General features: G+C 72.0%; 92 protein-coding genes and 5 pseudogenes (2 of these 97 running past the window's edge). 48 read left to right on the top strand and 49 right to left on the bottom strand.

The features are described 5' to 3' along the window. A protein-coding gene (locus CP967_RS30350; protein ID WP_150491033.1) for an acyl-CoA dehydrogenase family protein crosses the window boundary here: on the top strand, positions 1 to 812 show its 3' portion. 415 nt of this gene lie to the left of the window's left edge; the window shows 812 of its 1,227 coding nt (coding positions 416-1,227); its start codon lies beyond the left edge, outside the window; its stop codon occupies positions 810 to 812. Between the two features lie 44 nt (positions 813 to 856). Here the strand turns inward: CP967_RS30350 and CP967_RS30355 are convergent, their stop codons facing one another. Genes CP967_RS30355 through CP967_RS30365 form a run of 3 tightly spaced genes read right to left on the bottom strand, consistent with a single transcriptional unit; the run spans position 857 to position 3,333 of the window. Continuing rightward, on the bottom strand, positions 857 to 1,348 hold the full coding sequence (locus CP967_RS30355) for a glutathione peroxidase (protein ID WP_150491034.1): 492 nt from the start codon (positions 1,346 to 1,348) through the stop codon (positions 857 to 859). A 32-nt stretch (positions 1,349 to 1,380) separates the two neighbouring features. After that, the gene (locus CP967_RS30360) at positions 1,381 to 1,923 is read right to left on the bottom strand and encodes a GNAT family N-acetyltransferase (protein ID WP_150491035.1); all 543 of its coding nucleotides are present in this window, start codon (positions 1,921 to 1,923) and stop codon (positions 1,381 to 1,383) included. Positions 1,924 to 1,959: 36 nt separating this feature from the next. Beyond that, positions 1,960 to 3,333 (bottom strand): chloride channel protein, encoded by a 1,374-nt coding sequence (locus tag CP967_RS30365; RefSeq protein WP_150492116.1) that lies wholly within the window; start codon positions 3,331 to 3,333, stop codon positions 1,960 to 1,962. A gap of 213 nt (positions 3,334 to 3,546) precedes the next feature. Between CP967_RS30365 and CP967_RS30370 the strand changes: the two genes are divergently transcribed. Beyond that, on the top strand, positions 3,547 to 3,777 hold the full coding sequence (locus tag CP967_RS30370; protein ID WP_150491036.1) for a DUF6011 domain-containing protein: 231 nt from the start codon (positions 3,547 to 3,549) through the stop codon (positions 3,775 to 3,777). Positions 3,778 to 3,834: 57 nt separating this feature from the next. On the opposite strand, the gene CP967_RS30375 is transcribed toward CP967_RS30370, so the two are convergent. Both CP967_RS30375 and CP967_RS30380 read right to left on the bottom strand, forming a co-directional pair. Further along, entirely contained in the window at positions 3,835 to 4,710 is an 876-nt protein-coding gene (locus tag CP967_RS30375; RefSeq protein ID WP_150491037.1) for an acyl-CoA thioesterase, read from the bottom strand. 32 nt (positions 4,711 to 4,742) lie between these two features. After that, entirely contained in the window at positions 4,743 to 7,256 is a 2,514-nt protein-coding gene (locus tag CP967_RS30380) for a DEAD/DEAH box helicase (protein ID WP_150491038.1), read from the bottom strand. 157 nt (positions 7,257 to 7,413) lie between these two features. Between CP967_RS30380 and CP967_RS30385 the strand changes: the two genes are divergently transcribed. Continuing rightward, positions 7,414 to 8,205 carry a metal-dependent hydrolase gene (locus CP967_RS30385; protein ID WP_150491039.1) on the top strand — a complete coding sequence of 264 codons (792 nt, stop codon included), beginning with the start codon at positions 7,414 to 7,416 and terminating at the stop codon, positions 8,203 to 8,205. 138 nt (positions 8,206 to 8,343) lie between these two features. Continuing rightward, positions 8,344 to 9,879: an ATP-dependent DNA ligase gene (locus CP967_RS30390; RefSeq protein ID WP_150491040.1), complete on the top strand. Its 1,536-nt coding sequence runs from the start codon at positions 8,344 to 8,346 to the stop codon at positions 9,877 to 9,879. Positions 9,880 to 9,935: 56 nt separating this feature from the next. Here the strand turns inward: CP967_RS30390 and CP967_RS30395 are convergent, their stop codons facing one another. The 5 genes from CP967_RS30395 to CP967_RS30415 form a co-directional block, all read right to left on the bottom strand. Further along, positions 9,936 to 11,297, bottom strand: coding sequence for an NAD(P)/FAD-dependent oxidoreductase (locus CP967_RS30395; RefSeq protein WP_150491041.1), 1,362 nt, complete (start codon positions 11,295 to 11,297; stop codon positions 9,936 to 9,938). A gap of 516 nt (positions 11,298 to 11,813) precedes the next feature. Then, positions 11,814 to 13,595, bottom strand: coding sequence for an ABC transporter ATP-binding protein (locus tag CP967_RS30400; RefSeq protein ID WP_150491042.1), 1,782 nt, complete (start codon positions 13,593 to 13,595; stop codon positions 11,814 to 11,816). After that, positions 13,592 to 15,586, bottom strand: coding sequence for an ABC transporter transmembrane domain-containing protein (locus CP967_RS30405; RefSeq protein ID WP_150491043.1), 1,995 nt, complete (start codon positions 15,584 to 15,586; stop codon positions 13,592 to 13,594). Before CP967_RS30405 ends, CP967_RS30400 begins: the two co-directional genes overlap by 4 nt. Positions 15,587 to 15,996: 410 nt before the next feature. Further along, positions 15,997 to 18,936: an FAD-binding and (Fe-S)-binding domain-containing protein gene (locus CP967_RS30410; RefSeq protein WP_150491044.1), complete on the bottom strand. Its 2,940-nt coding sequence runs from the start codon at positions 18,934 to 18,936 to the stop codon at positions 15,997 to 15,999. A gap of 42 nt (positions 18,937 to 18,978) precedes the next feature. Then, on the bottom strand, positions 18,979 to 19,425 hold the full coding sequence (locus CP967_RS30415; protein ID WP_150491045.1) for a MarR family winged helix-turn-helix transcriptional regulator: 447 nt from the start codon (positions 19,423 to 19,425) through the stop codon (positions 18,979 to 18,981). 283 nt (positions 19,426 to 19,708) lie between these two features. Here CP967_RS30415 and CP967_RS30420 point away from each other — a divergent pair, with 283 nt between their 5' ends. Together CP967_RS30420 and CP967_RS30425 are read left to right on the top strand one after the other, a co-directional pair. Continuing rightward, positions 19,709 to 21,514 carry an ABC transporter ATP-binding protein gene (locus CP967_RS30420; protein ID WP_150491046.1) on the top strand — a complete coding sequence of 602 codons (1,806 nt, stop codon included), beginning with the start codon at positions 19,709 to 19,711 and terminating at the stop codon, positions 21,512 to 21,514. 144 nt (positions 21,515 to 21,658) lie between these two features. Then, on the top strand, positions 21,659 to 22,300 hold the full coding sequence (locus CP967_RS30425) for a hypothetical protein (RefSeq protein WP_150491047.1): 642 nt from the start codon (positions 21,659 to 21,661) through the stop codon (positions 22,298 to 22,300). Between the two features lie 297 nt (positions 22,301 to 22,597). Here the strand turns inward: CP967_RS30425 and CP967_RS30430 are convergent, their stop codons facing one another. Continuing rightward, positions 22,598 to 23,680 carry an NAD(P)-binding domain-containing protein gene (locus tag CP967_RS30430; protein WP_150491048.1) on the bottom strand — a complete coding sequence of 361 codons (1,083 nt, stop codon included), beginning with the start codon at positions 23,678 to 23,680 and terminating at the stop codon, positions 22,598 to 22,600. A 102-nt stretch (positions 23,681 to 23,782) separates the two neighbouring features. Here CP967_RS30430 and CP967_RS30435 point away from each other — a divergent pair, with 102 nt between their 5' ends. After that, positions 23,783 to 24,205, top strand: a complete 423-nt coding sequence (locus CP967_RS30435) for a YjbQ family protein (protein ID WP_150491049.1) — start codon at positions 23,783 to 23,785, stop codon at positions 24,203 to 24,205. 1,223 nt (positions 24,206 to 25,428) lie between these two features. Here the strand turns inward: CP967_RS30435 and CP967_RS30445 are convergent. From CP967_RS30445 to CP967_RS30465, 5 genes are all read right to left on the bottom strand, one after another. Further along, positions 25,429 to 26,379, bottom strand: coding sequence for an alpha/beta hydrolase (locus CP967_RS30445; protein WP_229888265.1), 951 nt, complete (start codon positions 26,377 to 26,379; stop codon positions 25,429 to 25,431). Positions 26,380 to 26,469: 90 nt separating this feature from the next. After that, positions 26,470 to 27,135 carry an HAD family hydrolase gene (locus tag CP967_RS30450; protein ID WP_208838883.1) on the bottom strand — a complete coding sequence of 222 codons (666 nt, stop codon included), beginning with the start codon at positions 27,133 to 27,135 and terminating at the stop codon, positions 26,470 to 26,472. A 39-nt stretch (positions 27,136 to 27,174) separates the two neighbouring features. Beyond that, a complete protein-coding gene (gene fabG / locus CP967_RS30455) occupies positions 27,175 to 27,879 on the bottom strand; it encodes a 3-oxoacyl-ACP reductase FabG (protein WP_150491051.1) in 705 nt (234 codons plus the stop codon). Between the two features lie 46 nt (positions 27,880 to 27,925). Continuing rightward, the gene (locus tag CP967_RS30460; RefSeq protein WP_150491052.1) at positions 27,926 to 28,954 is read right to left on the bottom strand and encodes a ScbA/BarX family gamma-butyrolactone biosynthesis protein; all 1,029 of its coding nucleotides are present in this window, start codon (positions 28,952 to 28,954) and stop codon (positions 27,926 to 27,928) included. A gap of 583 nt (positions 28,955 to 29,537) precedes the next feature. Next, a complete protein-coding gene (locus CP967_RS30465; protein WP_150491053.1) occupies positions 29,538 to 30,158 on the bottom strand; it encodes a TetR/AcrR family transcriptional regulator in 621 nt (206 codons plus the stop codon). 128 nt (positions 30,159 to 30,286) lie between these two features. Here CP967_RS30465 and CP967_RS30470 point away from each other — a divergent pair, with 128 nt between their 5' ends. Further along, on the top strand, positions 30,287 to 31,792 hold the full coding sequence (locus CP967_RS30470; RefSeq protein ID WP_229888266.1) for an MFS transporter: 1,506 nt from the start codon (positions 30,287 to 30,289) through the stop codon (positions 31,790 to 31,792). Between the two features lie 188 nt (positions 31,793 to 31,980). Here CP967_RS30470 and CP967_RS30475 read toward each other — a convergent pair whose 3' ends face one another. Next, positions 31,981 to 32,895 (bottom strand): ScbA/BarX family gamma-butyrolactone biosynthesis protein, encoded by a 915-nt coding sequence (locus CP967_RS30475; protein WP_150491054.1) that lies wholly within the window; start codon positions 32,893 to 32,895, stop codon positions 31,981 to 31,983. Between the two features lie 147 nt (positions 32,896 to 33,042). Between CP967_RS30475 and CP967_RS30480 the strand changes: the two genes are divergently transcribed. Next, positions 33,043 to 33,675: a ScbR family autoregulator-binding transcription factor gene (locus CP967_RS30480; protein WP_150491055.1), complete on the top strand. Its 633-nt coding sequence runs from the start codon at positions 33,043 to 33,045 to the stop codon at positions 33,673 to 33,675. Between the two features lie 292 nt (positions 33,676 to 33,967). Beyond that, positions 33,968 to 34,699, top strand: a complete 732-nt coding sequence (locus CP967_RS30485) for an SDR family NAD(P)-dependent oxidoreductase (RefSeq protein ID WP_229888297.1) — start codon at positions 33,968 to 33,970, stop codon at positions 34,697 to 34,699. Here CP967_RS30485 and CP967_RS30490 read toward each other — a convergent pair. The 4 genes from CP967_RS30490 to CP967_RS30505 form a co-directional block, all read right to left on the bottom strand. Further along, positions 34,653 to 35,495 (bottom strand): TetR/AcrR family transcriptional regulator, encoded by an 843-nt coding sequence (locus CP967_RS30490; protein ID WP_150491057.1) that lies wholly within the window; start codon positions 35,493 to 35,495, stop codon positions 34,653 to 34,655. The genes CP967_RS30485 and CP967_RS30490 overlap by 47 nt on opposite strands. A 213-nt stretch (positions 35,496 to 35,708) precedes the next feature. Further along, positions 35,709 to 36,917: a beta-ketoacyl synthase N-terminal-like domain-containing protein gene (locus tag CP967_RS30495; protein ID WP_150491058.1), complete on the bottom strand. Its 1,209-nt coding sequence runs from the start codon at positions 36,915 to 36,917 to the stop codon at positions 35,709 to 35,711. Further along, positions 36,914 to 38,140: a beta-ketoacyl-[acyl-carrier-protein] synthase family protein gene (locus tag CP967_RS30500; RefSeq protein ID WP_150491059.1), complete on the bottom strand. Its 1,227-nt coding sequence runs from the start codon at positions 38,138 to 38,140 to the stop codon at positions 36,914 to 36,916. The genes CP967_RS30495 and CP967_RS30500 overlap by 4 nt, the downstream gene beginning before the upstream one ends. Next, complete coding sequence (locus CP967_RS30505) at positions 38,133 to 38,405, bottom strand: acyl carrier protein (protein ID WP_150491060.1); 273 nt, start codon at positions 38,403 to 38,405, stop codon at positions 38,133 to 38,135. Before CP967_RS30505 ends, CP967_RS30500 begins: the two co-directional genes overlap by 8 nt. A 377-nt stretch (positions 38,406 to 38,782) precedes the next feature. Here CP967_RS30505 and CP967_RS30510 point away from each other — a divergent pair, with 377 nt between their 5' ends. Continuing rightward, positions 38,783 to 39,766, top strand: a complete 984-nt coding sequence (locus tag CP967_RS30510; protein WP_208838884.1) for a ketoacyl-ACP synthase III family protein — start codon at positions 38,783 to 38,785, stop codon at positions 39,764 to 39,766. A 46-nt stretch (positions 39,767 to 39,812) separates the two neighbouring features. Continuing rightward, on the top strand, positions 39,813 to 40,520 hold the full coding sequence (locus CP967_RS30515; protein ID WP_150491062.1) for a 4'-phosphopantetheinyl transferase family protein: 708 nt from the start codon (positions 39,813 to 39,815) through the stop codon (positions 40,518 to 40,520). Positions 40,521 to 40,531: 11 nt separating this feature from the next. Here the strand turns inward: CP967_RS30515 and CP967_RS35295 are convergent, their stop codons facing one another. The 3 genes and pseudogenes from CP967_RS35295 to CP967_RS30525 all read right to left on the bottom strand — a co-directional run bounded on the left by CP967_RS35295 (position 40,532) and on the right by CP967_RS30525 (position 42,548). Beyond that, on the bottom strand, positions 40,532 to 40,756 hold the full coding sequence (locus CP967_RS35295; RefSeq protein WP_308436112.1) for an SDR family oxidoreductase: 225 nt from the start codon (positions 40,754 to 40,756) through the stop codon (positions 40,532 to 40,534). Between the two features lie 74 nt (positions 40,757 to 40,830). Next, a pseudogene (locus CP967_RS35300) lies at positions 40,831 to 41,313 on the bottom strand (SDR family NAD(P)-dependent oxidoreductase); the annotation flags it as partial. A gap of 65 nt (positions 41,314 to 41,378) precedes the next feature. Continuing rightward, positions 41,379 to 42,548, bottom strand: coding sequence for an IS701 family transposase (locus CP967_RS30525; RefSeq protein WP_167535461.1), 1,170 nt, complete (start codon positions 42,546 to 42,548; stop codon positions 41,379 to 41,381). A gap of 763 nt (positions 42,549 to 43,311) precedes the next feature. On the opposite strand from CP967_RS30525, the pseudogene CP967_RS35305 reads away from it, so the two are divergent. The 3 genes and pseudogenes from CP967_RS35305 to CP967_RS30535 all read left to right on the top strand — a co-directional run. Further along, positions 43,312 to 43,641, top strand: a pseudogene (locus tag CP967_RS35305) (ATP-binding protein); the annotation flags it as partial. Positions 43,642 to 44,451: 810 nt separating this feature from the next. Beyond that, positions 44,452 to 44,655: pseudogene (locus CP967_RS34915) on the top strand (helix-turn-helix domain-containing protein); the annotation flags it as partial. 1,525 nt (positions 44,656 to 46,180) lie between these two features. Next, positions 46,181 to 46,402, top strand: a complete 222-nt coding sequence (locus tag CP967_RS30535; RefSeq protein WP_150491065.1) for a hypothetical protein — start codon at positions 46,181 to 46,183, stop codon at positions 46,400 to 46,402. A gap of 103 nt (positions 46,403 to 46,505) precedes the next feature. Here the strand turns inward: CP967_RS30535 and CP967_RS30540 are convergent, their stop codons facing one another. Next, complete coding sequence (locus CP967_RS30540; RefSeq protein ID WP_167535463.1) at positions 46,506 to 47,117, bottom strand: DUF2306 domain-containing protein; 612 nt, start codon at positions 47,115 to 47,117, stop codon at positions 46,506 to 46,508. 368 nt (positions 47,118 to 47,485) lie between these two features. Between CP967_RS30540 and CP967_RS30545 the strand changes: the two genes are divergently transcribed. The 5 genes from CP967_RS30545 (at position 47,486) to CP967_RS30565 (ending at position 53,471) form a co-directional block, all read left to right on the top strand. Continuing rightward, a complete protein-coding gene (locus tag CP967_RS30545) occupies positions 47,486 to 48,466 on the top strand; it encodes a quinone oxidoreductase family protein (protein ID WP_150491067.1) in 981 nt (326 codons plus the stop codon). A 58-nt stretch (positions 48,467 to 48,524) separates the two neighbouring features. Continuing rightward, the gene (locus CP967_RS30550) at positions 48,525 to 50,081 is read left to right on the top strand and encodes an FAD-dependent monooxygenase (protein ID WP_167535464.1); all 1,557 of its coding nucleotides are present in this window, start codon (positions 48,525 to 48,527) and stop codon (positions 50,079 to 50,081) included. A gap of 341 nt (positions 50,082 to 50,422) precedes the next feature. Beyond that, entirely contained in the window at positions 50,423 to 50,617 is a 195-nt protein-coding gene (locus CP967_RS30555) for a ferredoxin (RefSeq protein ID WP_150491069.1), read from the top strand. Then, positions 50,614 to 51,864 (top strand): NAD(P)/FAD-dependent oxidoreductase, encoded by a 1,251-nt coding sequence (locus CP967_RS30560; protein ID WP_229888268.1) that lies wholly within the window; start codon positions 50,614 to 50,616, stop codon positions 51,862 to 51,864. The genes CP967_RS30555 and CP967_RS30560 overlap by 4 nt, the downstream gene beginning before the upstream one ends. A gap of 362 nt (positions 51,865 to 52,226) precedes the next feature. Further along, positions 52,227 to 53,471, top strand: coding sequence for an NAD(P)-binding domain-containing protein (locus CP967_RS30565; protein ID WP_150491071.1), 1,245 nt, complete (start codon positions 52,227 to 52,229; stop codon positions 53,469 to 53,471). A gap of 230 nt (positions 53,472 to 53,701) precedes the next feature. On the opposite strand, the gene CP967_RS30575 is transcribed toward CP967_RS30565, so the two are convergent. Together CP967_RS30575 and CP967_RS30580 are read right to left on the bottom strand one after the other, a co-directional pair. Next, positions 53,702 to 54,067: a hypothetical protein gene (locus tag CP967_RS30575; protein WP_150491072.1), complete on the bottom strand. Its 366-nt coding sequence runs from the start codon at positions 54,065 to 54,067 to the stop codon at positions 53,702 to 53,704. A 460-nt stretch (positions 54,068 to 54,527) separates the two neighbouring features. Further along, positions 54,528 to 54,947, bottom strand: coding sequence for an FKBP-type peptidyl-prolyl cis-trans isomerase (locus tag CP967_RS30580; RefSeq protein WP_150491073.1), 420 nt, complete (start codon positions 54,945 to 54,947; stop codon positions 54,528 to 54,530). A gap of 540 nt (positions 54,948 to 55,487) precedes the next feature. Here CP967_RS30580 and CP967_RS30585 point away from each other — a divergent pair. From CP967_RS30585 to CP967_RS30610, 6 genes are all read left to right on the top strand, one after another. After that, entirely contained in the window at positions 55,488 to 56,243 is a 756-nt protein-coding gene (locus CP967_RS30585; RefSeq protein ID WP_150491074.1) for a (5-formylfuran-3-yl)methyl phosphate synthase, read from the top strand. Positions 56,244 to 56,251: 8 nt separating this feature from the next. Next, the gene (locus tag CP967_RS30590; protein WP_150491075.1) at positions 56,252 to 57,661 is read left to right on the top strand and encodes an aldehyde dehydrogenase family protein; all 1,410 of its coding nucleotides are present in this window, start codon (positions 56,252 to 56,254) and stop codon (positions 57,659 to 57,661) included. Next, on the top strand, positions 57,658 to 58,764 hold the full coding sequence (locus tag CP967_RS30595) for an NAD(P)-dependent alcohol dehydrogenase (protein WP_150491076.1): 1,107 nt from the start codon (positions 57,658 to 57,660) through the stop codon (positions 58,762 to 58,764). Before CP967_RS30590 ends, CP967_RS30595 begins: the two co-directional genes overlap by 4 nt. Further along, entirely contained in the window at positions 58,761 to 59,750 is a 990-nt protein-coding gene (locus tag CP967_RS30600) for a class I SAM-dependent methyltransferase (RefSeq protein WP_150491077.1), read from the top strand. Before CP967_RS30595 ends, CP967_RS30600 begins: the two co-directional genes overlap by 4 nt. 622 nt (positions 59,751 to 60,372) lie before the next feature. Continuing rightward, entirely contained in the window at positions 60,373 to 61,110 is a 738-nt protein-coding gene (locus tag CP967_RS30605; protein WP_167535465.1) for a DUF4232 domain-containing protein, read from the top strand. 403 nt (positions 61,111 to 61,513) lie between these two features. Next, complete coding sequence (locus tag CP967_RS30610; protein WP_150491079.1) at positions 61,514 to 61,945, top strand: hypothetical protein; 432 nt, start codon at positions 61,514 to 61,516, stop codon at positions 61,943 to 61,945. Here CP967_RS30610 and CP967_RS30615 read toward each other — a convergent pair. From CP967_RS30615 to CP967_RS30625, 3 genes and pseudogenes are all read right to left on the bottom strand, one after another. Then, positions 61,942 to 63,144, bottom strand: a pseudogene (locus CP967_RS30615) (IS110 family RNA-guided transposase). The gene CP967_RS30610 and the pseudogene CP967_RS30615 sit on opposite strands and share 4 nt — an antisense overlap. Positions 63,145 to 63,384: 240 nt before the next feature. Then, positions 63,385 to 63,828 (bottom strand): nuclear transport factor 2 family protein, encoded by a 444-nt coding sequence (locus tag CP967_RS30620; RefSeq protein ID WP_150491080.1) that lies wholly within the window; start codon positions 63,826 to 63,828, stop codon positions 63,385 to 63,387. Between the two features lie 132 nt (positions 63,829 to 63,960). Next, positions 63,961 to 64,366 (bottom strand): annotated as a pseudogene (locus tag CP967_RS30625) (transposase); the annotation flags it as partial. 49 nt (positions 64,367 to 64,415) lie between these two features. Between CP967_RS30625 and CP967_RS30630 the strand changes: the two are divergent. Then, on the top strand, positions 64,416 to 65,030 hold the full coding sequence (locus CP967_RS30630; RefSeq protein ID WP_150491081.1) for a class I SAM-dependent methyltransferase: 615 nt from the start codon (positions 64,416 to 64,418) through the stop codon (positions 65,028 to 65,030). Positions 65,031 to 65,389: 359 nt separating this feature from the next. Here the strand turns inward: CP967_RS30630 and CP967_RS30635 are convergent, their stop codons facing one another. Continuing rightward, the gene (locus CP967_RS30635) at positions 65,390 to 66,145 is read right to left on the bottom strand and encodes an SDR family oxidoreductase (RefSeq protein WP_150491082.1); all 756 of its coding nucleotides are present in this window, start codon (positions 66,143 to 66,145) and stop codon (positions 65,390 to 65,392) included. A 104-nt stretch (positions 66,146 to 66,249) separates the two neighbouring features. Here CP967_RS30635 and CP967_RS30640 point away from each other — a divergent pair, with 104 nt between their 5' ends. Next, on the top strand, positions 66,250 to 67,098 hold the full coding sequence (locus CP967_RS30640; protein ID WP_150491083.1) for a LysR family transcriptional regulator: 849 nt from the start codon (positions 66,250 to 66,252) through the stop codon (positions 67,096 to 67,098). Positions 67,099 to 67,157: 59 nt separating this feature from the next. Here the strand turns inward: CP967_RS30640 and CP967_RS30645 are convergent, their stop codons facing one another. The 4 genes from CP967_RS30645 to CP967_RS30665 form a co-directional block, all read right to left on the bottom strand. Next, positions 67,158 to 67,940 (bottom strand): SCO4651 family lipoprotein, encoded by a 783-nt coding sequence (locus tag CP967_RS30645; RefSeq protein ID WP_150491084.1) that lies wholly within the window; start codon positions 67,938 to 67,940, stop codon positions 67,158 to 67,160. A gap of 500 nt (positions 67,941 to 68,440) precedes the next feature. Then, positions 68,441 to 70,006, bottom strand: a complete 1,566-nt coding sequence (locus tag CP967_RS30655) for a mucoidy inhibitor MuiA family protein (RefSeq protein WP_150491086.1) — start codon at positions 70,004 to 70,006, stop codon at positions 68,441 to 68,443. Between the two features lie 8 nt (positions 70,007 to 70,014). After that, positions 70,015 to 72,069, bottom strand: a complete 2,055-nt coding sequence (locus tag CP967_RS30660; RefSeq protein ID WP_150491087.1) for a DUF4139 domain-containing protein — start codon at positions 72,067 to 72,069, stop codon at positions 70,015 to 70,017. 60 nt (positions 72,070 to 72,129) lie between these two features. Continuing rightward, positions 72,130 to 72,912, bottom strand: a complete 783-nt coding sequence (locus CP967_RS30665; protein ID WP_150491088.1) for a DUF6585 family protein — start codon at positions 72,910 to 72,912, stop codon at positions 72,130 to 72,132. A 327-nt stretch (positions 72,913 to 73,239) separates the two neighbouring features. On the opposite strand from CP967_RS30665, the gene CP967_RS30670 reads away from it, so the two are divergent. Continuing rightward, positions 73,240 to 74,163 (top strand): LysR family transcriptional regulator, encoded by a 924-nt coding sequence (locus CP967_RS30670; RefSeq protein WP_150491089.1) that lies wholly within the window; start codon positions 73,240 to 73,242, stop codon positions 74,161 to 74,163. A gap of 282 nt (positions 74,164 to 74,445) precedes the next feature. On the opposite strand, the gene CP967_RS30675 is transcribed toward CP967_RS30670, so the two are convergent. Further along, on the bottom strand, positions 74,446 to 75,144 hold the full coding sequence (locus tag CP967_RS30675) for a DUF2470 domain-containing protein (protein ID WP_150491090.1): 699 nt from the start codon (positions 75,142 to 75,144) through the stop codon (positions 74,446 to 74,448). A 405-nt stretch (positions 75,145 to 75,549) separates the two neighbouring features. On the opposite strand from CP967_RS30675, the gene CP967_RS30680 reads away from it, so the two are divergent. The 5 genes from CP967_RS30680 (at position 75,550) to CP967_RS30700 (ending at position 81,584) form a co-directional block, all read left to right on the top strand. Next, a complete protein-coding gene (locus CP967_RS30680; RefSeq protein ID WP_229888271.1) occupies positions 75,550 to 77,382 on the top strand; it encodes a CoA transferase in 1,833 nt (610 codons plus the stop codon). Next, on the top strand, positions 77,379 to 79,115 hold the full coding sequence (locus CP967_RS30685; RefSeq protein WP_229888272.1) for a class I adenylate-forming enzyme family protein: 1,737 nt from the start codon (positions 77,379 to 77,381) through the stop codon (positions 79,113 to 79,115). Before CP967_RS30680 ends, CP967_RS30685 begins: the two co-directional genes overlap by 4 nt. Before the next feature lie 198 nt (positions 79,116 to 79,313). Beyond that, the gene (locus CP967_RS30690) at positions 79,314 to 79,616 is read left to right on the top strand and encodes a hypothetical protein (protein WP_229888273.1); all 303 of its coding nucleotides are present in this window, start codon (positions 79,314 to 79,316) and stop codon (positions 79,614 to 79,616) included. Positions 79,617 to 79,661: 45 nt separating this feature from the next. Continuing rightward, positions 79,662 to 80,918: a nucleotide sugar dehydrogenase gene (locus CP967_RS30695; RefSeq protein ID WP_190175036.1), complete on the top strand. Its 1,257-nt coding sequence runs from the start codon at positions 79,662 to 79,664 to the stop codon at positions 80,916 to 80,918. 126 nt (positions 80,919 to 81,044) lie between these two features. Continuing rightward, on the top strand, positions 81,045 to 81,584 hold the full coding sequence (locus CP967_RS30700; RefSeq protein WP_150491094.1) for an EF-hand domain-containing protein: 540 nt from the start codon (positions 81,045 to 81,047) through the stop codon (positions 81,582 to 81,584). Positions 81,585 to 81,683: 99 nt separating this feature from the next. On the opposite strand, the gene CP967_RS30705 is transcribed toward CP967_RS30700, so the two are convergent. From CP967_RS30705 to CP967_RS30730, 5 genes are read right to left on the bottom strand one after another with little or no spacing between them, the layout of a single operon-like run. Further along, complete coding sequence (locus tag CP967_RS30705; RefSeq protein ID WP_150491095.1) at positions 81,684 to 82,154, bottom strand: DUF6917 domain-containing protein; 471 nt, start codon at positions 82,152 to 82,154, stop codon at positions 81,684 to 81,686. Beyond that, a complete protein-coding gene (locus CP967_RS30710; protein ID WP_150491096.1) occupies positions 82,151 to 83,200 on the bottom strand; it encodes a Gfo/Idh/MocA family protein in 1,050 nt (349 codons plus the stop codon). The genes CP967_RS30705 and CP967_RS30710 overlap by 4 nt, the downstream gene beginning before the upstream one ends. Next, a complete protein-coding gene (locus CP967_RS30715) occupies positions 83,197 to 84,315 on the bottom strand; it encodes an Ldh family oxidoreductase (protein ID WP_150491097.1) in 1,119 nt (372 codons plus the stop codon). Before CP967_RS30715 ends, CP967_RS30710 begins: the two co-directional genes overlap by 4 nt. After that, on the bottom strand, positions 84,312 to 86,717 hold the full coding sequence (locus CP967_RS35310; protein WP_308436095.1) for a M20/M25/M40 family metallo-hydrolase: 2,406 nt from the start codon (positions 86,715 to 86,717) through the stop codon (positions 84,312 to 84,314). The genes CP967_RS30715 and CP967_RS35310 overlap by 4 nt, the downstream gene beginning before the upstream one ends. Further along, on the bottom strand, positions 86,707 to 87,735 hold the full coding sequence (locus tag CP967_RS30730) for a Gfo/Idh/MocA family oxidoreductase (RefSeq protein ID WP_150491098.1): 1,029 nt from the start codon (positions 87,733 to 87,735) through the stop codon (positions 86,707 to 86,709). Before CP967_RS30730 ends, CP967_RS35310 begins: the two co-directional genes overlap by 11 nt. A gap of 337 nt (positions 87,736 to 88,072) precedes the next feature. Between CP967_RS30730 and CP967_RS30735 the strand changes: the two genes are divergently transcribed. Genes CP967_RS30735 through CP967_RS30760 form a run of 6 tightly spaced genes read left to right on the top strand, consistent with a single transcriptional unit; the run spans position 88,073 to position 95,303 of the window. Beyond that, positions 88,073 to 89,155, top strand: coding sequence for a DegT/DnrJ/EryC1/StrS family aminotransferase (locus CP967_RS30735; RefSeq protein WP_229888274.1), 1,083 nt, complete (start codon positions 88,073 to 88,075; stop codon positions 89,153 to 89,155). Next, positions 89,152 to 90,348, top strand: a complete 1,197-nt coding sequence (locus CP967_RS30740; RefSeq protein ID WP_150491099.1) for a DegT/DnrJ/EryC1/StrS family aminotransferase — start codon at positions 89,152 to 89,154, stop codon at positions 90,346 to 90,348. Before CP967_RS30735 ends, CP967_RS30740 begins: the two co-directional genes overlap by 4 nt. A 55-nt stretch (positions 90,349 to 90,403) precedes the next feature. Further along, positions 90,404 to 91,750, top strand: a complete 1,347-nt coding sequence (locus CP967_RS30745) for a protoporphyrinogen/coproporphyrinogen oxidase (protein ID WP_150491100.1) — start codon at positions 90,404 to 90,406, stop codon at positions 91,748 to 91,750. Continuing rightward, entirely contained in the window at positions 91,747 to 93,360 is a 1,614-nt protein-coding gene (locus CP967_RS30750) for a class I adenylate-forming enzyme family protein (RefSeq protein ID WP_190175037.1), read from the top strand. Before CP967_RS30745 ends, CP967_RS30750 begins: the two co-directional genes overlap by 4 nt. After that, on the top strand, positions 93,357 to 94,292 hold the full coding sequence (locus tag CP967_RS30755) for a methyltransferase (RefSeq protein ID WP_150491101.1): 936 nt from the start codon (positions 93,357 to 93,359) through the stop codon (positions 94,290 to 94,292). Before CP967_RS30750 ends, CP967_RS30755 begins: the two co-directional genes overlap by 4 nt. 6 nt (positions 94,293 to 94,298) lie before the next feature. Further along, positions 94,299 to 95,303 (top strand): UbiA family prenyltransferase, encoded by a 1,005-nt coding sequence (locus tag CP967_RS30760; RefSeq protein ID WP_150491102.1) that lies wholly within the window; start codon positions 94,299 to 94,301, stop codon positions 95,301 to 95,303. A 45-nt stretch (positions 95,304 to 95,348) separates the two neighbouring features. Here the strand turns inward: CP967_RS30760 and CP967_RS30765 are convergent, their stop codons facing one another. From CP967_RS30765 to CP967_RS30780, 4 genes are all read right to left on the bottom strand, one after another. After that, positions 95,349 to 96,521 carry a 4-hydroxybenzoate 3-monooxygenase gene (locus CP967_RS30765; protein ID WP_150491103.1) on the bottom strand — a complete coding sequence of 391 codons (1,173 nt, stop codon included), beginning with the start codon at positions 96,519 to 96,521 and terminating at the stop codon, positions 95,349 to 95,351. 207 nt (positions 96,522 to 96,728) lie between these two features. Beyond that, entirely contained in the window at positions 96,729 to 97,943 is a 1,215-nt protein-coding gene (locus tag CP967_RS30770; protein WP_150491104.1) for a thiolase family protein, read from the bottom strand. Further along, positions 97,940 to 98,587 (bottom strand): CoA transferase subunit B, encoded by a 648-nt coding sequence (locus CP967_RS30775; RefSeq protein ID WP_150491105.1) that lies wholly within the window; start codon positions 98,585 to 98,587, stop codon positions 97,940 to 97,942. The genes CP967_RS30770 and CP967_RS30775 overlap by 4 nt, the downstream gene beginning before the upstream one ends. After that, complete coding sequence (locus CP967_RS30780) at positions 98,587 to 99,357, bottom strand: CoA transferase subunit A (RefSeq protein ID WP_150492123.1); 771 nt, start codon at positions 99,355 to 99,357, stop codon at positions 98,587 to 98,589. The genes CP967_RS30775 and CP967_RS30780 overlap by 1 nt, the downstream gene beginning before the upstream one ends. A 199-nt stretch (positions 99,358 to 99,556) precedes the next feature. Here CP967_RS30780 and CP967_RS30785 point away from each other — a divergent pair, with 199 nt between their 5' ends. Beyond that, on the top strand, positions 99,557 to 101,221 hold the full coding sequence (locus CP967_RS30785) for an IclR family transcriptional regulator domain-containing protein (RefSeq protein WP_229888275.1): 1,665 nt from the start codon (positions 99,557 to 99,559) through the stop codon (positions 101,219 to 101,221). Positions 101,222 to 101,260: 39 nt separating this feature from the next. Here the strand turns inward: CP967_RS30785 and CP967_RS30790 are convergent, their stop codons facing one another. Beyond that, positions 101,261 to 102,964, bottom strand: a complete 1,704-nt coding sequence (locus tag CP967_RS30790) for a serine/threonine-protein kinase (protein WP_150491106.1) — start codon at positions 102,962 to 102,964, stop codon at positions 101,261 to 101,263. A 210-nt stretch (positions 102,965 to 103,174) separates the two neighbouring features. Here CP967_RS30790 and tkt point away from each other — a divergent pair, with 210 nt between their 5' ends. From tkt to CP967_RS30820, 6 genes are all read left to right on the top strand, one after another. After that, positions 103,175 to 105,364 carry a transketolase gene (tkt, locus tag CP967_RS30795; protein ID WP_150491107.1) on the top strand — a complete coding sequence of 730 codons (2,190 nt, stop codon included), beginning with the start codon at positions 103,175 to 103,177 and terminating at the stop codon, positions 105,362 to 105,364. Between the two features lie 212 nt (positions 105,365 to 105,576). Beyond that, the gene (locus tag CP967_RS30800; RefSeq protein ID WP_341874678.1) at positions 105,577 to 108,288 is read left to right on the top strand and encodes a cellulose binding domain-containing protein; all 2,712 of its coding nucleotides are present in this window, start codon (positions 105,577 to 105,579) and stop codon (positions 108,286 to 108,288) included. A gap of 370 nt (positions 108,289 to 108,658) precedes the next feature. Further along, positions 108,659 to 109,357 carry a hypothetical protein gene (locus CP967_RS30805; protein ID WP_150491108.1) on the top strand — a complete coding sequence of 233 codons (699 nt, stop codon included), beginning with the start codon at positions 108,659 to 108,661 and terminating at the stop codon, positions 109,355 to 109,357. Positions 109,358 to 109,506: 149 nt separating this feature from the next. Further along, entirely contained in the window at positions 109,507 to 110,205 is a 699-nt protein-coding gene (locus tag CP967_RS30810; RefSeq protein WP_150491109.1) for a class F sortase, read from the top strand. 95 nt (positions 110,206 to 110,300) lie between these two features. Next, positions 110,301 to 111,338, top strand: coding sequence for an MDR family NADP-dependent oxidoreductase (locus CP967_RS30815; protein WP_150491110.1), 1,038 nt, complete (start codon positions 110,301 to 110,303; stop codon positions 111,336 to 111,338). 23 nt (positions 111,339 to 111,361) lie between these two features. Further along, complete coding sequence (locus CP967_RS30820) at positions 111,362 to 111,745, top strand: MerR family transcriptional regulator (protein WP_150491111.1); 384 nt, start codon at positions 111,362 to 111,364, stop codon at positions 111,743 to 111,745. A gap of 55 nt (positions 111,746 to 111,800) precedes the next feature. Here the strand turns inward: CP967_RS30820 and CP967_RS30825 are convergent, their stop codons facing one another. Next, on the bottom strand, positions 111,801 to 112,415 hold the full coding sequence (locus CP967_RS30825; RefSeq protein ID WP_150491112.1) for a DNA polymerase ligase N-terminal domain-containing protein: 615 nt from the start codon (positions 112,413 to 112,415) through the stop codon (positions 111,801 to 111,803). 125 nt (positions 112,416 to 112,540) lie between these two features. Between CP967_RS30825 and CP967_RS30830 the strand changes: the two genes are divergently transcribed. After that, the gene (locus tag CP967_RS30830; protein ID WP_150491113.1) at positions 112,541 to 113,524 is read left to right on the top strand and encodes an aldo/keto reductase; all 984 of its coding nucleotides are present in this window, start codon (positions 112,541 to 112,543) and stop codon (positions 113,522 to 113,524) included. Position 113,525: 1 nt separating this feature from the next. On the opposite strand, the gene CP967_RS30835 is transcribed toward CP967_RS30830, so the two are convergent. Both CP967_RS30835 and CP967_RS30840 read right to left on the bottom strand, forming a co-directional pair. Further along, positions 113,526 to 114,731 carry a serine/threonine-protein kinase gene (locus CP967_RS30835; protein ID WP_229888298.1) on the bottom strand — a complete coding sequence of 402 codons (1,206 nt, stop codon included), beginning with the start codon at positions 114,729 to 114,731 and terminating at the stop codon, positions 113,526 to 113,528. Positions 114,732 to 115,127: 396 nt separating this feature from the next. Continuing rightward, positions 115,128 to 115,343, bottom strand: partial view of an Lrp/AsnC family transcriptional regulator gene (locus tag CP967_RS30840; protein WP_150491114.1) — the end only. 291 nt of this gene lie beyond the right edge of the window; the window shows 216 of its 507 coding nt (coding positions 292-507); its start codon lies off the right edge, out of view; the stop codon is at positions 115,128 to 115,130.

Consider the following 115,343-nt stretch of genomic DNA (forward strand, 5'->3'; position numbering starts at 1 on the left):
CGTCCATGCGCACCCGCGCGGTCTACGACGAGGCCAAGGACGAGTGGGTCCTCAACGGCACGAAGACCTGGGCGACCAACGGCGGCATCGCCAACGTCCACGTGGTCGTCGCCGTCGTCGACCCCGAGCTCGGCTCCAAGGGCCACGCCTCCTTCATCGTCCCGCCGGCCACCCCGGGCCTCTCCCAGGGCCAGAAGTTCAAGAAGCACGGGATCCGCGCCTCGCACACCGCCGAGGTCGTCCTGGAGGACGTCCGCGTCCCCGGCCACTGCCTGCTGGGCGGCAAGGACAAGCTGGACGAACGCCTCGCCCGGGCCCGGGAGCGCGCCAGGGCCGGCGGCGAACGCGTCAAGAACGCCGCGATGGCCACCTTCGAGGCGTCCCGCCCGGCCGTCGGCGCCATGGCGGTCGGCACCGCCCGCGCGGCGTACGAGGTGGCGCTGGACTACGCGAAGACCCGCAGCCAGTTCGGCCGTCCGATCATCGACAACCAGGGCATCGCCTTCCAGCTCGCCGACATGCGGACCCGGATCGACGCGGCCCGGCTGCTGGTGTGGCGCGCCTCCTGGATGGCCACCACCGGCAAGCAGTTCACCTCCGCCGAGGGGTCCATGTCCAAACTCTTCGCCAGCGAGACCGCGAAGGCCGTCACCGCCCAGGCGGTACAGATCCTCGGAGGCAACGGCTTCACCCGCGAGTACCCGGTCGAGCGGATGCACCGGGACGCCGCGATCTACACCATCTTCGAGGGGACGAGCGAGATCCAGCGCCTGGTGATCGCCCGCACCCTGTCCGGTATGCAGATCCGCTGAGGCCGGGTCCGGGGGCCGCGTGTCGCGGCCCCCGCACCGCAGCCCTACCGCTGCGGCAGGTTCGCCTCGATCAGGGAGACCACCTCGGGGGCCTCCGGCTCGGTTCCCGGGCGGATGCGGGCGACCGGCTCACCGGCCGGGGAGATCAGGAACTTCTCGAAGTTCCACTGGACGTCGCCCGCCGCGCCCTCGGCGTCCGCCAGCTTCGTCAGCTCCGCGTACAGCGGGTGCCGGCCCTCGCCGTTGACCTCGGTCTTCTCCAGCAGCGGGAAGCTCACCCCGTAGGTCGTCGAGCAGAATGTCTCGATCTCGTCGGCGGTGCCCGGCTCCTGCCCGGCGAACTGGTTGCAGGGGACCCCGATCACGGTGAATCCACGGCTGCCGTACTCCTTCTGGAGCCTTTCCAGACCGGCGTACTGGGGGGTGAGTCCGCATTGCGACGCCACGTTGACCAGCAGGACCGCCGAGCCCTCGAAGGCCCCCAGGGTGGTCGGTTCACCGGCCAGCGTGCGCAGTTCGATGTCGTGCAGAGTCATGGCTGTACTCCTCGTTCGCGTGACGTCACCGTTCATTGTGACGCCCGGTCGGCAAGGGGTCCGATCATCTTGTAGTAGAAGGTGGTCGCCTTCAGGACACCCCCCGGATCCATGGCGTACGACGGTACGGACCCGCACTCCGTCCAGCCCGCCGACCTGTACAGCGCCTCGGCGGGAGATCCCGTCTCGGTGTCCAGCACCAGCAAGGACAGCCCCTGGCCCGGAGCCGAGCGCTCGACGGCGCCGAGCAGCGCCCTGCCCACGCCCCGGCCGCGGGCCGACGGGCGGACCATCAGCTTGGTGACCTCCGCGCGATGGCGGGCGTTGGGCAGGCTCTCCCGGGCCAGCCCGATCGTGCCGGCCGGCCGGCCGTCCTCCCGGGCGATCCACACCTGGTGGCCGCCGGTCTCCACGGAGGCGGCGCGCCTGCGCCACCACTCGGCGGCGTCGTCCCGGGCGAGCGGTGCGAGAAATCCCACGGAGGCCCCTTCCTCCACGGTCTCGACCAGCAGGGCGGCCAGTTCATCGGCGTAGGTGACCAGTTCGGGTCCGGTCACGGTGACGATCTCGGTCATGCGGTGGTCCTGCCTCTCACGTACACGGCGGGACCATCATCCAGGCCCGCCCGCGCCCGCGGGGCCCCGCCCCTCCTCCGGCACCGGAGGTTTCGCCGCGGCCGGCCGCTCCAGCCGGAGCGTGAGCACGTAGGAGACCACCACCGCGACGATCACGAGCGGCATGACGGTGACCCCCTCACCGCCCAGCAGCAGTGTCGCCAGCAGGACCGAGGTCATCGGGAGCCGCAGCATGGCCGCCGACATGGAGCCGATCCCCATCGCGAACCCGGCCGTCGGGTCCAGGCCGGGCAGATGCGCGAGCGCCAGCCCGCCCGCCGCGCCCACGAACATCGCCGGGAAGACCGGCCCGCCCCGCAGGGCGCCCAGCGAGACGCAGTACGCCAGCGACTTGCAGAGGACGAGGACCACGAGGGTGCCCGCCGAGTAGCCGCCGGCCGCGGCGATCAGCGGGCCGAGGGCGGTCTGGCCCGAGAAGAGGACCTCGGACGCCTCCCGGCCCGTGCTCTGCGCGTACAGCAGGGCGAGCACCCCGACGGCCAGGCCCGCCACCACGGAGGCGGCCACCGTCGCCCGCTCCACCCGCTCCTGCAGCAGCAGCGACAGCCGTCTGATGCCCGTGCCGGCGCAGGCCGCGGCGACCCCCAGCACGACGGCCCACCCGAACCCGGCCACGGTGGGCTGCCCGGCGTGCGGCACGTCGGGCAGCGTCAGGGAGAAGGTGCCCAGCCCGGTCCACGAGCCCAGGCCGATGAAGATGAGGGAGCCGACTCCGGAGGCGAGCAGTCCGGGCACGAGCACCAGCGCGAGCGTCATCCCGGCGACCCCGGACGCCTCCATCAGCAGGAAGGCTCCGAGGAGCGGCGACCCCAGCAGGGCGCTCACCGCGGCAAAGCTCCCGGCCGCCCCCACCAGGGTGCGGGCGCCCGGTTCGACACCGGGCCGCAGGAGGCGCACCACGTACACGGCCAGCCCGCCGCCGAGGGCGATCAGCGGCGCCTCCGGGCCGAGTACCGCGCCCAGCCCCAGCGACGCCAGGGCGGCGAGGGCGATCCCCGGGAGCTCTCGGGCGCCGGGCACCGGGCCGGAGGCGGCCATGCCCTCGGCGGGCCGGTGGCCTCCCGAGCCGGGGAGGTGACGGATGGCCAGCCCCGTCAGCAGACCGGCCGCGGCGAGCAGGGGGACCGGCCACCACGCGGGTGTGCCGTCCAGGCCCACGGCCCGGGGGAGGTCGTCGTACACCAGCGACTGCGACTCGTGCACGAGCGCCAGGAAGCCGAACGCCGCGGCCGAGACGGGCACCCCCAGGGCGGCCACCGTGACCAGCAGCACGGCGTACTCCCGGCTGCGCAGAACCGCGAGCGGGTCACGGGCCCCCGCGCCCGGTACTCCTGCGGGTCCGGCCGGCACGGTCATGGTCTCCTCGCCTTCGGGCCCGGCGGAGACGCACGTCCCGCAGGGCTCACACGGTGATACCACGATGTGCCGTCATGTCCGGGATGTACGCACGGGAGGGCGGGGCGGATCCCACGATCCGGCACCCGGGCGCGTGGCCCCCGGACACGTGCGCCCCCGGACACACGCGGCTCCCGGACCGAGCCGCGCGGATGCGAGGATGCCCGGATGGAACACCCGGAGCCGCTCCCAGGCCTGCTGCCCGACACGGCCCCCGACACCCTGAGGCCCGCCCCGCGCCGGCCCGTGCGGTGCGCCCTGTGCGGGCGCCCGCTCACCGGCGCGCAGTCACGCCGGACCGGGCTGGGCCCGGCCTGCGACGCCAAACTGCATCCGGCGGGGGCGGACATCCCCACCCGCCGTCACGAGGTCGACCAGGAGCCGCTGCCCGGCACCTGAGACGACGTTGCGATCACGTGCCACAGAGGCCGCGATCACACGCCACCGAGGTTGCGATCACGCGCCATCGAGGCGGCGGAACAGTCCCTCCTGCACCACGGACACCAGCAGCTGCCCCTGACGGTCGTAGATACGGCCCCGTGCCAGTCCCCGTCCACCGGTGGCGATCGGCGACTCCTGGTCGTACAGGAACCACTCGTCCGCCCGGAACGGCCGGTGGAACCACATCGCGTGGTCCAGCGACGCCATGTCGAAGCCGCGCGGCCCCCACAGCGGCTCCACCGGGATGCGGACCGCGTCCAGCAGCGTCATGTCGCTCGCGTAGGTCAGCGCGCAGGTGTGCACCAGCGGATCGTCGCCCAGCGGACCGACCGCCCGCATCCACACCGCGCTGCGAGGTTCGGCACCCTCGATCTGCTCCCGTGTCCAGCGTAGCCGGTCGGCGTAGCGGATGTCGAAGGGCTGACGGCGGGCCATCCGTTCCAGTGCCTCCGGCAGGCCGCCCAGGTGCTCCCGCACCTCGTCGGCGACCGTCGGCAGCGATTCCGGGTCGGGCACCTCACGGGCGGGCGGCAGCTGGTGCTCGAAGCCGGCCTCCTCCGGCCGGTGGAAGGAGGCCGTCAGGTTGAAGATCGTCCTGCCCTGCTGGACCGCCGTCACCCGGCGCGTGGTGAACGACCGGCCGTCGCGCACCCGCTCCACCTCGTACACGATCGGCACACCGGGACGCCCCGGCCGCAGGAAATAGGCGTGCAGCGAGTGCACCGGGCGGTCCCCGTCGGTCGTACGGCCGGCGGCGACCAGGGCCTGGCCCGCCACCTGCCCGCCGAAGACGCGTTGCAGGGACTCGTGGGGGCTGCGGCCCCGGAAGATGTTGACCTCGATCCGTTCCAGGTCGAGCAGGTCGACCAAGCGCTCGGCGGGGTTCGTCATGCGGTTGTTCTCCACTCTCCGGTCCGGTGCCGTCACAGCCGGCCCACGGACGTGACCCGGACGACGGCCCGGCCCTCCTCGTCGGAGGCCGCCAGATCGACCTCCGCACGGATTCCCCAGTCGTGGTCGCCGGCCGGGTCGGCGAAGGCCTGCCAGACCCGCCACAGACCGTGCGCGGGATCCTCGTCGATCTTCAGCAGCTTGGGCCCGCGCGCGTCCGGGCCCGTGCCCAGGTCGTCGTGTTCGTCCCAGTACGCGTCCATCGCCTCGCCCCACGCGTCCTCGTCCCAGCCCGCGTCCCCGTCCAGTTCGCCCAGCTCCCGGACCCGGTCCAGGGCGGCCAGCTCCACCCGGCGGAACATCGCGTTACGCACCAGCACCCGGAAGGCGCGGGCGTTCGCCGTGACCGGCTTGACCTCGTCGGCCCGCTCCTGCGCCTGCTCGGCGGTCTCCACCTCCGGGTTGGCCAGCTGCTCCCACTCGTCCAGCAGGCTGGAGTCCACCTGGCGCACCATCTCGCCCAGCCAGGAGATCAGGTCCTGCAGATCCTCCGACTTCAGGTCGTCCGGGACGGTGTGCTCCAGGGCCTTGTACGCACTCGCCAGATAGCGCAGCACGATCCCCTCGGTGCGGGCCAGCTCGTAGAACGAGGTGAACTCCGTGAACGTCATGGCACGTTCGTACATGTCCCGGATCACCGACTTCGGCGAGACCGGGTGGTCCCCGACCCACGGGTGGCTCGTGCGGTACACGTCGTAGGCGTGCCACAGCAGCTCGCTCAGCGGTTTGGGGTAGGTGACCTCCTGGAGCCGCTCCATCCGCTCCTCGTACTCGACCCCGTCCGCCTTCATCTGCCCGACGGCCTCACCGCGCGCCTTGTTCTGCTGGGCCGCGAGGATCTGACGCGGGTCGTCGAGCGTCGACTCCACGACGGAGACCATGTCCAGCGCGTACGAGGGCGACTCGGCGTCCAGCAGGTCGAAGGCCGCCAGCGCAAAGGTGGACAGCGGCTGGTTCAGCGCGAAGTCCTGCTGGAGGTCGACCGTGAGCCGCACGATCCGGCCCTCCGCGTCAGGGGTCTCCAGCCGCTCCACCACCCCGCCGTCCAGCAGCGAACGGTAGATCGCGATGGCCCGGCGGATGTGCCGCAGCTGCGCCCTGCGCGGCTCGTGGTTGTCCTCCAGCAGCCGCCGCATCGCCTCGAAGGCGTTGCCGGGACGGGCGATCACCGAGAGCAGCATCGTGTGGGTGACCCGGAAACGCGAGGTCAGCGGCTCCGGATCGGACTGGATCAGCTTGTCGAAGGTCGTCTCCGACCAGGCGACGAACCCCTCAGGGGCCTTCTTACGGACCACCTTGCGCTTCTTCTTGGGATCGTCACCGGCCTTCTTGACGGCCTTCTCGTTCTCGATGACGTGCTCGGGCGCCTGCGCCACCACGAAGCCCGCCGTGTCGAAGCCCGCGCGGCCCGCCCGGCCCGCGATCTGGTGGAACTCGCGGGCGCGCAGCGTACGCACCCGGGTGCCGTCGTACTTGGTGAGCGCGGTGAACAGCACCGTGCGGATGGGGACGTTGACGCCCACGCCCAGTGTGTCCGTACCGCAGATCACCTTCAGCAGACCCGCCTGGGCCAGCTTCTCGACGAGGCGGCGGTACTTGGGCAGCATGCCCGCGTGATGCACGCCGATACCGTGGCGCACATAACGCGAAAGGTTCTGGCCGAACTTGGTGGTGAAGCGGAAACTGCCGATCAGATCGGCGATCTTCTCCTTCTCCTCCTTGGTGCACATGTTGATGCTCATCAGCGACTGCGCCCGCTCCACGGCCGCCGCCTGCGTGAAGTGAACGATGTACACCGGGGACTGCCGGGTGTCCAGCAGCTCGGTCAGCGTCTCGGTGATCGGGGTCAGCCGGTACTCGTAGCTCAGCGGCACAGGCCGGGTCGCGGAACGCACCACCGACGTCGGCCGCCCGGTACGCCGGGTCAGATCCTTCTCGAACATCGACACGTCGCCGAGCGTCGCCGACATCAGCACGAACTGCGCCTGCGGAAGCTCCAGCAACGGGATCTGCCACGCCCAGCCGCGGTCCGGCTCCGCGTAGAAGTGGAACTCGTCCATCACGACCTGGCCGATGTCGGCGTACCTGCCGTCGCGCAGCGCGATCGACGCCAGCACCTCGGCGGTGCAGCAGATCACCGGGGCGTCGGCGTTGACCGAGGCGTCACCGGTCAGCATCCCGACGTTCTCCGTGCCGAACAGCTTGCACAGGTCGAAGAACTTCTCCGAGACCAGCGCCTTGATCGGCGCGGTGTAGAAAGTGACCTTGTCCTGGGCCAGGGCCGTGAAATGGGCGCCGGCCGCCACCAAGCTCTTCCCCGACCCGGTGGGCGTGGAGAGGATGACGTTGGCTCCGGAGACCACCTCGATCAGCGCCTCCTCCTGAGCCGGGTAGAGGGTGATGCCCTGCGATTCGGTCCATGAGGAGAAGGACTCGAAGAGGGCGTCCGGGTCGGCGGTCGGCGGCAGCTGATCGATAAGGGTCACGCCCCCCATCTTGCCTGTCCCGCGCCCGGATCAGGGAACCGGACGACCGGGCGAAGATCACGGACGATACGCTTCCCCCTTCAACGCGGCCGCCCCGCACGGACGGAGGCGGCCCCGCCGCGGACGCGGCCGGAACACGATGGGGCGGGCAGAAGCGATGATGGGACCGGCACACTCGCTGTCAGGGGCGGCGGCCTGGCTGGGGGTCGGCGCCGCGGCCGCGGCGGCGGGACACGCCATGCCCTGGCCCGTCCTGGTCGTCGGGGCGCTGATCTGCGCGGGCGCCGCTCTCGCCCCGGACCTGGACCACAAGTCCGCCACCATCTCGCGCGCCTTCGGGCCTGTCTCCAAGACCCTCTGCGAAGTCGTCGACAAGCTCTCCTACGCCGTCTACAAGGCGACGAAGGGACGCGGCGACCCGCGCAGGAGCGGGGGGCACCGTACGCTCACCCACACCTGGCTCTGGGCGGTCCTCATCGGCGGGGGCTGCTCCCTCGCGGCGATCCTCGGCGGCCGGTGGGCGGTCCTCGCCATCCTCTTCGTCCATCTGGTGCTCGCCGTGGAAGGGCTGCTCTGGCGGGCGGCACGGATGTCCAGCGACGTCCTGGTGTGGCTGCTCGGCGCGACCAGCGCCTGGATCCTGGCAGGCGTCCTGGACCAGCCCGGACACGGATCCGACTGGCTGTTCACCGGACCGGGACAGGAATACCTGTGGCTCGGCCTGCCCATCGTGCTCGGCGCGCTCGTCCACGACATCGGCGACGCGCTCACCGTCTCGGGCTGCCCGATCCTGTGGCCGCTCCCGATAGGCCGCAAGCGCTGGTACCCGCTCGGGCCGCCGAAGTTCATGCGCTTCCGGGCCGGCAGCTGGGTCGAGATCAAGGTGCTGATGCCCGCGTTCATGGTGCTCGGGGGAGTGGGCGCCGCCGCGGCCCTCAACATCATCTGACCGCCCTGACCGCCCTGACCGCCCTGATCGCCTTCGCTCCCGGGGCGCCGGCCGGCCGCTTGCGGAGCACCGGCACACCGCCGGGCCTTCCGGCAGTCCCGGGAGGCGGCCCGGAACCGCCCGTAGCACCATGACCGCATGCTGCTCGCCCGACTCGCCCATGTGTCCCTGGAGGTCGCCGGGACCTCCGCCCGCACCCGCAAGGTCGAGCTGCTCGCCGGCCTGTTCCGGGAGGCCGGACCGGACGACGTACCGATCGTCATCCCGTACCTGGCGGGACGCCTCCCGCAGGGCCGGATCGGCATCGGGCAAAGCGCCCTGGCCGACCCGGTCCCGCCCGCGTCCGCGCCCCGGCTGACGGTGGCCGGGACGGACGCCGAACTGACGGCGATCGGCGCGCTGGCGGGCCCCGGCTCGCGGACGGCGCGCAAGGAGTGCCTCCAGCGGCTGCTGAGCGCGGCCACCCCCGGGGAACAGCACTTCCTGCGCGGGCTGCTCACCGGCGAGCTGCGCCAGGGCGCCCTGGACGCCGTAGCCGCCGACGCCCTCGCCGGTGCCACCGGGGCCCCGCCCGCCGGCGTCCGCCGGGCCGTCATGCTCGCCGGCTCGCTCCAGGCCGTCGCCCGTACGCTGCTCGCCGACGGCCCCGGAGCCCTCGACGCCTTCCGGCTCACCGTCGGCAGGCCGGTCCAGCCGATGCTCGCCCACACCGCCTCCACGGTCGCCGAGGCCATCGACAAGCTGGGACCGTGCGCGGTGGAGGAGAAACTCGACGGCATCCGCGTACAGGTCCACCGGGACGGCCCCGACGTACGGCTGTACACCCGGACCCTCGACGACATCACCGACCGGCTCCCCGAACCGGCCGAAGCCGCCGCACGTCTCCCCGGCGAAAGGTTCATCCTCGACGGTGAGCTGATCGCCCTAGACGCCGGCGGACGGCCCCGGCCGTTCCAGGAGACGGCCGCACGCGTGGGATCCCGGCGCGACGTCGCCGCCCTCGCCGCGGCCGTACCCGTCGTCCCGGTCTTCTTCGACGTGCTCTCGCTCGACGGACGCGAACTCCTCGGCCTCCCTCTCGCCGAACGGCACGCGGCCCTGGCAGCCCTGGTCCCCGCACCCCAGAGGGTGCGGCGCGTCGTCGTCGCGGACCCCGGCGACCCGGCCGCGCGGCAGGCCGCCGAGGACTTCTTCACGGACACCCTCGCCCGCGGCCACGAAGGAGTCGTGGTCAAGAGGGCGTCCGCCCCGTACAGCGCCGGGCGGCGCGGGGCGTCCTGGCTGAAGGTCAAACCCGTCCACACCCTGGACCTCGTGGTGCTCGCCGCCGAACGGGGCCACGGCCAGCGCACCGGCAAGCTCTCCAACCTGCACCTCGGCGCACGACGCGAGGACGGTGGCTTCGCGATGCTGGGCAAGACCTTCAAAGGGCTCACCGACGCCATGCTCACCCGGCAGACCGAACGGCTCCGGGAACTGGCCGTCGCCGACGACGGGCACGTCGTGACCGTACGCCCCGAACTCGTCGTCGAGATCGCCTACGACGGCCTCCAGCGCTCCCCCCGCTACCCGGCGGGGGTCACCCTCCGCTTCGCCCGGGTCCTGCGCTACCGCGAGGACAAGACACCGCAGGAGGCGGACACCGTCGAAACGGTGCTCTCCCGCCACACATGACGGCGGGTCCCGCCCGGTAAGGAGCGGGACCCGCCGTGCACGGACCGGCCGAGCGGTCAGCCACCGGACGCGGCCCCGGCGGTGTACGCGCGGATCTCGTCCGGCGACAGATACGCGTCCGTGTACTCGAAGTCACGCAGGGTCGCCGGCTTGCGCGCCTGGAAACCGGTGCGGACGAAGTCGTCCCCGGCGATCGCGTTCAGCATCCAGTTGGTGAGCACCCGCGTCTTGGCGACGTTGGTCCGCAGCGCCGACCAGTGGTAGCCACGGGCCACCGCCTGGGCCGGCAGCCCCCGCAACTCGACACCCAGCGGCTTGGACACGGCGTCCCGGCCGCCCAGGTCCACCACCAGACCGAGGTCCTTGTGGACGTACGGCCGCAGCGGCTGGTTGCGCAGCGACGCGATCAGGTTGTCCGCCAGCGCACGGCCCTGCCGGATGGCGTGCTGCGCGGTGGGCGGGCAGATCGCCCCGTCCGTCTTGGACAGGTCCGGGATCGCCGCGGCGTCGCCCAGCGCGAAGACCCGGTCCCTCCCCGGCAGCGACATCTCCGGCGTCACCGCCAGCCTGCCGCGCACCGTCTCCGAGTCGAGCGTCGCGACGAGCGGACTGGCCGCGACCCCAGCGGTCCAGATCAGCGTGCGGCACGGCAGCACCCGCCCGTCGGTGAAGGTCACCTCCTCCGGAGACGCCTTCGCCACCGAGACCCCCAACGACACCTCGATGCCCCGCCGCTTCAGGATGTCCAGGGCGACCGCCCCCAGCCTGTCCCCGAGCTCCGGCATCAGCTTGGGCGCGATGTCGATCAGATGCCACTTGATCAGCTTCGGGTCCAGCCGGGGGTACTGCCGGACGGCGTTGGTGGTCAGCCGCTGGAGACACGCGGCGGTCTCCGTCCCGGCATACCCGCCGCCCACCACGACGAACTGCAGCCGGGACGCCCGCTCCGCCTCGTCCTGGCTGGCATCGGCCAGATCCAGCTGGGAGATCACGTGGTCCCGGATGTACGCGGCCTCGGCCAGCGTCTTCATACCGCGGGCGTTGTCGACCAGCCCGGGGATGTCGAAGGTCCGGGTCACGCTGCCCGCCGCCAGCACGAGGTAGTCGTACGGCTCGTTCACCACCTCGTCGGTGATCTTCCGGACGACGCACACCTTCGCCTTCGCGTCCACACCGATCGCGCCGCCCGGAACGATCCGGGTGCGGTGCCGCCGGCTGCGCCGCAGCGAGACGGCGACCGACTGCGGCGTGAGCACGCCGGAGGCGACCTGGGGGAGGAGCGGCAGGTAGAGCTGGTACGAGAACGGGGTGACCAGCGCGATGTCCGCCTCGCCGGGGGCGAGACTGCGTTCCAGCCGGCGCACGCACTCGATCCCGGCAAAGCCGGCGCCGACGACGAGAATCCTGGGTGGTACCACGGTGTGCGTCCCTTCTCGGGCTTACGCGGTCATCGCTCGCCTGCCCCCGATCCGGGGCCGGTCACCCCTCATCCTCACCTCGGGTGACCGACTTCGCCTCTCGTGGGCGGGACGCCGCGCACCGGACGACCGGCGTGCGGCCGCCCCGCGGCCGGGCACCACGCGCGGTGCGCCGGACGGTCCGGCACACCCGCACGACGGGCGGCGGCAGCGGGCACCGGCCGGGGGCGGGCCGCTCCGCGAAGGCGCTGTCATCCGGCCACGGGCACAAGCCGGCGGGCCGGGCGCCGGGCGGGGCGGCACCGCTGCCGAGGAGGCGGGCGGAACCGGGGCGGGGTCCGGTGGGGCGGCCCCGGGCCACCGGCCGGGGCCGCCCACCGGGGGCAGGCAGCGCCGCTTCCGCGGTCCGGGCCGGCGGTGCCGGCTTCAAGGCCGGGGTCAGCGGTGCCGACCGTGGCCCGGGGGCAGCGGTGCCGGCTCCAAGGTCCGGATCAGCCGTGACGGCCGTGGTCCGGATCAGCCGTGCCAGGACCGCCACAGCGCCGCGTACGCCCCGTCCGCCGCCACCAGCTCGTCATGACTGCCCAGCTCGGTGATCCGGCCGTTCTCCACGACCGCGATCACATCCGCGTCGTGCGCGGTGTGCAGCCGGTGGGCGATGGCGATGACCGTACGGCCTTCCAGCACCCGCGCCAGAGAACGCTCCAGGTGGCGGGCGGCCCGAGGATCGAGCAACGAGGTCGCCTCGTCCAGCACCAGCGTGTGCGGATCCGCCAGGACGAGTCTGGCCAGGGCGATCTGCTGCGCCTGGGCCGGGGTGAGCGCAAAACCGCCCGAACCGACCTCCGTGTCCAGACCCCCGTCGAGGGCCCGGGCCCAGCCGTCCGCGTCCACCGCGGCGAGCGACGCCCACAGCTGCGCGTCCTCGGCGTCCGTACGGGCCAGCAGCAGATTGTCCCTGAGGGTCCCGACGAACACATGGTGCTCCTGGTTGACCAGGGCCACATGGCTGCGGACCCGCTCCGCCGGCATCCGGGCCAGCGACGCCCCGCCCAGCGTGACACCACCGGTCCGGGGCGCGTAGATCCCGGCCAGCAGCCGGCCCAGGGTGGACTTGCCGGCGCCCGACGGCCCGACGAGTGCCATGCGTGTGCCCGGGGCGACGTCCAGCGACACCCGGTGCAGGACGTCCGCACCGGCCCGGTAGCCGAAGCGGACCTCGTCGGCCCGCACGTCCCGGCCGTCCGGGACCGTCAGGTCGTCCCCGGCCTCGGGTTCGATCTCCCGTACGCCGACGAGCCTGGCCAGCGACACCTGGGCGACCTGCAACTCGTCGTACCAGCGCAGGATCAGGCTGATCGGGTCGACCATCATCTGCGCCAGCAGCGCCCCCGTCGTCAGCTGCCCGACGGTGAGCCAGCCCTCGATCACGAACCAGCCGCCCAGCAGCAGTACCGAGCCGAGAATCGTCACATACGTGGTGTTGATGACGGGGAAGAAGACCGACCGCAGGAAGAGCGTGTACCGCTCCCACGCGGTCCATTCCCGGACCCGCCGGTCGGACAGGGCGACCCTGCGGGCCCCCAGGCGGTGCGCCTCCACGGTCCGTCCGCCGTCCACGGTCTCGGCGAGCGCCGCCGCGACCGCCGCGTACCCGGCGGCCTCCGACCGGTAGGCGGCGGGCGCCCGGCGGAAGTACCAGCGGCAGCCGATCAGCAGCACCGGCAGCGCGACCAGTACCGCGAGGGCCAGTGGCGGAGCGGTGACGGTGAGCGCGCCGATCAGCAGACCCACCCACACCACGCCGATCGCCAGCTGCGGCACGGCTTCCCGCATGGCGTTGGCCAGCCGGTCGATGTCCGTGGTGATCCTGGAGAGCAGATCACCGGTCCCGGCCCGCTCCAGCACACCCGGCGGCAGCGCCACCGACCGTACGAGGAAGTCCTCCCGCAGGTCGGCCAGCATCTCCTCGCCCAGCATCGCGCCGCGCAGTCGCATGAGCCGGGTGAACACCGTCTGCACGACCAGCGCCAGGGCGAACACCGCGGCGGTCCGCTCCAGGTGGAGGTCACCGACCCCGTTCGACAGGTCCTCGACCAGCCCGCCCAACAGGTAGGGGCCGGTGATCGAGGCGACCACCGCGACGGCATTGGCCCCTACGAGAAGGGCGAAAGGCCTGCGATGGCGCTTCAGCAGGGACCGGACGTAGTCGCGCACGGTCGTCGGTGTACCGACCGGCAGAGTCGTCGCCGACTCCGGGGCGGCGGGGTCGTACGCGGGGGGTACGGCGACGCTCATGCCTTCTCCTCGACTTCCTCGGCCGCCCCGGCCGTGTTGTCCGTTCTGCCCGGTGTCCTGCCTGATGTCCGGTCCGGTGGTGACGCGTCGGCCGGTTCGGGCCGGGACGGTGTCCTCTGCGAGGGCGGGGCATCCTCGACACCGGTCTCGCGGGTGACGACAGCCCGGTAGCGGGGTTCGTCGCGGAGGAGCGCACGGTGTGCTCCCGCCGCCACGGCCCTGCCGCCGTGGACCAGCACCACACGGTCGGCGAGGTCCAGCAGCAGCGGCGACGACGAGAACGCCACCGTCGTCCTGCCCTTCCTCAGCTGTCCGATACCGGCCGCGACACGGGCCTCTGTGTGGGAGTCGACGGCGGACGTGGGCTCGTCCAGTACCAGCGCCTCGGGGTCGGTGATCAGTGAACGTGCGAGCGCCAGGCGCTGACGCTGCCCGCCGGAAAGGGAACGGCCGCGCTCGGTGATCCGGGTGTCCATCGGGTCACCGTCCGCCCCCGCGGACGCCCGGGTGAGCGCGTCCAGTACATCGGCGCACTGGGCGGCCGCCAGAGCCTGATCGGCGCTCACGATGCCCGAGGACGGCACATCCAGCAGGTCACGCAGGGTTCCGGAGAGCAGCACGGGGTCCTTGTCCTGGACGAGGACCGCGGCCCGTGCGGTACCGAGCGGCAGATCGTCCAGCGGTACCCCGCCCAGGAGCACCGAGGGCAGCGGCGGGGCCCCGTCCACGGCACCCGTGCCGGAACCCTCCGTGGCGGGAGCGTCTGTGACGGTGCCGTCGGGGCCGGTGTCACAGGGGCCGGCGTCACCGGGACCGGTGCCACCGGGCTGTGCGACCGGCTCGGCGTGTCCGCCGAGCCGGTCCGCCAGCCGGCCCGCTTCGTCGGGGTCGCCGCAGACCACGGCGGTGAACAGGCCCTGGGGAGCCAGCAGCCCGGTCACCGGATCGTACAGATCGCCCTCGGGGACCACCGGGCCGAGACCCGCCGGACGGGCACTACGCCGTAGGGACAGCACCCGCACCGCCCGCTGGGCGGAGGGCCGGGAGAAGGAGTAGGCCATCGCGATCTCTTCGAAGTGCCGCAGAGGCAGGAGCAGCAGCGTGGCCGCGCTGTAGACCGTGACCAACTGGCCGATCTCGATCCGGCCGTCCTGCGCCAGGGTGGCGCCGTACCAGACCAGGGAGATCAGCAGGACGCCCGGCAGGAACACCTGGACGGCCGAGATCAGTGCCCACATCCGGGCACTTCGCACAGCGGCTTCGCGGACCTCCTGGGAAGCCCGCCGGTAGCGGCCGAGGAACAGCTCCTCGCCGCCGATCCCACGCAGCACCCGCAGACCCGCGACCGTGTCGGAGGCCAGTTCTGTGGCGCGGCCCGCCTTCTCCCGCTGGAGGTCCGCCCGCCGGGTGGCCCGGGGGAGGAGCGGCAGGACCGCCAGGGCCAGCACCGGCACCGCGATCGCGACGAGCACGCCGAGGGAGGGGAGGTAGAGGACGAGGCCGGTACAGATGAGTACGAGGGCGAGTGCTGCGGCGGCGAAACGCGACAGCGCCTCGATGAACCAGCCGATCTTCTCGACATCGCCGGTGGAGACGGCGACGACCTCGCCCGCGGCGACCCGGCGGGTCAGTGCCGACCCCAGTTCGGCGGTCTTGCGGGCCAGCAGCTGCTGCACACGGGCGGCAGCGGTGATCCAGTTGGTGACCGCGGTACGGTGCAACATCGTGTCGCCGAGGGCGATGAGGACACCGAGCCCCACGATGAGGGCTCCGGCGAGGGTGAGAGAACGCCCTGAGCGATCGATGACCGCCTGGACGGCGAATCCCACGGCGAGGGGCAGCCCGGCCACCGCGCCTTGGTGGAGCAGCCCCCAGCCGAGACATCTGAGCTGCCCCCTCAACTGGCTGAGTCCGAGCCAGAGAAGGAAACGGGGGCCTGAACGAACGTCGGGTTCGCCGGGATCTGAGTACGGGAGATCGCGAATCTGCATGGCGTCCCAAGAATCGGAATGAGCGGAGATCCACGTCGGATCTCGTTGAACGGGTGGAACCGGAACAGGCGGAGCCGGTAGAGGTGAAGCGGGAAGAGACAGACGGAGAGAGGGCACAGGGGGAGAGGGCAGGCGGGGGAGGGAGCAAACCGTGCAAGGTTCGCTTCCCGCCCCTGTCGGAGGCAACCGAATATTCCCGGGGTGGCCTGGCGCCGGTGCCATGCCGCCCCGGAGCGGCTGGCGGTGCGGGGCGGGGGCGCGTCAGTCCGGGCGTCGCGAGCTGGGCCGGGACGGAGGGGGCCGGAGTCAGAGGCCGAACCGGGCCAGGAAAGGGGTCGGAGTCAGAGGCCGAACCGGGTCCGGGGGGCGAGCGGGTTCGGAGGGTGGGCAGGTTCGGGGACGAGCCGGGTTCAGAGGACGGGCCGTGTCGCCCACTCCAGCTCGATGAGTGCCGAACGGTAGTGCCGACCGGTTGCCCGGTCCATTCCGATCTCGCACATCCGGTTTGCGGACAGAAAGGTGTCGTAGTCGTGGCCGCGGATCTCGGCTCCCTCCTTCGCGGTCGCGGAGTCGGTCAGTTCCTTGTGGAGCATGCCGCGGTCACCGGCGAACCCGCAGCACCCCGCGTCGTCGGGAAGTACGACCTCCTCCGCGCATGCCTCGGCGACCGCATGCAACTGGGGAACATCACCCAGGTGTTCCATCGAACAGGTGGGATGAAGGACGGCGGTACCCGCCTTGCGGAAAACGGTCAGTGAGGGGAGCAGTCCGGCGGCCCAGACCAGCGAATCGACGACGGTCAGTTCGGCATGCAACTCCCGGTTCTCCTCCGTGAGATACGGCACCACCTCGCGGGCCACGCCCAGCGTGCACGAGGAGGCGTCGATGACCAGAGGGAGCTTTCCCCCGGCTGTCCAGCCCCAGGCGGCTTCCACTACGCGGTTGGCCATCAGGGTGTTGGCCGCGAGGTAGCCCTTGGAATGCCAGATCGTCGCGCAGCATGTTCCACGGAGGTCCCCGGGGATCCAGACGGGCCTCCCGGCACGGGCCGAGACCGAGACGACGGCATCGGCCAGCGGCAGGGTCCCGGCGCCGGGCGGGCCGCCGAAGATCCGGTTGACGCAGGCCGGGTAGTAGACGGCGCTCGCGCCGGAACGCGAGGTGGGAGGCAGTGCTCGGGGGGCCGCGCCGGGCATCTCCGGCAACCACTCCGGCATCAGGTCCGGGCTGACGGCTTTCCGGGCGAGCCGGGTCGCGGAACGGAGCAGCCGGTCGCCGACCCGGTCGGTCAGCATGTCCGCCGCGGCTACGGCGAGACGTGCCGACGCCTCCAGCGTCCTGAAGTGTTTCGCGGTGAGCGTGGCGACACGTTCCTCGCGCGGGGAGTGCCGATGATGGCGGAAATCCTTCATCATCGCGCCGGTGTCGATGCCGACCGGACAGGCCAGTTTGCAGGTGGAGTCACCGGCGCAGGTGTCCACCGCGTCGTAGCCGTACACATCGAGGAGGCCGGTCTCCACCGGGGACCCGTCCGTCTGGCGCATCATCTCCCGGCGCAGGACGATCCGTTGGCGCGGTGTGGTGGTCAGGTCCTCGCTGGGGCAGGTCGGTTCACAGAAACCGCACTCGATGCACGGGTCGGCCACCGGCTCGACCTTGGGGATCGTCTTGAGCCCACGCAGATGCGCTTTCGGATCGCGGTCGAGCACGACCCGTGGGGCCAGCACTCCGCCCGGGTCGATGGCCTGCTTCGTACGCCACATCAGTTCGGTGGCTTGGGGGCCCCACTCCAGTTCGAGGAAGGGCGCGATGTTGCGGCCGGTGGCGTGCTCCGCCTTCAACGAGCCGTCGAAGCGTTCGGTGACCAGAGTGCAGAAGTCGTCCATGAACGCGGCGTACCGCTCGACGTCATCCGGCTTCGCCGCGTCGAAGGCGAGCAGGAAATGGAGGTTTCCGTGTGCGGCGTGACCCGCGACCGCCGCGTCGAAGCCGTGGACCTCCTGGAGCTCCAGCAGTGCCTCACAAGCCTCCGCCAGCCGGGAGGGCGGTACGGCGAAGTCCTCGGTGATCAGGGTCGTCCCGGAAGGACGGGAGCCGCCGACAGCGGTGACGAATGCCTTGCGGGCCTTCCAGTATCCCGCGACGGTCCCGGGGTCCCGGGTGAACGCGTTGGTGACGGAGCGGACCGGTACGACGAGTTCGAGCCCGGTGACGACCGAGCCCGCCGCCTCTTCGTACGCGGTGAGGGCGGCCTCGTCGGGGGCGCGGAACTCCACCAGGAGCGCCGTCGTCCCGGTCGGGAGGCCGGCCCAGTCGGCAGGCACCCCTTGGACCTTGACCGAGGCGCGCAGCGTGTTGCCGTCCATCAGTTCCACGGCGACGGCCCCGGCCTCGTTGAACCGGGGGACCGCGGCGGCAGCCGCGGTCAGGGAGGGGAAGAACAGCAGAGCCGAGGAGACGTGCCGGTCCAGGGGAAGAGTGTCGAAGACGACCTCCGAGATGAAGCCGAAGGTGCCCTGGGAGCCGACCATCAGACCGCGCAGGATCTGCACAGGCGTCGAGCCGTCGAGGAACGCGTCGAGACGGTAGCCGTTGGTGTTCTTGATCTCGTACTTGGCGCGGATCCGGGCGGTCAGCCGCTCGTCCGCCTCGATCTCGGCCTTCAGCGCCAGCAGCGTGTCGCAGAGGACGGGCTCCGCCTGCCGCAGCAGGCCGTCGGCGTCGGGGGCCCCGGTGTCGACGACTGTGCCGCTGGGCAGGACGAAGGTGAGTGAGGAGACGGTGCGGTAGGAATTGCGGGTCGTCCCGGCGGTCATCCCCGAAGCGTTGTTCGCGACGACACCGCCGACCGTGCAGGCGATGGCGCTGGCAGGGTCGGGGCCGAGCAGCCGGCCGTGCCGGGCGAGCGTGGCGTTGGCGCGCATCACTGTCGTCCCCGGCCGGATCCGGGCCCGCGCGCCACCGTCCAGCACCTCGACGCCCGTCCAGTGGCGCCGCACGTCCACCAGGATGTCCTCGCCCTGTGCCTGGCCGTTGAGGCTCGTCCCCGCGGCCCGGAAAACGACGTCGCGGCCGTTGCCGTGGGCGTACGACAGGATCGCCGAGATGTCGTCGATGTCCTCGGGGACCACCACCACCTGAGGCAGGAAGCGGTAAGGGCTGGCATCGGAGGCGTAGCGCACCAGGTCGGAGATCTTCCACAGGACTTTCTCCGGACCGATCAGAGCCGTCAGGCCCGCCCGCAGGGAGGCAGGCGTTCCGGGTGCTCTGCCGTCCGGGACCCGGTCGGGTGACGGCGAGCGCCCGGCGGCAGGGCGCAGGGCCTCGGGCTTCGGTTCCAGCAGCGGCATCTCGGTCCCCTTCGGTGGCCGGTGCGCTGACCGCACCGCGCCTCAGCAGCGGCGACGCTCCGGCATTCCGTTGACCAGAGCGGTCATCAGTTCACCGAGCACCTCGCGCTGCTCGGTGGTCAACGGGGCCAGGATCTCCTCCGCGGCCGCCTTGCGCGCATCGCGCAGGGAGCGGAGAACGGCGCGGCCCTCGTCGGTTATCTCCACGCGGACCACACGGCGGTTGGCCGGGTCGGCCAGGCGTCGTACCCGGCCGCTCGTCTCCAGGCCGTCGACCAGCGTGGTGACGGCGCGGGGCACGACGTCGAGCCGGTCGGCCAGGTCGGCCATCCGGGGCGGGGTCTCGTAATGGGTGACCGTCCGCAGGAGCCTGAACTGCGCCGGTGTGATGCCGACAGGCTCCAGCTGCCGGCTCTGGATGCGCTGGAGCCGGCGCGTGAGCCTGAGCAACTGCTCGGCCAGGAGGCCGTCGGAGTCGGGGGTGTCCATGCGGAAAGAGTATCAGGACCAAGCTCATTGTGAATAGAGGTAACAATGAGCTATGCTCCAGATGTTCTGATGGCGCGGTCGGCGGCACGGTTCCTGCGACCGGTCGCAGGTCGTAGGTCACCGGCCGCAGGCCGGCCCGAAGGCCGGCGTGATGTCCGGTCCCGCCCCGGCGCCGGTATGACGGGACAGCTCTGTCTCCAGCGGCAGACCGGCTCGGCGGCCGGTGCTTCCCCTCCGGCCCGCCCCCGTCCTCCTGATCCTCCGAGTCCCTCCGAAGGAGCCCATGAAACCCGAAGAGCCCGTGTGGACGCCCCCGCCCCGGGACGCCCGGCAGCCGCCTGCCGAACTGCGTCGTATCTTCCGTCTGTTCCGTCCCTACAGAAGCAGGCTCGCGCTGGTCGGGCTGCTGGTCGGCGCCTCGTCGCTGGTGTCGGTCGCCTCCCCCTTCCTGCTCCGCGAAATCCTGGACACCGCGATCCCGCAGGGTCGCACGGGCCTGCTCACGCTGCTCGCCCTCGGGATGGTCCTCACCGCGGTGATGAACAGCGTCTTCGGGGTCCTGCAGACCCTGATCTCCACCACGGTCGGCCAGCGGGTGATGCACGACCTGCGTACCGCTGTCTACACCCAGCTGCAGCGGATGCCGCTCGCCTTCTTCACCCGGACCCGCACGGGAGAAGTCCAGTCCCGGATAGCCAACGACATCGGTGGGATGCAGGCGACGGTCACCTCGACGGCGACCTCACTGGTCTCCAACCTCACGGCGGTCATAGCCACCGTGGTCGCGATGCTCGCACTGGACTGGCGGCTCACCGTCGTCTCGCTGCTCCTGCTGCCCGTCTTCGTGTGGATCAGCCGTCGAGTCGGCCGGGAGCGCAAGAAGATCACCACCCAGCGGCAGCGGCAGATGGCGGCGATGGCGGCCACCGTCACCGAATCGCTCTCCGTCAGCGGCATCCTGCTTGGCCGCACCATGGGGCGCTCGGACTCGCTGACGAAGGCGTTCTCCGAGGAATCGGAGCGGCTGGTCGGTCTCGAGGTGAGATCGAGCATGGCGGGCCGCTGGCGGATGGCGACCATCGGCATCGTCATGGCTGCCATGCCCGCCGTCATCTACTGGGCGGCCGGCCTCACCCTCAGCGCGGGATCGGCCGCGGTGTCCATCGGGACCCTGGTCGCCTTCGTGTCGCTCCAGCAGGGACTGTTCCGCCCGGCCGTGAGTCTGCTCTCCACCGGTGTGCAGATGCAGACCTCCCTCGCCCTGTTCCAGCGGATCTTCGAGTACCTCGATCTCGAGGTGGACATCACCGAACCCGAGAATCCCGTCAGGCTGGAGAAGATCAGGGGCGAGATCGCCTTCGAGGGCGTCGGCTTCAGTTACGACGAGAAGAACGGCCCGACCCTGAGCGGTATCGATGTGACCGTGCCCGCCGGCCGCAGCCTGGCGATCGTCGGCCCCACCGGTTCCGGCAAGTCCACCCTCAGCTACCTGGTCCCGAGGCTGTACGACGTCACCGCGGGCCGGGTCACCCTCGACGGGATCGATGTACGGGACCTGGACTTCGACACCCTGGCCCGGGCGATCGGAGTGGTCTCCCAGGAGACCTACCTCTTCCATGCCTCCGTCGCGGAGAACCTCCGCTTCGCCAAACCGGACGCCACGGACGAGGAGATCGAGGCGGCCACCCGCGCCGCCCAGATCCACGACCACATCGCCTCCCTGCCCGACGGCTACGACACGCTGGTCGGCGAGCGTGGCTATCGCTTCTCGGGCGGAGAGAAGCAGCGCCTCGCCATCGCCCGCACGATCCTCCGGGACCCGCCGGTGCTGATCCTGGACGAGGCGACCAGCGCCCTCGACACCCGTACGGAACACGCCGTACAACAAGCGATCGACGCCCTGTCGAAAGGCCGTACGACCCTCACCATCGCCCACCGGCTGTCGACCGTCAGGGATGCCGACCAGATCGCCGTACTCGACGGCGGCCGTGTGGCCGAGCGTGGTACCCATGACGAACTTCTCGCCCGGGACGGCCGGTATGCCGCACTGATCCGCCGTGACAGCAGTATGGCCCCGGCGGGCCCCTGAGCACTCAGGTGCACGGGTGACCTCTTGCCCGCCCCACCTCGGTCGCCTTCCACGAGACCTGTTCCGGCCCGGGGGAGCGGGCTGCCGCCCCGGAAGACGGACCGTGCCGCCTGCCTGGGCCGCCGTGCGGCATGATCCACGTCCATGAGAACACTCCTCGGGGTCGGACTCCCCGGACACCAGCCCCTGAACCCCACCGAGAACCCTGACCCGAGCGCGGTCGGCTCCTGGGTGAGTGAGGCCGGGGACCTTGTGACCCTGCACTACTTCGGGCTGCCCCCGGATCTGCCGGCGGCGCTGGACGACGGGCCGACGCTGCGGCACACGCTGACCCACTGGACGGCGCGAGCGGGAGGCGGGCTGGTCGAGGCATCGGTGAAGCGGCTGGGCGAACTTCCCGCGCTGCGTCAGATAGTCAAGGTTCCGCTGCCCCAGCAGCCCAGCGGGCAGGTGTTCATCGGCAGTTACACGGTGCCGCGCGCCGGATGCAGCGCCGTGGTGAAGATCCAGGCCCCGGAACGGGGTATGACGGGCATGCGGGAAGCGGTCGTCATGGGGAAGGTAGGCCACGAGCAGTACTTCAGGCCGCATCCCTACGCCCCCGACGTGCAGGGCGGCCTCCCCTTCCACGTGGCCGACCACGCCCGATGGGACGCGGAATTCCCCGACCACCCGCTGTCCCGGGTGCGCAGGACCCTTGACGCGCTGGCCGCCGCTGTCACCGTGGATCCGCAGTTCGCTGCTCTGCCCCCCTTCCCCGGGCCGGCGCAGCCACTGACGCCCTGACGTCCTGACACACGGCGGCCACGTCGGAGACGGCGGAGACGGCAGGCACGGCACCCTGGCGCCATGGCGGCCGCAGCGCGCCAGGTGTGTATCCGGCGGAGAACCTGTGGAAACGCCGGCGCCGCCGCTCCCTGGGGCGAGGAGCAGCGGCGCAGGTTGGTGCGATGGCCGGAGGAGCCGGCCCACGAAGTGGGCGAGGCATCCGCTCCCCTGTTCATGCGTTCTACATGTATTTGTGCCGGCGGCTCGCAGGCCCTCATGGGCGGTGCGCCCGGACACGCGCCGGTACGGTGCCGGTCAGGCCGGAACCCCGGTCGCGGCGAGCAGTCGTCCTATCGACCGTGCCGCCGCCCGGCCGGCGCGGTTGGCGCCGATGGTGCTGGCCGAGGGACCGTAGCCGACGAGATGCACCCGCGCGTCGCGTACGGCCCTGGTGCCCTCGACGCGGATGCCACCACCGGGCTCGCGGAGTCTCAGCGGTGCCAGGTGGCCGACGGCGGCCCGGAAGCCGGTCGCCCACAGGATCACGTCCACCTCGGCCGTCCGGCCGTCGGCCCACACCACTCCGTGCTCCGTGATCCGCTCGAACATGGGGAGCCGGTCGAGCACACCTGACGCGCGGGCCCGCCGGACCGCGTCATTGACCGGCAGCCCGGTCACGCTCACCACGCTCTGCGGTGGCAGACCGAGCCGTACACGCTCCTCCACCATCGCGACGGCCGCCCGCCCCTGCTCCTCGCCGAAGGGTCCCTCGCGGAACACCGGTGGGCGGCGGGTCACCCAGTACGTCGCCCGGGCCACCTCCGCGATCTCCATCAGATGCTGGGTCCCCGAGGCGCCGCCGCCGACCACCATCACCCGCAGCCCCGCGAACTCCTGGGGGCCCGGATAGCCGGCGGTGTGCACCTGCCTTCCCCGGAAGGTCTCCTGGCCTGGATAACGCGGCAGGAACGGGCGGTCCCAGGTACCCGTCGCGTTGACCAGGGAGCGGGTCGCGTAGATCCCCTCCGAGCTCTCCACGAGCAGCCGGCCGCCCTCGCCCTCACGCACAACACCCACCTCGACCGGCCGGTGCACCCGCAGCCCGAACCGTCGCTCGTACGCGGCGAAGTACGCGCCGATCACCTCCGAGGACGGCCGGCTGTCGTCCGCTCCGGTCAGTTCCATGCCGGGCAGCGCGTGCATCCCGTGCACCTTGCCGTACGTCAGCGAGGGCCAGCGGTACTGCCAGGCGCCGCCCGGCCGCGGAGCATGGTCGAGCACCACGAAGTCGCGGTCCGGCTCGAAACCGGTGCGCCGCAGGTGGTAGGCGGCGGAGAGCCCCGCCTGCCCGGCACCGATCACGACCACGTCCACTTCACGCGCCCCAGAACTGTTCACGCTTCTACCAACACGGAGGAGCGTCCGGTCCTTCCCGGCGGCACGTGCCGCCGGAGCACGGCGGAGCACGCCGGAGCGGCGCACGGGCGTCAGAATGGGCTCATGTCCTCATCCTTCGCCACGCACCTGCTGAACATCACCACAGGAGGGTCGGAGGCGGTCATCGACCTCACCGCCGACTGCGAACAGTTCCTCACCCGTATCGCCCCGGGCCTCGACGGCCTGCTCAACGTCTTCGTTCCGCACGCGACCGCGGGGATCGCGGTCCTGGAGACGGGTGCGGGCAGCGACGACGACCTCCTCGCGGCCCTGCAGACCCTCCTCCCCGCCGACGACCGCTGGCATCACCGCCACGGCAGCCCCGGCCACGGCCGTGATCACGTCCTCCCCGCCCTCGTCCCCCCGCACGCCACCCTGCCGGTGATCGGAGGACGGCTGGAGCTGGGGACCTGGCAGTCGGTCTGCCTGGTGGACACCAACAAGGACAATCCCAACCGCCAGGTTCGTCTGAGCTTCCTGGGCTGACCAAAGCCACCCCCGGGCAGGGGCATTGCATGAAGCGGATCCGTCCGGTTCATGTGCCCTGCCCGTGACGTCGTGTCATGTCCTGTTCTGAGGCCGGGAGGCAGTGCAGGTACGGCGCCGGTGAGCACACGGTTGTCGAGAACCATAAGAATTGAACGAGACCGTGCCTGCCTCCGCGTCATCTCCCATGCCCGTCGGGCTGGAGCACCTGGCCCACGCTCCTTCTTCCACGCCTCTCGTCAACGCGGCCGGTCTGCCTCCGTTCCTGGACGCGGTGCCCGGCCCGCGGGACCGCAGGGGCCGCCTGTATCCCGCTGTCCGCACTGCCGGCAGCGGCTGCGACTGCCGTGCTGACCGGTGCCCGCTTCCCGGCCGCGACCGGCGAGTGGATCACAGACGCACCACGCCGGGCGGTTCGTGCGCCCGGCTTCGTCCCGGACCTCCTGACCGGGCTGGTGGCGGTCCCGTACTCGGCGGCGGTGTGCCGTCTGCTCGTCCGTCTGGACGGTGACGCGCTGGACGCCGCGATCGGCGCCTTCCTGTCTGCAGGGACAACCGCCACCCGTGAGCCGGACGCATTGCGGGCGATCGCGGTGGACGGCAAGGCCGTCCGTGGCTCCCGCCCCCGCACGACCGTGGCGGTCTCGCTGCTGTCCGCGACGGCACACAGTGGAGAGGTTTCCTGCCGGCGCCAAGCTGTCGGCACGAGCAGCGGAATCCCCTCCTTCGCCCTGCTGTTGAACGGTGTCGACCTCACCGGTGCCGTGATCACGGCGGATGCCCACACCCCAGCACGACCAGGCGCCTGCCTACGCTCGCGGGGGAGCCCACCGCATCGCTGTCGTCAACGTGACCGGGCCTTCCGCGAGGACGACTCCAAGATCCGCACCGCTCAACTCCTCCACACGACGGCCGGTCTCCGCGATCCGGCCATCGGTCTCCACCGGCAAGACGGCCGGGAAAGCATCGCAGCCGCCCTCCGGCGAGCGGCCCGCGACTACCGGCGGCCCCTGGCTCTCCTCGGCCTCACCGGTGGAGACCGCGCAAGGCCACTTCACGCAGAGATCCTGGCCCCCAGGGGCGGTGCCGCCGGCCCTCCGTACCGCGCGTGCGCGGACGGAGAGACCTCTGCGCGACCCGGCTTCGCCTGCGATCGAAGTGGAGCACCCGCGCCGCCCTACGGGGGATGGTCGAACGGCACGGGTGGCCAGTGGGGTGTGGCCTCATCCCGCTCTTTCCGGCATTGCTGCCAGCGGATTCATGACCCGGGCGAGGAACTGCCACGAGGTGGGGGCCGATATCCCGTCGTAGTCGGGCAGCGGTGGGTTCTTGTGACCGGAGTCCGACGGCGGGGCCGCACCGGGGCGACCACCGGGCAGGGTCTGCTCCAGGAAGGCGAGAGCCCGCAGGTGGTAGGTACGCGCGGTCCAGCCGAGACTGATGTTGTGCCCGGCTCCGGGCTCGACCACCACGGAAGCCCGCGTCGAAGTCAACGGGGCCGTCAGGTTGCCCACCGCCTCCGCGTCGAACCGCCACCACGGCTCCTGTTCTCCGAAGGTGAAGCGGACCGGTGCCCGTACCGCGGAGGCGATTTCCGCATAGGTCTGGGGCCACCGGAGGAACTCCTCTGTCTCCCGTAGGGGTGTGGGAGCCAGCAGAGAGCGGCAAAGACGGAAAGCGTTCGGGGGATAGAGGCTGGGGGCGCCCCAGTGGCGACGCCAGTTCATCCGGCCGGACGCATCGCGGGGCAGTTCGTCCTCCGCTGCCGGGGTGTTGCCGAGACCGGAGATGTCCAGACCGATGATGTTGTCGTCATGGTCCTGGGCAGCCATGGTGAGCGCGGGCTGCCCTCCGCTGGAATGGCCGACGACGAAGAAGCCGCTCCCGATTTCATGCGTGCGGGCGAACCCGACCAGGGCGGCCCGCAACAACTCGGCCTGCTCCTGGGCGTTCAAGCCTTCCGGCAGAAAAGGGGCTGATGCCCCGTATCCGGGGCGGTCCAGGGCGAGGACGGTGAATCCGAGCTTCACCCCCAGCTCCAGCAATGACAGACCGGGCGCGGCACGGCTGTCGAAATAACCGGCCCGGACGCCGCCTCCGTGCAGAGCCAGGACGACTGCCCTAGGTGTTCCTGAAGAGGGCTCGACGAGCAGCCCGGAGAGAGGGACCCCCATGGCATCCAGCGTTGTTCTGGAGGAATTTGGGAAAGTTGAACGCGGCGAGTATGACATGGAATCCCTTCTCTGTCGGCTGAAACCCCACCGTCACTCAGGCGGGCCCACTGCAAGAAGTGCGTCCAGTTCGGCGATCGCCTGGGCCGGCTCCGTGAAATGGATCGCGTGCCAGCCGGCCTTCCTCGCCCCCTCGCAGTTCTTTTCCATGTCGTCGATCAGTACGCATTCTTCCGGTAGGAACCCGGCGCGCTTCTCGGCTACCCGGAAGATATCGGTGTCCGGCTTGCGGCTACCCACCTCGAATGACATGACAATGTCCTCGAAGAGCCCCTCGGGATTGATGATCCGGCGCCAGTGCTCGTCCCAGGCCGGCACCATGTTGGACATCAGTCCGACGAAGGTGCCGCGAGACTTCAGCTGCCGCAGATGATCCACCCACGGCTGGTTGGCCGAACGGCCTTCGAACCAGCGCGCCGGGAAGTCGGACAGGTCCGCCTTCACTCCCTCCTCGGCCAGCAGAACGGCCTCGACCTGCTGTGACCACTCCTCCTGAGTGATGAGCGGAGTGTCCAGCGGCGCCAGCATGCCCACCCCGTAGGAGCCGGCCACCTTCTCCATGGAGGCGAGCAACTGGGCGGATGTGATGCCTGTTTTCGCGCAGAAATTTGCCACGGTTACCTTGGTGGACGGAACCTCAAGCACTCCTCCGTAGTCCGTCCATACGGCGCGGATCGGAGTTTCGGCTGAACGCTGCATCTTTTTTCCCCTGAAAGTCGAACGAATCGGAATGCAATGTCACTGCCCCATTGCCAGGCCACCGCCTACCGGTATCGAGGCGCCGGTCACGAACGAGGCCGCATTGCCGGTAAGGAATCGGACGACCTCGGCAACCTCCGCAGGTGTTCCCGTGCGGCGCAATGCGGTCTGCGCAATCAAGGCGTCGCGACGCTTTTCCTTCACGCCCTTGATCATGTCAGTCTCGATAAGCCCCGGAGTCACCATGTTCACCGTGATGTTCCGCGATCCGAGTTCCCAGGCGAGCGAACGGGTGAGGCCGAGCAATCCAGCTTTGGAGGAGGCGTAGTTGACCTGACCGGGTGATCCGAGGAAGCCCATCACGGAGGACATGAAAACAATACGCCCCCAGCGGGAACGGATCATTTCCGGAGCTACGAGCCGTGAGAAGCGGAATGCCGAGACAAGATTTGTTTCCAGGACGCTCCGGAAATCCTCTTCGGCCATCAGGGGGGCCAGGGCATCCTTCGTCACACCCGCATTGGCGACGAGCACCTGAACCGGACCGAACTGCTGCACCACTTCGGCCAGAGCGCGCTGGGCATCGTCGGCATCATTGACGTCGCACCGCACGCCGAAGAAATCCGCAGGAGGCTCACCGGTGCGATAGGTCACGGCGACTTTGTCGCCCGCGTCCGCCATGGTGCGGGCGATTTCCAGACCGATGCCTCGGTTTCCGCCCGTAACGAGTACTGTCCTGCTCATTTTTTCTCCTGCTGTGGAATCGATGAGGCGGGCGCGGAAGAGGGAGTCAACTATTGGCAGGGAGGACGGGCGGGCGCACCGTGACGCTGACGACGGCGACGCTCTCGCCGGACTGCTCAAGAGTGACGGACACCTGCTGCGGAGACGAGGACGGGAAGCCGGCCGCTGCCACTACGCGTATCGGAGAATCCAGTTCAGCGAAGCGGGAGAAGGACGCTTCCAGCGAAGTGATCGAAAGAGACCTGTGGACTTTTCCGGTGCTCCGGGACTCCGGTTGCAGGAGCAGCGCCGACTGGCGAGCGGCTTCCATCAGCACCATGGCAGGAATGTGATCGTAGTCGTGGTCGAAAAGTCCTGCATTGCGAAAATCCGGTGCCAGGACAGCGGAAAGATTGCGCTTTTCCGCATCCGTCTCGGTGTCGGTCAGCACGACATTCGCCGGATTGAACCGGTTTATTCGGGAAGGCTGTACGGAGGTCCTTCGGTCGCCTGTCCCGCGGAACGCCGAGGTCATGGGCGGAGCGCTGCCACGCTGCATGAACCGGAGTGAAGCGTATTGAGGGGTGGGTGCGGAGCTCACTCGGATGTGAGCACCACCCACTGAAACTCCTGCAATTTCCATTTGAATGTCGAAGCCCAGTGCAGTCACTCGTTCCCGGCGGTCGTGCGTCGGTGTGATCAGTTGGCTCAGGAGAAGCTCTCCCGGCCTCTCGCCCATGGTCAAAGCGTCGCCGCCGTCCAGGTGAATGTCCCAGTCGTTCACCATGAACGTCGTCTCGAGAGGGATTTCCAGCAGCTCGTGTGCCCCGTGTATGGACGCTTGGCGGCAGGTTTCCAGTAGCAGCAGAGGATCGAATCGCGCAGGGATTTCTGTGTGATCGTTGTAATAACTGTGAGAAACGGGAAGTTGCGCGGCCGACCGAAAGGAAAGACTACCTGTCCGCTGCATCCCAGTGACGAACACCTCGGCCACCGAAGCCCGATGGACCATGCGCCGGTCAATGGTCCGGTTGAAGTCCAGTTCTTCTGGCTCCACCGCCTCGCGTGCTGCCGAAGCGATCTCCGAGAGTGCCATGAAGGAAGCGTTCCTTTCTGCGCAAACGTATGCGAGGGGATTTTGTGCGAGGTCCCACTGTTTCCGTCCGGCGGTCCAGCAGCCGTTCACCTCGATTCGAGAACATAATCCTGCCCTGCTCAAGTCCTCAAGGGCGCTACCTCTTAGAAGAGGTGGTGATACCTCCAAGGAGACACTGCGCGTACCGCTTATTGAGGTGGCTGCGCGATATCCATGGGAGTGGGTCCGGGCAAGAGTGCAGGATAGGCGAATGCATGGTTCGAATGCCGCGACGCGGAGTCACGGGCGGCTGAGGCGGCCGCATCGAGGGCGTCCGCAGCGGCACGGGACGCATCCGAGGAAGCGCATTCGTGTCGGGTACCGCGCCGGCGTGGAAGGAGTTGACCGAGGCTCAGGGCTCTCACACTCTTCCCGGCGGGCACGCGACGGCAGCTACGGCACTTCGCGGCGTTGCCGGAACGCCCGCATATTTCCCAGCGGGCTTCGCCCGGAGTGCTCCCGCATGTATGCGGGAGCCCCTCTGTCTTGCGATACACCGCATCTGACGCCGCGCGCCGGCCCACCGGGAAGAGCGGGACAGCCCTCAGGCGCTGCAGGTGAGCGCGGCGGGGATCTCGGCGAAGGTTTCCTGGACCAGCTTCGTCAGGCCGTCGCGGCCTCCGTCGCCGCCCAGCGCGGTCCAGCGCAGGGAAGCCGTGCGCCAAGCCGCCACGAAGATCTCCACGGTCAGCCGGAGCCGTACCTCGTCGACGTTGTCCCCGGCACGGCCGTTCACGGCTTCGATCAGGGTCCGGGTGGTGTCCTGGCAGTAGCCCAGACTGTGCGCCTGCAGTGCGGGAACGCCCTCCGACAGTTTGCGGGTCGTCAGGAAGCGGCGGTCCCAATCAGGGTCCATGGCGCTCAGAGTGGTGTGCAGCACCGCCTGGAGAGCGTCGAGGAGGGGGCCGTCCGTCTCCAGGGTGGCCATGGAGTCCAGATAGGCCGACCACAGGTCGCTGTCCGAGGCGAGCGCTACGTCCTCTTTCGACCGGTAATTCCGGAAGAAGGTGCGCTTGGACACCTCGACGACATCGCACAGGTCGTCCAGCGTGGTCGCGTCGTAACCATGCTCGGTGAACAGGCGGAGTGCGGTGTCCGACAGCGCCCGGCGGGTGCGCAGCTTCTTCCGTTCGCGCAGCGGCAGGTCACGCAGGTCATCACTCACACCCACGAGGGTATCACCCGTCACCACCAAGAAGCTATTGCCCTTTGACAGCTAATGCCACTTGGTGGCATTCTCGCCTGAGGGGCCAACTTTGGCCGCTGAACGTCCCCCTGAAGGAGCCTGAACTCGTGACTACTGCCCCTACGGGCCGGTCCCGTCCGGCGATCACGCTGGTGGTGGTGCTACTGGCCTTTGTCACAGTGCCGATGTCCATCTCGGGAGCAGCCGTCGCGTTGCCCGACATCGGTGAGGACCTGCATGCCGCAGGTGCACCACTGCAATGGGTCATGAACGCCTACAACCTGACGTTCGCGTCGTTCATGCTGGTCGCCGGTTCCACAGCCGACCTGGTGGGCCGGCGCCGCATCTTCGCGTCAGGCGCGGCAGTGTTCGCCGTCGGCTCGATCGCCGCGGCCGCAGCCTCCGACATCATGCTGCTCGACCTTGCCCGTGCCCTCTCCGGCATCGGCGCGGCAGGGGTGTTCGCCAGCGGCGGCGCGATCCTGGCCACGACCTTCGACGGTGCCGAGCGCACCCGCGCGTTCGCGGCCCTCGGCAGTGCGGCCGGGCTCGGACTGGCTGCCGGGCCGACCTTGTCGGGTTGGCTGGTCAGTGGGATGGGCTGGCGCGCGACGTTCGGGCTGCATGCCGTTCTGGTGCTGGTCGCGCTGGCCGGCGTCGGGTTCGTCGCCGAGTCCCGCGCTCCGCAGCGCCCCCGGCTGAACGTGTCCGGTGCGGTGGTGTTCGTGGCCGGTCTCGGCGCGTTGGTGCTGGGCGCGGTCCAGGGACCGGAGTGGGGCTGGGCGAGCCCCGGTGTCCTGCTGCTGCTCGCCGCAGGTCTGGCGTTGCTGGTGGCCTTCGTCGTCATGCAGTCGCGTTCCGCGGCTCCGCTGCTGGACCTGACGCTGGTCAGGAACCGCCGGTTCCTGGCGCTGTGCATGGTGCCCGTGGTGACGACGTTCGGCTTCGTCACTCTGCTCACTTACCTGCCCACCTACCTGGTGGGCGCCGGCGGGTTCTCCGCTCAGCGCGCGGGGACCGTGCTGCTGCTGATGACCGCACCGGTACTGCTGGCCCCGCCGCTGGCCGGAGGGCTGGTGAACCGCGGTGTCTCACCCCGCCTGTTGATCACGCTGTCATTGGCGCTGTTCGCCGCAGGCAACGTGTGGCTCACCGTCATCGGCCCCTCCACCCCCGTCATCGTCTTCGCCGGTCCGCTGCTGCTGGTCGGGCTCGGTGCCGGGCTGTCGTTCGGTGTGGGTGACGGAATGGCGATGAGCTTGGTCGAACCCGAGCAGGCCGGTATGGCCACAGGGTTCCTCAACACCATGCGCATCGGCAGCGAGGCCATCGTCATCGCCGTCTTCGGCGCGGTCCTGGTCAGCCTGATCGGCACCCGGGTCGACTCTCCCGAGCTGGCCGAGAAGGTCGCCGCAGGCGACCTGTCCGGTGGTGTCTCCGGCGTACTGGCCGATGGGTACACCCATGCCCTGCACGTCGCGCTGTACGGAACGGCGGCCGTCTGCGCCGTCGGTGCGGTGATCATCGGAATCGCGCTGGCCCCGAAGCGGCGCGAGACCACCCCGACGGCCCCCGCGCCCGGCGACTCGCACGTGCCTGCCGAGGTCGCCTGACCAGCCTTTCCCGAAGTGTGCCGAGACCACTCGGGGCGACGCTCTGCCACCCGCGGACGGCGGGGGTGGCAGAGCGTCGTCGTTGGGCGTCCGAGGAGGCAGGAGATCGTCCGAGGCTCATCCGGGAGGAAAGAGCCGGGCGTTCGCGCGCTCGGACAAGGCCCGTCCGTCGCGGGCCCCCCGTGCCGTCAGCCCCGTGACAGGGGTTGGACGGTCACGGTGCTGCGGAGGGCGAGGACTTCGTTCTGATGGGCGTCGACCATCACCGACATGCGGTCCCCGCCCTCCGGTACGAGGGGCTCGGCCGTGATCAGGAGGGGCTGGTCGAACTCGACGTACCGGAAGAACGTCGTGTCGAAGGCGACAGGCACGACCGCCTGCGGCCTCGCCCTTGCCCGCGCCGCTTGGTCGACGGCTTCCAGCAGCACCATGCCGGGGATGTGGTCGTGCGCGTGGTCGAAGAGCACGCGGTGCGAGGTGTCGACGCGCAATTGCCAGGTGTGTGCGCTCGAGGTGGGTGACAGCACGACGTTGTCGGTGTCACTGCGGCCGACCTCGGAGGCGGGCACCGCAGGAGTGAGGGGGAGCGCCTGCGCGAAGGCGCTCTCGGCGTCCGAGTACCGGGAGCCGCGCAGGCGGTCGTAGAGGGCCGGGGGGTGGGCGCTGTACCGCAGTTCGGCAGTACCGATGGGCACGCCCGCAAGCGTGGCCTCCACCTGGGACGTCAGGTGCACCGAACCCAGACGGCGCCGCTTGACCTGCTTGTGCGTGACGAGCAACTCCACTTCGGCAGGGCCCGAAGCCGTGCGCAGCGCCTCCGGGTCGACCGTCGACCGTATCTGCTCCCACCCCAGTCGGTGGGAGAGGGGTATATCGTGGACGGTATACGTCAGTAGCGCGAGCGCCTGACGCAGGCTCTCCGTCAGCAGCAGGGAACTGTACCTGCGATCCTCGACGTAGAAGCTGTGCCGCAGGGGCCAGCGTGCAGTGACCAGTTGAGACCTGGCAGTGGCCGGACGCCAGCTGGTGACCAGTGTCTCCTCCTGGACGGACTTGCGAACCAATCTTCCGGTAGCGGCCCCGTGGGTGCTGGTGAGCGGCATGAGGTGTTTCCCCCCTGGGTCGGGCGGCGGCTGGGCTGAGTCGTGACAAGGACAGTCGGACATCCCCGTGACAGTCGTACACCTCTGCTGTTGCCGTAAGATAGCAATAATATTTTTTTTATACGTTGATCAGTTGGGGAGATGCGCATGGCGGCGCGAGCGTTGAAGCAGGAGCGGGCCGAGCGGACACGCGCTGCTCTGATCCGCGCGGCCGCGAAGGTGTTCGCGGAGTCGGGTTTCGCGGGGGCCAGCGTCTCAAGGATCGCCGAGCAGGCCGGGCTGACGCTGGGAGCGATGTACTTCCACTTCAGGTCCAAGGAGGAGCTCGCTCGTGAGATCGTCTCCACCCAGCCGGACCTCGTGGTCACGCCCCAGCGGTCGGAGGGACTTCAGCACGCCGTCGACATCACGCTGACCTGGGCGTACCGGTTGCGCGACGACCCGGTGCTGCGGGCCGGCGCCCGTCTGGTCATGGACCAGGAGCAGTTCGTGACCGACAAGAGGGAGAACTCGCACCAGCAGTGGGTGGTCATCATGCGACAGGACTTGCGGGAGGCGCAGACACGGCGCGAGGTGAGGGCCGCGGTGGACACCGATGCCTATGCCCGCCTCGTCGTCAATGCCTGTACCGGTGCGCAGATGCATGCCCAGCTGGAGACCTCCCGCAGCGATCTGCCCGCCCGGGTCGAAGAGATCTGGCAGTGCCTCATCCCCGCGATCGCCTATCCCGCCGCGGCCAAGAAGGTGCAGTTCGGCAAGGAGCGAGGCACGGTCTCATGAAGCAGCGGGCCCGAGCGCCGCGGTGACCGGAGCGATGCCCGGGCGGGCCGCCCGCCGTCCGGGCGGAGACGATGAGGCCGGCGACAGGGGAGGTGCTCTGGCGATTCCGCTGGAGCGCGAGGCCGCCACGTTCCGGCATCGGGCCGCCGACCACGCCTCGCGTGGGCGTAGGACCGCCGAGCGAACCGCCGCGGTGGCAAGGCCATGGACCGGTCCGCACACGAACGAGTAACGGATGACTGGGAGAGACGCCGTGGACGCGGCTGGGGACATACTGCGTGGCAAGACCGTCATGATCACCGGGGCTTCCAGTGGGATCGGGGCAGCGGCAGCGCGGCTGTTCGCCGCCCGCGGAGCGACGGTCACGCTCATGGCGCGCCGCGAGAAGGAACTGCGCTCGCTCGCCGATGAGATCGGGACCGAGGGCGGACGCGCTTTGGTGGCGGTGGGGGACGTGACGGCGCCGGAGGACGTCCGACGGGCGGTCAGCAGGACCGTCGAGGAGTTCGGCAGGCTTGACGCGGCTTTCAACAACGCCGGCTGGGGCTCCATCGGCACACCGCTGCACGAGACGGACGATGCGGTGTTCCGCCAGATCATGGACGTGAACGTGCAGGGGGTGTGGAACTGCCTCAAACACCAGATCCCTGTGATGCTGCGGCAAGGACACGGCGCGATCGTCAACACGTGCAGCACCGCCGGCTCCTTCGCCACCGGTGCCATCGCCCCCTACGTGGCGGCCAAGCACGCGGTGCTCGGCCTGACGAAGGCCGCCGCCGCCGAGTACGGGGAACGGGGGATCCGGGTGAACGCGCTGATGGTGGGCAGCACACGTACGGAGCTGATGGAATCGGCCATGGAACTGGTGCCGGAGCTGGAAAAGGCATCGGTGGCCCGGGCCGTTCAGCGTCGTCTCGCCGATCCGATGGAGGTCGCCCAGGCGGCGGTCTGGCTCTGCAGCGACCAGGCGAGCTTTGTCACGGGAGCCGGGATGGCGGTGGACGGCGGGTGCAGCGCCGTGTGAGGCAGCCGGCCGCCGCCGCAGGGGGAGCGAGCGCGTACGGCGGGTCCGCACGCGGTGGGCGGCGACGCCCGGCCCGGCGGGCGGTCATTCCGGCCTTCGTTCCCCGGACGGAGCGCTGATCTGCTCTGGGCCGGGATCGCCCGTGGGCACCCCCGTGGAGGACGGCGCCCGCCGCATCGGCGACGCCGAGCGGACGGGCGTCGCCGCTGTTCAGCGACAGCGCGATATCGGGCAGCGCCTGCTGCCAGATACGCGCGAGACGCCCGACGCGGTCGTCCGGCTCGCCGGGGCAGGGAAGGTGACGCAGGGTCGCCTCTATTCCGGAGACGAGATGGACCGCCATGTCGGCGATCGCCGCCATATCCGTCCCTGGCGGCACATCGCTCGGCAGTGCCCGTCGCAGCCGCTCGCACAGCACCGGTGCCCACAGGGCGTGCCATTCGTGCCGGGTACAGGATTCTTCCCGGGCCAGCCGCGCGGCGGCGCGCACCGCGGCGTCCTCCTCCAGCAGGGCGGCCAGGGCGAGCGTCAGGCGGGACACGTACTGCACCGGTGACCCCTCGTGTCCGTTCAGGCGGTCGACGAGCGCCAGGGTCGCCTCGTTTCCCCTCTCCCTGACGGACTCGGCCAGCGCCCGCTTCGACGGGAAGTGGAAGGTCAGCGCCCCCAGCGAGATGTCCGCGGAGCGGGCTATCTGGGCGAGTGACGAACCGGCGTACCCGTGGCGGTCGAACTCCTTGGCGGCCGCCTCCAACAAGGCGCGGCGTGTCCGACTGGCTCTTTCCTGCTTCGCCATGTCCCTTACCTGATCAGCGGTCTCTGCACTCGTGAGACTCGCCCCGCCCTGAAGTGGTGTCCGAAGAAACAAAAAAATATTGTTATGTTCCTGTGGGTGGTCGCTCCCGTATCCACAGCCGTCCGCGGAAGCCGGCCGTCCGAACGCGTCAGCTCGGCGGCCGGGCGCTCGTACAGCCGGCGCCGGGTCGTGGCCGGCCTCCGGTGGACCCGGCTACTCCCTGTCCAGGGGAGGCTGAAGTACCACCGCGCAGCCCACGCTGCCGTCGGGGCTGATGGACGTGATCACCGCAGCACGCTCGTGTTCCGTGGCGTTCCGGCCGTCCTGCCACCGCGCCAGTGTCGCGGCCAGCTGGAGTGCGCCGTTCGCACTGTCCGTCTCTCCGAGGACCGGCTGGATCGTGAGGCGCTCGACCGGCCCCGACGTTCCGCCCCGGGGGAAGACCTCTCGCAGGGCGAGTTCTTCCACCATGGCCCAACCGCCGCGCCCGGCTGCCCCCGGCACCGCCACCGCCACATCCTCGGGCGCGACGCCACTGCGCACCAGCGCCGTCCGTATGCAGTTCGCCAGCCGCCGGGAGACGGAGGGCAGACCGCTCTTGGGATCGGCGAACCCCACCTCGCAGGCGAGCAGACGGGCGAGGGGGCGGGGCCCACCTTCCCTGCCCCCGGAAGGTTCGAGGACCAGTACCGCCCCGCCCTCACCGAGCGGGACCCCTGCGGCCAGCCCCTGGGAACGATGCCATGCCCAGGCACGCTGGGGAGAGAGCTCCTCGAAGGCGCCGGTGAGCAGGCGCCGGGCATGACCGGCCAGCAGGGCGTTGCGAGCGAAACGCAGCGCGTGGAGGCCCGCGAGCGGGCCGCCCGAGACGGTGGAGTTCAGGCCGGTGAGGCCGAGGTGAATGGCGGCCCGCCCGGCAGCCGAGTTCATCAGCACACCGGGGAAGTGGGAGGGGTTGACGAAGTAAGGACGCTCTTCCGCGAAGGTGTCCCTGATGAACTCGCCCACCCTGCGCGTACTGCCCACCGAAGTACCCAGGACGATGCCCGTCTCGTCCGGCTCGACCGCCGCCGCTTGCCGCGGCAGTTCGCGCAGGGCGACGGCGCACGCCACCGAAGCCAGCTGGTCAGTCCTCGTCAGCCGGTTCAGTCCCTTGCGGCCCAAGGTGTCGGCCGGTACGAAATCGGGCAGGGCGAGCAGGTCCAGCCTCGGGGGATACTCGCCCGGCGTGACCCCCCCGTCCGGCTCCCGTCCCGTGACCGAGCCACGGAACAACGCGTCCGCCATCGCGTCCAGGCCCTGCCCGGCCGCGCTGAAGACCGTGCATCGGACCACGTCCACCGGCGACACCGGCAGCGAGGAGAACCGAGTCCCTCCCGTCTCCGGCACAACAGGTCTGTCCTGCGTGGGCAATGTGCTCATGCGGCTATGTCTCCGAAGATCGTGACGGCGTTGTTCCCTCCGAAGGCGAACCCGTGGTTCTCCACGACACGCAGACGCTCCTCGCGTGACACCCTCGGCACGCAATCGACATCCGGCCCCAGCTCGGGGTCCACGGTACGCAGGGTGGAACTGGCGGGCAGGAACCCTTCGTGGAGGGCGGCACAGGACACCACGGCGCCGAAGGCGGCAGCCGCGCCCATGGTGTGCCCCAGAACTGATTTGATCGAGCTGATGGGAGGCACCCTGCCGTCGAACGCCTCTCGCACCGCGGCGATCTCGGTGGCGTCGTTCGCTTCCGTTCCCGTGCCGTGGGCGCAGATGTAGCCCACGTCCGCCGGTTTGATCCCGGAATTGCGGTGGGCCCGCTTGATGCACGCGGCGATGGAAGGGGCATGCGGATTCGTCATGTGCTGTGCGTCGCACGACATCGCGTAGCCGAGCACCTCCGCGTAGACGCGCGCATCACGCTCGAGAGCTGATTCCAGCGGCTCCAACAAGAGCGCTGCTCCCCCTTCGGCGGTGACGATCCCGTCGCGGTGTTCGTCGAACGGCCTGGGTACGTCCGCCGCGAGTGCGCCGAGCCGGTGGAATCCGGCGTGCGTGGCGCGGTTGGAGGCATCGGCTCCCCCGCACAGTGCCACATCCACCTCGCCGCTGCTGATCAGGTCGTAGGCGTACCCCACGGAGTAGTTGCCTGCCGCGCAGGCAGTGCCCAGCGTGAGCGCCTCGCCCGTGAGACCCAGTTCGACGTTGACCGCCGCGGATATCCGTCCTGCGTCGATCTGGTGGACAAGCCTCGGGTCAAGGTGCTCCGGTCCCCGGAAGACCCACTGTTCTCCCAGGTCCTCCAGGAGCTGGGACTCGCCGTTGGTCGTACCGAAGCAGCTCGCGGTACGCAGGGAGGACAGCTTCGGGGAACCGAGCCCCGCGTCATCGACCGCCATCCGGGCCGCCGCGGCGGCGAATTGGCTGCTGCGCCCCCACTCCTCGGGTGAGATCCGGTGCAGATACGTGGAAGGACTGAAGCCGCGGACCTCACCGGCGAGCACGTGCTCGAACCCAGTGGCGTCGAATTGTCCGATCGGGCCGATTCCGCTTCGGCCGGCCCGGATCGCGGCGATGAAGTTCCGGGCTCCCATGCCCAGGCTGCTCACGGCGCCGATGCCGGTGACGACTACACGCCGCCCGCCCAGATCAGGCACTGACGACTCCTGCCGTACGGTGACGACCGATGACCTCGTACACCGCAGTCATGGTGTCCAGCTCGACGACGTCTTCCTGCGGCACCTTGATGCGGAGGTCCCGCTCGAATCGGGAGTACATCTCGATCACGAGGAGCGAATCTGCATCGAAGTCGTCCGCGAAGCTCTTGTCGTCCTGAAGTTCATCGGTGTCCACCTCAAGGACATCCGCCACGATCTGCCGGACCGTTTCGCGCAGATCGCCGGGAAGAGTGTTCTCGCTCATTGTCTTCGTCCTTCTGTCGGATTGAATCTCTTGCGCACTGACGGCCATCACGGGCCGAGGTTCGCCTCAAGGGTCCCCCGATCAGCTGGTAGTAGGCCACCAGACCTGACCTGCAGGTTCAATACCTGCATCACCAAAGTGATACGGCCTATGTATCGCACAGAGCATGAGTGGTATCACCAATGAGCGAAGAGGGTGCATCCTTCCCTCTTCCGCCGTACTTTTATCCAGCTTCTATCTGTGCGGTACAGGATGGGCGAAGCCGGTTTTTCTATCAGCTCGGGAGAATAGGTGCAGGTATGAAACCCGTCGGGTCGATAGGAATTTCATCTGCCGCGTTGTGGCTCCCCGAGGGGCGGTCCCGGGCAGCCACAGCCGTGAGCGAAGGCAGGCTGCGCATCCGTGACGCCCGCGCCTTGGGGCACGAAGCGCTGCCTGTCGCCGTGCACGCCGCGGCGCCGGAGATGGCGGTGTCGGCCGCCCGGGACGCGCTCGCTCTGGCCGGCACCGGCGCCGGCCGGCTGGACGCGCTCTGCCATGCCTGGATGTACTACCAAGGGCATGATCTGTGGTCGCCGCCCCATTACATCGCCCACGAGGTCGGCGCCCGACGGGCACTGCCCTTCGGTATTCAGCAGGTGTGCAACGGCGGCGCCGTCGCCATCGAACTGATGGCGGCCTACCTTGCCAGGCCCGACGCGTCCGGCGGCCCGTCGAGGCGGGGGATGGTCACCACCGCCGACCGCTTCGTGGAGCCCGGATTCGATCGCTGGACAAGCGATTACGGGGTGGCCTACGGCGACGGTTCGACCGCGGTGCTGTTGCACAGCCCGGCCGGCCCGGGGGACCCGTTGGTGCTGCGTTCGGCCGCCACGATCGCGGCACCGGAACTGGAGCGCATGCACCGAGGGGCGGACCCCTTCGCGGCGACGCCCCGCGAGCGCCGCGAAAAGGTCGACATGAGGACTACCAAGCGTGCCTACCTGCATGATCAGCGGGACCTGGATTTCGCCGCGATCAACGAGCGCTCCATAAGGGCGGTGATCTCCACGGCGCTGCGTGACGCCGGGGTACGACCGGACGACTCGCGCCTGCAGTACGCCTTGCTGCCCCGGTTCGGCACGAAGCTACTGGGCGAGAACTGGGTCCCGGTGATTTCGGCATGCGTACAGGTGAAGATCGAGAATTTTGGTCAGGGCACCGGGCACCTCGGTGCGGGTGACGCCATCGCGAATATGGCCGAACTCATGGAGGGTGCACTCCTTGCTCCCGGAGAGATGGCCCTGATTTTCAGCGCGGGGGCGGGTTTCACCTGGTCCTGCCTGGTGGTCGAAGGAGCGGGTGGGCCGCCCGCATCGTGACGGGAGGAAATCATGAACAACGTGGCCGTACCGTGGGTGAGGGAAAATGATTGAGGAAATGCTTGATCGGCCTGTCGTGGGCGTCGACGATCTTCAGGACGCGGCAGGCCCGACGCTTTTCCCCGAGGAGGAGATCGTTTCCTCCTCCATGTCGCGCGAGCGGAGACTCAAGTTCGCCGCTGTGCGGGGCTGCGCGCGTCAGGGGCTGCGTGAACTGGGCATCAGCGCCGGGCCGATCCTGCGGGGTCCTGGCGGCGAGCCCGTCTGGCCGGCCGGGGTGGTCGGCAGCATGACGCACTGTCCCGGCTACCATGCCGCCGCCGTCGCCCGCTCGGACGAGGTGGCGGCGATCGGGATCGACGCCGAGGTGAACGGTCCGTTGCGGCATCGCGAAATGATCTCCCTCATCACCACCGTCGAGGAGAGGACCTGGATTTCGGACCTGGAAGCCAGCCACCCCGAGGTGAGTTGGGCGCGATTGGTCTTCTCCGCCAAGGAGAGCCTGTTCAAGGCGTGGTTCTCCTTCACCGGGGAGCGGCTGGGGCTGGGGGACATCAGCATCGGCACAAAGGAGTCTCCCGACGGAGAGTTCACCGCGCGTGTCTTTGCCCGCCGGAAGGGGCGCTGCGTTCCACGGCCGAGCCGGCTGACAGGGCGTTGGATGGCACGCGACGGCTTGTTGGTGACTGCGACGACGATTCCACGTCCGTCACACGGCGAGGACGGGCGACGGGCCGCTCGCACCGGACGGTGACGACGGCCTCGTCAGGAGGTCTTCATCGTGCCGCCGTCGATGACGAAGTCTGCGCCCGTGATGTGGCCGGCCGCCTCGGACAGGAGGAAGCCGACCAGGGCGGCGACCTCCTCGGCTTCCATGAGACGGCCGGTGGTGAGGCCAAGGGTTTCCGGCATCCGCTCCAGACGGTTTGCGAGTTCGGTGCCGGCCGCGGCAGCGAACTCGCCGCCGAAGCCTTCCGACGCCTCCCACACCGAGGTACGTACGACTTGGGGGAGACGGTATCGGCCCGCACGCCGCGGGGCCCGGACCCTTCCGCCAGGGATTTGCCCGGCGAGGTCAGCGCCGCCTTGGCCGCACTGCAGGCCACAGGGCTCGCGGCGGGCGTCCGGGAGGCGATGGAGGAGATGCTGGTCACCGCACCGCGGTTCTTCATCATGCTGGGCAGTGCGGCCCGGCCGGCACCGACGGCGGTCAACAGGTTGGTGTTGAGGGCGTGTTCCCACTCGATGTCCTCGGTGTCCAGAAAACCGGCCGGACGCATGCCGTCATCTCCCCCGACGTTGTCCACCAGCAGATCCATGCCGCCGAGCTGCCGGGGGGCGCTGTCCATGAGGGTGGTGGCGCCCTCGGGCCTGCTCAGGTCCGTCGCCACCGCGAACGCTCCCGCCTCCTCAAGGGCCGGTGTGACCGCGCGGGCGGCGCCCACGGCATGGACCCCCTCACCGGCGAGTGTGCGCACCACGGCCACCCCGATGCCTCTGCCGGCGCCCGTGACGACGGCCCTCCTGTACGTGAGGTGAAGATCCATGGTGTTCCCGTCATCAGCCGGTTCGTTACCGAGCGGGTCTGCGGGGCTGCGGCTTTGAGGACTGGTCAGGGCTGCGGTGCCTGTCCCAGGCAGCGGTAGAGGTACGCGGCGGAGGCCAGCGTCATGTGGTGGTGCCAGCCGGGGAAGGAACGTCCCTCGAAATCCAGGAACCCGAGGTTGTCCCGGAGGCACTGAACGGTGGCATCCGTCAACGCGGAGCGTTGAGCGAGAGCGTGGATGGCAGGGGGCGGCGCGTCGCGGAGCGAGGTCACCCAGAACCGGCACGGTCGCTGCCGGACGGCCGGAATCTCCGCGACGAGCCTGTGCACCGGCCGGGCCGCTGCCCGGCCGGTTCCGGGGGAGGGGAAGCGAACCAGGGCGGAGCGCAGACGTCTGCCCCCGCCGTGTGCGGCCGGCTCCTCCCGGAAACGGTCCTGCAGGATGCCGGCGGCGGTGCTTGTGCGCAGTGTCGTACGGGCGGAGTCGTGGCTGCCTTCGCGAGTGACGTCGAACGGCTGATGAGGCGCCACCCCGATCACGAAGTCCCGTCCCGCACGGCTGAGTTGTGAGGCCAGCTGGTCAGGGTGGCGGCTGGGACCGAGTCCGTGGAGGAGAGGAGCGGACCCGGCCCCCTGGCCCCTCGCGGACTCAGCCATCATCTCCAGCGTGAGTGCCCATGCGGGGCGAGGGGTCACCTCGCGCGGGATCTTCGCACGACTGCGGCGCTCGGGGTCGCCACACCAGCTGTCGTTCAGCATCAGCTTCCAGTCGACCGGAATGCTCCTACGGCTGTCCGTGAGGAAGAGGGCGATGCCGACCTGGCAGTTGATGTGCCGACCGCTCTCGGGCACCAGGTGCTGCTGCAGCCCCACGGACTGGGTGCCTCCCCTGGGCAGCAGTACCACTCCGGTCGTCCAGACGGCGTCGGGCATCAAGCCGGCTGCCAGGTGGGCGATCTGCCGACGGGGCGACCTCCAGTCCCAGGGACTGGAGGTGATGAACTGCTGCAGGGACTGGGAGGCGCTCGACGGCAGGGCCAGCCTGCCGGCCATGCGCCGCCGCGACTTGTGCCCAGGCGTGGCCAGGAGGCATCGGAGATAGACGGTCGCCCACCTGCGTTGGTCCCTGCGCGGCAGCATCCCGAAGATCCGCTCGCTGTACGCGGAGAGACTGTCGAGGTCCACGCGCTCTGACGGCGACTGTGGGGCGAAGACGGCTTCGGCTGACGTGCTCATGATTGGCCCCTCCTCGAACCGCACGGTAGCCGACGACGTTGGCGGCTTAATAAACATAGCAATATTTTTCCTTTTTCGAGAAAGGTCCGCAGGTCGGGGAGGGGGCGGCCCCTGGCGGGCGTGGGCCGGGCGGGCGGGTCGTCGCCTGCGGCGCCCCGGGCCCGATCCTGGGGCCGGGTGGGGCTGACCAGGGAATTCGGCGGCGAGGAGGGGAGGGGTGCGCGGGTGGGGCTCGCGCGAGGGCCGCCGGCGGCGGCCGGAAACTGTGATGCATGTCGCTTTTTCTGTCATGGCCATGATTGGTAGTCAGCTGCTGTCTGTCCGGAAGGCGTGTCGGGCGGAGTCTCTGCGGGGGCGGGGTGGCGGTTCGGTCGCGGTGCCGACCGGAGCGCCACAGGCCGGCGCCCCGCGGGCGTCCGGCGGCACGGCGGTGTGTGCGCCGACCGCGGATGCGGGGCCACCGGGGCGAGTTGACCAAATGCCGATGATCGCTTGCCCGCGAGTACTTCCGTGCGCGAACATACGCAGCGGCCAAGAGGGCGGGACGAGACGTCCTCAGGTGGCAAAGGGGCCCCGGCTGTCGCGCTCCGGGCGAGGACTGATTCTTCTCGGAAGTGAAGCGTTGCCTGGCCACGCCGGTCGCTCTCGAACCTATGCCTGGGCCGGAGCCCCACAACAGGCGCCGAAATCGATCGGTCAACTACCTAGTGCAGCCCTGAAGATTACTCATGTTGCTGAGAGTGAAATTGCGGAGGTTGTTCTCATGAAGTTGCTGGAGAGGGAACGTCGGGTGCTCGGCAGAGAATCCGACCGCCAAGGCTTGGCGTCCGTACTTGACTCGGTCGTGGAGGGCCGCAACCGGCTCCTGGTGATCGAGGGCCAGGCGGGAACGGGAAAGACGGTACTCCTGGCGGAGTTGATGAGATTGGCCGGCGACCGGGGGTTCTCCGTCGAGAGGGCAACGGGAATTTCCGGGCCGGCGGCACCGTCCGAGGACATCCTGTTTCCGTCGGACCTTCCGAAACTGATCGTCGCGGACGGAGTCGAATCCGCCGACACCCTCATGATTGCCAGGCTGCGTGACACTCTTTGCCGGGCGACCGGGAGGGGAGTTCTCTGGGCTCTCGCGGTGCGCCCCGGGCGCGTGAGCGATCTCCTGAACCGTATGGACCCGGGTCCCCTTGTGGGAGTCACCAGGATGCAACTGGGAAGACTTTCGCGGCGGCACTCGATCGAGCTGTGCGCCGAACTGTCCAAGGGGCAGCCGTCTTCGGAACTGGCCCGCCTCGTGGAGACTGCGAGTGGGAATCCGCTTCTGGTGACAGAGCTGGTCAGGGGGCTGGTCGAGGAGGGGGGCGTCGAAGTGGTCGACGGTGTCGCGCGGCTGCGATCCCCTCAATTGCCGGAAAGGGTGAAGGTAGCCGTCCGGGGGCACCTGTCGCATCTGTCGGAGGGGAGCCGGCACGCACTGCGCGTTGCGGCAGTGCTGAACACGGTACTCAGCCCCGCTCAGCTTTCTGCGCTTGCGGCGTTCCTCGGTAAGCCGACCGCCACGCTGATGCCACTGCTGGACGAGGCGCTCGAAGCGGGAATGCTGATGGACGGGGAGGGGGCTCTGGTGTTCACCAGCTCTCTGCTCCGGCAGGTCGTTGCGGAATCCGTTCCCCGGCCCATGCGTCAAGCGCTCATGCACGAAGCCAGGATGCATCAGAAAAACGCAGGGGATACGTCCGACGGCTACTCATCCGTAAACCGGGAGGAGGTCCAGGGCGAAGTTCTGGAGTTGCGGAGGGGTAACCAGGCGACTTCACCCGGTATGCGTATGCTGCTCAGCAGGCCCCTCCCTGTGCATACGGCCGTAGGGGCGAAGGAAGAGACGGTCTCTCATGCCTGCCAGAGCGAACTGACGCTGCGGGAGATCGAAGTGCTCCAATGCGTGGCCAAGGCCATGAGCAACCGCCAGATAGGGCGAAACCTCTCCATCACGGAAGGGACTGTGAAACGGCACATGAGAAACATCTTCAGGAAGCTCGATGCGACGTCGCGTATCGATGCGGTGAACAAGATGGGGTCATTCATTCCATCGGAGTCCCGATTCTGCTCCTGATCGCAGGAATTTGGAACGGCCCGCCTGTTCCTTGAGGTTCCTCAGGGCTGTCCCGCTCTTCCCGACGGGTCCGCGACGACAGCTACGGCACACCTCACCGCGTTGCCGGAACCTCCGCGTACTCTCCTGGCGGCCTCGCCCGGGCTGCCCCCGTACGTACGCGGACGCCTCTTCGCCGTGCGAGGCACCGCATCTGACACCGCGTGCTGATCCACCCGGAAGGCCGAGGCGCCCTCGTGGGGAAGTACTGGCAGAGGAGGCCGCTGGTGTTTCCGTTCGAGCCTCGTTGCCAGGGGCCGGCCGGGGAGCAGAAGTGGACCGGGACGTCGGGGGGCGATGGCGGAGGCGCCGTGGCTGCCCATCTCGCTTCCCCGGTCCCGGGTCAGCGATCGTCGCAGGTGTGCGAGCAGGAACAGGGCCTGGAGGGTGGTGGCCAGAGCGTCCCGGACGTTCTCGGTGCCGTGGCCGCCGGGCAGGCGCAGGAGCATGACGTAGTGGGCGGCGCGCTCGACCCGGGGCCGACGGCCGGTTTCCCGTCCTTGCCGATGACGAGTTCGCCCTCCCCGTAGCCGGGACGGCCCTGGATCTTTCAACTGACTTCGATCCCCGCCCTCTCGCCCTCCCCGTGGCCGGGGACGGCCCGGTCCTTCGCCTCCGTCGGGCGGTCGCTGCTCATGGCCATCGAGGTGGCGGACCGCAGCCGGCGCGGCTGGGCCCGGCGGCGCGGTTCGCGCCCGCGGCGCGGTTCGCCCCCGCCCCTGGACGTCGAGGGCCTGGCAGACGGTCTCGTGGACCACATGCGTCTCCGGCTGCTGGGGAACTGCGCCCGCAGAGCCCGGCAGATCCGTCCCGGGCTCCGTCGAATGTCCAGGTGGTTCTGGACGAGGTCCCACGGCCTGGGGTTCCGGTCCGTCTTCCCGGGTTCAGGGCGGGGCCGGCGGGTATGGGCGCCGGCCTGGGCGGTGTGCCGCCGGTACCGGCCGTTGCCCGGGTGTGGGGCCGGTCGCGGCGGACCTCCCGGCCGGCCGTGGGCGGACCGCGGACCGACGCGGACGCGATCGCACGGGACGCTGCCTCCTTCCGTAGCCGGCCGGAGGTGTGGACGCGGCCGGTCTCCCGCGGACAACGCGAGGGACCGGGCGAAGGTGCCACCGCGTCGGCCGGTGGCGCCCCGGCACACCCGCAGGCCCTGAACCGGGGTGTCGCGACGATCTCCAAAGCTCAAGGTGATCGGCGGGCCGTTCCGCCATGGCCGTCCCGGGACACGGGGCACGTGGCAGGCGTCCGTGATGCGTGACATCCGGTCGGAGACCGGGAAGCACCGGTCCGGCGGTGTCCTCAGGTCCGGCGGTCGGCTCGTCGATGTGCGGGCTGGCGGGAAGCGGCGGGAAGACTGTCGTGCCGCAGTGTCATTGCCGCAGGGTTCACGAGGCGACGCCGACGCCGGCCCGGAGTGGCCGATGTCCGGCCCCGTCCCCGGCCCGCGACGGCTGCGCGTTGCTGTCCGTAGGGAGCCACGAGGGCCTTGAGCCCCGGCGGGACCACCCGGATCCGTGGCCGTGTCGTGCTGCCCGGCCACATCGACGGCCGGGGCCGGGCAGTCGCCCGGGAACCCCCGCCCGTACCGCCGTCGTTCATCGCGGTGGCCTCGACCGCGCGGCACCAGGCCGGGGGCTGCGAGCGGCGTGAGCACGGTGAAAGCGGCGACTCCGCCGCGTATGCGCTCGTTGGCGTACGTCAGGAGTGAAGCAGAGCCCGTCCGGCGGCGTGCCCGGACGTCTTCCGGCTCTCCTCCGAGGAGACCCGGCGCACCGCTCGACGGACGAGCACAAAGCGGTGCACGCACTCGCTCAGCTCCGGCGACCCGGAACGGGGCGCCGCTTCTTCTTGGGCCGCAGCAAATACCATTCCACGAACAGCAGATGGCCGAGGACCGCACCCCAGGTGGCGCTCGCGTACGCCTGTTCGTAACTCATCCCGGTCTCCACGAGGATGATGTTGAGCGGGCGCAGCGTGACGGTGGAGGTGGTCATGGCGACGTTTCTCAGCATCCACTTCCGGTGCTCGCCGAACTTTCGCTGCCGCGCCGTGCGGTAACCGCAGATCATGGTGATGATCCAGCACGCGTCCATGGCCAGCAGGGCCAGACGGACGTCGGGGCCGCTGACGGTGAGCAGCGCGGCAGGGATGGCCAGGGCCGCGGAGGGAAAGACGCCGGCGAAGAAGTACCAGCGTCCGACAATGCGGTGGGCCCGGGGATGGCGGGCTCTGAACCACGGCCAGACCTGAATCCAGGCGAGCACGATGGAGACCACCGCCGTGTAGATGTGCGTAATGAACAGCGGATAGTGCCAGGGGAGGTCGGTACGTATTCCGAGCCGGCTGATCGAGGGGTCAAGAGTGAGATAGCGGTATATGCCGAAAACGGCGAATCCGACGCAATAAACGGCGAGGAATCCCACCCACGTAAGCTCTCGGCGGCCGGGCTTCGGGACCGAGGGCTTCGGAGGTGCTGCCGGTGGATGTTCTGCTTCCTCCGTCAAGATTTCACGAACACTGTCCATGGGATCACCTTTCATCGCCTCTGGTCTGCGAGAATCGCCTGCGCCCCCGGAGGGGTGGCGCCTGGAATTCTAGAAACCGTGAGGGAAGATGACAGAGGGCCTCCCCTTATGTGGCATGCGAAGTGTCTCTTTAGTGGTATGCGGCGCCCCGGGCCGGAAGTTTTCATGCTCCTTTTGTTGCCTTCCGGTGGCCCGGCAGGGCGAGTAGCCTTCAATGTGAATCGCATACCGTCGGACGCATCTTTCATCAAGGGGAACGCCAGAGCATGCGCATTGTTCGGTACCACGAATTCGGACCTTCGGGCGTTCTGCGAATCGAGCAAGCGCACATACCGACGCCCGGGCCGGGCGACGTACTCGTGCGGGTCGAGGCTGTCGGCGTCGACCAGGCCGATGTGCAGCGGCGCCGTGGCGAACACCCCCTGTCCGTGCCGGTGTTGCCGGCCTGCCCTGCCGCGGACGCCGTCGGCACGGTCGAGGCGGTGGGCCCCGGCGTGCCCGGCGCACGGGTGGGGGAACGCGTGGTGGTCTGGAAGGCGCAGAACGCCTACGCGGACTACGTCACCGCTCCGGTGGAGCGGTGCATTCCTGTTCCGGACGGCCTGGACGCGGGGCAGGCCACGGTCGTCGGCTCGACCGGCCGTGTCGCCATACAGGTCGTCAATACCGGACAGCTGCGTGCGGGAGAGAGCGTTCTGGTCCACGGCGCGGCCGGCGCGGTGGGGCATATGGCGCTGCAGATCGCCAAGGCGAGGGGGGCCCGCCCCGTCATCGCGACCGCGAGTTCCTCGGAGAAGCTGGACTTCGTCCGGTCCCTGGGGGCCGATATCGCGGTCGACTACAGCCGGGCCGACTGGACCCAGCATGTCGGCAAGGCGGTGGGGGACCGGGGCGTGGACGTCATCCTGAACGGAATCGGCGGGCAACTGCTGGAGCGGGACGTCGAGTTGCTTGCCCCCTACGGTCGGCTCGTGTTCTACGGAGCGGCCGGTGACCCCACGGCGCGCCCCACTCTGTCGTTCCTGGACGTCCTCGGCATGAAGTACGTCACCGGGTTCAGCATGGCCACGCTCCTTCGCCACCGGCCCGATCTCGCCGAAGCAGGCACGCGGCAACTCCTCGGCGTGGTCGCCACCGGAGACGTGCGACCGGTGGTCGCCGCGCGGGTCCCCCTTCTCGATGTCGCTCGTGCCCACGATCTGGTCGAGTCGCGCACCAGCTGCGGCCGTGTGGTGCTTGTGCCCTGAGGGAACCGGCCGAGACGAGACAAGCCGCAATCAAGCCTCCGACGGAGGAGAGGACACCATGCCCGAGCAATCCGAATCCGAAGTGATCATCGTCGGGGCGGGGCCGGTCGGCCTCGCGCTCGGCGTCGACCTGCTGCGACGCGGGACCGACGTGCGCATCATCGACCGGGACCCCGCCCATCACCCCCATTCGAAGTCCCTCGCGCTGTGGCCCCGGGCACTGGAGGGGTTCCGCCGCCTGGGTCTCATCGAGCCACTCCTCGAACGGTCCCTGACGGTAGGGGCCTTGAAGTACTACCTCGGCGAGCGCGTGATCCGGGTGGGCTTCGGCAGCCTGCAAGGCAGCCGGTACCGCTACCCCGTCACCCTGCCGCAGAGCGCCACGGAGGAGGTCCTGCGCCAGGGTTTCGAGGACGCGGGCGGCAAGGTCGAATACGGGACGGAGCTGACGGGCTTCACCCAGGACGCCGATGGCGTTCGCGCCGTGCTGTCCGTCGGTGGGCACGAAGCGGAAGCGAGGTCCCAGTACCTGGTCGGCTGTGACGGCGCGCACAGCACCGTGCGCCAATGCCTCGGAGTCACCTTCGAAGGCGCTGCCTACCCGCAGCGGTTCCTGGTCGCCGACGGAGTCTGGGAGACGTCTCTCGCGCAGAACGAGACCCACTACTTCATGAGCCCTTCGGGGGTGCTGGTCGTCACCAGCCTGCCCGGAGGGAAGGCACGGGTCTTCCTCGGCCTGGGCGAGGAGGTGCCCGCCGATCAGCTGGCCGATACCGCACAGCGATTCGCGCAAGCCCGGTGCACCGTGCCGATTCGCGCCGTGGGCGAGCTCCAGACCGGCATCTTCCGGGTCCATCGGCGGATGGCGGACCGCTTCCGGGTGGGACGCGTCCTCATCGCCGGTGACGCGGCGCACATCCACAGCCCGGCCGGAGCGCAGGGCCTCAACACGGGGCTGGAGGACGCGGGCGCCCTCGCCTGGCGTCTCGCGGGAATCCGGAAGGGCGAGCTCACCCCCGGCACACTGGACGAATGGGAACGCGAACGGCGGCATACGGCGGCGTCGGTCGTCGCCGACAGCGACCGCCAGACCCGTATGTGGACCCTGGGCGGCTGGCGCAGCGCACTGCGCGACGTCGCGCTGGAAGCCGCCGACCGCACAGGCGCGCTCGACCGGTTCGTCGCCCCGCGTCAGGCGCAGCTCGCCCTGGCTTACCCGGGCGACGGCTCGCGGGCCGGGAAGCTGCGCAGCGGCATGAGACTTCCCGACGTCCCGCTGGAGGGGCGGGCGGACCAGGCCTGGCTGCACGACAAGGTGGCCCTCGACGCGCCGGTGCTGTTGCTGTTCGCCGCTGACAACAGGACCCCGGAGCGGTTGGAGAGCACACGCGAGGGTGCACAGCGGCTGCTCGGACGAGGCGGGTACGGGAAAGCCGTTCTTCTCAGCGCGCGGATTCCCGAGTCCTTCGAACGCGAGAGAACCGCCGAAATAGCCGACCCGGGAGGAGACATTCACCGGCTGTTCGGAATACGGAAGCCAACCGCCGTCGTCGTCAGGCCGGATGCGACCATCGGTGCCGTCTTCGAGTTGAAGGGCAGTACCCCATCGCGTTAGCCGCGTGGGCCGATCGCGGCCCATTCACCGAACGAGTGGCTGTACGGATGCCCGATGGAAAGCCTGTACCGGAACGGCCGCCGCAGCGGGGCAGCTCTTGCCGGTAGATCCGCCGGGCTCCGGACGAGGAGCCGGCCAGCGGACCGCCACCCCTCCTCCAGGACATGCGGCAACCGGTCTCGTCTTCCGGCCTCCGGGCCGGCCCGCGGACCTCGGCCTTTCCCCGACGGGCCGGGGGACGGCGGTCATCACACCGGACCCGGCAAGCAGACCATGCCCCTGCGCGAGCACATAAATGCATGACGAAACGTCAAATGCACTGATAACCGAAGGTTGTGACCGTGCGAGTCCTTGCAGATGAGGAAAAATGCTGTGCCGCCGGACAGTGCGCTGTTCTGGTTCCTGAAGTCTTCGACCAGGACGAGGACGACGGCATGGTCGTCGTCCTCGATCCCCGGCCGCAGGAGCGGCTGCATCACGCGGTCCTGCAGGCGGTCGCGGCATGTCCCGGATCGGCTCTCAGGGTGGATCGGTGAAAGACGGGACCATCGCCGTCGTCGGGGCGTCCGCCGCAGGGATCTCGGCGGCTGAGACCCTGCGTGCGGAAGGATTCGGTGGGAGCCTGGTCGTCATCGGCGACGAACCGCACCTGCCGTACGAGCGCCCGCCGCTTTCCAAACAGGTGCTCACCGGCGAGTGGGGCGAGGACCGGCTCGCCATGCGTGACGCGGAGGCCCTTGCCCGGTGTGGAATCGACATGCGTCTCGGCGTCCGGGCCACCGGACTCGACGTGGGCGCTCGACGGCTCACCCTCGATGACGGCGGGAGGGTCGAGTTCGACGGCCTGCTCATCGCGACCGGTGTCCGTTCCCGCACGCTGACGGGTGCAGAGGGATTGTCCGGCGTCCACACGCTGCGGACTCTCGACGATGTGACAGCCCTGCGCGAACGCCTGAGCACCAGAGAGACGCTCGCTGTCATCGGCTCCGGCCCCCTCGGGATGGAGGTGGCCGCGTCCCTGGCGCAGTCAGCCTCCCACGAGGTGAGTGTCGTCACCGACGAAACGACGCCGATGGAGAGGGTGTTCGGGGCGGAAGTCGGACGGGTGCTCGGTGGAATCCATCAGAGAATGGGCGTCACCCTGCATACCGGCCAGACGGTGGCGGGCCTGGAACGCACGGCCGGAGAGGCGTCCGCCATCCGCCTTGCGGACGGCACGAAGATCCTCGCTGACACGGTTCTGGTGGCGATCGGGTCCGCACCGAACACCGAATGGCTCGATGGCAGCGGGCTTCCCGTCCGCGACGGCGTCGAATGCGACGCGTACTGTGCCGCGGCGCCCCGGGTCTATGTCGCGGGCGATGTCGCGAACCGGCGCTCCGCGACCGGGGGCCGGGGTGTGCGGATGGAACACCGCATGAACGCGACGGAGCAGGGGGCTGCCGCTGCCCGGAACCTGCTGTCCGAGATCCGCGGCACGAACGGCTCACGCGCGGTGTACACGCCGGTCCCCTATTTCTGGTCCGACCAGTATGCGTTGAAGCCGCAGGCCCACGGGATCCTCCGCGGCGCGGAGCGTGTGGAGATCGTCTATCAGGATCTCGGAAGTGCCGACCGGCCTCGCGTTGCCGCGCTGTACGTGTGCCGGGGTCTGGTCACGGGCGTGCTCGGCATCAGGATTCCGCCCCGAATCCTGCGGGCACTGCGTGAGCTGATCGTCGTTCCGAAGCCGTTGGGCGCTGTTCGCAGCCAGGCGGACTACGTCCTTTCCGCCATGGGCTGACACGACGTCGCCACCGCCCCCGACGGGGAAACCGCATCGGGCCGGACCTGCTTCATGGTGTCCACCGAGAACTTCACCACCGAGGTCATGCGCCGCTTCCCGGACCGGACCGCCGTTCCAGGAAGGTCCGCGACCGGCCCCGGCCCGCCGCCGGGATCCGTCACTCCTTCCGCGGACACCGGCTCCGGCCCCCACCGCCCGCTGCTGCCCCGGTGGCCCGCACGCCCGCCGCACCCCCGGCCGAGATCCGCCGGACAGGTCCCGGCCGGTTGCTCCGGCCCCCCGACAGACAGGTGCCCGGGCAGGCGGTGGAGCCGCCGAATCTCAGAGCCCTCTGATTTCGCGTCACTACTGTCCGGCCCATGGTGCGCGACCATCTCATCATCGGGGCCGGGCCGGTCGGTCTCCAACTCGCCGCTCCGCTGGAACGCGACGGGTGCGACTACGCCGTCCTCGACGGCGGCGGACGGTCCTGGCAGGCTGAGCGGCTCGTCATGGCCACCGGGGTCTCCCGGCTCCACGAGCCGCCCGTGCCGGGCCTCGGGCTCGCCGAGCGGTACGACACCTTCGATCCCGGCCCGGCGTCCTTCACCGACCAGCGGGTACTGGTCATCGGCAAGGGGAACTCCGCGTTCGAAACCGCCGACGGCCTCATGGAGAAGGCCGCGGTGATCCACGTCGCCGGGCCGCGCTCGGTCGAGTTCGCCTGGAAGACCCACTGCCTCGGACATCTGCGCGCGGTGAACAACAACTTCCTGGACACCTATCAGCTCAAGTCGCAGAACGCGGTGCTCGACGGCACCGTGGAGAGCATCGAGAAGTCCGGTGGCGGAGGCTTCCGGGTGATGCTCCGCTACGCGCGGACCACGGAGCCGCCGCGTGAACTGCACTACGACCGGGTCATCGTGTGCACCGGCTTCCGTTTCGACGCGTCCGTCTCCGACGAGACCTGCCGCCCGGCGCTCGTCATCAACGGCCGGTTCCCCGAGCAGACCTCGTCCTCCGAGTCGGTCAACGTGCCGGACCTCTACTTCGCCGGAACCCTGATGCGGCAACGGGACTTCAAGAAGTCCACCAACGGTTTCATCCACGGCTTCCGCTACGCGACGCGTGCCCTGCACCGCATCCTGGGCGCTCGCCACCTCGGCACACCCTGGCCGGCCCGGACGTTCACCACGGCGCCGGAGGCGATCGCCGACGCCGTCATCGGCCGCGTCAACCGCTCGTCGGGTCTCTGGCAGCAGTTCGGGTTCCTCGGCGACGTGGTCGGCGTGGACGGCGACCGGGCCGTGTACCAGGAGGAGGTCCCGCTGGACTACGTCACCGACGGCGGTCTCGGACCCGCCCCGCACCGGTTCGTCGTCGATCTGGAGTACGGGCCCGAGCACGAGAGGGCCGATCCGTTCGACGTAGGCGTCCCGCGCGTCGTGGAGAACGACGCCGACCACGCCATGGATTCCACGTATCTCCATCCCGTCGTCCGCCACTACCGGGACGGCGTGCCCGCCGGGACCCTGCACCTGGCGGAGAACCTGGAGAACGAATGGAACCTGCCGGCGGTCCACCGGCAGCCGCTCACCGCTTTCGTGAAGGAGTGCCATGACTGAGCAGCCTTCCGGCGCCGTGACCGAGCAGTTCCCCGGCGCCGTTCTGGACATCCTCGGCGCGGCGGACGGTCGTACGGTGTTCGAGCACGCCGGCCGGGAGGTCTCGGGCGTACGGCTCCTCGGCATGGTGCGGCGCGCGGTGAACGGCCTGCGGCAGTACGGTGTCGGGCCCGGCGACGGCGTCGTCATGCTGCTGGGAGTCGGCCCCGGGGCGTCCGGAGCACGGCCCGTCAGAGGCCGTGGGGGCACCGCACGTCAAGACCGGGCCAGGTGGCGGATTCGAAGCGCCCACCGGACCACTTCTGCGCGGCCTTCTCGTCCTTCATCCAGATAGCGTTGCATATGAGCTTGCCGTCGGCCGTGTCATCAGAGACAAGGATGTTCACCCACTCCAACCCGTCGAGAGTGCCGGCGTAGTCGCGGATCGCCGCCTCCGCTTCGTCCTTGGTGCCCTCGGGGAGGTTCAGGTTGGCCGTGGCCGAGCCGTCCTTGTTGTCGTGCAGACGGACGGTGTACGGCGGGTCGCCGATGCCGCACGCGGTGAGTGAGGTGAGCAAGCCTGCGGTGATGAGCACGGTGATGACACCGGTACGCATGGTTCCCCCGGGTGTTGCGTTGTGAAGAGGCCGGCTTCAGGCCCCTGACCGGACGGCAACCGGGCCAGGTGGTGGAGCGGTAGAGGCGCCCCTGCCCGTCGTTGCCCTCGAATTCTGGCAGGGGAGGGCGTACCCGTCTCCGCCGGGGCCGCCAGGAGGGCAGTGACGCGGCCAGGGACCACGGCCTTGCTGAACACCGAGGGATCCGGCGGGACAGCGGGGTCCCGGACCGTGCCGCTTCTCCCCGTCATCCACCACGACAGGCCGGGTCAGGGCCGACGGGCGACCAGGGGACCGGCCGCTGTACACAGCGGATACGAGGGGGCGCGGCGGTGGGCCCGGGACCCGCGGCCTGAAGAGCCGTAACAGCGGCGACCGGCCCGGCGCCTGCCGCCGTGGACGGCCCGCCGATGAGCGCGGCTGCCCTTACACCGCCCCGGCCCCCTCCGGGGCGCCGGGTTCAGGCGGGGCCGGCCGAGCCGGGCCTCGCTCCGGCGGGTCCGCCCACGACCGTGAGCAGGTCCACGACGAAGATCAGTGTCGAGTCCGCCGGAATCGACGGAGAGGGTGACTGCCTGCCGTAACCGAGACGCGGGGGGACGATGATCTCGCGCCGGCCGCCGGCCCTCATCCCCCTCACTCCCCGGTCCAGACCCTTGACGACCCGGCCGCCGCCCACGGCGAACTTGAACGGCCGGTCCTGTTCCCAGGAGGAGTCGAACTCCCTTCCCGACGCGAACGTGACCCCTACGTAGTGGATCCGGACGACCCTGCCCGGCTGCGCCTCGGGCCCGTCCCCGGCCACGAGGTCCCGGACCGTCAGTCCGGTGGGCGCCTCACCCTTCGGAACCTCGACCCCGGGCTTCGTCAGTTCACTCATCACGGTCTCCTCGCTCACCACCGGAATCCCCTGCACGGGCCGGCCTGCCGTACGGGCGTTCCACGCGGCAGGCGAACACGCTACCGGTAATGTCCGTTCTCCCTCGGCGAAGGCCCGGGGCACCCGAGGCGACGGCGAGGGCGGCGGTCGGGCCCTGTGCCGCGCACGGCCGTCCAGGCCCCGGCGGTGACGATTCCCGGGCGGGAGCTTCACGGGCACCGGGACGAGGGGCAAGCACGGACACCGGGGCGCGAGGCGAGCACGGGCACCGGGGCGCGGGACGAGCACGGGCACCGGGGCACGCGAGTACGCAGGGGGCGCTCGCGAGGGCGTCCGGGCGGACGGCGCGGATCGGCAGGCCCCGGCTCACGCCGGAGCGCACGGAGCCGTACACCTGCGCACGCGCGCCGCTCGGGAAGCTCCGCACGCTCTACCGGTGTGCACGGAGTGGCGGAAATGATGAGCGCCCCGCACATGAACCAAGTGACCCGCGGACCCCCGTGCCCCGGCCGGGCGGACCCGCGGCGGAAGGAGTTCACGGTGTTGCTTCTCGTTTCCCCGGACGGCGTCGAGGAAGCCCTCGACTGCGCCAAGGCGGCGGAACACCTCGACATCGTCGACGTCAAGAAGCCCGACGAGGGCTCTCTCGGCGCCAACTTCCCCTGGGTCATCCGGGAGATCCGCGACGCGGTACCGGCGGACAAGCCGGTGTCCGCCACCGTGGGCGACGTGCCGTACAAACCGGGCACGGTGGCGCAGGCCGCGCTCGGGGCGGCCGTCTCCGGCGCCACGTACATCAAGGTGGGCCTGTACGGATGCACGACCCCCGAGCAGGGCATCGAGGTCATGAGGGCCGTCGTCCGGGCGGTGAAGGACCACAGCCCGGAAGCGCTCGTCGTCGCCTCGGGCTACGCCGACGCCCACCGCGTCGGCTGTGTCAACCCGCTCGCCCTGCCCGACATCGCCGCCCGCGCCGGTGCCGACGCGGCCATGCTGGACACCGCGGTCAAGGACGGGACGCGGCTCTTCGACCACGTTCCGCCCGACGCCTGCGCCGAGTTCGTCCGCCGCGCCCACGCGTCAGGTCTGCGCGCCGCCCTCGCGGGCAGCGTCAAGCAGGCCGACCTCGGTCCGCTGACCCGTATCGGCACGGACATCGTGGGTGTGCGGGGAGCGGTCTGCGCGGGCGGTGACCGCAACACCGGAAGGATCCAGCCGCACCTGGTCGCCGCCTTCCGGGCGGAGATGGACCGGCAGGCCCGGGAACACGCCGCCGGCGTCCCGGCCGTGAACTGACCACCGGGATGCCGACACCGGAAGCCGGCCGCGCCCCCCAAGACCGTGCCGCACGCCTCGCCGTCGTCGACCCGGCAACCGGGGAGACCTTCGACGAGGCCCCCGACCAGCAGCCGGACGAGCTGGACGACGTGGTCGACCGGGCCCGGCGCGCCTGGACCGGATGGCGCACCGACCCGGCCGCCCGCGCCACGGGGCTGCGCGCCGCCGCCGACGCGGTGGAAGCGGCCGGCGACGACCTCGCCGCCCTGCTCACACGGGAGCAGGGCAAGCCCCTGGCCGAGTCCTTCATGGAGGTCGCCCGTACGGCGGCCCGGCTGCGGTACTTCGCCGGCCTGACCCCCGGCACCCGCCGGATCGACGACGGCCGGCCCGTGCACAGCGAGATCCGCTGGCGCCCGCTCGGCCCCGTCGCCGCGATCGTGCCGTGGAACTTCCCCCTCCAGCTCGCGGCGGCGAAATTCGCACCCGCACTCGCGGCCGGCAACACCGTGGTCCTCAAACCGTCCCCGTACACCCCCCTCGCCACCCGCCTGCTCGGTGCTGTCCTCTCCACGGTCCTGCCCGAGGACGTCCTGACCGTCGTCACCGGCCGGGAACCCCTCGGCGCCCGTCTCGCCTCCCATCCGGGCATCCGACACGTCACCTTCACCGGCTCGGTACCGACCGGGCGGGCCGTCGCGGGGGCGGCGACGGCCTCGCTCGCCCGTGTCACCCTGGAACTGGGCGGCAACGACGCGGCCGTCCTCCTGGACGACGTCGACGTGGACCGGATCGCGGACCGGCTGTTCTGGGCCGCCTTCCGCAACTGCGGGCAGGTCTGCATGGCGGTGAAACGCGTCTACGCACCGGCCCGGCTCCACGCCGAGGTCGTCGAGGCCCTCGCACACCGCGCGAAGACCGTCGTCGTCGGATCCGGCCTGGACCCGGACACCCGGCTCGGGCCGGTCAACAACGCCCCCCAGCTGGCCCGGGTCGAACAGATCACGCACCGGGCCCTGGCCGCGGGCGCCCGGGCGGCGGCCGGCGGCCACCGGCTCGACGGGCCGGGCTACTTCTTCGCACCCACGATCCTCACCGACGTGCCCCCCGGCCACCCGGTGGTGACCGGGGAACAGTTCGGGCCTGTCCTGCCGGTGCTGCCGTACCGGAACATCGACGAAGCCATCGACGCGGCCAACGGCACCGACTTCGGGCTGGGCGGTTCCGTGTGGGGCGCCGATCCCGACCGGGCTGCGGCGACGGCCGACCGGCTCGAATGCGGCACGGCATGGATCAACCACCACGCCGAACTCTCCCTCGCCCAGCCCTTCGCAGGCATCAAGGACAGCGGGGTCGGCGTCGCGGGCGGACCGTGGGGCCTCTACGGCAACCTCCGGCCGTTCGTCGTCCACCGGCCGATGGAGGAAGGGCGGTGAGGTTCCGGGCCGCCGTGCTGCGGTCGTACGAGACCCCGTTCACGGTCGAGGAGGTCGTCCTCGGCACCGGCCCGGCCGCGGGTGAGATCCTCGTCGACATCGCAGGCTGCGGAATGTGCCGGACCGACCTCGCGGTCCGGCGGTCAGCCGGCCGTACCCCGCTGCCGGCGGTCCTCGGCCACGAGGGAGCCGGGGTCGTCGTGGCATCGGGCGACGGCCCGGACGGCGCGATCGGTGTCGGCGACCATGTCGTGCTGAGCTTCGACTCGTGCGGAGAATGCCGGAACTGCCGTGGCGCGGCCCCCGCCTACTGCGACTCCTTCGCCTCCCTCAACCTCTTCGGAGGCCGCGAGGAGCACGGGCGACGCCTCACCGACGCCACGGGGAAAGCGCTGGCCCCCCGATGGTTCGGCCAGTCCTCCTTCGCCGAATACGCCCTCGTCCCGGCGCGCAACGCCGTCCGGGTCGACCCCTCCCTGCCCCTCGAACTGCTCGGCCCCCTCGGCTGCGGCGTCCTCACCGGCGCCGGAGCCGTGCTGAACACCTTCCGCGCCGGCCCCGGAGACACCCTCGTCGTACTCGGCGCGGGAGCGGTGGGCCTGGCCGCGGTGATGGCTGCCACCGCCGCCGGCGTACGGACCGTGGCCATCGACGGGAATCCCGGGCGACTGGCTCTGGCCGAACGGTTCGGCGCGACCCCCCTGCCCGCCGCGACGGCCGGGCTGGCCGAGCGCATCCGCCGGCGGACCGACGGCGGCGCGCAGTACGCCCTGGACACCACGGCCTCGGCCCCGCTGATCAACGACGCCCTCCACGCACTGCGCCCCACCGGCGTCCTCGGCCTCGTGGCACGCCTCCACGACGCGCTGCCGCTCGGACCGGGCACGCTCGACCGAGGCCGCGGCATCCGGCACATCTGCGAAGGAGACGCCGTACCCGGACTGCTGATTCCCCGGCTGATCGGCCTGTGGCAGGCCGGCCGCTTCCCCTTCGACGAACTGATCCGCACCTATGCGCTGGCCGACATCAACGAGGCCGAACGCGACTGCGACGCCGGACGTGTGGTCAAACCCGTCCTGCTGCCGGAAAGAAGAGACCGATGAGTGAAACGTCCATCACCGGTGACCCCCGCCGCCCCGCCGACGCTCCTCCCGCTCCAGCCGAACCCGCTCCTGCCGAATCCGCTCCCGCCCAATCCGTCACGGAAGACGGGGGAGGCACGGAAGGAGTGGACGGAGGTGTGGGGCTGACCGCCCTCCTGGTCGCCGCCGCACGGGCGATCGAGACCCACCGCCACGACAGCCTGGCCCAGGACGCCTACGCGGAACACTTCGTGCGCGCGGCCGGGGTCTGCGCGGACTGGCCGGTGCGCAGCCAACAGGTCCCGGACGGGGACGCCAATCCGTTGTGGGGGAGGTTCGCCCGCTACTTCGGCCTGCGGACGAGAGTCCTCGACGACTTCCTCCTCCGGTCGGCCGGTACGGGCGTCCGCCAAGTGGTCCTGCTGGGAGCGGGACTGGACACCCGGGCCTTCCGGCTGGACCTGCCGGCCGACTGCGCCGTCTTCGAGATCGACAGGGCGGGCGTACTGGCCTTCAAACACCGGGTGCTCACAGAGCTCTCGGCCGCCCCGAAGGTGAAGCGCGTCCCCGTAGCGGTCGATCTGCGCGCCGACTGGGTCACCGCGCTGACCTCCGCCGGCTTCGACCCGGACGCCCCGAGCGTCTGGCTGGCCGAAGGCCTGCTCTTCTACCTGCCGGGCCCCACCGAGACGTACCTCATCGACACGGTGGACCGGCTCACCACCCGGGGCAGCGCCCTGGCCTTCGAGGCCAAACTGGAGAAGGACCTGCTGGTGTACCGCGACAGTCCGATCTACACGGCGACGCGAGAACAGATCGGCATCGACCTCCTCGGCCTCTTCGACAGGGGACCTCGCCCCGACTCCGCGGGCGGCCTGGCGGCCAGGGGCTGGTCCACCTCGATGCACACGCCCTTCGACTTCACCCGCGTGCACGGACGTGGTCCGCTCCCCGAGCCGAACGACGCGCTGGAGGGGAACCGGTGGGTCTTCGCACACAAGCCCTGACCCCGGCGCCCGCTCATGACGATGTCCTTGCAGGGCCCGGTACCGCACTGCCCTCACGACTACAGGCGCCCGCACGCGGGGGTCGTGAGCAGGGCTCCCTGCCGGCCGGCGGCGCTCCGTGCCGGTCGACGCGGTACCGGGAGGAGTGAGCTCGCCGCAGTACGCCGGATGAGGCGGACGGCCTGTGTGGAGCCGTCCGCGCCACCGCAGCGCGTGTCCGCCGTGCCGACGTTCCCCGGAGACCCCTCGGCGGGCCGGCCCGTTCGGCGTCGCGCCGGAGCGGGCGGGCACGCGGAACCCTGGTCCGCGCGGTGCGGCCGGAACCTGCGGCGGTGAACTGCCTCAGGGACCTGAGGCGCACCTCGGCCGGGCCGCCCCGGGCAGGGGCGAAGCCCGCGAACCGGCTTCGGGCGGGACCGGGTACCCCCGCCCGGCGGCCGGCCGCCCGCAGCCCCGGACATGCCGCAAGGGTCATGGTCACGCCAAGGCATCGGTTCGTGCGAGGGCTGTAACAGCCCCGGGTCCGAGGTGCCCGGACCGACGGGCGGCAACCAGAATGACCGCGCAGAGCTCGATGCGTCGGCCGGCCCCGGGGCCGGTCCCGGGGGGAGAGGGACACGGCATGCGCACGAAGACAGTCGGACTCCGATCGACACGCCGGGGGCTGCGCGGCACCCTCCTGGGGATGACGGCGGCAGCGGCCCTGCTGACGGCCACCGCCTGCCAGTCCTCAGGGGGCGAGGACAACGCCGCCCCCTCGGCCTCCGCACCGGCCGGGGAGAGCACGTCGAAGAGCGCGGAGCCGTCGGGCGGCTCCGGCGCCGCCACCGGAACCGGCAGCGACGGTCCGGCCGACGGTACGACCGGGGACAGCGGCGAGACCGGCGGAGGCAACGGCACGCACCACCGGGACTGCGAGGTCACCGACCTCAGGACCGCGGTCGAGCTGCAGGACCCGCCCGGGGAGACTCCCCGCCACTTCCTGCTGAGCGTCACCAACGGCGACAAGGAGCCCTGCGTCCTCAACGAGTCGCCGCTGGTGCGGCTCGGGGCCGGTGACGACGCCTCCGTCGTCGAGACGCTCGGGGAACCGGACACCGAGCCCGTCGTCGTCGAAGGGGACGGCACGGCGTACGCGGGCCTGTACGTCTTCGGCAACGACGAGGGCGGAGAGGCGGAGTACGACCGGGCCGACCGGTTCACCGCCACCCTGGTCGCCGGTGAGGGCACGGAACTCAACGGCACGCTCGTCTTCGGCCTGCCCGGCGGCCTCTCCTCCGTCTCCTACGACGACGCGGCGCGGGTGAACGGCTGGGCCGGCACCGAGGGCCTGGCGATGCGCGCGATCAACGAGCTCTGACCGCGGGCGTCGGACCGCCCGCCGTCCGCCGTCCGCCATCCACCGGCCACCGGCCACCGGCCGCCGTCCGGCGGACGGCCCGGCACGGCCGGCCGGCCACGACGAGGCGCCCAGGGAGCGGGGGGTGCCCCTATGCCTTTCGTCAGGCGGCGCGCGGCGTTTCGGGTTCGCAGAAGGTGCTGTCGCGGAGCATCGAGACAGCACACCGGTGCCGTGGCGGACCAGGCGAAGGGGCTCGGGTGCGGGTCTTTTCGAAGACCGCGCTACGCCACCCGCTCGGCGGGCGGACCATCTCCGCGAGGGCCTGCCCCGGCACCAGCCAGGTCGCGACTCGGGGGGTGCCCCTAATGTCTTTGGTCAAGCTGGTCGGGTGCGGATTCGGGGCGTCTGGAACGATGTGGCCGTGCATGCTGATGATCAGGTTGGCGAGGGTGTTCCCGCGGAGCTTGCGGCGTTCCTGCGGGAGGCCGTCGACGGTCGCCCGGTGAAGATCGCTCCTTCCGTCTGCGAGGGGTGCGGCGGTCGTGTGTTCTTCATGCTGGTCAATGCGTCCGGAGCGGAACGAGAGTGTTCGGGCTGCGACAGCCGTGCGTTCATTGCGGACAGCGAGGAGTACTGGAACGAGGAGTCCTGGGAGGACGACGAGCCCGGTGCGACCGGCTGCCCGTGCGGGAGCGAGGAGTTCGAGGCCGCGGTCGCGTTCTCGCTCGGCACCGACGGATCCGTCCGCTGGGTGACCGTGGGCCTGCGGTGCATCAAGGATGGATTCTGCGGGATCTACGCCGACTGGAAGATCGACTACGAACCCACGGATCACCTCTTGGCCATGGTCTAGGTCTGCTGGGCGACAGCCCGAACGGGCTGGGATTCGTAGAAGGTTCCGTCGCGGAGCATCGCGAAAAGGACGTCGGCCCGGCGTCAAGCGAGACAGAGCAGGGCCTTGGTGTGGTGCTCGCCTTGGGCGATCTTCTTGTCGTAGTAGGCCCGCGATGCCGGGTCGCCGAGTGCGATGAACGCGGAGAGGAAGAAGGCCCTCTTGAGCTGCTTGTTTCCTCTTCGGGACGGTTGTTCGCCGCGGATCGAGGAGCCCGAGCTGCGAGTCGCCGGGGCGAGTCCGGCATAGGCGGCGAGGTGGCCGACGGTCGGGAAGGTGCTGCCGTCGCCGATCTCGATCAGGATCCTGACGCCGACTCCCGGCATCGAGGTCAGGACCTTCGGAAGAGGGTGCTCCTCCAGGAGTTCCTCGATCCGCCTGGCCAGCAGTTTCCGCTGGTCGAGCACGGCCGTCAGCGAGCTCGTGAGGCTGGGGACGATCAACTCGGCCGCCTCGGTGCCAGGAACGGTGACGGTCTGTTCGTTCAGGCCGGCGAAGACGTCCTCGACCAGCCGCTCTGCCCTCTGCGGGGCCTTTGGCCGCAGCAGCGTGACCAGCCTCCGACGGCCGGCCTTGCGTATCTGGTCCGGTGACCCGAACCGCTCCAGCAAGGTCAGGATGGCCGGGCGCTGCGACCGCCGGCCCAGCACCCGCTCCGGCGAAGGATGGATATGGGTCAGCAGGCCGTGCAGCCGGTTCGCGACCCTGGTCGCTTCCCCTGCGAGGTCGTCGTCGAACCCGACGATCACCTCCAGCTCGGCGATCGTCTCGTCCTCGCCGTCGATCGCCCGCAGCGTGTGGGGCATTGCGCGGGCGGCGTCGGCGATGATGAACGCGTCCTTCGCGTCGGTCTTGGCCTCGCCGGGATAGAGGTCGGCGATCCGTCACATCGTTGGGCCCGGTAAGTAGGCGACCGGGCAGCCCACGTCCCGCGCGATGGCCAGCGGCAGGGCGCCGATCGAGGCCGGCTGGTCAACCACGACCAGCGCTGTCCCGTGCTTGGCCTGGAGTTTCGTGAACAGTTCGCGGAGCTTGGGTTCGGTGTTGGGCAGCCGCTTGTCGAACGCTTTCTTTCCGGCCGGGGTGACGGTGGTGGCGTGGTGTTCGCCCTTGCCGACGTTCAGACCGGGGAAAACATCGATGCCGCCGGTGCCGATCACGCGCAGGCCCTCCACACGCTTTCGTCCGGCCTTGCCTCGGTAACGAGCTGCCACATCCACGTTACGAAGAGCTCTTCCGGCTCGGGTGAAACCGGTGCTCAAGCCCCTCATCAGCGGTCCGTCGATGCCTTCGGACCCGGTGTCGCCCCCCCCGGGCCATCAACAACAGGAGGGGGAAGTCATGCCGGACCCGAAGGCGGGAGGCCCCGTTGCGAAGCCGCGAAAACGGTAACGGGGGACTCAGGAAGGGGTGCACGCCTCGGCGATCGATACGCTGTTCTCGTAGAGGTGATGCCGGGTGATCCGGCCCTCCTCGACGGTGAGGCGCAGCGCGAAGGGGCCCTCGAAGGACTTTCCCGTCGCGCGCACGGTCCCCGAGAGGTGCCCCGTCAGGACGGCGTCGGTGCCGTCAACGAGGAACGTGTCGACGGAGGCCCGTGCATCCTCGGCCACCGTGTGCTCGGCCAGCTCCGTGAACTGGGCGGCGCAGTCGGCTCCGGTGGAGCGCGGCCGGATCCACGGGACGGCGGGGTTCTCGGCGAGCAGCCAGTCGACGTCGTCCGCGAAGAGCGCGACGAGCCGCTCGACGCCCCCGGCCATCCGGGCGGCGAGGAACTCCTGGACGACGTGGCGGGTGGTGTCGGTGACGTGATTCGCTTTGTGGTCAGCGGACTTGATGGGCATGGTTGCTCCTCGCGCCTCGGGTGCCGGAACCCTCGTCGGGATCTCGTTGACGTGTACCACGCTGCCGCAGCAGGGGAGCGTGGTCGATTACGCCGGAGGTAATCGCCGGGTGGAGGGCTTCTACGTCCCTCGTCAGGCCCGAGTCGGACATGCGACGGCTGCCTCGGGGGTGCGTGGTCCGTAGAAGGTGCCGTCGCGGAGTACGGCGAAGAGGAGCATGGCCTGTCTGAGCTGCCGGTTTCCGCCTCGGGGCGCGTGTTCGCCGTGGATCGAGGTGCCGGACGGCTTCGTGGCCGGGGTGAGGCCGTCGTAGGGGGCGAGGCGGACGGCGGTGGGGAAGCAGGTGCCGTCGCCGGCGGTGGCCCACAGCACGGCGGCGGTCCTGACCGCGATCTCCCGGCATCGGGGTCGGGGCCTTGGAAAGAGGGTGGTCCTCCAGCAGGGCCTTGATCCGGGTTTCCAGGGCCCGGCGCTGTTCGTGGACCGCGGCGAGCGAGCGGGCCGGCGAGGGGGTGACCACATCGGGAGGGGCGGCCCCGTCCGGCCGCTTCCCCGCGCAGCCGTACGGGCGTCCTATAGTTGGCCCCATGAGCCGCTGGACGGAGTTGACCGGGGAAGCGTCCGGGGAGGAGTACGCCGCACGATTCGCGGCCCTGGCCCGCGGGGGCCAGGACGTGCACGGTGAGGCGCGGTTCTGCGCGGCGCTCGTGCCCGCCGGAGCGCGGGTACTGGACGCCGGGTGCGGTACCGGACGTGTCATGATCCGGCTCGCGGAACTCGGGTACGACTGCGTCGGAGTGGACCTCGACGCGTCGATGCTGGCGGTGGCGCGGAGGCAGGCGCCCGGTCTGCCCTGGTTCCGGGTTGATCTGGCCGAGTTCGAGCCGGCCCTGCTCGGCATCGCGGGAGACTTCGATCTTGTCGTTGCCGCGGGCAATATTTTCCCGTTGCTCGCTCCCGGCACCGAGGCCGCGGTGGTCGGGCACCTGGCCGCGGCCCTGCGTCCGGGCGGCCTGCTGGTCGCCGGCTTCGGCCTGGACGAAGCCCACCTGCCGGTGCCGCCCGGCCTCACGCTGCCGGACTACGACGACTGCTGCGCGGCGGCCGGCCTCGCCCTCGTCGACCGGTTCGCCACCTGGGACGCCGACCCCTACGACGGCGGCGGCTATGCCGTCAGCGTCCACCGTCTGCAACTCCCCTGAGATAACCGCCTCTTGGCTGCCATCCCCTCCGGTGGCGGCCATCCCTTCCGGCTGCGGCCATTCCCTCCGGTGGCGCGGAGCGGTACCCGGGGATCGCCTGTCCGCCGGGCCGGCCCAGCACACCGCACGGCCTGCGCCCCGGCCGGGACGCCCCGCTCGTGCGGACGCGCCGGTTCCACCCGGTGCGGCAGGCTCCGCGCCTCTCACCAGGGCACTTCGCCCCCGTCTCTCACCAGGGCACTTCGCCCCCGTCTCTCACCAGGGCACTTCGCCCCCGTCTCTCACCAGGGCACTTCGCCCCCGTCTCTCACCAGGGCACTTCGCCCCCGTCTCTCACCAGGGCACTTCGCCCCCGTCTCTCACCAGGGCACTTCGCCCTCGTCGTCGAAGAACCGGCCCGTGGGGCCGTCGTCCGGCACGGTAGCCAGCCGGATCGCGGATGACGCGCCCTGCTGAGGGGTGCGTACTCCCCGGAAGCCGTTGAGGCCGGTCGCGGTGAAGCCGGGGCAGACGGAGTTGACCAGGATGTTCGTGCCGGCCAGTTCCTTGGCGTACTGCACGGTGACGGCGTTGAGGAACGTCTTCGACGGCGCGTAGGCCACGGAGACCGGCCCCGTCTCCGCGCCGGGCGTGGTCTGGAGCGTGAGGGAGCCGACGCTGCTGGAGACGTTCACGATCCGCGGTGACGGCGAGCGGCGCAGCAACGGCAGCAGGGCGTTGGTGACGCGGACGACACCGAACACGTTGGTCTCCACGGCCGCCCGCATCCGGCCGATGCCGACCGTGGTGGGCTCCTGCGGTCCGCCGCCGGTGATCCCCGCGTTGTTGACGAGCACGTCGAGCCGGCCGGCCCGCTCCTCCAGCAGCCGGGCCGCCGCCGTGACGCTCGCGTCGTCGGTCACGTCCAGGGCCACGCCGAACGCGTCGGCCCCGGCCGCGCGCAGCTTCTCCACGGCGGCTTCCCCCCGGCCCCGGTCCCGCGCACCGACCCCGACGGACCAGCCGAGGGCACCGAGCCCGGCGGCGATCTCGTATCCGATTCCCTTGTTGGCCCCGGTCACCAGAGCGACCTTCTGGGCGTCCTTCTGTCCGTTCGCGGTGTTCGTCTCACTCATGACCCCCATGTTTCTCCCGCACCGGGCAGGGCGTCCAAGACCGGTCGGGTGGACGGCGATACCGGCCGGGTATCGCTCCTGGCCGGCCCGGTTACCCTGGCGCGGTGGAGACACGTGAACTGCGGTACTTCGTCGCGGTGGCCGAGGAGTTGCACTTCGGCCGGGCCGCACAGCGGCTCGGGATCGCCCAGCCCCCGCTGTCACGGGCGATCAGCGGGCTCGAACGGCGCCTGGGCGCGGCCCTCCTGGAACGCGGCAGCAGGGGCACCACCCTGACCGGGGCAGGGGCGGTACTGCTGAGGGAGGCGCGGGCGGCGCTGGACGCCGTCGCGGCCGCCGAGCGGCGTACCCGCCGCGCCGCACAGGCCGCGACCAGCCGCCCTGCCCTGGTCCTCGCGGCGAAGGCGGGCGCCTCCGGCGAACTGCTGGCGGAACTCCTCGACGCCTACGCTTGTGAGCCCGGAGCCGTCGCCGTGGACGTCATGCTGTGCGGGCCGGGCGAGCAGACGCGGGTGCTGCGCGACGGCCGGGCCGACGTTGCCCTGCTGCACCGGCCGTTCGACGACACGGCGGGCTTCGACACCGAGGACCTGCGGACCGAGGGCCAGGTCGTGATCCTGCCGGCGGGCCACCCCCTCGGCACCCGCCCCCGTCTGCGGCTCGCCGAGGTAACCGGCCTCCCCGGCCTGCCGCTGCCCCGCTGGCCGCGCCCCGACGGCACCTTCCCGGACGGCCCCGGCCCGCAGGTACGCGACCACACGCAACTCACCCAGCTCATCACCCTCGGCCGCGCCTGCGCGGTCGTACCGGAGTCCGGACGCACCGGCCTCCGCGGTGGCCTCACGGCCGTACCGGTCCACGACGCCCCCCGCGTCACCACGGTCATCGCCTGGCCCCCGCACAGCCGCTCGACGGCGGTCGCGGGGCTGGTCCGGGCCGCCGCCTTCCTGTGACCGCCCCCGCCGTGCGGGAGGCACGCCTGCCGGGTGCGCCCCTCACACGGCGGGAGCCCTCAGGCCAGCAGGACGTCCTCGCCCGCCGTCACGGGGACGATCTTCCCGGCCGGCGGCGCCTCGGCCTCCACCGGCGTCCCGAAATCCGACAGCGTCATCGTCGTCATGGCCTTCATACCGCCGAAGAAGGACAGCCGGACCCGGACGGCACGCCCCTTCCCGTCGACCCACACGTCCGCGTAGACGGGCACGTCGTCGCCCAGCGTCTCGCGCAGCTCGTCCAGCCCGCGTCGTGTCTCCGTCGTCATCCGGAGCGTCGCGGTGGCGTGGTCGACCGTGCCCCGGTAACGCACCGCGGGGACGCCGTTCACCCGCTCCTCGCCCTCGTCCGACACCTGCCTCATCGCCTTCACCTGCCGGAGCAGGTGCTCGGGGTCGTTCAGCGGCGCCCGCAGGAAATAGCGGGTCAGTGCCTCGCTCCGGTCGGCCGAGGCCCAGGTGTCCTCGGCCACCGCCCGCGAGCCCCGCACATAGACGGTGTCACCGACGAAGACCTCCTCGACGGGGTCCATGCCGCTGTCCTCCAGTTCCACCGTGAGCCGGCCCCTGTCGGCCGCCAGGTCGAAGGAGCCGGCGATCGCGAACACGTACGTGGTGGGGCTGTCGAAGGACCGCAGCTCGATCCTCTCGTCCACACGGACGCTGTCCGCGCTCGTCCTCCCGATCGCGGCACGCACGGTCGCCCCGTGGTCCACGGCCTTCTCCGCGCCGCTGTCCACACCGCCGGAACAGGCGGTGCAGAGCAGGAGGACAGCGGTGGAAAGCAGGTGGAAACGGCGCATGGACTCTCCGGAGGAACGTTACAGCGGCGGGATGGGCCCGAAAGGGCTGGTAGATCTTCGCACGGCTGGGGGGACCGCGCCCGGAGAATACGGTCATGGGGCCCTGCTCACGTACGACTTGACCTGGGGCCCCGGTGAGAGGAGCGTCCTCGCGGCCGCCGGAACGCACGGCCGCCGGAACGCACGGCCGCCGGAACGCACGGCCGCGGCGGGGAGGAAGAATGAGGCCATGGCGACATGCGAGAAGTGCGGTGGGCGGAAGCGCCGTCGGCCCCGCTCCTGCCCCCGGTGCCGTTCTGGAGCGGACCGGGCGGAGACGGGCGCCGACGTCGCGGAACTGGTCGTGGAGACAGGGCTGCTCGGATGGGTCGGGCGAGGCGTCACAGGAATGATGAGGCTGGTACTGCGTGTGCTCGACTGACCGGGCCCGTGCGGCGCGGGGCGGCCGGCCCGGCACCCCCCGGGGGGAAGCGCATGCCGGCGCCGCCCCCGCACCGGAGTCAGAGACCGGTGACCTCGGAGCCCGCCGTGAGTTCGTAGACCAGGGTGACCGTGCGGTGGCCGCCGGGCGGGAGCGTGACGTCCCAGCGGACGATGCCCTCGGCGTCGACCGCGCCGGGCGCGGGGGAACACGCCTCCTCCCGCAGACGCACCTCCACCGCCGAGACCTCGGAGACCGGGATCCGCTCCCGGAGGACGACCTCACGGTCGTCGTGCTCCCCGGGAGCGGAGAACCGGGACAGGTGCAGCCGGACCGTGCGGGTGACCACGGTCCGCCGGGTGAGCCTGGTGGTGTCGCGGGTCTCCTCGGTCTCCCGGACCACCCGGTAGTCGTCGCGGCTGCCGAAGGCCAGCTCGCCGGGGGCACCGGGGGCGGTGAAGTCCAGGGTGCCGCGGCCGCTGAACCCGCTGCCGCGCACCAGGTGCACAGGCCCGGCGAGCAGCGCGTGGCCGGACAGGTTGTCGAACCGCACCACCTGCGTGACCAGCGGGGACAGCTCCGGTGAGCAGGTGTACTCACCGGGCGCGGCCGTGGTGAACGCGGAGAGCGGCACACGGTGGGCGCGGCCGTCACCGGGCACCGAGACCGGCACCGGGCTCCTCAGCACCCGCGCCTCGCCCCCGTCGTCCACCCCCGGCAGACCCAGCACCCGGGCCGGGGCCGGACCGAGGGTCCCGATCTCCTCCTCGCGCGACTCGACGCCGACCGTACGGCGCTCCGCCGGGGAGCGGTCCTCGAGCGTCAGCCGGTCCTCGCCCAGCCGGGGAGGTTCGGTGGCCTGCGCCGAGCGGGCCGTCGACAGGGTCAGGCGTACGTCCGGCCAGTCCTCCCCGGTGCGCTGCCAGACCACCGCCTCGGTCTCCAGGGTCAGAAAGTCCCCGTCGAGGACGGCCCGGTAGGCGGGCCGCCACAGGGCACACGGGGTGAGATGACTCAGACGCAGCCCGGCCGGGCCGGCGGCCGAGGCGTCCACGGTGAGCTCCACATGGCCGACCAGCTCGGCGGGTCCCTCCTCGGCGAGGTCCAGGGCCCGCAGGGCTTCCCCCAGCTCGGCGTCGAGAACGGCCAGCCGGGCCTCCACTTCGCGGAGCCGCTCGCCGTACGTGTCGCGCTCGGCGTCCACCCGGTCCAGCCCCCGGGTCCAGCGGGGCCGTTCGGCCTCCCCGGCGCCGGCGCCCTCACCGACCTCCCGCAGCAGATCCGCGGCGAGGCGGCCGAGCAGGCCGAGGCGGGCCCGCAGCCGCTCGCGCCGCTGCTCCAGAACCGGCCGCTCCCCCTCCAGGGCGTGGACGCGGTGGCGCAGGGCGGAGTCACCGGCGGCGGGCAGCGGCCCACGGGGGGTCCAGGCGCGGACGATCCGTACGTCGACGACGGCCGCGGGAGGACCGGAGGTCAGCTCGGCGTGCAGGCTCCGGTCGTCGGCCAGCGCGCTGACCGGCCCGAGACGCAGCCGCTGGACCCCGGCCTCCAGAGCGAGGACCGCGGTGCGCTCCACGTGGGCGCGGTCCTCCAGGCAGGTGACGGCGGTGACGGGAAGGGCGATCGGCTTCAGGACCGTGGACATGGCGTGTGTCAGCTCCTCCGGTTGCCGCCGGCCAGTGCTTTGCCGGCCGGGATGCGGATCTCGTAACCGCCGTCGAGGGCGGCGGTGGCCCCTGCGGGCAGCTCCAGACGCCAGACGCGGGTGCCCGGCGCGTACCGGTCGGGCCCCGCGCCCTCCCCGGGGACCGCCCAGTCGGCCCGCTCCTCGATCCGGACGTCCGGATCGGACGTGACCGGCACCCGCTCGCGGACCTCCACGGTGACGGGCCTCGCGAGCCGGCTGGCCAGCTCCACGTGGACACGGTGGTCGAGCACCGTGGTGCTGCTGCGCAGCCCCGAGGCCGACTCGTGCAGGTGCGTCCGGCGGACGACACGGATGTCCTCGGCCGGCCCGAGCCCCACCCGGCGGACACCGCCGGGGGCGAGCGTCGGCAGGGCGGCGGTCATCAGGAAGCCGCCGTCGACGGTGACCTCCACCGGGCCGGCCAGCAGGGCCTGGCCGGTGGCGTTGGAGAGCACCAGCGTCGCGTACACGGTCTGCTCCACGGACGGCACGCAGAGGTACTCGGTACGCAGACCGACCGGGATCTCGCCGATGGTGACGGTGTGCCAGGTGCCGTCCGACGGGATGTCGGCGCGGGCGACGGCGTCGAAGCGGTGGTCGAAGGATCCCGCCGACTCGCGGGGCCGTACGGCCTGTCCGGGCAGCGGCAGCGAGGCCACCGCTTCGGCACGCTGCCGGCACCCGTCCGCCACCGGATCGAAAGAGCCACCGGGGAAGAGCCGGCCCCTGCGGTCCTCCCGCTCCTCGGGGCCGCACAGGACGAGGGCGGCGTAGTCCAGTTCGGCGCTGCCCGGCCGCGGAGGCCCGGTCACCGGTGCCGGAGGGGGCAGAGGCGCGGCGCGGCCGGGAGCGGCGGGAGCCGAGGGGGACGCGGCGCGCCGGGGAGCGGGCACCGCACCGCCGAAGGCATCCGGGGGAGGGCCGCCGGGCACCGGGAACGCGGGCGGACCGCCGTAACCCTGCGGGGCGGGCGGAGGGGGCAGCGGCGGCGAGGAGGGAGGCGGCGGTGACGGAAAGGAGGCGGACGCGAAAGCGGCCCCGGAGGCCGGCGGCGCGGTGCCGGCCGCGACCGCCACCGGCACGGCGGTCGTGTCCGGACGGGGGCCCGCGGCGTCGTACCCGGAGAAGAGGCCGGCGAGTCCGGCCGGCGGCTCCCGCCAGCCGGCGGGCGCGGGTGCGGGCTGACTGCGCCCGATCCGGATCGAACGGAGCTTCGGGAGCCCGGTGGGACGCCGGAGATCGGCGGTGGACAGGGCGATACGCACACCGCTCCAGTCCTCGCCGGACCGCTGGGCCACGGAGGCCCGCAGCACCAGGCGGCCGCTCCCGTCGCCCTGACGGTAGGCGAGGCGGTAGGCGGGCACCCACACACAGCCCGGCACCCTGTACTCCAGTTCCAGCTCCACCTCCGCGTCCTCGGCGCCGTCGAGGGTCACGAGTGCGCGGAGGGCGGTCTCCACATGGGCCGGCGGCGCGTCGGTGGAGGCGCGGGCGAGCCTGTCGGCGGCGACGGCGCGTTCGTGCTCGGCGTCGCGCAGTTCCTCCTCCAGCTCCAGGAGGCGCCGGTGCAGTCCGGTCAGCCGCTCGTCGACGAAGTCGGCGAGCTCCAGCCACGCGTCGGCCGGGGTGCGGCGGTGCGGGTCCTCCCGCCTGCGGGCGGGGACGACGGGGTGGAGCGCACCGATCTCCTCGATCAGGACCAGCTGACGGTCCCGGCGCCCGCGCACCGCCGCGCAGACGTCGTCCAGCCGCTCGACCTCGCGCCGCAGCGCGTCGGGCGTACCCGCGAGGTGAGGTCCGGCCCCGAACTCCACCACGGCCTCGGTGACGCGTACCCCGGGGGGTCCCAGGATTCCGGCCCGCAGCGAGTCCGGGTCCAGTGAGCGGGGGAGCCCCGTCACCCGTACCCGGCCGTCGGCCGGGACACGGCCACGGGCCACACGCCGGCAGACCGCGCCCTGCGCGTACACCACCACCGAGTCGAGAGCCGACCTCCAACTCCCCGCAGCCTCCGCCGTCATGTGCTTCCGCCCCCCGTCGCGTCCACGCCGGGTGAAGCCTACGCCCCGGACCGCCGCCCCTCAGCCCCGCCCGGGTGACGGGCGGTGGCCCGCCGGCCCGGACCCTTTGAGGCTCTCGGCGACGGCGAGCAGGACGGCGAGGTTGGCGACGCTCTTCACCTCACTCCCGCCCCACGGGACGGCCCCGCCGGTCCTCATGACGCGGACGCGGCCGTTTTGCACGTCGATCCCCTCCAGGTCGGACCAGGGCAAGCGGTCCTTCCCGCCGGAGGCCAGTCCGGCCAGGGACACGTCGAAGGGACCGAAACCGACCGTCCCGCCCTCCAGCACCGCGGCGAGGGCACCGGGGCCCTGAGCCCGCACGACGGCCTCCTGGATCCAGGGCCCCCAGGTGCCGGGGCGCTCGTAGAACTCCGTGAGCGTCGTGTCGGCCCCCTTCGGTGAGGACAGGAGGGTGTAGGCGTACGAGACGGGGCCGGGGACGCCGTTGACGATCTTCTGGCTGACATCCGTGTAGAGCCGTACGGAATCCCAGCGCAGAACGGCCATGCCGTCCCCCGACCGGGCATGCGCGATCAGGCCGTCGTCGAACAGCCACAGCCGCTTGGCGGCCTGTTTCCTGTTGAAGTCCGGATACCGGCGCAGCCACAGGAAGAACAGGATCCCCGGTACGACGAGCACCAGGAGGTAGGTGAGCGTGAAGAGGTGCAGGGCGAGCATCGGACGGCCGAGGCGTTGGGGCGCGAACACCCCCCGCAGCTCGCCGAGTTCATGGCGGGCGGCCAGCTCGGCGGCCTCCGGTGGTAAGGGCCGCGGTGCGGACGCGGGACTGTGCGTGGTCATGGTTACCTGCTTCGCTCAGGGGGACAGGGACGGGGCGGAGCCGTGCCCGGCCGGACCGGCGCGAGGGAGCGGCCGGGAGGCACGGGCGCACCCGGTGACAGCGTGAAGGCCGCGTCCGCCCCGGCGGTCTCCCCGGCACCGCGTGCCGGTGCCGCCGGTCCGGCCGGGGCGCGCCCCCGCTGTCACCGGCCCCGCCCCGCACCGCTGTTCCGTGACACCGGCATGGTTCTCCGCTCTCCCCGGACCGGGACGGCATGGACGACGCTAAGGCGCGGCCTCACATTCCACCAGCGACTAGATTGCATCGGAGCCATGCGGGGAGGGAATGTGTTGGAGACGGAAGCGCTGCGTCTGCTGGTGGCCGTGGCCGACACCGGGTCGTTCACCGCAGCGGCCCTGCGGACGGGCTACACCCAGTCCGCGGTCTCGCGGCGCATCGCCTCCCTGGAACAGCAGGCGGGAGGCCCGCTGTTCGAGCGGCTCCCCCGGGGAGTGCGGCTGAACCCCGCGGGCCGTACGCTGCACCGGCACGCCGTGGACGTACTCGATCGTCTGTCCAGGGCCGAGGCCGAACTGGCCGCCCTGCACGCGGGCCGCGGGGGAGTGCTGCGCGTGGGTGCGTTCGCCACCGCCAACATCTTCCTGGTACCCACGGCCCTGAGAGAGTTCACGCGGGCCCGGCCCGGCGTGCAGGTCACCGCCGTCGAGGGACGGAGCGCCACCCTGATGCGGCGTCTCGTGGAAGGGGCGCTCGATATCGCCGTGGTCAGCGACTACCCGTCCGGGCTGCCGTCGGCCGAGGGCACCCGGACGACGGCTCTCCTGGACGACGAACTGCTCGTCGCGCTCCACCGCGAGCACCCCCTGGCGGGAGCCGGCAGCGTCGACCTGTGCGACCTGCGTGAGGAGGTGTGGCTCCAGGAGGCGCCCGCGGACAGCCCCGCCGTGCTCGCCGAGGCGTGGACCCGGGCAGGTTTCCGGCCCAGGAAAGTCATCAGGATCGCGGAGTGGGCGGGGAAGTTCGGTTACGCCGCCGCCGGGCTGGGAATCGCCCTGGTCCCCTCGCTGGCGGCCCGGGCGGTCCCGGACGGTCTCGTCCTGTGCCGGCTCGGCGGCCTCCTCCCGCACCGGACCGTGCACCTGTCCCTGCCCGCGGCCCCGCTGCCGGCCGCCCTGGAGCTGCGGGACCTCCTCCGGGCCGCCGCCGGCCGTGACACGCGGCACGGCCCGGGGCCGCGGGCCTCGGCGTGACGGGCCTTTGCCCGGCGGATCCCGGGGCGGCGGGCCTCGGCGTGACGGGCCTTCGCCCGGCGGATCCCGGGGCGGCGGGCCTCAGTGTGACGGGCCTTCGCCCGGCGGGCTTTGGGCGTCGGACCGGGAGCAGCGGGCCGAGGGCGCCCCGTGCCGTAGGCCGGACCCCCGGCCGGCGGCAGTGGCCCGACGGCCTCGCCCGCGACGGCGAGCGGGCTCTCCCCGCACCACGCGGCACGGTCCGCGACCGCTGGGGCCCGCCGGGACCGTGTTCCGCCGCCCTCAGAGGGGCAGCCGGTTGCGGTGCGAGGCGCGGCGGGCGGCGGACAGCAGGGCATGGATCCGGGGCCCGGCCTGGTCGATCCGGGTCACCGGCTTCGCGAAGGGCAGACGCGCGTCGCGGTGGGTGCCGGGATACTCCAGGCGCAGGGTCAGCCCGTACCGGTCCATCGCCAGCGGCAGCACCCGGACGGCGCCCTTGTCCGGCTGCGGCTGTACCAGGCGCAGCAGCAGGGGGACGAGTTCGCCGTGGCCGTCCAGGAGATGGGTCAGCATCGCCGCCTCACCGGTGGCGATCGGATCCGGGTCCGTATCCCGCAGTTCGTCCAGCGTGACGAAGGTCCGGCCCCCGCCGTCCTCGACGACCGCCCGGCCGAACTCCACGCAGGTGTTCCCCCCGGCCTCCGCCCCGTACGGAGCCGCGAGCAGTCCGGTCACCGTGACGCGGGCGCGCAGCCGGTCCCGTACCGGGGCGGGCGCGATGTCGGTGAACTCCAGCCGGACCGGTACGCGCGCGCCCGGACCGGATCCGGACGGCTCGTGCAGGTGGACGAGGCCCCTCGCGCGGCTGCCGTCGAGGCGGTGGACCTCGACGGGCTCACGGCCGTCGCTCACCACCGTCATCGAATGCGCCGCGGTGAGGACCGACAGGACGCGCTCGGCGGGGGAGGGGTGCGTGACGCGGGAAAGGGAGGGGCGCATCCAGGTTCTCCAGGGGTAAGGCGGACAGACCTCGCAGTGTTACTTAGGTATGCCTAACCTAACCTATGGCGGAAACGCCGGGAAGTGCGGGACCCGGACGGGTGGAACCCGCGTCGGCCTCCCGGGCGCGGCGCCCGGCGCGGGTGCGCGACCGGGTCGCGGCGGGCCGTCCCGGCGGCCTCCGCGGCCACGGGGATCCCGAGGGGGCCCCGGGTGGCGCGCCGGTCCCCGCCGGGGCCGCGTCGGGGACCGGCGCTCGAACGCACCTGTGGGTTCTAGTCATTGGGGATGAAGAGTCCCCGCCGCCGTGCCCCGGACCGCCTTCCCGGAGTTCTTCCTCCGGAAAGATCATCCGATGTGAGGGGAGAGCGCGATGCGGCGAGGCGGAGAAGGCGGCCGGCGTACGTGAACCCGACCGAAACGATCCTGCCCGGACGGACGCCGGCCACCACCCACGCCGCCGAATCGGTGGCCGAGGCGCTGCTCGGCCGCACGCTCCGGCCGTCGTCCGCCCCGCCCCGCCCCGCCCTGCCCCCGGCACGGAGGGGTGGAGCCGTACCCGCCGGCGGCGCCCGGCAGGCGGGCCCGCCCGTCTGGTCCGTCGACGGCGCCGGACCGGTGGAACTCGACGCGGACGACGAGCAGGCGGTCCAGGCCGCGTGCGGGCTCATGGAGGTCCACGGCCGGGCGACCGGCGCCCCCGAACCGCTCGTGGCGGACTACGTCTCCACGGTGACCGGCGTACTGGCCGCCCAGGGGGCCACGGCCGCCCTGCTGGCGGCGAGGCGCGGGCACCCGCGGGCGCGGGTCCGCACCTCGCTCACCCAGGGCGCGCTCCTCGCCGTCACCCAGTACCTCGCCGCCGCCACCGCCGAGGGCCCCCAGGACCCGGCTCCCGGCGGAACGGGCCTGGCGACCCTGACGACCGCCGACGGCGTCCTGATCGAGATCGAGACCCTCGACCCCCTGGCCTGGAGCGGCTTCTGGCAGCGCCTGGGGGTGCGGGCCAGGACGGCGGGGCGGGGCTGGCTGCCCTTCCAGCAGAGGTTCGCCACGGCGGCCTGCCCGCTGCCGGCCGAACTCCGCGCCGCCGTACGGGCGCACGGCCTGCGGGCCGTGCGGCAGGCGGGGGAGGCGCACGGGGTGTCGGTCGCCGAGGCGGGGGAAGCCACGGCGGCGCCGCGGGACCTCGCCCCCTGGACCGTCGAGCCGGCCCGCCCGTCGGACGGCCTTTCCCGAGGCGCCCCGCCCGGCCGGAGCGGGACGGCGGCCGGGGCCGGCCCGCTGCCGCTGTCCGGGCTCCGGGTCGTCGAATCGGCCCGGCGCGTCCAGGGACCCATGGCCGGGCACGTCCTGCGGCTGCTCGGCGCCGACGTCGTACGCGTCGAGCCCCCGGGCGGCGACCCCATGCGCGGCCTGCCGCCGCTCGCCGGGGGCTGTTCGGTACGTTTCTCCGCGCTCAACCACGGCAAGCGGGTGGCCGAGGCGGACCTCACCACCCGGCGGGGACGTGACACCGTACGGGAACTGGTCTCCCGCGCCGACGTCTTCCTGCACAACTGGGCCCCCGGCAAGGCGCGGACCCTGGGCCTGGACGCCGGCGACCTGCACGCCGTCGCCCCCCGCCTGGTGTACGCCTCCGCCTCCGGCTTCGGGGCCGCCCTCGGGCCGACACCGCCGACCGGCACCGACTACCTCGCCCAGGTGCACGGCGGGCTCGCCGCCGCGCTGCGCCCCGTGGACCGGCCGCCCGCACCGTCCCTGATGACCGTCACCGACGTGCTCGGAGGCCTGGTCCTGGCGCAGGCGGTGCTCGCCGGCCTGCTGGCCCGGGAGGAGACCCGCCGGGGATGCCGGGTGGCCTCGTCGCTGCTGTCCGCCGCGGCGCTGGTCCCGAGGCCGCCGCGGCGGGTCCGGCTCACCCCTCTGGACCGGCCGCTGCCCACCGCCGACGGCCTGCTCCACCTGGGGGCCGAGGCGCGGCGGCGGCCCGGGGAGGTGGCCCGCGCCGTCCTCGCGGCAGGGCCCGCCTCGGTGGCCGGGCGGCTGCGGACCGGCGGGACCGAGGAGTGGCTCGCCGGACTGCGCGAGGCCGGACTCCCGGCGGTCCGGGTCCGCACGGACCTGGCCGCCCTCGCCACCGACCCCGCCTTCGGGCGCGCGGTCCTGCCCCCGGACGAGCGGGTGCCCTACGCGCGCCCGGCGAGCCCCTGGACGTTCGAGGAGGACGGCCGATGAGGAAGCGGACCCCCGACGGGCACGGAACACGCGGTACGGCCGTCAGCACCCCCGGCGGTGCGGCGGACAGGCCCCCCGGCGGCATGGGCGACGGGGACTCCGGCGCGCCCTGGCGCTCCCGGAACGGCCTGGAGTTCCCCGACCGGGTGCCGCGCGCCGACCGCCGCGCGTGGGAGGCCCGCGGACTGTGCCCCGGCACCGACCTCTTCTCCCTCTTCGAGCGGCACGCGCTGGCCGACCCCGGCCGTGACGCGGTGGTGGACACACGGGGCACCGTGTCCTACGCGGAGCTGTACGCCGAGACCCTGCGCATCGCGGCCCTGTTCGCCGGGGCCGGGCTCGGCGCCCGGGACGTGATCGCGCTCAGGCTGCCCAACGGACGCCGGGCCGTCGCCGCGGAACTCGCCGTCTACGCCCTCGGCGCGGTCGCCCTCCCCTACCCCCTCGGCGGAGGCGTCCGCGACACCCTCGCACTCCTCGGGAGGTCCCGGGCCGGCGGAGCGGTGTTCGACGAACCGGCGGACGTCGAGGCGGCGGCCCGGCTCCCCCTGCTCCGGGCCGTGTTCACCACCTTCCCCGGCGCGGACGGCGGCGGGCCGTCGCTGGACCGGCCCGCCGCCGGCGGGCCCTTCGAGCCGGCCGGACCGCCCGCCCCGGCCACGGCACCCGCCAGGATCCTGGTGTCCTCGGGCTCCGAGGCGGAGCCGAAGATGGTCGCGTACAGCCACCAGGCGATGGCCGGCGGGCGGGCCGCCTACGTACGGGCGCTCACCGGGCCCATGGACCGGCCGCCCCGCCTCCTGGTCCTCGTGCCGCTGGCCTCGTCGTACGGCTCGCTGGGCGTACCGGTGACGCTGGCCGCGCTCGGCGGGACGCTGATCGTGCGGGAACGGTTCGCCGCCGCCGACGCGCTTCGCGCGGTGGAGGAGCACCGGCCCACCCATCTCTTCGCTGTGCCGACCATGCTGCGGCGCATGGCGGACCTGCCCCGTACACCGGACGAGGACACCTCCTCGCTCCGGGCCGTCGTCTCCAGCGGCGCCGCGCTCCCCGGCTCCACCGCGGCCGCCTGCCGGGAGAGGTTCGGCCTGCCGGTGACCGCCGTGTACGGGTCGTCCGACGGGGTCAACTGCCATACGGCCGCCCCCGGGGCCCCGGCCGGGGACACCGCGGGCACCCCCGACCCGGCCGTGGCCGCGATCCGGGTGGTGCGCCCGGACGGCCGCCCCGCCGCCGCCGGCGAGGCGGGCGAGATCCTCGCCAAGGGCCCCATGACACCGCTGTGCTACGTCGGCGCGCCGGAACTGGACGCCCGCTACCGCACGGCCTCCGGCTGGGTCCGTACCGGGGACCTGGGAGCACTCGACGGTGCCGGACGGCTGCGGGTCCTGGGACGGCTCAAGAACGTGGTGATCCGCGGCGGTTACACCATCAGCCCCGCCGAGGTGGAACGCGAGCTCGGCACCCATCCCGGCATCGCCGAAGCGGTGTGCGTGCCGGTGCCGGACGAGGAGTTCGGGGAGCGGCTGTGCGCCTGCGTGCGCCCGGTGCCCCGGGCGCCAGCGCCGACCCTGTCCGCCGTCACCGGGCATCTCGGCGCACGGGGCCTGGAACGGAAGAAGTTCCCCGAGTACCTGCTGGTGACGGACCGTATGCCGTTGCGCCCCACCGGGAAGATCTGCCGGCGCACCGTCACCGAATGGGCCGTCCGCGCCCGGCTCGCCACCGGTTGAAACCCCCCGCCACTGGGCATCGCCGCCCGTCGAAGTAAACAGGCTTATAAGGCGATTCACTCGTGAGCGGTAAATATCCATATATGGCGTTCAAGGCCCGGATCGCGTGTCATGCTGGATACGTAAGCGGAACCGGAGGTTCAACTTCCCTTTTTCTGCGGGGAGTAGGCCGCCCGATCAGTAACGGAGACAGTGCTCGTGCGACGTTTCGTCGTTTCCTCCCTCGTCCTCGCGGCCGGTGCCGCGGTGGGACTCGCCCAGACGCCGGCCGTCGCAGCCGAAGGCACCGTCTCGGTCTTCCGGACGGAGGTCGAGAGCCTCTCCGTCTACGAGAACCCGAAGGGCTGCCACAAGCTCCCGGCGACGGCCCATGTGCTGAACAACGACACCGACGGACCGGTGCGGGTCTACGGGGACCCGTTCTGCCTCGGGCCGTCCGTCACGGTCGCCCCCGGCTACGGATCGCACGTGGCGCCCGGAAGCGGCAGCTTCAGCGCCTGACCGGCCGTTTCGCCGGCGGACACATGGGATACATGGGGGGGAATCATGTCTGCAGAAGTCGCTGTGGTCGGTCTCGGATACGTCGGGCTCCCGCTGGCCCGCCGGGCCTGTGAGGCGGGCATGGAGACCGTCGGCCACGACATCGGCGCCGATGTCGTCGACGGCCTCGGCCGGGGGCGCTCACACATCGGTGACGTCACCGACGAGGACGTCGGGGCAATGCTCGCCGCGGGCTTCCGCGCGAGCACCGACCCCGGCATCCTCACCGGCGCACGTACCGTCGTGATCTGCGTACCGACCGGTCTCACCGCCACCGGCACCCCGGACCTGGAACCCCTGCGGGCGGCCGTCCGCACGGTCGCCCGGTATTTGGAACCGGGCACGCTGGTCTGCGTCGAGTCCACCAGCCACCCCGGGACCACCGAGGAGATCGTCCGGCCCCTGCTGGAGGCGTACGGGCTGCGTGTGGGGGAGGACTTCCACCTCGCCTACTCGCCGGAACGCATCGACCCCGGCAACACCGGCTTCACCTTCCGCACCACACCGAAGATCGTCAGCGGCTGCACCACCCTCTGCGCCAAGTACGCCGAGGTCTTCTACGAGCAACTCGTCGACACGGTCGTCGTCGCCACCGGGACCCGGGAGGCGGAAATGGCCAAACTGCTGGAGAACGCCTACCGGTACGTCAACATCGCCCTGGTCGACGAGGCCGCCGTCTACTGCGACCGCGTCGGCATCGACATCTGGGACGTGCTGCGCTGCGCGGGGACCAAACCCTTCGGGTTCTCCGCCTTCCGGCCGGGCCCCGGGGTGGGAGGCCACTGCATCCCGGTCGACCCCCGCTACCTGATGACCCGGGCCGCGGAACAGGGCTTCACGTTCCGTACCCTGCGCGCCGCCCGCGAGGTACTCGACTCGATGCCGGAACACGTGGCCGGCCGCGTCCGCGACCTGCTCCACGCCGCGGGCAGGAACCCGGCGGGGGCACGGGTGACCCTCTTCGGCGTCACCTACAAGGCGGATGTCTCCGACACCCGGGAGTCACCCGCCTACCCCGTGGCACGCGCCCTGCGCGCCCTCGGGGCACGAGTCGCCTACCACGACCCGTACGTCGAACGGTTCGAGGTCGACGGCGAACCCGTCCCCCGGCACCGGACGGAACGGGACGCACTGGCCGGCAGCGACCTCGCGGTGCTGCTCCAGGAGCACACCGGCTACCGGTCGGCCGACTGGGACGGAGCCGGCTGCCAGGTGCTGGACACACGCGGCACGGCCGAAGGCCGGCGCGTGACACGGCTCTGACACCACCGCCCGCCCGGCCCCATCAAGGACTTGCGGCCGGGGCACGCACCGGTGCCCCCGGCCGCGGGAGAAGGCGCCCGGACGACCGTCCGGGCCGCCACCGTGAAGAAACAAGGAGATCAGCCCATGACCATGGCAGTCGAAAGCGTCGCGCAGGAGCGTCTGTCGAAGCGCTTTGACAAGTGGGACGCCAACGGCGACGGCGTGCTGGAGCCCTCGGACTTCGTCACCGAGGCCGCCGACATCGCCCGCGGCTTCGGTGAGGCCCCCGACTCGCCGAAGGCCGTCGAGCTGAAGAACGGCTTCCTGAACATGTTCGAGCAGCTCGCCGACAAGGCCGGCGTCTCGAAGCAGGGCCCGATCAGCCGCGAGCAGTTCATCCAGGTCACGGCCGAGCTGGTCCAGGGCGGCGAAGCGGCCTTCAACCCGGTGCTCGCGCCGGTCGCCAAGAGCCTCGTCGCCCTGGCCGACCGCGACGGCGACGGCTCCATCGACATCGCCGAGTTCGCCTCCTGGCTGCAGGCGCTCGGCCTCGGCGAGGCCCAGGCCCGCGAGGCCTTCCAGCAGGTCGACACCGACGGCAGCGGCACCCTCGACGAGGCCGAACTGCTCACCGTCATCCGCGAGTTCCACTTCGGCAACCTCGAGGCCGAGCTCCTCGGCTGAGTCCTCCCCGGACCGGTCCCTCGCGAAGGCACCACACACGCCGGCCGGCGGCCCCACCCAGGGGCCGCCGGCCGGCCGTCGTCGTACGGGCCGCGGAGTTCAGCCGTCCTCCCGCCCGCGAGGGGCGGCGGGAGCGAAGAGGACCGGCGTCTCCGGGGACAGCGCGAGCGCGTCCCCGGTCAGCAACCGGGGGGCGTGGACCAGGATGTTGTAGTGGTTGGGCAGGTGGCAGCCGTCGAAACCGAGAACGGTGCCCACCGGCTCGCCCCCCAGCAGCAGGGTGTCGCCCCGGTCGAGCACACCCCCCCGCTCCAGCTCGACGAAGCCGAGGAAGCCCACCCGGTCCACCCGCGCGCCCGGCTCGTCCGTCCACCGGTCGGTCGTGACCAGCTCGTGCACCTCACCACGCCGCACACACCGCGCGGCGAACGGCTCCAGCACCATGCCCCGGTCGGTGCGTGTGTGCCGGAGCACCTTCACCACGACCCCCCGCACCGCACGCTTGACGCCGTTCTCGTGCAGCGTCGCGTCCAGGGAGGGGGGCACCGGGCGGGCGGGGGACGGGATCATCGTGACTCCAGTTCGTGCTCGTCGTGCTCGTCATATCCGTCGCGCGGGCCGCGTACGTCGTGTTCTCCGTGCCCGGCGGCCCGCCGGCGCGGTGACGGCGGGCCGCCGCAGGCCTCTGCCGCATAGGCGGAGGCGACCAGTTCGAGCGCGGCCAGGCCCCCCTCGGCCGCCCGCACCGGGCCGGGCCCGTCGCAGACCCGGGCGAAGTCGTCGAGGACGCCCTCGTACTCGTGCCACAGCGACTCCTTGAAGCCGGGTCGGCCGTCCAGCATGTCCGCCCTCAGTTCGGTGCCGTCGCTCAGCCGCACCACGATGTCCTTGGTCTCACCCGGGTACGACCAGTCCAGCTCCACCAGGCCCCGCCCGCCCGGCCCGTCCAGGCGGACCACGGCCTGCCGGTCCAGGCCCGCGGCGTCCCGCACCACCTCGGCCGCGGTGACCGCCGAAGGCGCCTCACCCAGCAGCAGCCGTACCAGGTCGAAGGCGTTGGGGCCGTTGTCGGCGACGCAGCCGCCCCCGCAGCGGGCCGGATCCAGATACCAGGTGTCCGCGCCGATGTGCTCCTCGATCCGCTCCAGGTAACGCACCCGCACCGACTCCACCCGCACCGGTGAACCGGCCGGAGGCAACCGCCGTACGAGCGCGCGGACACGGTCGTTGTACCGGCGGTGGAACGCCGTGAACAGGGCGACCCCCCGCTCCCGCGAGAGCGCGGCCAGCCGCCGTCCGTCCGCCACGTCCAGAGCGAGGGGCTTCTCCACACAGACCGGCACCCCGGCACGCAGCGCGTCCTCGCAGACACCGGCGTGCGCGTGGTTGGGGACGGCCACGACCAGCGCGTCCAGATCTCCCGAGCGGAGCATCGAACGGTGCGTGCGGTAGCAGGCGACCCGGCCCCGGTACGGGGCGAGGGCCTCCTCCCGCAGATCGCAGACCGCCGTGAGCTCCCATCCGGGGAGCCGTTCGGCCGCGGCCAGGTAGAAACGCGAGATCACCCCGAGTCCGGCGATCCCCAGCCGGCGGGGCCCGTCGCCGGCGGACCTCATCGGCTCTCCTCCAGCGCGGGAAGACGCAGCCCGAGCCCGGACAGCTCGGCGTGCAGGGAAGCGGGCAGCGCCACCCCCGACGCACGGCACGCCTCGGCCCGCTCGGCCTCCGGATGCCCCGGATAGCGCACCGGTCCCCGGCCCGGCAGCGGCGGGCAGTCCAGCACCGTGCCGAACATCCTCCGGGCGTCCTCGGCGAAGCCGTCGCGGAGCATGCCCGGGGAGATCGCCAGGACCAGGAAACCGATGTCGTCGTCGCTGCCCCCCGGCCTGCCGTCGCCCTCCAGCGCCGCCGGGGCGGGGCCGCTCGCGGCACCGGGCAGCAGGGCCGCCAGCAACTCCACGGCGAGCCCCAGCCCGAACCCCTTGAACCCGCCGGTCTCCGGACCGCCCCCGAGCCAGCCCAGCCAGGCCTCACCCCGGTCGAAGGCGGCGGCATCGGTCACCGGACGGCCCGCGTCGTCGGTGAGCCAGCCCCCGGGCACCTCCCGGCCGTCCCGGGCCGCCGTACGGACCCGGCCGGTCGGCACCACGGTGGTGCTCATGTCCAGGACGAACGGACGCCCCGGAAGCGCCGGCGCCGCCACACTCAGCGGATTGGTGCCCAGCAGCGCGGCGGCGCCGAGCGGGGGACGGGCGATGCGCTGGCCCCCGCAGTTGGACGCGACCACACCGACCATGCCCCGCTCGGCGGCCCGCCGCGCGTGGACACCCGCGCAGCCGAAGTGCGTACCGCCGAGCACCGACACCAGACCGATGCCATGGCGGGCGGCCCGCCCCACCGCGAGGTCCATCGCCTCCGACGCCGCCCACAGGCCCAGCGCGCGCCGGTGGTCGAGGAGCACACAGGCGCCCAGGTCACGCCGGATCCGCGGCTCCGCCACCGGATCGGCCCCACCGGACTCCAGCAACGGCCGGTAGAGGCGGCCCAGATTGAACACACCGTGCGAGTCCATGCCGGTGAGGTCGCCGTAGCACAGGGCCTCGGCGGCCAGCCGGGCCCGCCCGGCGGGCACCCCGAGCCGGGCGAGGAAGGCGGCGGTCTCGGTGAGCAGGACCTCGTAGGAGACCCGCACCTCCTCACGGCGGCCGGCGGCGGGCGGGGCGAGGGTCATGAGGCCCCCGCTTCCGGGGTGGTACCGGTCCCTGGTTCCAGGGTCATGGTGTTCCTGCTTTCTCGGTCGGGGAGGGAAGGGAGGGGAGGGAGGGGAGGGAGGGGCGGAGAGGGGGCGTCCCGGGAGGGACCGCTCCGCGAGGGGGCGGTCCGCGAGGGGGCGGCCCGCGAGAGGGGAGCCCGCGCCGCACCGCCGGGCGGCGGGATGTCACCGGACGGTGCGGTACGGCCGTCCGCCCGGGCGGAGACGGCGTCCTCGGCGAACGTCGTCAGCAGTGCGGCGACCTGCGCGGCGAACGCCTCCAGCTCGGCCAGGCCGACAAACTCCCCCGCCGCGTGAGCGCGGTTGGCGTCCAGCGAACCCGGGCCGAGCACGGTGGTGAAGGTGTCCGGTACGCCCTGCAGCCAGATCGCGTCGCAGGTGAACGCCGGTTCGTGGTCCGGCCACCGGGGGACGCCCGCCCGCGCCAGCAGCTCCTCGCCCCAGGCCGGCTGCCCCCCGAGCGCGGGCAGACCGCGCTTCTCCCACTCCAGACGGGTGATACGGGCCGCGTCGGCGGCGGTCCTGGCGAACAGGGGCGACCCCGAGAACCGGGCGGTGAACGCCCGCAGCCCCTCCTCCAGGGCCCGGACCACAGCCTGTTCGGCGGCGGCGCCCGCCGCGGTGGAGGCGTAGGACAGGTTCAGCAGCAGACTGCCGCCGCCGTAGACCTTGTTGTGCAGGGTGCCGGTGTGCAGCCCCGCCACACACACGGTGAACGGCGGCCCGGAAGGACCGTCCGGGCCGAGGGCGTCGGCGAGGTGCTGGGCGAGGAAGCCGAGCAGTACGGAGGCGTTGTGCCCGGACTCCGGGCGGTCGTCGACGGCGTCCTCGCCGCTCACGGTGATCCTGGCGGTGGCCGCGGCCGTGGCCCGCGTCAGCGCGCGCAGCCCGGTGGGCTCGCAGAACACGTTGACCCGGCCCACGTGCCCGGCCTCGACCAGCGGTCGGGTGCCGTAGGTGCCCAGCGCCCCGCCCTCCTCACCGGCCACCGCCTGCACCAGCACCGACACGTCCCGGCCGAGGGACGGGCAGGCGCGGGCCGCCGCCGAGATGCCCGCCAGCAGCGCCACCGCGGGCCCCTTGGCGTCCACGGCCCCCCTGCCGGTGAACCGGACCCCGTCGTACGCCGCAGGCCCGCCGCCCGCCACCGTGTCCAGGTGCACGTTGAACATCACCGTGCGCTCCCGGGGCAGCCCGGGCCCCAGCCGCAGCAGCAGACTGGGCTGGTCCGCCAGGAACGCGGGGGAGGCGGCCACGGCCTTCCGTACGGGCGCCGGGGTGTCGTCCCGCAGTACCGCCGGGGCGGCGGGGGCGCCCAGCCGCACGGTCTCCAGACCGAGCCGGGCCGCCGCCGTCCGGTAGGCGTGCTGGGCGGCCCACAGGGCGTGGGGCGCACCGGGGCCGGTCTCCAGCGGTCCGGCCGTGGGGGTGTGCAGCAGATGCAGCAGCAGGCCGGTGTCGACGCCCCCCGGGGGAGGCCCGGGGGGAGCGGGGCGGGGAGCCGCGGGGGCCGGCACCGGCAGAGCGGCCAGGCGGCGGGCCGCGTGGCGGAAGAGGGCGGCGGAGTCGGCGTTCCCGTTCCGCTGCCCGGTGTGCGGTACGAGCGCCAGATGGGGTTCGAGCGAGTAGGCCCCCCGGTAACCGTGGGCCTCCAGCAGCGCCACGCAGTCGGCGACCCGGGCCACGCCGTCCCCGGGCGGGGTGTAGAAGGCGTCGCCGGGGCGGTCCCCGGGCACGGCGTCCTTGATGTGGACGTGGGCGACGTACGGCAGCAGCCGCTCCAGCATCGCGTGGGCGTCGTACCCGTACGGCACCCCGTTGCCGGTGTCGAACAGCACCCGCAGGGCGGGACTGCCCACCTCGTCCAGGAGCCGCAGCGTCCGGGAGGCGTCGGTCCCCGCCCAGCCCGCGCAGTTCTCGTGGAGGAGTTCGACGCCCAGTTCCTCGGCGCGGCGGACCAGCCGCCGCATCCGGGAGACCACCCGGGCCGCCCACTCGTCCTCGGGGAGGCCGCCGTCGGGCCAGGACATGACCCGGACGCTGCGGCAGCCCAGCACCCGCCCGTGCGCGGCGAGCCGCTCCAGCTCCTCCAGGTCGGCGGAGAAGTCGCCGGTGACCGGGCGGCCCCAGTTGCCGATCCGGGAGTCGAGGCACACCACACCGAGGCCCGCCGTGTGCAGCAGGTCCGCCGCCGTGTGTACCGCCCCCTCGGACAGCGCGGCCACCGCCGTACCGTCGACGGTACGCAACTCCAGCTGGGACCAGCCGAGTTCGCGGGCCAGGGCAATCTGGCCGGCCAGGTCCTCCGCGCCCTCGTCCCCGATGCCGGTGATCCGCCGGGCCAGGGCCTCAGAGAGCACGGACGGCCTCCTCCCGGCTCCCGCCGGCAGCGGACGCCTCCGCGCAGTGCCGTTTGGCCGCGTCGAGGAGCCGGACCGCCCCGGCGTGCAGGGCGAAACCGGCGTCCCAGGACGGGTCGTCGTGGGCGGTCGTCGCGTACCGGTTGTAGGTCCGCAGCATGAACGCGGCCAGCGCGTCGTCGCGGAAGACCTCGCGCCGGTCCCCGACGGCCAGCTGGACGTGGTCGTCGGCGTCGCTCGGCGCGAAGTGGCCGACGGCCGTGCCGTGCCGGAAGGTGAGCGTGACGTTCCGTTCGCGGACGGGGGCGGTCAGGTCGGAGACGATGCGGGTGCGGACCCCGCCGGTGTGGCGCAGCTCCAGCAGCGCGGAGCCCATGCGGGGGCGGACCGTTTCCCCGGCCCGCAGATCGGTCAGCCGGGCGCCGGTCGTCTCGGCGGGACCGGCCAGCTCCAGGACCAGGCCGAGGGAGTGCGGCACCTCCACGTCGAACGCGGTGGGATGACCGTCGTCCGGGCGCAGCGAGCGCGCGAAGCGGGGCTTGTGCTGGGCGACGTCGATGCGCAGCAGCCGCCCGAGCTCGCCCGAAGCGGTCACGGCGCGCAGCCTGCGGGCGAGTTCGGAGGCCTGCCAGTGGGCCACCACCGTGATCCGCAGGCCGTGGCGGGACCGCAGCCGCTCCACGGCGGCGAGTTCCCCGGCGTCGGCGGCCAGCGGCTTCTCCACGACGATGTCCCGGTACCCCTGGGCGGCGAGCTCCGCGAGGAGGCCGAGCCGGGCGGTGGGCGGGGTGCACACGTGCACGACGGTGGCGGCGGGGGAGAGCAGGGGGCGCGCCTCCTCCAGGGAGCGCGTCACGGTCACCCGCCCCGGGGCCGGGGCGCTCGCGTCCGGCCGTGGATCGACGGCGACGACCGGCCCCGTCCAGACGGCCGGCGACCGGGTGCGGGCGGTGTGCAGGGCCTGCAGGTGCAGCCCTGCTCCGGAACGGCCCAGTCCGACGATCAGGGGCTGTCTCATAAGGGTTATTCCATCCGGTGGATCAAGGGGGCAGCGGCGACGAATCTCGCCGCTGCCCGCGACACCGGTCAAGGAGATCTGAGGTGCCATCACCGGAAAGTATGAAGTTCCTCCGAGAATTTGAGACTTCATTCTTCCGGCTGTTACGTTCGCCGGGCAGATTTCCCGAGGGGGCACTCCAGCCGTCGGCCGATCCCTCTCGGTCCGCTGCCATTGCCGCAGTTGGCGCCGACGGTCGTCGGCCGAGAAGAATTGTTTCCGCGTGACGCCATCCAGCATTCCCTTTTTCTCTCAGGCGAAGACGTTCGAAAAGCTCTGGCCGGTCATCCGTTCGGGAGTGGAAGAAGTATTCGAAGACGGGAAGTTCTCCCATTCCCGCCAGGTCGGCCGTCTGGAGGACGCCCTCGCGCGGTACACCGGAGCCCGCCACGCGATCGGGGTGAACAGCGGCACCGACGCCCTGGTCCTGCTGCTGAAGGCCTGCGGACTGCGCCCCGGGGACCGGGTCCTGGTACCCGCCTACTCCTTCGTCGCCACCGCCACCTCCGTCGTGCTGGCCGGCGGGGAGCCCGTCTTCACCGACATCGACCCGGACACCTACGCCATGGACCCCGCGCGCGTACCGCGCCAGGCGGCCGAGGGCGCGCGGTTCGTGATGCCGGTGCACCTGTTCTCCCGGATGGCCGACATGGCGGCCGTCACCACGCTCGCCGGCGCCCACGGGCTCCGGGTGGTGGAGGACAGCGCCGAAGGCATCGGCATGCGGCAGCACGGCGTCCACGCAGGACTGCACGGGCGCGGCGGAGTGCTGTCGTTCTTCCCGAGCAAGACCCTCGGCGCCGTCGGTGACGCGGGCGCCGTCCTCACCGACGACCCGCAGACCGCCGAACGCGTCGCCGCGCTGCGCCACCACGGGCGGACCGGCCGCACCCTCGCCCATTTTCCCGGCATCTCCAACGAGACCCGCCACGTCGGACACAACAGCAAGATGGACGACATCCAGGCCGCCGTCCTGCTCGCCAAACTCACCGTCCTCGACGAGGACATCCGCCGCCGCGCGGCCCTCGCCCGGCTCTACGACCGGCGGTTGCGCGGGCTGCCCGGCATCACCCGGCTGCCCGCCGTGACCGGCGCCCCCGACGAGGTCTTCTACGTCTACCTCGTCGAGACCGACCGGCGCGACGCCCTCGCCGCCCGGCTGCGGGACCAGGGCATCGGCACCGAGACCTACTACCCGCGCCCGCTGCACCTGCAGCCCTGCTTCGCCCGGCTCGGCCACCGCCCGGGCGACTTCCCCGTCGCCGAGGCCGCCTCGGCCCGCGCCCTCGCCCTGCCGCTGTACGCCGACCTCACCGACGCCGACGTGGAGCGCGTCTGCGACGCCGTCCGCGCCTTCCACACCGGGAGAGTCCCCGCATGACCACCACCAGCGACCCGGCCGCGTCCACAGCCGGCGCCACGGGCCCCGGTACGGCCGCCGGCGGCGGCAGGATCCCCTTCTTCCCGCCCGACCTCTTCCAGGACGACCGCGACACCCTGCTCCGGCTCCTGTACGAGATCGGCACCGGCCAGGACCAGAAGTTCATCCTGGGCGAGCACACCCGCCGCTTCGAGGACGCCCTGCGCCGACGGCTCGACGCCGCCGACGTGGTCGCCTGCTCCAGCGGGACCTCCGCCCTCCACCTCGTGCTCACCGCCTTCGGGATCGGCCCCGGGGACGAGGTCGTGGTGCCCGCCTTCGGCTGCGCCCCGCTGGCCGCCGCCGTCCTGCACACCGGAGCCGTCCCCGTCTTCGGCGACATCGACCCGCTCACCCTCACCCTCGACCCCGCCGGCGCCCAGGACCTGATCACCCCCCGGACCAGAGCGCTGATGCCCGCCCACATGTTCTCCGTGATGGCGGACATGCCCCGCTTCACCGCGCTCGCCGCCGCACACGACCTGCGCCTCGTCGAGGACTCCGCCGTCGCCCAGGGCGCCGTCCTCGACGGCAGGCCCGCCGGACTGTGGGGCGACGCCGGCGTCTACTCCTTCGTCCAGGTCAAGTCGTTCGGCATGCCCGGCGAGGGCGGCGCCGTCGTCACCAGGGACGCGGAGACCGGCCGGCGGGCGCGTATGCTCCGCAACCACGGCCAGGACGGCACCCACCGGGGCCTGCACCACACCATCGGCGTCAACAGCCGGTTCGACGAGATCCAGGCCGCCTTCCAGCTCCACCGGCTGCCCGGCCTGACCGCCCGCCTCGAACGGCGTGCCCGTATCGCCGCCCACTACACCGAACGCTTCGCGGACCTCCCCGGCATCACCCCGCCCCCGCCCGGCACCGACGGCCGCTGCTACTACGTGTACACGCTGCTCGCCGACGACCGCGACGCCCTGCGCGAGGACCTCACCGCCGCCGGCGTCGACACCCACGTCTACTACCCGCGGATCCTGCCCGACCAGGCGGCCTTCGCCCCCGCCGCGGCCCACCGGCCCGGCGCCGCCTGGCCGCACGCACGACGGGCCGCCCGCCACCACCTCTCGCTGCCCGTCCACCACCGGCTCGACGACGCCCAGGTCGAGCACATCGCCGACGCCGTCCGCGCCCACGCCCTGCGCACCCGCCGGTGACCGCCGCACCGGACGGCCCCTCCACCACCCCCAGCCCAGCACGGAGCACCTGCGCATGACACCTGATCTCGACATCGCCGTCGTCGGCGCCGGCCTGGCCGGCCTCGCCGCGGCCCACGAACTGCGCCGCAACGGCCACGAGGTGAGTGTCTTCGAGGCCGCCGACGCCGCCGGCGGCCGCATGCGCAGCATCCGCCGCGACGGCTACCTCATCGACACCGGCGCCGAACAGATCTCCGCCCAGGGCTACCGCGCCACCTGGCAGCTGCTCCGCCGCGCCGGCCTCACCCCCGGCGACGTCCACCGGATCGGCCGCCCCATGGCCGTCTGGCGCGGCGGCAGGCCCCGCAACGGTGTCGGCGAACCCTACGCGGTGCTCACCGGCGCCGGGCTCTCACCCGCCGCCCGGCCCTCCCTCGCACGGTTCCTGAGCTGGAGCAGCCGGCACCGCGCCGGCCTCGACCACGACCACCCCGAGGACACCCCCCTCGGCACCGAGACCGTCGCCGCGACGGCCGGCCGCTACCACCCCGACCTGTACGACCACCTGCTGCAGCCCCTGCCCGCAGCCTTCTTCGGCTGGGACCCCGAACGCAGCGCCGCCGCACCCCTGGTCGGGCTCCTCCTCGCCGTCGGCCCGGTCTCCGCGTGGCGTGTCTACCGCGGCGGCATGGACCTCCTCGCCCGGCGCCTCGCCGACCGGCTCGACGTACGCTACGGGCACCGGGTGGAGGAGATCACCGACCACGGCACCCACGCCCGCCTCACCGTCGACGGCTCCACCGTCACCGCACGGGCGGTCGTCCTCGCGGTCCCCGCCCCCGCCGCGCTGCGCCTGCACCCCGACGCCGCCCCCGACGCCACCGGTTATCTGGCCGCCTCCACCTACCGGCCCATGTTCAAGGTGAGCTGTGCCCTGGACCGGCCCCTGGCGCCCCGCGGCGGCGGTTACGCCCTGCTGACCCCCGTGTGCGAGGAACCGGTTCTCTCGTGCGTCATCTCCGACCACCTGAAATGCCCCGACCGGGCCCCCGCCGGCCGCGGCCTGCTCAGCCTGCTCGCCTCCCCCCGGCTGATCCCCGAACTGGCCGGCGGCGACGACCGGACGGCCGCGCTCCGGATGACCACCGCCGCCGAACGCTACGTGCCGGGGCTGCGCGACGCCCTCGTGGCCACCCATGTCCACCGCTGGCTGCACGCCATGCCCGAGATCACCCCCCGCAGCCTCGTCCTGCGCGGCGCGTTCCTGCGCCGGCCGGCCCGCAGCGTCGAGTACGCCGGGGACTGGGTCGCCGCCCGCCCCTCCAGCGAGGGGGCCGCCCGCTCGGGCGCGCTCGCCGCCGCCCGCGTCCTCGCCCGCCTCGCCACCCGGCCCGCCCCCGTACAGGAGACCGCCGCATGACCCCTCATGACCTGGGCGTCCTCTTCGACGACCTCGCCGCCGCCGGCACCGCCACCCGGTTCCACCTCGACCGGCCCTTCGACCTGGCCCCGGCACGCCCGGGAACCACCGCCACCGAATGGTCCGTGCCCGGACTCGCCCTGCTCGTACGGGAGACGGCGGGCGCCCTCGCCGCGGCGGGAGCCGGGCCCGGCGAACGCGTCGCGATCGTCAAGGCCAACCACTGGGACTACGACCTGATCGCCTGCGCCGCCGTCCGGACCGGCGCCGTCCCCGTGAAGCTCTCCGGCCACCTGTCCGGCGAGGCCCTGCGCACCCTCCTGGAACGCAGCGCGCCCCGGGTCCTGGTCACCGACCTCGGCGTCCTCGCCCGTACCCGCGCCGCCGGCCTCACCGCGGCGGCCACCACCACCGTCGTCCTCGACGCCGAGGGCGAACTCCCCCCGGGCGCCCTGCGGATGAGCGACCTGCGCGGCCATGCCGACCCCGGCCCGCGCCCCCGCCACGACGACGACCCCCTGGCCGTCGTCCACACCAGCGGCACCACCGGCGTACCGAAGCTGGTCATCCACACGACCCGCACCCTGATCCACCACCTGGCCCGGTTCGAGACCCTGCCCCTCCCGCGCATCGGCGTACGCCGCGGCGACAGCCTCTTCAACTCCAGTGCCTACGCCCACGGGCGGACCCTCTGCTGGACGGCCGTCGCCCCGGCGCTCGGACCGCGGCACATCTCCCTGGCCTCCGGGGAGTGCCCCGGGACCACCGACCTGCTGCTGCGCGCCCATCCGCCCACCGTCGTCGAGGCCCTGCCGTCCCGGTACGTCCGGCTGCGCCCGCTGACCCGGCGCCTGGACAACCCCTTCCGGAACGTCCGCACCTACATCAGCACCTACGACGCCGTGCACCCCCCGGTCGTCCGCGCCTACCTCCAGGCCAGTGCGGAGCGCCGCCCCCTGTGGATGCAGGGCTGGGGCCAGAGCGAGACCGGCCCGCTGACCTTCGCCTTCCACACCCGCCGCTCCGTGGCCCGGGCCGCCGACGGCACCGCGACCACCGTGCGCGGCCTCGGCCGCCCGGTGCCCCTGAAGACCCGGCTCAAAGCGGTCGACCCCGGCACCTTCCGCCCCGTGCCCCCCGGCACCCCCGGTCTCGTCCTCTGCCGGACCAAGGCCGTCGCCCCCGGCTACCTGGGCGAACCGGAACGCTGGGCCGCCAAGCGGCACGGCGACTGGTGGAACACCGGGGACATCGCGACGATCGCCCGGGACGGCAGTGTCCGGCTGCTCGACCGGGAGGTCGACCACTCGCCGGAACTCAGCTGCCTGCACGCCGAGGACGTCATCGAGGACCTGCTCCCCGAAGTCCTCGAATGCGTCGTCCTGGCCCGCCCGGGGACGGAGCCGCTGCCCGTCGTCGTCACCGAGGACGGACTCCTCGACCCGGTCCGCTGGAAGCGGGCCACCGGAGAGCTGCCCGCCCTCGCCGACCCCGTCGTGGCCGGCTGGGACGACATCCCGCGCACCGGCACCGGGAAGGTCCGGCGCACCGCCCTGCTGGAACAGCTGACGGGCAGTGCCCGGACCCGCGGAACCGGCCGCTGGACATGACCGGGCACCCCTCCGCGCCGCCCGGAGCCGCCGCCCCGCCCCGCGCCGTCCCGGGGACCGCCGTCCCGCGGCGCGGACCCGGAGCCCCCGCCCCCCGCGGCTATGTCTTCGACAACGACAGCCCGCACAGCGCGCACCACCACGACTGCCTCGAACGGGCCCTCGATCCCCTCACCCTGGACCACCTCACCGCCGCCGGTGTGGCCCCCGGTATGCACTGCCTGGAGATCGGGGCCGGGGCGGGCAGCGTCGCCCACGGTCTGGCCCGGCTCGTCGCACCCGGCGGCACCGTCACCGCCACCGACGTCAAACCCGGGCTCATCGCACCGGCTCCCGGCCTCACCGTGCTCACCCACGACGTCGTCACCGACCCGCTGCCCGAAGCCGCCTACGACGTCGTCGTGGCCCGCCTGGTCCTCCAGCACCTGCCCGAGCGGCAGGAGGTGCTGCACCGGCTGCTGCGCGCGCTCAGGCCCGGAGGGCTCCTCCAGATCGACGAGTTCGACGCCGGCCGGGAACCCTGTCTGCTCGCGCCCACCGAGGACGACGCCCGGCTCTACGAACGGTTCACCACGGCCAGGGCGGACCTCATGCGGGCCGCCGGCGGCGACCCGTCCTGGGGCCGCCGGGTGGCGAAGGCCCTGCGCGACACCGGCTTCACGGGGATCGGCATCCGCCCCCACGTCCTGCTGCGCGCCCCGGGGACACCGGCCCTCGGCCTGCAACTGCACCACCTCGCGCACCTCGCGCCCCGGCTGCTGGACTCCGGCTTCACCCCGGACGAACTCGACCGGCTGCGCGCCCTCATGAACCACCCCGGGTTCGCGGCCCTCACCGGTGTCCTCCACTCGGTCCAGGGCCGCCGCCCCGCCCCGGACACGTGGCCCGGCGGCACCCCGCGAACCGGCACGACCCCTACCGAGACCCCCTGAGGCGACATGACCGACAGCACGCTCACGACGAGCACCACCACCCCGGACCCCGCGAGCGGCGCGGACCCGGCCCGCCCGGCGGCCCGTACCGGCAGCAGGATCCGGGTCTACGCCAGGCTCGGCAAACTCGACGTCTACGACTACTACCTGGGCACCTTCATCGTGCTGTCCGCCGTGCTGCTGCCCGCCGGGGCACTCACCGCACGCACCGCGGCGCTCCTCGGGGTCTTCCTCGCCGGGCAGATCCTGCTGCTGATGGCGATGACCGCCTTCGACGACGTCACCGGCTACCGCGACGGCAGCGACATCACCAACTACGGCCCCGACCACCCGCTGCGCAACGTACAGCGCAAGCCCCTGGTGGCCGGGACGCTGACGGTCCCGCAGGCGCTGCGGTTCGCCTGGGTCTGCGCCGCCGGCGCGGCGCTCCTGTTCGCACTCGCCGCGGCCCTCGCCCCGCACCGCCCGGCGTGGACGGCGGCCGGCCTGCTCGTCCTGTGGGTGGTGACCCTGCAGTACTCCTACGGCGCCAAGCTCAGCTACCACGGCTTCCAGGAGGTCTACCTGGTCGCCCTCGGCTTCGCCCTGGTCATCCTCCCGTACGGCATGATCACCGGCCAGGCCACCGGATTCCTCCTGGTCCAGGCCGTCCTCTTCGGCTTCGGCCCCCTGATGTTCGGGGTCTACTCGAACACCAACGACGTGGAGGGGGACCGGTCGGTGGGCCGCCCCACCGTCGCCGCCCTGACCTCGGAGCGCGGCAACGCCCTGTTCATCGGCGTGCTCTCCCTCGCGGAGTTCCTGACCATCGCGGTCGCCTGCGCGGTGGGCGTCGCGCCCTGGTGGTTCGTCCTGCTGATGCTGCCGGCCTCCCTGCTGCGGATGCGCCAGTACCTCCTCGGCTTCCGGCGCGGCGACATCATGCGGGCCCGCCGTACCGGCTTCGCGGTGCACCGGCTCGGTGTCGTGCTGATGGTGGCGGGCAACCTCCTGGCGGCGGCGGCCGGGTGACCGCCACGGGCCGGGGCCCCGGGCGGTATCCGTCCGGGACGGCTTCTACGGCAGCGGCAGCCCCGCGTAGTTCATGGCGAGTTCGGCGGCCGCGTGCTTCGATTCCGCGATCCGGTCGAGCTGCGAGATCTGCAGCCGGGTCTCGAAGCCGCTCTGCTCCGGGTCGGTGTGGAGCGTGGTGGTCATGAAGTACGAGAAGTGCTCGGCCCGCCACACCCGGCGCAGACAGGTGTCGGAGTAGGCGTCCAGCTGCTCCTTCGACCCGGTTCGCCGCCACTGGATCAGCGCACGGCCCAGCACCACCACGTCCGCGACCGCGAGGTTCAGCCCCTTCGCCCCGGTCGGCGGCACGATGTGCGCGGCGTCCCCGGCGAGGAAGACCCGCCCGTACCGCATCGGCTCGGTGACCGAACTCCGCATCGGCAGGACGCTCTTGGAGGTGATCCGGCCGCGCTCCAGCTTTCCGCCCGGCAGCCCCGAGCGGGCGTCCAGCTCGTCCCAGATCCGTTCGTCCGGCCAGTCGGCCGGGTCCGTTCCGTTGGGGACCTGGAGGTAGAGCCGGCTGACCTCGGGGGAACGCATGCTGTACAGGGCGAAGCCCCGGGGGGAGTGCGCGTATACCAGCTCCTCGCAGGACGGCGGCACATCGGCCATGATCCCGAGCCAGGAATAGGGGTAGACCCGCTCGAAGGTGCGCTGCACGCCCTCGGGCACGGCGGCCCGGACCACCCCGTGGAAACCGTCGCAGCCGACGACGTAATCACAGGTCAGGGTCTTGTCCTGGCCATCGTGGGTGTAGTGGATCACCGGCCGTCCGGTGTCGGCGCCCTCGACGGCGCGGACCCGGGCCTCGAAGTACAGGGCGGCCCCGTCGGCCAGTTGCAGGGCGACGAGGTCCTTGACCACCTCGGTCTGGGCGTAGACCCAGACCTTGCGGCCGCCCGTCAGGGCCGGGAAGTCGATCCGGTGGCCGCGGCCGTCCCACCGCAGTTCCACCCCGTCGTGGACGAGGCCTTCGGCGTCGAGCCGGGCCGCCGCCCCCGCCTCGCGCAGCGCGTCGACGGTGGACTGCTCCAGCAGTCCGGCCCGCTGGCGCTGCTCGACGTAGGCGCGGTCCCGGCTCTCCAGGACGACGCAGTCGACGCCCGCCCGGTGGAGCATCCGGGACAGCAGCAGCCCGGCCGGGCCCCCGCCGACGATTCCGACAGTGGTGTGCATGGTGGTCTCTCCTCCGGAGCGGGCGCCCCGGCGCGACACGCGGGGCATACGGACGGACCTCGGACGTCCGGGCGCCGCGGACGCACGTCGGCCGAGGTGTGTGTACGGGGGCGTACGCCCGGCGAGGGCGTACGGGAAGGACGCCGGGTGCCGTGCGGCGGCGGAACCGCCACGCCGCACGGCACCCGGGGGACGAGGCCGGCGGTTCTACCGTTCCAGCACCAGGGCCGAGCCCTGGCCCACGCCGATGCACAGCGTGGCGACACCGGTGCCGGAGCCGGCGGCCTTGAGCTGATGGGCGACCGAACCGGCCAGCCGCGCGCCCGAGGCGCCCAGCGGATGGCCGATCGCGATCGCACCGCCGCGCGGGTTGAGCACGGCCGGGTCCAGGCCGGGCCACTCGGCGACGCAGCCCAGCACCTGGGCGGCGAACGCCTCGTTGAGCTCCAGCGTCGTCAGATCGGCGAAGGTCCGCCCGGCCCGGGCCAGCGCCCGGTTGACGGCTTCGACCGGCGCGAGCCCGAAGTAGTGCGGCTCGTTCGCCGCCACGGCGGACGCGGTGATCCGGGCCAGCGGCTCACGCCCCGTGGCCCGCAGCCCCTCCTCGTCGGCCAGCAGCAGTGCCGCCGCACCGTCGTTCAGCGGGGAGGAGTTCCCCGCGGTCACGGTGCCGTCCTTCGCGCGGAAGGCCGGGCGCAGCTCGGCCATCGCCTCCAGCGAGGCGTCCTCGCGGACGCACTCGTCCCGGTCGACGACCAGCGGGCCGCCCTTGCGGCGCGGGACCGTCAGGGGCGCGATCTCCCCCTCGAACAGTCCCGCCGCCCGTGCGGCCGCCGCCTTGCGGTGCGAGCCGAGGGCGAACTCGTCCTGCTGTTCCCTGCTGATGGAGTGCTTCTCGGCGATCAGTTCGGCGCTCTCCCCGAGCGGCACCGTCCACTGCGGGTCCATCCGCGGGTTGACCATCCGCCAGCCGAGCGTGGTCGAGTACATCTCGGGGTGCCCGGCCGGGAAGGCCCGGTCGCTCTTGGGCAGCACATAGGGCGCCCGGGTCATCGACTCGACCCCGCCGGCCACGACCAGCGAGTGGTCGCCCAGGGCCACGGCACGCGCCGCCTGTACCACGGCCTCCAGCCCGGAGGCGCACAGCCGGTTGACGGTCACACCCGGCACCGAGACCGGCAGGCCCGCCAGGAGCGCGGCCATCCGGCCGACGTTGCGGTTCTCCTCCCCGGCGCCGTTGGCGTTGCCGAGCACCACGTCGCCGATGCGCGCCGGGTCCAGCCGGGGGGTGCGCTCCAGCAGGGCGCGGATGGCGTGCGCGGCCAGGTCGTCGGGGCGGACCGAGGCCAGCGCCCCGTTGTACCGGCCGACCGGGGTGCGTACGGCGTCGACGACGTAGACGTCGCGGGTACCGGAACTCATGCGGGGACTCCTTCACCGAGACGGACGGGGGCGGCCGTCTTCTCCAGGACCTCGGCGGCGCTCACACCGGGGGCGGTCTCGACCAGGAGCAGGCCGTCCCCGGTCACGTCGAGCACCGCGAGGTCGGTGATGACGCGGTGGACACACGCCTTGCCGGTCAGCGGGAGGGTGCACTCCCCGACGATCTTGGGACCGCCGTCCTTGGCCGTGTGCGTCATGGTCACGATGACCCGGCGCGCCCCGTGCACCAGGTCCATCGCGCCGCCGATGCCGGTCACCATCTTCCCCGGGACCGCCCAGTTGGCGAGGTCGCCGCGGGCGGAGACCTGCATGGCGCCGAGGACGGCGGTGTCGATGTGGCCCCCGCGGATCATGCCGAAGGAGAGCGCCGAGTCGAAGAACGACGCGCCCGGCCGGACGGTCACCGTCTCCTTGCCGGCGTTGATCAGGTCGGGGTCGACGTCCTCGTCGTAGGGGAAGGGGCCGGTGCCCAGGATGCCGTTCTCCGACTCCAGGACGACGTTCACCCCCGGGGGCAGGTGGTTGGGGATCAGCGTCGGCAGGCCGATGCCGAGGTTGACGTACTCGCCGTCGCCCAGCTCCGCCGCGGCCCGCGCGGCCATCTCGTTCCGGTTCCAGGCCATCAGGCGGTCCTCTCCCGCTCGGTGATCGTCCGCTTCTCGACCTTCTTGTCCGCGGCCTGCTCAGGCGTCAGGGCGACCACCCGCTGCACGAATATCCCGGGCAGGTGCACCTGGTCGGGGTCGATCGCGCCGGGTTCGACCAGCTCCTCGACCTCCGCGACGGTGATCCGGCCGGCCATGGCGGCGAGCGGGTTGAAGTTGCGTGCGGACCTGTTGAAGACCAGATTGCCGTGCCGGTCGCCCTTCGCGGCCCTGACCAGGGCGAAGTCGGTGCGGATGCTGTGCTCCAGGACGTACTCGGTGCCGTCGAACACGCGCACCTCCTTGGGCGGGGAGGCCACCGCGACCCCTCCCTCGCCGTCGTAGCGCCAGGGCAGTCCGCCGTCGGCGACCTGGGTGCCCACCCCCGCCGGGGTGTAGAACGCGGGGATCCCGGCGCCGCCGGCCCGCAGCCGCTCGGCCAGGGTGCCCTGCGGGATCAGTTCCAGCTCCAGTTCGCCGCCGAGGTACTGCCGGGCGAACTCCTGGTTCCCGCCGATGTACGAGCCGGTGACCCGGCTGATCCGGCCGGCCGAGAGCAGCACCGCCAGGCCCGAGTCCATCGCGCCGCAGTTGTTCGAGACGACCGAGAGACCGCTGACACCGCTCGCGTGCACCGCGTCGATCAGTACGTTCGGCACACCGCTGAGGCCGAAGCCCCCCACCGCCACCGACGCGCCGTCCCGCACGTCGGCCACGGCCGACGCCGCAGACGCGACCACCTTGTCCATGGGACCGTCCATCCAGTAGTGTTCGCGTAGTGAAGTTTCCTTCACTACGATGGTCGGAGTCTGCCGCCGGAACCGGAGCTCTGTCAACGGCCGCCCCCTGCCCGGCCGCCCGACGGCACCCGCCGGACGGCCCCGGGCGCGCCGGCGGCCCCGCCGCCGTACGGCGCCCGGCCGCACCCCCGCACCCGACGGAGAACCGATGCCCCCGACCCCCGACCGGCCCGGCCCGCCGCCCCCCGAGGCGGTGGCGCCCCTGATGCGCGGTATCGCCGTGCTGCGCGGGCTGACCGACGCGGACGGCACCCTCAGCCTCAGCGAACTCGAACGCGCCACCGGACTCGCCCGCTCCACCGTCGACCGGATCACCTCGACCCTCGCCCGTACGGGATACGTCCGTCTCGAAGGCCGTACGGTCACCCTCGCTCCCCGCCTGATGGAACTGGGCAACGCCTACCTCTCCTCCATCCGCCTGCCCGGACTCCTCGGCGGCGCGGTCGACGCGCTGGCCGGCGAACTCGACGAGTCCGTGTCCCTGGCCGTCCCCGACGGCACCGGCATCCGCTTCGTGCACCAGGCCACCCGGCGCCGCGCGATGTCCCTGAGCTTCCGCATCGGAGACCTGCTCCCGGCCGAACGCACCGCCCCCGGAACGCTGTTCGCCGCCGGCTGGGACGAGCGGGAGTGGGCCGCCTGGCACGCCCGGCGGGCCGCCGACCCGGACGGCACCGGCTACCCGTCCCTGCCCCGGCGCCCCGGCCACGGCGACGACACCTTCGAGGAGCGGGTCTCCAGGGCGCGGGCCACCGCCCACGCCCTGGACGACCAGCTGATCGAACCCGGCCTGGTCGCGCTCTCGGTACCGGTCCGGGGCCCGGACGGCGCCACGCTCTGCGCGCTCAGCGTCGTCAGCCACACCAGCCGGCACTCCGCGAAGGCCCTCGGCGAACGCCTGCTGCCCAGGCTCCGCCGGGCGGCCTCGGCCATGGAGGACAGGCTCCGCGGCACACCCCCGGCCCGCCCCGCCCTCCCGCCCGGCACCGGCGCCCCGGCCACCCTGGCCGCCGCCTCCAAGCAGGAACTGGGCCGGGAGTTCATCGAATCACTCGCCCGGGGGCTTTCCGCCGTCACCGCGTTCGACGGCGCGACCGCGCCCCTCACCCTCAGCGACGTCGCCCGGAGCACCGGCCTGTCCCGGGCCTCCGCCCGCCGCGCCCTGATCACCCTCGAACACCTCGGCTACGTCACCGCCGAGGGCCGTGAACACCGGCTGACCCCACGCGTCCTGGCTCTCGGCTACCCGCCCCTCTCCCGCACCACCCTGGCGCGGATCGCCGAACCGCACCTCGCCGCGCTCGCCGGGCGGATCCAGGACTCCGCCTCCCTCGCCGTCCTCGTCGAGGACTCCGTGCAGTACATCGCGCGGGCCGCCACCCACCGCATCATGAACGTCAACATCACCGTCGGCACCCGCTTCCCCGCGTACGCCACCTCGCTGGGCCGCGTCCTGCTCGCGGACCTGGCGCCCGCCCGGCTCAACACCGTGCTCGCCCACGCCGAACTGCGCCCCCTCGCCCCGCACACCCTCACCCACCGCAACGCGCTCGAAGCGGTCCTCGACCGGGTACGGGCCGAGGGCCACGCCCTGGTCGACGAGGAACTCGAAGCGGGCCTGCGGTCGCTCGCCGTGCCCGTACGCGACCGGGCGGGCACCGTCGTCGCCGCCATCAACGTGGCCATGCACAGCAGCAGCCGCACCGTCGAGGAGTGCCTCGGCCAGGTGCTGCCCCGGCTCCGGCGGACCGCCGGCGACATCGAGGCCGACCTGCACACCGCTGCCCGCTTCGCCGGGGTGGCGGTGGCCTGACGGGCCGGGAGCCCCGGGCGGGAGGAGGGCCCGGAGACCTCAGGCGTGGAAGCCGTTGCACACCACGGAGGTGTAGCGGTCGGGGGCGCCCTCGACGTGGTACAGCACCACCGTCCAGTCCCCCCGGTCCCGGCCCACCGGCAGTGCGTCGAGGGTCCGGCCGCCGAGATGGGCCCGGAAGTCCTCGGGGTAGCGCAGGACGATGGTGCCGCCCTTCGACCAGCGCGCGTAGAGGTCCACCGGCTCGCTGGTGAAACCGATGCCCTCGCTGACCTCCTTCGTCGGCAGGCCGGTGGCCGGGTCGGTCCCGTGCGGGGGCCGCACCCCCACCGCCACGTAGTAGGGGTCCGGACGCCTGCCCTGCCCCGCGTTCTCCGGGCGCAGCGTCACCGTCGCGGTGTCCGACCCCGTGGTGTGCGAGACCGACGAGTGCAGATCACCCGGCAGGGAGGTCGCCAGGCCGAGCCGGCCCAGGTCGCAGGAGCCCATCCCCTGGGCGGCCTCGTCCGGGTCCTCGGACAGGGTCCAGCGGTCCTGCGAGACCCGGTCCCCGCCCACGATGTGGTCCGGCGGACCGGCGGGGGCGGTGGCCGAGGGGGACGCGGACGCGCGGTCCGCAGGCCCGGAGGCCGCCCCGGAGGCACCCGGCCCGCCGCCCCCGTCCTCCGTACCGTCCGGCGAGGAGAGCAGCCAGCCCGCGGTACCGGCCGCGGCCATCGCGCAGACGACGGCCACCGCCCGCACCAGCCGTCCCCGGCGCCCCGGCACGGCGGGCGCCGGAGCGGCCCGCGGGGCCACCGGCACGGTCGTCGCCCCGCCGTCCGGCAGCTGCGCCGTCGGCTCCGGGGCGGCCGGCTCCGGTGCCGGCGGCTCCGGCGCGCCCCCGCCCGGCGCACCGGCGGCCTCGGCCAGCGACCGGTAGTGAGGGTCCAGCGCGATGGCCGAGTCCACCCCGCACCGCGCGATCAGCGCCGCCGGACCGGGCCGGTCCGCAGGGTCCTTGGCGACACAGCTCCGGATCAGGGCGGCGAGCGAGGGATCCGCCCCCGCCAGGTCGATGTCCTCGTGGACGGCCCGGTAACTCACCACCGCGGAGTCGCCCGTCCCGAAGGGCGGCCGGCCGGTCACCGCGTACGCGAGGGTCGCCCCCAGTGCGAAGACGTCCGCCGCGGGCCCCGCCTCGTTGCGCAGCACCACCTCCGGTGCCGCGAACCCCGGCGTCCCCGACGCCATCCCCTCACGGGTGAGCACGGTCTGGTCGAACCCCCGGGCGATCCCGAAATCGATCAGCTGCGGGCCCTGCGGCGACAGGATCACGTTCTGCGGCTTGAGGTCCCGGTGGACGACCCCGTGGGCGTGCACCGCCGCCAGCCCCTCGGCGAGGGAGGCGCACAGCAGCAGGGCGGTGGCCGGAGGGAAGGGGCCGCCCGCCCGCACCGCCCCGCCCAGCGTGGGACCCGCCACGTACTCGGTGGCGAGCCAGTAGGGGGAGGCGTCGAGGGAGGCGTCGATCAGCCGTGCGGTACAGGCGCTGCGCACGGCCCGCACGGTCTCGGCCTCCCGCCGGAACCGGGCCAGCGCCTCCGGGTGCTCACTGATCTCGTCGTGGATCACCTTCACCGCGACGAGGCGCCCGCCGGGGGACCGGCCGAGGAACACCCGCCCCATCCCTCCCGCCCCCAGGCGGGCCAGCAGCCGGTACGTACCGATGCGCTCGGGGTCCTGGGGCCGCAGATCGTCCACCGGCCCGACTCTGCCACACCCGCGCGCGGCGCAGGAGGCCTATGCGCATCCCGGTGCCCGGAGGACCCCGCCGCCGGCCCCCGCCCGCACCGCGGGGCCCCGCCAGCGGATGCGGCACGGGCCGGACGAATCGAGTATGCCAAGGGGGGCACCAGCCGTAGGACCGGTCCTCCGCACCGGGAAAGCGAACTCTCCAGGGAGACGAAAACCATGGCCCCTCAGCCTTCCCCGTCAGGCGGCACCCCGCCGCGCGACCCCTCTCTCGCCCTCCCGCAGGCAGGTGCGGCGGGGTGGACGGACGTGGATGTGCGGGCGGTGGACACCGTACGGGTCCTGGCCGCCGACGCCGTCCAGAGGACCGGTAACGGGCACCCCGGCACGGCGATGAGCCTGGCCCCGCTCGCCTACCTGCTGTTCCAGCAGGTCATGCGGCACGACCCCGCCGACGACCAGTGGCTGGGCCGGGACCGCTTCGTCCTGTCGTGCGGCCACACCAGCCTCACCCTCTACATCCAGCTCTACCTGGCCGGCTACGGCCTGGAACTGGAGGACCTGAAGGCGCTGCGGACCTGGGGCTCGGCGACCCCCGGCCACCCGGAGTACCGGCACACCCGAGGGGTCGAGATCACCACCGGCCCGCTGGGCCAGGGCATGGGCGCGGCCGTCGGCATGGCCATGGCCGGCCGCCGGGAGCGCGGGCTGCTCGACCCGGACGCCGCCCCCGGCACCAGCCCCTTCGACCACCACGTGTACGTCCTGGCGTCCGACGGCGACATGATGGAGGGCGTGGCCTCCGAGGCCGCCTCACTCGCCGGCCACCAGCGGCTCGGCAACCTCGTGGCGTTCTACGACTCGAACCACATCTCGATCGAGGACGACACCGACATCTCCTTCAGCGAGGACGTGCCCGCGCGCTTCGCCGCCTACGGCTGGCACGTGCAGACCGTGGACTGGACCCGCACGGGCGACTACGTCGAGGACGTCGACGCGCTGCTGGCCGCCGTCGAGGAGGCGAGGGCGGAACGCTCCCGCCCCTCCCTGATCATGCTGCGCACCATCATCGGCTGGCCCGCTCCCACCAAGCGGAACACCGGCAAGGCCCATGGATCGGCACTGGGCGACGAGGAGGTCGCCGGCACCAAACGGCTGCTGGGATTCGACCCCGAGGCGTCCTTCGCCGTCGAGGACGAGGTCCTCGCCCACACCCGCGCGGTCCGTGAACGCGGCCTGGCCGCGCGCGAACGCTGGACCACCGGCTACGAGGCGTGGCGGGCCGCGAACCCCGGACGGGCCGCGCTGCTGGACCGGCTGACCCGGCAGCGGCTGCCCGAGGGCTGGACCGAGGCACTGCCGGTGTTCGCCGCCGACGCGAAGGGCATGGCCACCCGCAAGGCGTCCGGCGAGGTGCTCACCGCCCTCGCGCCGGTACTGCCCGAGCTGTGGGGCGGCTCCGCGGACCTCGCGGGGAGCAACAACACCACCATGGAGGGCGAGCCCTCCTTCGTCCCCTCCGACCGGCAGACCGAGGAGTTCGCGGGAGGACCCTACGGGCGCACCCTGCACTTCGGGATCCGCGAACACGCGATGGGCGCCGTGCTCAACGGCATCGCCCTGCAGAGCCTGACCCGGCCCTACGGCGGCACCTTCCTGACCTTCAGCGACTACATGCGGCCCGCCGTCCGCCTCGCCGCCCTGATGAAGCTGCCCGCCACCTACGTCTGGACCCACGACTCGATCGGCCTCGGCGAGGACGGCCCGACGCACCAGCCGGTCGAACACCTCGCGGCCCTGCGCGCCATCCCCGGACTGGACGTCGTACGCCCCGCCGACGCCAACGAGACCACCGTCTGCTGGCGGACGGTCCTGGAACACACCGACCGGCCCGCCGGCCTCGTCCTGACCCGGCAGAACCTCCCCGTACTGGACCGCGGGGACGGAGCCCTGGCCCCCGCCGAGGGCGCGGCCCGCGGCGCGTACGTCCTCGCCCGCGAACCGGGGGACACCCCCGGGGTGATCCTCGTCGCCACGGGCTCGGAGGTCCACATCGCCCTGGAGGCCCGCACCCTGCTCGCCGGCGAGGGCCTGGCCGTACGGGTGGTCTCCATGCCCTGCCGCGAATGGTTCGCCGAGCAGTCCGCGGCCTACCAGGACGAGGTGCTGCCGCCGGACGTCCGCGCCCGGGTCAGCGTCGAGGCCGCCGTCGGCCAGGGCTGGCGCGAGGTCGTCGGCGACGCCGGCCGCATCGTCGGCCTCGAGCACTACGGCGCCTCCGCCGACTACCAGCGCCTCTACGAGGAGTTCGGCATCACGGCCGCGGCTGTCGCGCAGGCCGCGCGCGACAGTGTCCGCGACGCCGCGGGAACCGTCCCTCCCGGCGGCCGGCGGACCTCTTCCGGCTGACCGGGGCCCGCCCCGCGCTCCGGCGGCTCCCGCTCCCCGACTGTGCCGGGAGGCGGGAGCCGTCCCCATATTCATCCGATGAAACGTGTGCACGGCCCTTCTGTCTCTCTGGGGGCGGCGCTACCATCGGGATGCGCTTGGGAGCGCTCCCATGTCTGTGCCCCATTCCCCCCACCGCCCCTGCGGCGGTTCAGCTCGGAGAGGACGCTTCCGTGCGTTTAAGCACCAGACCCGTCGCCGCACTCATAGCGGCACTCGCCCTGACCGCCGGGTTGTCGATCACCGGGACCCCGGCCTCCGCGCGCTCCGATGACGCTCCCGCCGCAAGCGAAGCATCGGATGTGTCGATAGCCGCGGACACCTACACCTGGAAGAACGCCCGCATCGACGGGGGCGGTTTCGTACCCGGGATCGTCTTCAACCGGTCCGAGAAGAACCTCGCCTACGCCCGGACCGACATCGGCGGCGCCTACCGCTGGGACCAGTCGGGCAAGGAGTGGAAGCCCCTGCTGGACTGGATCGACTGGGACCGCTGGGGCTGGACGGGCGTGGTGAGCCTCGCCTCCGACACGGCCGACCCCGACAACGTGTACGCGGCCGTGGGGACGTACACCAACAGCTGGGACCCCACCAACGGCGCGGTCCTGCGCTCCTCGGACCGCGGCGCCTCCTGGAAGGCGACGACCCTCCCCTTCAAGCTGGGCGGCAACATGCCCGGACGCGGGATGGGCGAGCGGCTCGCCGTCGACCCGAACAAGAACTCCGTGCTCTACCTGGGCGCGCCCAGCGGCAACGGACTCTGGCGGTCCACCGACTCCGGGGCCACCTGGTCGGAGGTGACGGCCTTCCCCAACCCCGGCGACTACCAGGCCGACCCGGCCGACACCAGCGGCTACGGCAACGACAACCAGGGCATCGTCTGGGTCACCTTCGACGAACGCTCCGGCACCGCGGGCAGCGCCACCCAGGACATCTACGTCGGCGTCGCCGACAAGGAGAACACCGTCTACCGCTCCACGGACGGCGGTGCCACCTGGTCCCGTATCGCGGGCCAGCCCACCGGTTACCTCGCGCACAAGGGCGTCCTCGACTCGGGCACCGGCCACCTCTACCTGACGCTGAGCGACACCGGCGGCCCGTACGACGGCGCCAAGGGCCGGATCTGGCGGTACGACACCGCGACCGGCGCGTGGCAGGACGTCAGCCCGGTCGCGGAGGCCGACACCTACTACGGCTTCAGCGGCCTGTCGGTGGACCGGCAGGACCCCGGCACCCTGATGGCCACCGCCTACAGTTCCTGGTGGCCGGACACCCAGATCTTCCGCTCCACGGACAGCGGCGCCACCTGGACGCAGGCATGGGACTACAGCGGCTACCCCAACCGCTCCAACCGCTACACCCTGGACGTCTCCTCCGTCCCCTGGCTCAGCTGGGGCGCGAACCCCGCACCGCCGGAGACCGCGCCCAAGCTGGGCTGGATGACGGAGTCGCTGGAGATCGACCCCTTCGACTCGGACCGGATGATGTACGGGACCGGAGCCACGGTCTTCGGCACGGAGAACCTCACGGCCTGGGACTCGGGCTCCCCCTTCACCATCACCCCGATGGTGAAGGGGCTGGAGGAGACCGCCGTCAACGACCTGGCCAGTCCGCCCTCCGGCGCGCCTCTGCTCAGCGCGCTCGGTGACATCGGAGGCTTCCGGCACACCGACCTCGACGAGGTGCCGGAGCTGATGTACACCTCGCCGAACCTCGACTCGACGACCAGCCTGGACTTCGCTGAGGCCTCGCCGGACACGGTCGTACGGGTCGGCAACGCCGACGAGGCCCCGCACATCGGGTTCTCCACCGACAACGGCGCCAACTGGTTCCAGGGATCGGAGCCTTCCGGCGTCACCGGCGGCGGCACGGTCGCGGCGGCGGCCGACGGCAGCGGCTTCGTCTGGAGCCCCGAGGGAGCGGGCGTCCACCACACCACCGGCTACGGCAACTCCTGGACCGCGTCCACCGGCATCCCGGCCGGAGCCACGGTCGAGTCCGACCGGAAGAACCCGGAGAAGTTCTACGGCTTCAAGGCGGGCACCTTCTACGTCTCCACCGACGGCGGAGCCAGCTTCACCGCCGCGGCCACCGGACTGCCCGCCGAGGGCAACGTCCGCTTCAAGGCGCTGCCCGGCACCGAGGGCGACATCTGGTTCGCGGGGGGCTCGGCCGGCGGCACGTACGGGCTGTGGCGCTCCACGGACTCCGGCGCCACCTTCACCAGGTTCACCGGCGTCGAGCAGGCGGACAGCGTGGGCTTCGGCAAGGCGGCGGCCGGAGCGTCCTACCCGACGGTCTTCGTCAGCGCGAAGATCGGCGGCGTACGCGGCATCTTCCGGTCCACCGACACCGGGGCGACCTGGACGAGGATCAACGACGACGCCCACCAGTGGGCGTGGACCGGCGCCGCGATCACCGGCGACCCCAGGGTCTACGGCAGGGTCTACGTCTCCACCAACGGGCGCGGCATCCAGGTCGGCGAGTCCTCGGACAGCGACGGCGGAGGCACCGACCCCGGCACGGACCCGGGCACCGACCCCGGCACGGACCCGCCCGGGGACGCCACCTGCTCGGTGACGTACACCGTCACCAACCAGTGGTCGGGCGGTTTCCAGGCCGATGTGAAGGTCACCAACACCGGCAGCACCGCGTACGACGGCTGGCGGCTGGGCTGGACCTTCCCGGGCGGGCAGCGGATCGGCCAGATGTGGAACGCCACCCACCAGCAGGACGGCGCGAAGGTGACCGCCTCCAACGTCGCCTGGAACGGTACCGTGGCGCCCGGGTCCTCCGCGGGCTTCGGCTTCACCGGCAGTTCGACGGGTGACAACGCCGAGCCGACGGCGTTCACCGTGGACGGTGAGGCCTGCACCGTGGAGTGACGCGCGGTCGGACGGGTGGTTGAGGTCTGCGTCGTCCGGCACGCGGGGCGGGGCCCGGCAGCAGTGGCTGCCGGGCCCCGCCGTCTTTCCCCATCCCCCGGCGGGGAAGGGGAACTGACGCCCGGTCGGGTCGCTCGCCCCCTCCACCGGGGATCGTCCGCGGCCCAAACATGCCGTCGGCGTGGCGTGCCGTCCAACGGGTGACATCCGGCGTGCTGTCACACGATGGGCCCATGGAGCCGCCCCCGTGCGGCGCTCTCCGGTGGTGGGCCGCGGAGTTTGAGCTGACGGTGGATCACGTCGCCCCTGCGAATCCGATGTGCAGGCATTCCGCCCGCCGTCGCAGGAGTGGCGGAAGGACTGTGTATCCATGCGCTCTGCCCGCACCCTGTTCGCATCGGCCGCCGTCACGGCGGTCCTCGCGGTCTCCGTTCCCGCCGCATACGCCGTGACCTCGGCGGATGACTGGGACAAGGACAGCGGAACCTCCAGCAGCAGCAACGACGACCGCGACAAGCCGGACTCCTGGGAGCACGAGAAGCCCGAGGGCGGCGTCCACACCGGTGGCGGTGCGCTCGCCGGCATCTTCTCGGGGGACTGGGAGAAGGACGGCAACGGCGACGGCCGTGAGAAGCCGGAGTCGTGGGAGCACGAGAAGCCCGAGGGCGGTGTCCACACCGGTGGCGGTGCGCTCGCCGCTCTCGTCTCGTCGGACGACTGGGAGAAGGACGAGGAGTCCGGCTCGGCCGGTGACGACCGTGAGAAGCCGGAGTCGTGGAAGCACGAGAAGCCGGAAGGCGGTGTCCACGCCGGCAGCGGTGCGCTCGCCGCTCTCGTCTCGTCGGACGACTGGGAGAAGGACAAGGAGTCCAACTCGGCCGGTGACGACCGTGAGAAGCCGGAGTCGTGGAAGCACGAGAAGCCCGAAGGCGGCGTCCACACGGGTGGCGGCGCGATGGCGCTCTCCGGCGGCGGGCTGGCCGCGGGGTCGGTGCTGATGCTCGGTGGCCTCGGAGTCGCCGCGTACCGGATGCGCCGCCGCAACGCCACGGGCACGGCAGCCGCCTGACGCCGCCCCGCACCGCTCGATGGATCTGTCGTGGCCGCCGTCCTCTCCGGGCGGCGGCCGCGCCGGTTTCCGCAGCACCTTTGGCCGTACCGCTCTCCCCACGGCTCCCGACCGCACCGCACGTCCCGCACACGAAAGGCAGCACGCGCATGGCCGCCCCGCAGCCGTCCGAACCAGACTCCGCACGCCCCTCACTCGGCCGGTCCCTGCTGTGGCCGGCCGCGGCGGTGGGGCTGGGCTTCCTCCTCGTCCACAACTCCCTCGACGCCTCGGCCGGGGTCCCACCGCCGTCGCCCGCGGTGTCCGCCCCCGCCCGGCCGGCCCCGTCCGGCCCGGCCCCCTCCTCATCCCCCTCCTCCGGGACCGTGGCCAACCCGGGGCTGCCGCGGTCCGAGCCCTCGCGGATCTCGATCCCGGAGATCTCCGTCGACGCGCCGTTCACCCCCCTCTCCATCGGGCCCTCGGGACAGCTGAACGCACCGCCGGCGAACGACCCGAACCTGGTCGGCTGGTTCAAGGACGCCGCCACCCCGGGCGAGCGGGGCACCTCCGTGGTCGCCGGACACGTCGACACGAAGACCGGCCCGGCGGTCTTCCTGCTCCTGCGCACCCTCGAGGCCGGGAACACGGTGGACATCACCCGGGAGGACGGTGTCGTGGCCACCTTCAAGGTCGACTCCGTCGAGACGTTCAGCAAGGCCGACTTCCCCGACGACCGGGTCTACGCCGACAACGGCACCGCCCAGCTGCGGCTGATCACCTGCGGCGGCGAGTACGACAGGAAGGCGAAGGACTACAAGGACAACGTCGTGGTCTTCGCCCACCTGGTCAACGGGAAGAGCGCGTGAGGAACCGGGCTTGCTCCTGACGCGCGGGTGAGGGTTTAACCTCCGCCTGCCTCCGGCCGACCGCCCGGGGGCAGGCCCGCAGACGAGGAGCCCTCATGACAGCCCGGCCGCCCCTGCCCCCCGAGTCCCGCGAAGTCCGCCTGGTCTCCCTCCCCGACGGGCTGCCGCGCCCCGAGCACTTCCAGGTCGTCGGAACACCGCTGCCACGGCCCGCTGCGGGCGAGGTGCTGGTGCGCAACCGGTGTTTCCAGGTGTTCCCGGCCCTGCGTACGGTCATCGGCGGCGGCCTCCAGGACACCCCCTTCCCGGCGCTGATGCCCGGGGACACCCTGTTCGGCGCGGCCGTCGGAGAGGTGGTCGCCAACCCGGGGCCCGGCGGACCGCCGGTCGGTACGTCCGTCTTCCACTACTTCGGCTGGCGTGAGTACGCGGCCGTGCCCGCGGCGGGGTGCGTCCCGCTGGACGGAAGCCTGCGCGAGCCGGTGGAGTACCTCTCCCAGGGGGCCCTGGCCTACGCCGCGCTCACCCGCGGTGCCGGACTGCGGCCCGGGGACACGGTGTTCGTGGCCGGAGGGGCGGGTTCGGTCGGCTCGACGGCGGGCCGGACCGCCCGGCTGCTGGGAGCGGGGCGGGTGATCGGGAGCACCGGCTCACCGGCCAAGGCGCGCACGATGACCGGAAGCCTCGGTTACGACGCCGTCGTCCTCAGGGAACCCGAGCGGACCTTCGCGGCCCGGCTGGCCGAAGCGGCCCCCGGGGGCATCGACGTCCTCGTCGACATGGTCGGTGGCGCGCAACTGCGGGCCGCGGTCGAAGTGGCCCGGCCCGGGGCGCGGTTCGCCCTGGTCGGCGCGCTCTCCGGACAGCTGGCCCCGGACGGGGACGGCACCACGGCCCCGGTCGGGCTCGACTCGTACCAGCTCGTCGTCAAACGGATCACGATGCGGGGGATCAGCGGCCTCGACCACCCGGAGGTCCAGGAGGAGTGGAACCGGACGTTCGGCGGATGGCTGCGGTCGGGGGAGATCACCTTCCCCCATGTGCGGATCGCGGGCATGGACGGGGCCGCACGGGCGTTGCACGAAGTGATCGGCGGTCGCCATCTCGGGACCGTCGTGGTCACACTCACCTGACCACGGGACACCGGGGGTGGCGGATGCGGATCGGTGACGCGGCGGCAGCGGCGGGCACGACACCCAGGGCCCTGCGCTTCTACGAGGAGCGGGGGCTGCTGCCCCCGCCGCCGCGGACCACGACGGGCCAGCGCGACTACGGCGCCCGGGACGTCGCCAGGGTCCGGGTGATCCGCGAACTGCTGGCACTCGGGCTCACGGTCGGGGACGTACGGCACTGCTCGGACCGGCTGGACCTGCTGGCCGACGGGGGGCCGAGGCAGTGCGCGGCTCCCGCGGGGAGGGGAGCGGGGAACGAGGGGGTGGCCGCCCGGCGGCTGGCCGCACTCGACGCGGAGATCGCCCGTCTGACCCGGCTGCGGGAACAGCTCGCCGCCCGGATCGCCGGGCCCGCAGCCGCGCGGTGAGGCACGGTCCGGTGCCCGCAGGCCCGGTTCCGCGTCTTCGCGGCGGTCGCGGAGGTCAGTCGGCCGTGCCCGTACGGCGCGCGGCCGTGGCCACCTGGTGCAGGGTGCGGCCGGTGCGGGCCGAACGCGCGTGGTGCGGATCGGGTGTACCCGGCCGGCCGTGCACGGCCAGCCGGTCGTCGGCCTTGATCAGCAGCCATGTCTCCGGGCCGGGACCTCCGTCCCCTTCGCCCATGTGGAAGCGGGTCAGGGCGAACTCGCCGTGCAGCTTCGCCCCGTCCAGCCAGAACGTCGCGTGGCCGCGCTCCAGGGACTCCGCGAACGGGATCGGGACACCGTCCGGCGCGTGCCCCAGGGGCCGGTAGGTCCCCTGGTCCCAGACGATGACCGTGCCGCTGCCCTGCTCGTCCCGGGGGATCACCCCTTCGAAGGTGCGGTACTCCAGCGGATGGTCGTCCGTCGGCACGGCCAGCCGCTTGTCCCGGGGGTTGTCCGACGGACCGCGTGGCACCGCCCAGGATCTGAGCACGCCGTCCACCTCCAGACGGAAGTCGAAATGCATCCGCCGGGCGTCATGGATCTGCACCACGAAACGTCGTGCGCCGTCACTGCTCACGTTCCTGCTCCTTCCGCCCGGTGATGCCCCGGTCGGACGGTGAGCACCCGGCACGGCAGGCGCCGCGCGGGCACCGCTTGTGTCCCTGCCTCCCACTGTGCGGCCGCCGGCCGGGCGTCGCACGACGGCGCGGACACCGCCCGGCCACCGGGAGCCGTCGCAGCCGTAGCATCATCCGCATGGAGCAACGCATACTCGGCAGGACCGGCCGGAACGTATCGGTCGTAGGACAGGGCACATGGCAGCTCGGCGGGGACTGGGGCGAGGTGGGGGAAGCCGACGCCTTCGGCGTGCTGGACGCCGCCGTGGCGTCGGGCGTGACCTTCTTCGACACGGCCGACGTGTACGGGGACGGCCGCAGCGAGCAGCTCATCGGCCGCTACCTGAAGGAGCGCCCCGACGCGGGCGTCTTCGTCGCGACGAAGATGGGGCGGCGCGCCGACCAGCTCCCGCAGAACTACGTGCTCGACAACTTCCGTACGTGGAACGACCGTTCCCGCGCCAATCTCGGTGTGGACACCCTGGACCTGGTGCAGTTGCACTGCCCGCCGACCCCGGTCTACTCCCGTGACGAGGTCTACGACGCGCTCGACACGCTCGTCGCCGAACAGCGGATCGCCGCCTACGGGGTGAGTGTCGAGACCTGCGCGGAGGCGCTCACCGCCATCGCGCGGCCCGGCGTCGCGAGTGTCCAGATCATCCTCAACCCGTTCCGCCTCAAGCCGCTGGACGAGGTGCTGCCCGCCGCCCTCGCGGCCGGGGTCGGCATCATCGCGCGGGTACCGCTCGCCTCCGGACTGCTCTCCGGCAGGTACACGGCCGACACCGTCTTCGCCCCCGGGGACCACCGCACGTACAACCGCCACGGCGAGGCGTTCGATCAGGGGGAGACCTTCTCCGGCGTCGACTACGCGACCGGGGTGGCGGCGGCGGCCGAGTTCGCGGGGCTCGCGCCCGAGGGGGCCACCCCGGCGCAGACCGCGCTGCGCTGGATCGTCCAGCAGCCCGGTGTCACCAGTGTCATCCCCGGCGCGCGTGCGGTGGAACAGGCCCGGGCCAACGCCGCGGCGGCCTCACTGCCCCCGCTGCCGCAGGAGACCCTGGACGCGGTGCGGGACCTGTACGACCGGCGGATCCGGGCCGGGGTCCACGGCCGCTGGTGACCTATTCGTCCTCGTCGGGCTCGTCCTCGTCGGGCTCCCCGGGCCCGCTGCCGGCCGGGTCCCCGGCGGCGGGGGAGCCGACCTCCGCCGTCGAGGAGGGGGAGGGGTCCTGGACGTCCGCCTTCCCGGAATCCGGTGCGAACAGGACCGTACCGAGATACACGGCGGCCAGGAAGGCGATCGTCCCGGCGACGGCGCTCGCCACACGGGGCCTGCGCCGGATGGCCTCACCGGTGCTGCGCCTGCGGGCGGGCACCGGTCCCGCCGCCCGGGACGCGGGGGCCGCCCGTCTGCGGCCCGAGGGCTGGGGCAGCCGGTACGTCGCCACGCCCCCGGCCGTCGCCGGCGTCCCGGGCACCGCGGGCGCGGAGGGGACCGGGGCGGCGGGGGCCGCGGGGACGGCCGGGGGCACGGCGGACGGGATGTGCGGCGGCAGCGGCTCGGGCTGTCCGCGCCACGCGTCGGTACGGAACCAGTCGGACACCTGCTCCGCGCTCGGCCGGTCCTCCGGCTGCTTCGCCAGCAGACCCAGCAGATAGGCGTCGAAGGCGGGGGAGATGTCGACCCCGCACTGCCGTACGGGCACCGGCGGGGTGTCCACGTGCATGTACAACGTCGCCGTCGCGGTGTCCGAGCGGAACGGCGGGCGCCCGACCAGCAGCTGGTAGATGACGCAGCCCAGCGAGTACATGTCCGAGGCGGAGTCGGCGGTACGGCCCAGCGCACGCTCGGGCGCCAGGTACAGGCTCGTTCCGACGATCTGGCCGGCACCCGTCAGTGCCGTGGACGGGTCGTCGACGAACTGCGCGATCCCGAAGTCACCGATCTTCACCGACCCCTCGGCGTCCAGCATCAGGTTGCCCGGCTTGATGTCGCGGTGGACGATGCCCTGGCGGTGCGCCGCGGCCAGCCCCGCGGCGGCCTGGCCGGCGATCCGGGCGACCTGCTCGGGGTGGACCATCTCCTGGGTCTTCAGCAGGTCGCCCAGGCTCTGCCCCTCGACCAGCTCCATCACCAGGTAGAAGCGGTCCTCCCACGAGCCGAAGTCGAAGACCGCCACGAGGTGGGGGTGGCTCAGGCGCGCGGCGGTCTGCGCCTCCAGGCGGAACCGGGCGGTCGAGGACGCGTCCGCGTGGTCGCCCAGCAGCAGTTTCACGGCCACCGCCCGGCCCAGCACCTCGTCCGTGGCGCGCCACACCTCGCCCATACCGCCACGGCCGATGGGGGATATCAGCCGGTACCGTCCAGCAACCAGCACCTGTGCACACCAATCTCGTCCTGTGGCCCGCTCTTCCGACTGCCGCGGCGGCGACCTCATCGGGCCCGGCGGCTCGGTACGGTGCGTCGGGGTGCGCGGCATGATCAGCTTATCGGTCCCGGACGGCTCGCTTCGCCCGGGCGTCCTTCCGCCGGTCCCGGGGTGCGCCGTGCCGGGCGGCCGGCGGATCCCCCTGCCGTCGCGGACCCGAACTCCCCCTGGCCGACGGGGAGAAGGCGAGCCGCCGTGGCCGGAGCCGCCGCGTCGGCGGGGCCTTCGCCACCGCCGGCGGAACCGGGGCGGGAGGGTGCGCGGGACCTTCGCGGGGAGCGGTGCGGGAGCCGGTCAGGCACCGGCCGCCGGAGAGCCGGGCCGGGGCCGGCCGACGGCCCGGCCCACCGCCTCCACCAGCGGCAGCACCCGGTGCGGAACGCGTTCGCGCAGCGCCACCTCGGTCCGTGTCCTGACCACGCCCGGCACCTGGATCAGCTGCTGGATCACGTCCTCCAGGTGGCCGTTGTCCCGGGCCACCACCCGGGTCAGCAGATCGCCCCCGCCCGT

Source organism: Streptomyces nitrosporeus (genome assembly GCF_008704555.1).
GTDB lineage: Bacteria > Actinomycetota > Actinomycetes > Streptomycetales > Streptomycetaceae > Streptomyces > Streptomyces nitrosporeus.

Excerpts from the sequence above, each read along its gene's own strand:
- CP967_RS30810 (WP_150491109.1), top strand. The coding sequence starts at position 109,507 with ATGGCCGCCCCGCAGCCGTCCGAACCAGACTCCGCACGCCCCTCACTC.
- CP967_RS30630 (WP_150491081.1), top strand. The coding sequence starts at position 64,416 with ATGAGCCGCTGGACGGAGTTGACCGGGGAAGCGTCCGGGGAGGAGTAC.
- CP967_RS30405 (WP_150491043.1), bottom strand. The coding sequence starts at position 15,586 with ATGCAGATTCGCGATCTCCCGTACTCAGATCCCGGCGAACCCGACGTT.
- CP967_RS30775 (WP_150491105.1), bottom strand. The coding sequence starts at position 98,587 with ATGGCCTGGAACCGGAACGAGATGGCCGCGCGGGCCGCGGCGGAGCTG.
- CP967_RS30605 (WP_167535465.1), top strand. The coding sequence starts at position 60,373 with ATGCGCACGAAGACAGTCGGACTCCGATCGACACGCCGGGGGCTGCGC.
- CP967_RS30460 (WP_150491052.1), bottom strand. The coding sequence starts at position 28,954 with ATGGCACTCTCGGAGATCGCTTCGGCAGCACGCGAGGCGGTGGAGCCA.
- CP967_RS30435 (WP_150491049.1), top strand. The coding sequence starts at position 23,783 with ATGTCCTCATCCTTCGCCACGCACCTGCTGAACATCACCACAGGAGGG.
- CP967_RS30580 (WP_150491073.1), bottom strand. The coding sequence starts at position 54,947 with ATGAGTGAACTGACGAAGCCCGGGGTCGAGGTTCCGAAGGGTGAGGCG.
- CP967_RS30830 (WP_150491113.1), top strand. The coding sequence starts at position 112,541 with ATGGAGCAACGCATACTCGGCAGGACCGGCCGGAACGTATCGGTCGTA.
- CP967_RS30575 (WP_150491072.1), bottom strand. The coding sequence starts at position 54,067 with ATGCGTACCGGTGTCATCACCGTGCTCATCACCGCAGGCTTGCTCACC.
- CP967_RS30760 (WP_150491102.1), top strand. The coding sequence starts at position 94,299 with ATGACCGACAGCACGCTCACGACGAGCACCACCACCCCGGACCCCGCG.
- CP967_RS30415 (WP_150491045.1), bottom strand. The coding sequence starts at position 19,425 with ATGGACACCCCCGACTCCGACGGCCTCCTGGCCGAGCAGTTGCTCAGG.
- CP967_RS30715 (WP_150491097.1), bottom strand. The coding sequence starts at position 84,315 with ATGACCCTCGCCCCGCCCGCCGCCGGCCGCCGTGAGGAGGTGCGGGTC.
- tkt (WP_150491107.1), top strand. The coding sequence starts at position 103,175 with ATGGCCCCTCAGCCTTCCCCGTCAGGCGGCACCCCGCCGCGCGACCCC.
- CP967_RS30770 (WP_150491104.1), bottom strand. The coding sequence starts at position 97,943 with ATGAGTTCCGGTACCCGCGACGTCTACGTCGTCGACGCCGTACGCACC.
- CP967_RS30480 (WP_150491055.1), top strand. The coding sequence starts at position 33,043 with ATGGCGGCGCGAGCGTTGAAGCAGGAGCGGGCCGAGCGGACACGCGCT.
- CP967_RS30710 (WP_150491096.1), bottom strand. The coding sequence starts at position 83,200 with ATGAGGTCCGCCGGCGACGGGCCCCGCCGGCTGGGGATCGCCGGACTC.
- CP967_RS30550 (WP_167535464.1), top strand. The coding sequence starts at position 48,525 with ATGCCCGAGCAATCCGAATCCGAAGTGATCATCGTCGGGGCGGGGCCG.
- CP967_RS30635 (WP_150491082.1), bottom strand. The coding sequence starts at position 66,145 with ATGAGTGAGACGAACACCGCGAACGGACAGAAGGACGCCCAGAAGGTC.
- CP967_RS30700 (WP_150491094.1), top strand. The coding sequence starts at position 81,045 with ATGACCATGGCAGTCGAAAGCGTCGCGCAGGAGCGTCTGTCGAAGCGC.
- CP967_RS30450 (WP_208838883.1), bottom strand. The coding sequence starts at position 27,135 with ATGCAGCGTTCAGCCGAAACTCCGATCCGCGCCGTATGGACGGACTAC.
- CP967_RS30755 (WP_150491101.1), top strand. The coding sequence starts at position 93,357 with ATGACCGGGCACCCCTCCGCGCCGCCCGGAGCCGCCGCCCCGCCCCGC.
- CP967_RS30565 (WP_150491071.1), top strand. The coding sequence starts at position 52,227 with ATGGTGCGCGACCATCTCATCATCGGGGCCGGGCCGGTCGGTCTCCAA.
- CP967_RS30490 (WP_150491057.1), bottom strand. The coding sequence starts at position 35,495 with ATGGCGAAGCAGGAAAGAGCCAGTCGGACACGCCGCGCCTTGTTGGAG.
- CP967_RS30730 (WP_150491098.1), bottom strand. The coding sequence starts at position 87,735 with ATGAGACAGCCCCTGATCGTCGGACTGGGCCGTTCCGGAGCAGGGCTG.
- CP967_RS30375 (WP_150491037.1), bottom strand. The coding sequence starts at position 4,710 with ATGACGAACCCCGCCGAGCGCTTGGTCGACCTGCTCGACCTGGAACGG.
- CP967_RS30410 (WP_150491044.1), bottom strand. The coding sequence starts at position 18,936 with ATGCCGCTGCTGGAACCGAAGCCCGAGGCCCTGCGCCCTGCCGCCGGG.
- fabG (WP_150491051.1), bottom strand. The coding sequence starts at position 27,879 with ATGAGCAGGACAGTACTCGTTACGGGCGGAAACCGAGGCATCGGTCTG.
- CP967_RS30420 (WP_150491046.1), top strand. The coding sequence starts at position 19,709 with ATGAAACCCGAAGAGCCCGTGTGGACGCCCCCGCCCCGGGACGCCCGG.
- CP967_RS30785 (WP_229888275.1), top strand. The coding sequence starts at position 99,557 with ATGCCCCCGACCCCCGACCGGCCCGGCCCGCCGCCCCCCGAGGCGGTG.
- CP967_RS30780 (WP_150492123.1), bottom strand. The coding sequence starts at position 99,357 with ATGGACAAGGTGGTCGCGTCTGCGGCGTCGGCCGTGGCCGACGTGCGG.
- CP967_RS30545 (WP_150491067.1), top strand. The coding sequence starts at position 47,486 with ATGCGCATTGTTCGGTACCACGAATTCGGACCTTCGGGCGTTCTGCGA.
- CP967_RS30390 (WP_150491040.1), top strand. The coding sequence starts at position 8,344 with ATGCTGCTCGCCCGACTCGCCCATGTGTCCCTGGAGGTCGCCGGGACC.
- CP967_RS30600 (WP_150491077.1), top strand. The coding sequence starts at position 58,761 with ATGAGTGAAACGTCCATCACCGGTGACCCCCGCCGCCCCGCCGACGCT.
- CP967_RS30815 (WP_150491110.1), top strand. The coding sequence starts at position 110,301 with ATGACAGCCCGGCCGCCCCTGCCCCCCGAGTCCCGCGAAGTCCGCCTG.
- CP967_RS30475 (WP_150491054.1), bottom strand. The coding sequence starts at position 32,895 with ATGCCGCTCACCAGCACCCACGGGGCCGCTACCGGAAGATTGGTTCGC.
- CP967_RS30740 (WP_150491099.1), top strand. The coding sequence starts at position 89,152 with ATGACCACCACCAGCGACCCGGCCGCGTCCACAGCCGGCGCCACGGGC.
- CP967_RS30645 (WP_150491084.1), bottom strand. The coding sequence starts at position 67,940 with ATGCGCCGTTTCCACCTGCTTTCCACCGCTGTCCTCCTGCTCTGCACC.
- CP967_RS30385 (WP_150491039.1), top strand. The coding sequence starts at position 7,414 with ATGATGGGACCGGCACACTCGCTGTCAGGGGCGGCGGCCTGGCTGGGG.
- CP967_RS30675 (WP_150491090.1), bottom strand. The coding sequence starts at position 75,144 with ATGCGCCCCTCCCTTTCCCGCGTCACGCACCCCTCCCCCGCCGAGCGC.
- CP967_RS30820 (WP_150491111.1), top strand. The coding sequence starts at position 111,362 with ATGCGGATCGGTGACGCGGCGGCAGCGGCGGGCACGACACCCAGGGCC.
- CP967_RS30400 (WP_150491042.1), bottom strand. The coding sequence starts at position 13,595 with ATGAGCGTCGCCGTACCCCCCGCGTACGACCCCGCCGCCCCGGAGTCG.
- CP967_RS30425 (WP_150491047.1), top strand. The coding sequence starts at position 21,659 with ATGAGAACACTCCTCGGGGTCGGACTCCCCGGACACCAGCCCCTGAAC.
- CP967_RS30705 (WP_150491095.1), bottom strand. The coding sequence starts at position 82,154 with ATGATCCCGTCCCCCGCCCGCCCGGTGCCCCCCTCCCTGGACGCGACG.
- CP967_RS30620 (WP_150491080.1), bottom strand. The coding sequence starts at position 63,828 with ATGCCCATCAAGTCCGCTGACCACAAAGCGAATCACGTCACCGACACC.
- CP967_RS30745 (WP_150491100.1), top strand. The coding sequence starts at position 90,404 with ATGACACCTGATCTCGACATCGCCGTCGTCGGCGCCGGCCTGGCCGGC.
- CP967_RS30485 (WP_229888297.1), top strand. The coding sequence starts at position 33,968 with ATGATCACCGGGGCTTCCAGTGGGATCGGGGCAGCGGCAGCGCGGCTG.
- CP967_RS30765 (WP_150491103.1), bottom strand. The coding sequence starts at position 96,521 with ATGCACACCACTGTCGGAATCGTCGGCGGGGGCCCGGCCGGGCTGCTG.
- CP967_RS30360 (WP_150491035.1), bottom strand. The coding sequence starts at position 1,923 with ATGACCGAGATCGTCACCGTGACCGGACCCGAACTGGTCACCTACGCC.
- CP967_RS30805 (WP_150491108.1), top strand. The coding sequence starts at position 108,659 with ATGCGCTCTGCCCGCACCCTGTTCGCATCGGCCGCCGTCACGGCGGTC.
- CP967_RS30685 (WP_229888272.1), top strand. The coding sequence starts at position 77,379 with ATGAGGAAGCGGACCCCCGACGGGCACGGAACACGCGGTACGGCCGTC.
- CP967_RS30370 (WP_150491036.1), top strand. The coding sequence starts at position 3,547 with ATGGAACACCCGGAGCCGCTCCCAGGCCTGCTGCCCGACACGGCCCCC.
- CP967_RS30445 (WP_229888265.1), bottom strand. The coding sequence starts at position 26,379 with ATGGGGGTCCCTCTCTCCGGGCTGCTCGTCGAGCCCTCTTCAGGAACA.
- CP967_RS30750 (WP_190175037.1), top strand. The coding sequence starts at position 91,747 with ATGACCCCTCATGACCTGGGCGTCCTCTTCGACGACCTCGCCGCCGCC.
- CP967_RS30660 (WP_150491087.1), bottom strand. The coding sequence starts at position 72,069 with ATGACGGCGGAGGCTGCGGGGAGTTGGAGGTCGGCTCTCGACTCGGTG.
- CP967_RS30515 (WP_150491062.1), top strand. The coding sequence starts at position 39,813 with ATGATTGAGGAAATGCTTGATCGGCCTGTCGTGGGCGTCGACGATCTT.
- CP967_RS30665 (WP_150491088.1), bottom strand. The coding sequence starts at position 72,912 with ATGACCACGCACAGTCCCGCGTCCGCACCGCGGCCCTTACCACCGGAG.
- CP967_RS30835 (WP_229888298.1), bottom strand. The coding sequence starts at position 114,731 with ATGGGCGAGGTGTGGCGCGCCACGGACGAGGTGCTGGGCCGGGCGGTG.
- CP967_RS30495 (WP_150491058.1), bottom strand. The coding sequence starts at position 36,917 with ATGAGCACATTGCCCACGCAGGACAGACCTGTTGTGCCGGAGACGGGA.
- CP967_RS30355 (WP_150491034.1), bottom strand. The coding sequence starts at position 1,348 with ATGACTCTGCACGACATCGAACTGCGCACGCTGGCCGGTGAACCGACC.
- CP967_RS30525 (WP_167535461.1), bottom strand. The coding sequence starts at position 42,548 with ATGAGCACGTCAGCCGAAGCCGTCTTCGCCCCACAGTCGCCGTCAGAG.
- CP967_RS30655 (WP_150491086.1), bottom strand. The coding sequence starts at position 70,006 with ATGTCCACGGTCCTGAAGCCGATCGCCCTTCCCGTCACCGCCGTCACC.
- CP967_RS30695 (WP_190175036.1), top strand. The coding sequence starts at position 79,662 with ATGTCTGCAGAAGTCGCTGTGGTCGGTCTCGGATACGTCGGGCTCCCG.
- CP967_RS30590 (WP_150491075.1), top strand. The coding sequence starts at position 56,252 with ATGCCGACACCGGAAGCCGGCCGCGCCCCCCAAGACCGTGCCGCACGC.
- CP967_RS30505 (WP_150491060.1), bottom strand. The coding sequence starts at position 38,405 with ATGAGCGAGAACACTCTTCCCGGCGATCTGCGCGAAACGGTCCGGCAG.